This window comes from Agrobacterium vacciniicorymbosi, assembly GCF_040427045.1.
Taxonomy (GTDB): Bacteria; Pseudomonadota; Alphaproteobacteria; order Rhizobiales; family Rhizobiaceae; genus Agrobacterium.
Genome location: NZ_JBETMF010000001.1, coordinates 52,644 through 167,986, shown reverse-complemented (window position 1 = coordinate 167,986; position 115,343 = coordinate 52,644). Strand labels below are relative to the sequence as shown.

Annotated in this window: 107 protein-coding genes and 4 tRNA genes (2 of these 111 cut by a window edge); 37 read left to right on the top strand and 74 right to left on the bottom strand. The window is 57.2% G+C overall.

The annotated features are described in order from the left end of the window. From lpxA to ABUK73_RS00865, 12 genes are all read right to left on the bottom strand, one after another. Positions 1–786, bottom strand: the 5' portion of a protein-coding gene (gene lpxA, locus ABUK73_RS00925) for an acyl-ACP--UDP-N-acetylglucosamine O-acyltransferase (protein WP_353575655.1). Its footprint begins 27 nt before the window's first position; only the first 786 of its 813 coding nucleotides appear in the window; the start codon lies at positions 784–786; the stop codon falls past the left edge of the window. After that, positions 783–1,250 carry a 3-hydroxyacyl-ACP dehydratase FabZ gene (gene fabZ, locus ABUK73_RS00920; RefSeq protein WP_045230517.1) on the bottom strand — a complete coding sequence of 156 codons (468 nt, stop codon included), beginning with the start codon at positions 1,248–1,250 and terminating at the stop codon, positions 783–785. The genes lpxA and fabZ overlap by 4 nt, the downstream gene beginning before the upstream one ends. Further along, positions 1,243–2,307 carry a UDP-3-O-(3-hydroxymyristoyl)glucosamine N-acyltransferase gene (gene lpxD, locus ABUK73_RS00915; RefSeq protein ID WP_353575988.1) on the bottom strand — a complete coding sequence of 355 codons (1,065 nt, stop codon included), beginning with the start codon at positions 2,305–2,307 and terminating at the stop codon, positions 1,243–1,245. The genes fabZ and lpxD overlap by 8 nt, the downstream gene beginning before the upstream one ends. Before the next feature lie 49 nt (positions 2,308–2,356). Beyond that, positions 2,357–4,687 carry an outer membrane protein assembly factor BamA gene (gene bamA, locus ABUK73_RS00910; RefSeq protein ID WP_454892302.1) on the bottom strand — a complete coding sequence of 777 codons (2,331 nt, stop codon included), beginning with the start codon at positions 4,685–4,687 and terminating at the stop codon, positions 2,357–2,359. A gap of 200 nt (positions 4,688–4,887) precedes the next feature. Continuing rightward, on the bottom strand, positions 4,888–6,021 hold the full coding sequence (gene rseP, locus ABUK73_RS00900) for an RIP metalloprotease RseP (RefSeq protein WP_353575654.1): 1,134 nt from the start codon (positions 6,019–6,021) through the stop codon (positions 4,888–4,890). A gap of 42 nt (positions 6,022–6,063) precedes the next feature. After that, on the bottom strand, positions 6,064–6,897 hold the full coding sequence (locus ABUK73_RS00895; protein ID WP_353575653.1) for a phosphatidate cytidylyltransferase: 834 nt from the start codon (positions 6,895–6,897) through the stop codon (positions 6,064–6,066). Then, positions 6,897–7,640 carry an isoprenyl transferase gene (locus ABUK73_RS00890; RefSeq protein WP_113088047.1) on the bottom strand — a complete coding sequence of 248 codons (744 nt, stop codon included), beginning with the start codon at positions 7,638–7,640 and terminating at the stop codon, positions 6,897–6,899. Before ABUK73_RS00890 ends, ABUK73_RS00895 begins: the two co-directional genes overlap by 1 nt. A gap of 62 nt (positions 7,641–7,702) precedes the next feature. Next, positions 7,703–8,260 (bottom strand): ribosome recycling factor, encoded by a 558-nt coding sequence (frr, locus tag ABUK73_RS00885; protein WP_353575652.1) that lies wholly within the window; start codon positions 8,258–8,260, stop codon positions 7,703–7,705. A gap of 66 nt (positions 8,261–8,326) precedes the next feature. Beyond that, entirely contained in the window at positions 8,327–9,049 is a 723-nt protein-coding gene (pyrH, locus tag ABUK73_RS00880) for a UMP kinase (protein WP_113088341.1), read from the bottom strand. 303 nt (positions 9,050–9,352) lie between these two features. After that, positions 9,353–10,279: a translation elongation factor Ts gene (tsf, locus tag ABUK73_RS00875; RefSeq protein WP_113088046.1), complete on the bottom strand. Its 927-nt coding sequence runs from the start codon at positions 10,277–10,279 to the stop codon at positions 9,353–9,355. Between the two features lie 250 nt (positions 10,280–10,529). Beyond that, on the bottom strand, positions 10,530–11,297 hold the full coding sequence (rpsB, locus tag ABUK73_RS00870; RefSeq protein WP_113088045.1) for a 30S ribosomal protein S2: 768 nt from the start codon (positions 11,295–11,297) through the stop codon (positions 10,530–10,532). A gap of 195 nt (positions 11,298–11,492) precedes the next feature. Continuing rightward, positions 11,493–12,335: a cell envelope integrity EipB family protein gene (locus tag ABUK73_RS00865; protein WP_353575651.1), complete on the bottom strand. Its 843-nt coding sequence runs from the start codon at positions 12,333–12,335 to the stop codon at positions 11,493–11,495. Between the two features lie 115 nt (positions 12,336–12,450). Between ABUK73_RS00865 and ABUK73_RS00860 the strand changes: the two genes are divergently transcribed. The 4 genes from ABUK73_RS00860 to ABUK73_RS00845 are packed head-to-tail and all read left to right on the top strand — an operon-like array spanning position 12,451 to position 15,297. Next, positions 12,451–12,921, top strand: a complete 471-nt coding sequence (locus ABUK73_RS00860; RefSeq protein ID WP_353575650.1) for a RidA family protein — start codon at positions 12,451–12,453, stop codon at positions 12,919–12,921. Continuing rightward, complete coding sequence (locus ABUK73_RS00855) at positions 12,918–13,658, top strand: glycerophosphodiester phosphodiesterase family protein (RefSeq protein WP_353575649.1); 741 nt, start codon at positions 12,918–12,920, stop codon at positions 13,656–13,658. The genes ABUK73_RS00860 and ABUK73_RS00855 overlap by 4 nt, the downstream gene beginning before the upstream one ends. Further along, complete coding sequence (locus ABUK73_RS00850; RefSeq protein WP_353575648.1) at positions 13,655–14,845, top strand: GNAT family N-acetyltransferase; 1,191 nt, start codon at positions 13,655–13,657, stop codon at positions 14,843–14,845. Before ABUK73_RS00855 ends, ABUK73_RS00850 begins: the two co-directional genes overlap by 4 nt. A gap of 26 nt (positions 14,846–14,871) precedes the next feature. Then, a complete protein-coding gene (locus ABUK73_RS00845) occupies positions 14,872–15,297 on the top strand; it encodes an HIT family protein (RefSeq protein WP_353575647.1) in 426 nt (141 codons plus the stop codon). A gap of 46 nt (positions 15,298–15,343) precedes the next feature. Here the strand turns inward: ABUK73_RS00845 and ABUK73_RS00840 are convergent, their stop codons facing one another. The 7 genes from ABUK73_RS00840 to cckA form a co-directional block, all read right to left on the bottom strand. Continuing rightward, on the bottom strand, positions 15,344–16,282 hold the full coding sequence (locus tag ABUK73_RS00840) for a phosphatase PAP2 family protein (protein WP_353575646.1): 939 nt from the start codon (positions 16,280–16,282) through the stop codon (positions 15,344–15,346). Positions 16,283–16,347: 65 nt separating this feature from the next. Then, a complete protein-coding gene (locus ABUK73_RS00835; protein WP_353575645.1) occupies positions 16,348–16,695 on the bottom strand; it encodes an AzlD domain-containing protein in 348 nt (115 codons plus the stop codon). Beyond that, positions 16,692–17,447 carry an AzlC family ABC transporter permease gene (locus ABUK73_RS00830; protein ID WP_353575644.1) on the bottom strand — a complete coding sequence of 252 codons (756 nt, stop codon included), beginning with the start codon at positions 17,445–17,447 and terminating at the stop codon, positions 16,692–16,694. The genes ABUK73_RS00835 and ABUK73_RS00830 overlap by 4 nt, the downstream gene beginning before the upstream one ends. 71 nt (positions 17,448–17,518) lie before the next feature. Then, a complete protein-coding gene (gene clpA, locus ABUK73_RS00825; protein WP_353575643.1) occupies positions 17,519–20,017 on the bottom strand; it encodes an ATP-dependent Clp protease ATP-binding subunit ClpA in 2,499 nt (832 codons plus the stop codon). A 10-nt stretch (positions 20,018–20,027) separates the two neighbouring features. Then, positions 20,028–20,381: an ATP-dependent Clp protease adapter ClpS gene (gene clpS / locus ABUK73_RS00820; RefSeq protein WP_113088038.1), complete on the bottom strand. Its 354-nt coding sequence runs from the start codon at positions 20,379–20,381 to the stop codon at positions 20,028–20,030. 186 nt (positions 20,382–20,567) lie between these two features. Next, complete coding sequence (locus tag ABUK73_RS00815; RefSeq protein ID WP_353575642.1) at positions 20,568–21,332, bottom strand: helix-turn-helix transcriptional regulator; 765 nt, start codon at positions 21,330–21,332, stop codon at positions 20,568–20,570. A 47-nt stretch (positions 21,333–21,379) separates the two neighbouring features. Next, positions 21,380–23,974, bottom strand: coding sequence for a cell cycle histidine kinase CckA (gene cckA, locus ABUK73_RS00810; RefSeq protein WP_353575641.1), 2,595 nt, complete (start codon positions 23,972–23,974; stop codon positions 21,380–21,382). A 357-nt stretch (positions 23,975–24,331) separates the two neighbouring features. Between cckA and ABUK73_RS00805 the strand changes: the two genes are divergently transcribed. The 3 genes from ABUK73_RS00805 (at position 24,332) to ABUK73_RS00795 (ending at position 27,968) form a co-directional block, all read left to right on the top strand. Continuing rightward, entirely contained in the window at positions 24,332–25,570 is a 1,239-nt protein-coding gene (locus ABUK73_RS00805) for a flagellar biosynthetic protein FliO (protein ID WP_353575640.1), read from the top strand. Between the two features lie 248 nt (positions 25,571–25,818). Continuing rightward, positions 25,819–26,754: a DMT family transporter gene (locus ABUK73_RS00800; protein WP_353575639.1), complete on the top strand. Its 936-nt coding sequence runs from the start codon at positions 25,819–25,821 to the stop codon at positions 26,752–26,754. A gap of 86 nt (positions 26,755–26,840) precedes the next feature. Beyond that, entirely contained in the window at positions 26,841–27,968 is a 1,128-nt protein-coding gene (locus tag ABUK73_RS00795) for an S-(hydroxymethyl)glutathione dehydrogenase/class III alcohol dehydrogenase (RefSeq protein ID WP_353575638.1), read from the top strand. A 464-nt stretch (positions 27,969–28,432) separates the two neighbouring features. Here the strand turns inward: ABUK73_RS00795 and ABUK73_RS00790 are convergent, their stop codons facing one another. From ABUK73_RS00790 to ABUK73_RS00775, 4 genes are all read right to left on the bottom strand, one after another. Continuing rightward, a complete protein-coding gene (locus ABUK73_RS00790) occupies positions 28,433–29,206 on the bottom strand; it encodes an amino acid ABC transporter ATP-binding protein (protein WP_113088302.1) in 774 nt (257 codons plus the stop codon). An 11-nt stretch (positions 29,207–29,217) separates the two neighbouring features. Continuing rightward, the gene (locus ABUK73_RS00785) at positions 29,218–30,375 is read right to left on the bottom strand and encodes an amino acid ABC transporter permease (protein WP_454892301.1); all 1,158 of its coding nucleotides are present in this window, start codon (positions 30,373–30,375) and stop codon (positions 29,218–29,220) included. A 1-nt stretch (position 30,376) separates the two neighbouring features. Continuing rightward, on the bottom strand, positions 30,377–31,570 hold the full coding sequence (locus ABUK73_RS00780; RefSeq protein WP_353575637.1) for an amino acid ABC transporter permease: 1,194 nt from the start codon (positions 31,568–31,570) through the stop codon (positions 30,377–30,379). 159 nt (positions 31,571–31,729) lie between these two features. Further along, a complete protein-coding gene (locus ABUK73_RS00775; RefSeq protein ID WP_353575636.1) occupies positions 31,730–32,752 on the bottom strand; it encodes an amino acid ABC transporter substrate-binding protein in 1,023 nt (340 codons plus the stop codon). A 440-nt stretch (positions 32,753–33,192) separates the two neighbouring features. Here ABUK73_RS00775 and ABUK73_RS00770 point away from each other — a divergent pair, with 440 nt between their 5' ends. After that, complete coding sequence (locus ABUK73_RS00770; RefSeq protein WP_353575635.1) at positions 33,193–34,380, top strand: cystathionine beta-lyase; 1,188 nt, start codon at positions 33,193–33,195, stop codon at positions 34,378–34,380. Between the two features lie 97 nt (positions 34,381–34,477). On the opposite strand, the gene ABUK73_RS00765 is transcribed toward ABUK73_RS00770, so the two are convergent. Further along, positions 34,478–35,647: an FAD-dependent monooxygenase gene (locus ABUK73_RS00765; RefSeq protein ID WP_353575634.1), complete on the bottom strand. Its 1,170-nt coding sequence runs from the start codon at positions 35,645–35,647 to the stop codon at positions 34,478–34,480. Between the two features lie 25 nt (positions 35,648–35,672). After that, on the bottom strand, positions 35,673–35,918 hold the full coding sequence (locus ABUK73_RS00760) for a zinc-finger domain-containing protein (RefSeq protein ID WP_353575633.1): 246 nt from the start codon (positions 35,916–35,918) through the stop codon (positions 35,673–35,675). Positions 35,919–36,071: 153 nt separating this feature from the next. On the opposite strand from ABUK73_RS00760, the gene ABUK73_RS00755 reads away from it, so the two are divergent. From ABUK73_RS00755 to ABUK73_RS00735, 5 genes are all read left to right on the top strand, one after another. Then, positions 36,072–36,854 (top strand): alpha/beta fold hydrolase, encoded by a 783-nt coding sequence (locus ABUK73_RS00755; RefSeq protein ID WP_353575632.1) that lies wholly within the window; start codon positions 36,072–36,074, stop codon positions 36,852–36,854. Between the two features lie 132 nt (positions 36,855–36,986). Further along, the gene (gene cysE, locus ABUK73_RS00750) at positions 36,987–37,811 is read left to right on the top strand and encodes a serine O-acetyltransferase (protein ID WP_113088308.1); all 825 of its coding nucleotides are present in this window, start codon (positions 36,987–36,989) and stop codon (positions 37,809–37,811) included. Between the two features lie 118 nt (positions 37,812–37,929). Next, on the top strand, positions 37,930–38,133 hold the full coding sequence (locus tag ABUK73_RS00745; RefSeq protein ID WP_062589522.1) for a DUF3126 family protein: 204 nt from the start codon (positions 37,930–37,932) through the stop codon (positions 38,131–38,133). 162 nt (positions 38,134–38,295) lie between these two features. After that, positions 38,296–39,042: an NUDIX hydrolase gene (locus ABUK73_RS00740; protein ID WP_353575631.1), complete on the top strand. Its 747-nt coding sequence runs from the start codon at positions 38,296–38,298 to the stop codon at positions 39,040–39,042. A 297-nt stretch (positions 39,043–39,339) separates the two neighbouring features. Then, positions 39,340–39,414, top strand: a tRNA-Glu gene (locus ABUK73_RS00735). Between the two features lie 90 nt (positions 39,415–39,504). Here ABUK73_RS00735 and recJ read toward each other — a convergent pair. Continuing rightward, positions 39,505–41,307, bottom strand: a complete 1,803-nt coding sequence (gene recJ / locus ABUK73_RS00730; RefSeq protein WP_353575985.1) for a single-stranded-DNA-specific exonuclease RecJ — start codon at positions 41,305–41,307, stop codon at positions 39,505–39,507. A 94-nt stretch (positions 41,308–41,401) separates the two neighbouring features. Next, positions 41,402–41,602, bottom strand: coding sequence for a hypothetical protein (locus ABUK73_RS00725; protein ID WP_353575630.1), 201 nt, complete (start codon positions 41,600–41,602; stop codon positions 41,402–41,404). 712 nt (positions 41,603–42,314) lie between these two features. Here ABUK73_RS00725 and ABUK73_RS00720 point away from each other — a divergent pair. Then, positions 42,315–42,707, top strand: a complete 393-nt coding sequence (locus ABUK73_RS00720) for an endonuclease domain-containing protein (protein ID WP_353575629.1) — start codon at positions 42,315–42,317, stop codon at positions 42,705–42,707. Positions 42,708–42,786: 79 nt separating this feature from the next. Here ABUK73_RS00720 and gatA read toward each other — a convergent pair whose 3' ends face one another. Then, entirely contained in the window at positions 42,787–44,268 is a 1,482-nt protein-coding gene (gene gatA, locus ABUK73_RS00715) for an Asp-tRNA(Asn)/Glu-tRNA(Gln) amidotransferase subunit GatA (RefSeq protein ID WP_353575628.1), read from the bottom strand. A gap of 61 nt (positions 44,269–44,329) precedes the next feature. Further along, positions 44,330–44,617, bottom strand: coding sequence for an Asp-tRNA(Asn)/Glu-tRNA(Gln) amidotransferase subunit GatC (gene gatC / locus ABUK73_RS00710; protein ID WP_353575627.1), 288 nt, complete (start codon positions 44,615–44,617; stop codon positions 44,330–44,332). Between the two features lie 261 nt (positions 44,618–44,878). Between gatC and ABUK73_RS00705 the strand changes: the two genes are divergently transcribed. Next, complete coding sequence (locus ABUK73_RS00705; protein WP_113088316.1) at positions 44,879–45,736, top strand: M48 family metallopeptidase; 858 nt, start codon at positions 44,879–44,881, stop codon at positions 45,734–45,736. A gap of 56 nt (positions 45,737–45,792) precedes the next feature. Here ABUK73_RS00705 and ABUK73_RS00700 read toward each other — a convergent pair whose 3' ends face one another. After that, positions 45,793–46,497, bottom strand: coding sequence for a metal-dependent hydrolase (locus ABUK73_RS00700; protein WP_353575626.1), 705 nt, complete (start codon positions 46,495–46,497; stop codon positions 45,793–45,795). An 83-nt stretch (positions 46,498–46,580) separates the two neighbouring features. Here ABUK73_RS00700 and ABUK73_RS00695 point away from each other — a divergent pair, with 83 nt between their 5' ends. Both ABUK73_RS00695 and ruvX read left to right on the top strand, forming a co-directional pair. Further along, positions 46,581–46,883: an alkylphosphonate utilization protein gene (locus ABUK73_RS00695; protein WP_353575625.1), complete on the top strand. Its 303-nt coding sequence runs from the start codon at positions 46,581–46,583 to the stop codon at positions 46,881–46,883. Between the two features lie 9 nt (positions 46,884–46,892). After that, positions 46,893–47,384 (top strand): Holliday junction resolvase RuvX, encoded by a 492-nt coding sequence (gene ruvX / locus ABUK73_RS00690; RefSeq protein ID WP_353575624.1) that lies wholly within the window; start codon positions 46,893–46,895, stop codon positions 47,382–47,384. Here ruvX and ABUK73_RS00685 read toward each other — a convergent pair. The 7 genes from ABUK73_RS00685 to ABUK73_RS00655 all read right to left on the bottom strand — a co-directional run bounded on the left by ABUK73_RS00685 (position 47,324) and on the right by ABUK73_RS00655 (position 51,581). Continuing rightward, positions 47,324–47,653 (bottom strand): DUF6105 family protein, encoded by a 330-nt coding sequence (locus ABUK73_RS00685; protein WP_353575623.1) that lies wholly within the window; start codon positions 47,651–47,653, stop codon positions 47,324–47,326. The genes ruvX and ABUK73_RS00685 overlap by 61 nt on opposite strands. Beyond that, a complete protein-coding gene (locus ABUK73_RS00680) occupies positions 47,650–47,811 on the bottom strand; it encodes a hypothetical protein (protein WP_353576010.1) in 162 nt (53 codons plus the stop codon). Before ABUK73_RS00680 ends, ABUK73_RS00685 begins: the two co-directional genes overlap by 4 nt. Positions 47,812–48,016: 205 nt before the next feature. Beyond that, positions 48,017–48,670 (bottom strand): TetR/AcrR family transcriptional regulator, encoded by a 654-nt coding sequence (locus ABUK73_RS00675; protein WP_113088320.1) that lies wholly within the window; start codon positions 48,668–48,670, stop codon positions 48,017–48,019. A 185-nt stretch (positions 48,671–48,855) separates the two neighbouring features. Then, complete coding sequence (locus tag ABUK73_RS00670) at positions 48,856–49,272, bottom strand: hypothetical protein (RefSeq protein WP_353575622.1); 417 nt, start codon at positions 49,270–49,272, stop codon at positions 48,856–48,858. Positions 49,273–49,381: 109 nt separating this feature from the next. Beyond that, complete coding sequence (locus ABUK73_RS00665; protein WP_353575621.1) at positions 49,382–49,576, bottom strand: type II toxin-antitoxin system HicA family toxin; 195 nt, start codon at positions 49,574–49,576, stop codon at positions 49,382–49,384. Positions 49,577–49,581: 5 nt separating this feature from the next. After that, positions 49,582–49,824 carry a DUF1902 domain-containing protein gene (locus tag ABUK73_RS00660; protein WP_353575620.1) on the bottom strand — a complete coding sequence of 81 codons (243 nt, stop codon included), beginning with the start codon at positions 49,822–49,824 and terminating at the stop codon, positions 49,582–49,584. Between the two features lie 104 nt (positions 49,825–49,928). Next, on the bottom strand, positions 49,929–51,581 hold the full coding sequence (locus tag ABUK73_RS00655; RefSeq protein ID WP_353575619.1) for an acyl-CoA dehydrogenase family protein: 1,653 nt from the start codon (positions 51,579–51,581) through the stop codon (positions 49,929–49,931). 154 nt (positions 51,582–51,735) lie between these two features. Here ABUK73_RS00655 and ABUK73_RS00650 point away from each other — a divergent pair, with 154 nt between their 5' ends. From ABUK73_RS00650 to dprA, 4 genes are read left to right on the top strand one after another with little or no spacing between them, the layout of a single operon-like run. Then, a complete protein-coding gene (locus tag ABUK73_RS00650) occupies positions 51,736–52,677 on the top strand; it encodes an aspartate carbamoyltransferase catalytic subunit (RefSeq protein WP_353575618.1) in 942 nt (313 codons plus the stop codon). After that, positions 52,674–53,960: a dihydroorotase gene (locus ABUK73_RS00645; protein ID WP_353575617.1), complete on the top strand. Its 1,287-nt coding sequence runs from the start codon at positions 52,674–52,676 to the stop codon at positions 53,958–53,960. Before ABUK73_RS00650 ends, ABUK73_RS00645 begins: the two co-directional genes overlap by 4 nt. Before the next feature lie 32 nt (positions 53,961–53,992). Then, positions 53,993–54,610 (top strand): glycerol-3-phosphate 1-O-acyltransferase PlsY, encoded by a 618-nt coding sequence (plsY, locus tag ABUK73_RS00640; protein ID WP_353575616.1) that lies wholly within the window; start codon positions 53,993–53,995, stop codon positions 54,608–54,610. Between the two features lie 32 nt (positions 54,611–54,642). After that, positions 54,643–55,785: a DNA-processing protein DprA gene (gene dprA, locus ABUK73_RS00635; protein ID WP_353575615.1), complete on the top strand. Its 1,143-nt coding sequence runs from the start codon at positions 54,643–54,645 to the stop codon at positions 55,783–55,785. On the opposite strand, the gene ABUK73_RS00630 is transcribed toward dprA, so the two are convergent. After that, the gene (locus tag ABUK73_RS00630) at positions 55,738–55,995 is read right to left on the bottom strand and encodes a hypothetical protein (RefSeq protein WP_454892316.1); all 258 of its coding nucleotides are present in this window, start codon (positions 55,993–55,995) and stop codon (positions 55,738–55,740) included. The genes dprA and ABUK73_RS00630 overlap by 48 nt on opposite strands. A gap of 235 nt (positions 55,996–56,230) precedes the next feature. Here ABUK73_RS00630 and topA point away from each other — a divergent pair, with 235 nt between their 5' ends. From topA to rpmG, 6 genes are all read left to right on the top strand, one after another. Beyond that, a complete protein-coding gene (topA, locus tag ABUK73_RS00625; protein ID WP_353575614.1) occupies positions 56,231–58,948 on the top strand; it encodes a type I DNA topoisomerase in 2,718 nt (905 codons plus the stop codon). After that, entirely contained in the window at positions 58,945–61,296 is a 2,352-nt protein-coding gene (gene rnr / locus ABUK73_RS00620; RefSeq protein WP_353575613.1) for a ribonuclease R, read from the top strand. Before topA ends, rnr begins: the two co-directional genes overlap by 4 nt. 20 nt (positions 61,297–61,316) lie before the next feature. Beyond that, positions 61,317–61,757, top strand: a complete 441-nt coding sequence (locus ABUK73_RS00615; RefSeq protein WP_353575612.1) for a DUF983 domain-containing protein — start codon at positions 61,317–61,319, stop codon at positions 61,755–61,757. Positions 61,758–61,808: 51 nt separating this feature from the next. Then, positions 61,809–62,444 (top strand): NUDIX hydrolase, encoded by a 636-nt coding sequence (locus ABUK73_RS00610; protein ID WP_353575984.1) that lies wholly within the window; start codon positions 61,809–61,811, stop codon positions 62,442–62,444. 8 nt (positions 62,445–62,452) lie between these two features. Further along, positions 62,453–63,625 carry an MFS transporter gene (locus ABUK73_RS00605; protein ID WP_353575611.1) on the top strand — a complete coding sequence of 391 codons (1,173 nt, stop codon included), beginning with the start codon at positions 62,453–62,455 and terminating at the stop codon, positions 63,623–63,625. A gap of 90 nt (positions 63,626–63,715) precedes the next feature. After that, entirely contained in the window at positions 63,716–63,883 is a 168-nt protein-coding gene (gene rpmG / locus ABUK73_RS00600; RefSeq protein ID WP_003496403.1) for a 50S ribosomal protein L33, read from the top strand. A 442-nt stretch (positions 63,884–64,325) separates the two neighbouring features. Here the strand turns inward: rpmG and ABUK73_RS00595 are convergent, their stop codons facing one another. The 3 genes from ABUK73_RS00595 to ABUK73_RS00585 form a co-directional block, all read right to left on the bottom strand. Continuing rightward, entirely contained in the window at positions 64,326–64,592 is a 267-nt protein-coding gene (locus tag ABUK73_RS00595) for a hypothetical protein (protein ID WP_353575610.1), read from the bottom strand. A 79-nt stretch (positions 64,593–64,671) separates the two neighbouring features. Next, entirely contained in the window at positions 64,672–66,039 is a 1,368-nt protein-coding gene (locus ABUK73_RS00590) for a PleD family two-component system response regulator (RefSeq protein WP_353575609.1), read from the bottom strand. A gap of 15 nt (positions 66,040–66,054) precedes the next feature. Beyond that, complete coding sequence (locus ABUK73_RS00585; RefSeq protein ID WP_034854043.1) at positions 66,055–66,426, bottom strand: response regulator; 372 nt, start codon at positions 66,424–66,426, stop codon at positions 66,055–66,057. Positions 66,427–66,555: 129 nt separating this feature from the next. Between ABUK73_RS00585 and ABUK73_RS00580 the strand changes: the two genes are divergently transcribed. Further along, positions 66,556–66,864: a DUF3572 domain-containing protein gene (locus ABUK73_RS00580; RefSeq protein WP_113088334.1), complete on the top strand. Its 309-nt coding sequence runs from the start codon at positions 66,556–66,558 to the stop codon at positions 66,862–66,864. A gap of 20 nt (positions 66,865–66,884) precedes the next feature. On the opposite strand, the gene ABUK73_RS00575 is transcribed toward ABUK73_RS00580, so the two are convergent. Continuing rightward, positions 66,885–67,253, bottom strand: a complete 369-nt coding sequence (locus tag ABUK73_RS00575; RefSeq protein WP_353575608.1) for a hypothetical protein — start codon at positions 67,251–67,253, stop codon at positions 66,885–66,887. Between ABUK73_RS00575 and ABUK73_RS00570 the strand changes: the two genes are divergently transcribed. The 3 genes from ABUK73_RS00570 to ABUK73_RS00560 all read left to right on the top strand — a co-directional run bounded on the left by ABUK73_RS00570 (position 67,252) and on the right by ABUK73_RS00560 (position 70,315). Further along, the gene (locus ABUK73_RS00570) at positions 67,252–68,538 is read left to right on the top strand and encodes a DNA polymerase IV (RefSeq protein ID WP_353575607.1); all 1,287 of its coding nucleotides are present in this window, start codon (positions 67,252–67,254) and stop codon (positions 68,536–68,538) included. The genes ABUK73_RS00575 and ABUK73_RS00570 overlap by 2 nt on opposite strands. 149 nt (positions 68,539–68,687) lie before the next feature. Then, entirely contained in the window at positions 68,688–69,926 is a 1,239-nt protein-coding gene (locus ABUK73_RS00565) for a L,D-transpeptidase family protein (RefSeq protein WP_353575606.1), read from the top strand. Between the two features lie 98 nt (positions 69,927–70,024). Beyond that, a complete protein-coding gene (locus ABUK73_RS00560) occupies positions 70,025–70,315 on the top strand; it encodes a hypothetical protein (RefSeq protein WP_353575605.1) in 291 nt (96 codons plus the stop codon). Between the two features lie 39 nt (positions 70,316–70,354). On the opposite strand, the gene dnaE is transcribed toward ABUK73_RS00560, so the two are convergent. Further along, complete coding sequence (dnaE, locus tag ABUK73_RS00555; protein ID WP_353575604.1) at positions 70,355–73,849, bottom strand: DNA polymerase III subunit alpha; 3,495 nt, start codon at positions 73,847–73,849, stop codon at positions 70,355–70,357. 866 nt (positions 73,850–74,715) lie between these two features. Here dnaE and ABUK73_RS00550 point away from each other — a divergent pair. Then, the gene (locus ABUK73_RS00550; RefSeq protein WP_353575603.1) at positions 74,716–75,279 is read left to right on the top strand and encodes a class I SAM-dependent methyltransferase; all 564 of its coding nucleotides are present in this window, start codon (positions 74,716–74,718) and stop codon (positions 75,277–75,279) included. A gap of 123 nt (positions 75,280–75,402) precedes the next feature. Here ABUK73_RS00550 and ABUK73_RS00545 read toward each other — a convergent pair whose 3' ends face one another. From ABUK73_RS00545 to ABUK73_RS00425, 25 genes are all read right to left on the bottom strand, one after another. Further along, positions 75,403–76,086 carry an ABC transporter ATP-binding protein gene (locus ABUK73_RS00545; RefSeq protein ID WP_353575602.1) on the bottom strand — a complete coding sequence of 228 codons (684 nt, stop codon included), beginning with the start codon at positions 76,084–76,086 and terminating at the stop codon, positions 75,403–75,405. Between the two features lie 15 nt (positions 76,087–76,101). Then, a complete protein-coding gene (locus ABUK73_RS00540; protein WP_113089446.1) occupies positions 76,102–77,409 on the bottom strand; it encodes a lipoprotein-releasing ABC transporter permease subunit in 1,308 nt (435 codons plus the stop codon). A 20-nt stretch (positions 77,410–77,429) separates the two neighbouring features. After that, positions 77,430–78,752 carry a proline--tRNA ligase gene (proS, locus tag ABUK73_RS00535; RefSeq protein WP_353575601.1) on the bottom strand — a complete coding sequence of 441 codons (1,323 nt, stop codon included), beginning with the start codon at positions 78,750–78,752 and terminating at the stop codon, positions 77,430–77,432. Between the two features lie 661 nt (positions 78,753–79,413). Then, positions 79,414–79,683 (bottom strand): DUF1467 family protein, encoded by a 270-nt coding sequence (locus tag ABUK73_RS00530; protein WP_113089448.1) that lies wholly within the window; start codon positions 79,681–79,683, stop codon positions 79,414–79,416. Positions 79,684–79,782: 99 nt separating this feature from the next. After that, a complete protein-coding gene (mce, locus tag ABUK73_RS00525) occupies positions 79,783–80,187 on the bottom strand; it encodes a methylmalonyl-CoA epimerase (RefSeq protein WP_353575600.1) in 405 nt (134 codons plus the stop codon). Between the two features lie 30 nt (positions 80,188–80,217). Continuing rightward, complete coding sequence (locus ABUK73_RS00520; RefSeq protein WP_353575599.1) at positions 80,218–81,885, bottom strand: ribonuclease J; 1,668 nt, start codon at positions 81,883–81,885, stop codon at positions 80,218–80,220. Positions 81,886–82,074: 189 nt separating this feature from the next. Then, complete coding sequence (locus tag ABUK73_RS00515; protein ID WP_353575598.1) at positions 82,075–82,815, bottom strand: biotin--[acetyl-CoA-carboxylase] ligase; 741 nt, start codon at positions 82,813–82,815, stop codon at positions 82,075–82,077. Between the two features lie 26 nt (positions 82,816–82,841). Next, on the bottom strand, positions 82,842–84,284 hold the full coding sequence (gene nuoN / locus ABUK73_RS00510) for an NADH-quinone oxidoreductase subunit NuoN (RefSeq protein ID WP_353575597.1): 1,443 nt from the start codon (positions 84,282–84,284) through the stop codon (positions 82,842–82,844). 18 nt (positions 84,285–84,302) lie between these two features. Further along, positions 84,303–85,814 carry an NADH-quinone oxidoreductase subunit M gene (locus tag ABUK73_RS00505; RefSeq protein WP_353575596.1) on the bottom strand — a complete coding sequence of 504 codons (1,512 nt, stop codon included), beginning with the start codon at positions 85,812–85,814 and terminating at the stop codon, positions 84,303–84,305. Continuing rightward, positions 85,814–87,811: an NADH-quinone oxidoreductase subunit L gene (gene nuoL, locus ABUK73_RS00500; RefSeq protein ID WP_353575595.1), complete on the bottom strand. Its 1,998-nt coding sequence runs from the start codon at positions 87,809–87,811 to the stop codon at positions 85,814–85,816. Before nuoL ends, ABUK73_RS00505 begins: the two co-directional genes overlap by 1 nt. Before the next feature lie 7 nt (positions 87,812–87,818). After that, on the bottom strand, positions 87,819–88,127 hold the full coding sequence (gene nuoK, locus ABUK73_RS00495; protein ID WP_042619655.1) for an NADH-quinone oxidoreductase subunit NuoK: 309 nt from the start codon (positions 88,125–88,127) through the stop codon (positions 87,819–87,821). Between the two features lie 27 nt (positions 88,128–88,154). Beyond that, positions 88,155–88,769, bottom strand: a complete 615-nt coding sequence (locus ABUK73_RS00490) for an NADH-quinone oxidoreductase subunit J (RefSeq protein ID WP_353575594.1) — start codon at positions 88,767–88,769, stop codon at positions 88,155–88,157. 135 nt (positions 88,770–88,904) lie between these two features. Further along, positions 88,905–89,396: an NADH-quinone oxidoreductase subunit NuoI gene (nuoI, locus tag ABUK73_RS00485; RefSeq protein WP_003512679.1), complete on the bottom strand. Its 492-nt coding sequence runs from the start codon at positions 89,394–89,396 to the stop codon at positions 88,905–88,907. Positions 89,397–89,434: 38 nt separating this feature from the next. Next, positions 89,435–90,478 carry an NADH-quinone oxidoreductase subunit NuoH gene (nuoH, locus tag ABUK73_RS00480; RefSeq protein ID WP_113089456.1) on the bottom strand — a complete coding sequence of 348 codons (1,044 nt, stop codon included), beginning with the start codon at positions 90,476–90,478 and terminating at the stop codon, positions 89,435–89,437. 12 nt (positions 90,479–90,490) lie between these two features. Continuing rightward, complete coding sequence (nuoG, locus tag ABUK73_RS00475; protein WP_353575593.1) at positions 90,491–92,572, bottom strand: NADH-quinone oxidoreductase subunit NuoG; 2,082 nt, start codon at positions 92,570–92,572, stop codon at positions 90,491–90,493. Positions 92,573–92,744: 172 nt separating this feature from the next. Continuing rightward, positions 92,745–94,049, bottom strand: a complete 1,305-nt coding sequence (gene nuoF, locus ABUK73_RS00470; protein ID WP_353575592.1) for an NADH-quinone oxidoreductase subunit NuoF — start codon at positions 94,047–94,049, stop codon at positions 92,745–92,747. Positions 94,050–94,060: 11 nt separating this feature from the next. After that, entirely contained in the window at positions 94,061–95,185 is a 1,125-nt protein-coding gene (locus tag ABUK73_RS00465; RefSeq protein ID WP_353575591.1) for an NADH-quinone oxidoreductase subunit E, read from the bottom strand. 16 nt (positions 95,186–95,201) lie between these two features. Beyond that, positions 95,202–95,456 (bottom strand): hypothetical protein, encoded by a 255-nt coding sequence (locus tag ABUK73_RS00460; RefSeq protein WP_113089460.1) that lies wholly within the window; start codon positions 95,454–95,456, stop codon positions 95,202–95,204. Further along, on the bottom strand, positions 95,456–96,646 hold the full coding sequence (locus tag ABUK73_RS00455; protein ID WP_113089461.1) for an NADH-quinone oxidoreductase subunit D: 1,191 nt from the start codon (positions 96,644–96,646) through the stop codon (positions 95,456–95,458). The genes ABUK73_RS00460 and ABUK73_RS00455 overlap by 1 nt, the downstream gene beginning before the upstream one ends. Then, positions 96,646–97,077 carry a GFA family protein gene (locus ABUK73_RS00450; RefSeq protein ID WP_113089462.1) on the bottom strand — a complete coding sequence of 144 codons (432 nt, stop codon included), beginning with the start codon at positions 97,075–97,077 and terminating at the stop codon, positions 96,646–96,648. Before ABUK73_RS00450 ends, ABUK73_RS00455 begins: the two co-directional genes overlap by 1 nt. After that, on the bottom strand, positions 97,074–97,676 hold the full coding sequence (locus ABUK73_RS00445; protein WP_353575590.1) for an NADH-quinone oxidoreductase subunit C: 603 nt from the start codon (positions 97,674–97,676) through the stop codon (positions 97,074–97,076). The genes ABUK73_RS00450 and ABUK73_RS00445 overlap by 4 nt, the downstream gene beginning before the upstream one ends. Positions 97,677–97,693: 17 nt before the next feature. Then, positions 97,694–98,278, bottom strand: a complete 585-nt coding sequence (locus tag ABUK73_RS00440; RefSeq protein ID WP_062451383.1) for a NuoB/complex I 20 kDa subunit family protein — start codon at positions 98,276–98,278, stop codon at positions 97,694–97,696. Further along, on the bottom strand, positions 98,269–98,634 hold the full coding sequence (locus tag ABUK73_RS00435) for an NADH-quinone oxidoreductase subunit A (RefSeq protein WP_042619792.1): 366 nt from the start codon (positions 98,632–98,634) through the stop codon (positions 98,269–98,271). Before ABUK73_RS00435 ends, ABUK73_RS00440 begins: the two co-directional genes overlap by 10 nt. A 523-nt stretch (positions 98,635–99,157) precedes the next feature. Continuing rightward, a tRNA-Asp gene (locus ABUK73_RS00430) sits at positions 99,158–99,234 on the bottom strand. A 45-nt stretch (positions 99,235–99,279) separates the two neighbouring features. Then, a tRNA-Asp gene (locus ABUK73_RS00425) sits at positions 99,280–99,356 on the bottom strand. Between the two features lie 638 nt (positions 99,357–99,994). Here ABUK73_RS00425 and ABUK73_RS00420 point away from each other — a divergent pair. Next, positions 99,995–100,070: transfer RNA gene (locus ABUK73_RS00420), tRNA-Val, on the top strand. A 587-nt stretch (positions 100,071–100,657) separates the two neighbouring features. On the opposite strand, the gene ABUK73_RS00415 is transcribed toward ABUK73_RS00420, so the two are convergent. Then, on the bottom strand, positions 100,658–101,458 hold the full coding sequence (locus ABUK73_RS00415) for an NAD-dependent epimerase/dehydratase family protein (protein WP_353575589.1): 801 nt from the start codon (positions 101,456–101,458) through the stop codon (positions 100,658–100,660). A 292-nt stretch (positions 101,459–101,750) separates the two neighbouring features. Here ABUK73_RS00415 and kdgD point away from each other — a divergent pair, with 292 nt between their 5' ends. Together kdgD and ABUK73_RS00405 are read left to right on the top strand one after the other, a co-directional pair. Beyond that, positions 101,751–102,656, top strand: coding sequence for a 5-dehydro-4-deoxyglucarate dehydratase (gene kdgD, locus ABUK73_RS00410; RefSeq protein ID WP_353575983.1), 906 nt, complete (start codon positions 101,751–101,753; stop codon positions 102,654–102,656). Next, complete coding sequence (locus tag ABUK73_RS00405; RefSeq protein ID WP_353575588.1) at positions 102,653–103,789, top strand: mandelate racemase/muconate lactonizing enzyme family protein; 1,137 nt, start codon at positions 102,653–102,655, stop codon at positions 103,787–103,789. Before kdgD ends, ABUK73_RS00405 begins: the two co-directional genes overlap by 4 nt. A gap of 194 nt (positions 103,790–103,983) precedes the next feature. Here the strand turns inward: ABUK73_RS00405 and ABUK73_RS00400 are convergent, their stop codons facing one another. The 5 genes from ABUK73_RS00400 to clpP form a co-directional block, all read right to left on the bottom strand. Then, positions 103,984–106,182: an esterase-like activity of phytase family protein gene (locus tag ABUK73_RS00400; RefSeq protein WP_353575587.1), complete on the bottom strand. Its 2,199-nt coding sequence runs from the start codon at positions 106,180–106,182 to the stop codon at positions 103,984–103,986. Positions 106,183–106,408: 226 nt separating this feature from the next. Then, the gene (gene hupB / locus ABUK73_RS00395) at positions 106,409–106,702 is read right to left on the bottom strand and encodes a DNA-binding protein HupB (protein ID WP_454892315.1); all 294 of its coding nucleotides are present in this window, start codon (positions 106,700–106,702) and stop codon (positions 106,409–106,411) included. 183 nt (positions 106,703–106,885) lie between these two features. Further along, entirely contained in the window at positions 106,886–109,303 is a 2,418-nt protein-coding gene (lon, locus tag ABUK73_RS00390; protein ID WP_113089470.1) for an endopeptidase La, read from the bottom strand. A 415-nt stretch (positions 109,304–109,718) separates the two neighbouring features. Then, positions 109,719–110,996, bottom strand: coding sequence for an ATP-dependent Clp protease ATP-binding subunit ClpX (gene clpX / locus ABUK73_RS00385; protein ID WP_045230713.1), 1,278 nt, complete (start codon positions 110,994–110,996; stop codon positions 109,719–109,721). A 360-nt stretch (positions 110,997–111,356) separates the two neighbouring features. Continuing rightward, positions 111,357–111,989, bottom strand: a complete 633-nt coding sequence (gene clpP, locus ABUK73_RS00380) for an ATP-dependent Clp endopeptidase proteolytic subunit ClpP (protein ID WP_113089472.1) — start codon at positions 111,987–111,989, stop codon at positions 111,357–111,359. Between the two features lie 562 nt (positions 111,990–112,551). Between clpP and ABUK73_RS00375 the strand changes: the two genes are divergently transcribed. Both ABUK73_RS00375 and ggt read left to right on the top strand, forming a co-directional pair. After that, a complete protein-coding gene (locus ABUK73_RS00375) occupies positions 112,552–113,694 on the top strand; it encodes a GGDEF domain-containing protein (protein ID WP_353575586.1) in 1,143 nt (380 codons plus the stop codon). A gap of 66 nt (positions 113,695–113,760) precedes the next feature. Next, positions 113,761–115,343, top strand: partial view of a gamma-glutamyltransferase gene (ggt, locus tag ABUK73_RS00370; protein WP_353575585.1) — the 5' portion only. It continues 175 nt past the right edge of the window; 1,583 of the gene's 1,758 nt are visible here — the first part of the coding sequence; the start codon lies at positions 113,761–113,763; its stop codon lies off the right edge, out of view.

Genomic DNA, 115,343 nt, shown 5'->3' with positions numbered 1-115,343 from the left:
CGCCCGGTCATTTGCCGCTGCAATGAAATCGATGATCTCCAGCGCCTGCGGGCAATCCTGAAACTCTTCGCGAATGGCGGCAGCATTTGCGCGCACGCTGCCTTCGCTTTCGAAAATCTGCTTGTAAGCGCGGCGAACCTTGTGGATTTCCGCACGCTCGATGCCAGCACGCGTCATGCCGACAATGTTGAGCCCGCTCAAAAGACCGGGATTGCCGTTCAGCATGCCATAAGGAATGACATCATAGCTGACGGCAGACAGACCGCCGATAAATGCCTGACGGCCAACGCGGGTGAACTGGTGCACGGCAGAACCGCCCCCCAGAATGGCCCGGTCCTCAATGGTCACATGGCCAGCCAGCATGACATTGTTGGACAGGATGATGTTGTTGCCCAGACGGCAATCATGCGCCACATGCGCGTAAGCCAGGAACAGATTGTTGTTGCCGACGATGGTGGTGCCGCCGTGTTCGACGGTGCCGGTGTTCATCGTCACACCTTCACGGATGGTGCAATTTTCACCGATGACCAAGGTCGTATCGACGGCGCTGTGATGCGCGCTCTGCGAATCGCCACCAATGACGGCGGAAGGCCAGATTGTCGTGCCCTTGCCAACGGTCGTGCAGCCCAGCACAACGACGTGGCTGATCAGCTCAACATTATCATGCAGTGTGACCTTCGGCCCGACATGGCAGAACGGACCGACCACGACGTTTTCACCAATGACAGCACCGTCTTCGATGAAAGACATCGGATGAATTTTGGCCGAAGCCGCAATCTTACTCATTGCTGATCCTCGGGGATCATCATCGCCCCAATATCAGCCTCAGCCACCAGAACGCCATCCACCTTCGCATCACAGTGGAATTTCCAGACATTGCCGCGCTGGCGCTGCTTGACGACGTAGATTTCAAGACGGTCACCCGGCACGACGGGCTTGCGGAACCGCGCATTGTCGATAGTCATGAAATAAACGAGATGGCCGCCGTCACCCTGTTTGCGCGCACAGATAGCGCCCGCCGTCTGTGCCATGGCCTCCACGATGAGAACGCCCGGCATGATGGGGCGATCCGGAAAGTGACCAGTGAAATGCGGCTCGTTGACCGTGACGTTCTTGATACCGGTTGCGGAATTATCGGCATCAATGTCGATGATCTTGTCGATCAGCAAAAATGGATAACGATGCGGCAGCAGCTTCATCACTTCAAGGATGTCGGCCGCGCCAAGCGTCGTCTTTGTCTCTTCAGACATTCTTCTCTCCTGTCTTCTTGTCTCGCTCCTCGGCGCGCGCCAGCAGTTCCGCCATGTCGCGCAGGAAATGTTTCAATGGGCGTGCAGGCACGCCACCATATTTCGCACCTGCCGGCACATCCGCGACAACGCCACTCATCGCCGCAATCTGCGCGCCATCACCAATGGTGATGTGCCCGTTGATGCCGCTTGCGCCGCCAATCATCACACCATCACCAATGCGCGTGCTGCCAGCGATCCCCACCTTGCTAACGATGCCGCAATGGCGACCGATGCGCACGTTGTGGCCGATCTGAACCTGATTGTCGATTTTCGTGCCTTCGCCGATGACAGTGTCATCCATGGTTCCACGGTCAACTGTGGTGTTGGCACCAATCTCGACATTATCCTGAATGATGACACGCCCGATCTGCACGATCTTGATCATGCCGCGCGGTCCCGGCGCATAACCAAAACCATCCTGTCCGATGCGAGCACCGTTGTGGATAATGACGCCATTGCCCAGCAACGCCGAAAGAATGCTCGCTCCACCCGCAATCGTGCAATCGCGCCCAATCTGAACATCCGCGCCGATGATCGCGCCCGGCCCGATTCGGGTACCGGTACCGATATGGACATTGGCCCCGATGACGGCCAAAGGTTCGACCACGACGCCAGCTTCAAGCTTGGCCGATGGATCGATATGCGCTGCAGGAGAAATCCCCTCTGCTTGATCCAGTATCGCAGAAGGCCGCATGGCCGATGCGTGCAGCAAGGCTCCGGCCTGCGCAAAAACGGTATGCGGATTTTTGGCGATCAATGCCGGAATATGCGCTGGCACGAGCTTCCGCAGAGCCTCGTCGCAGATCACCGCTGCGCCTTCGCAGGTCAGCAACTCGTCGCGATTCTTGCGGGAAAGAATGTAGCAAAGCTGATCGTGCTTTGCGCGGTAAACAGGCGCGATAGACCGCACGATGCGATCTCCAGCAGCCTCATCAGACAGTTCCGCCCCAAGACGGTCTGCGATGTCTTTCAATCGCATGCCTTCGTGGGGCGGAAAAAAGGCGTTGTACTCCATCAAACGGATACTCCAGAACGTTCAAACTCGCAGTTCTGGACTGCCGATATCAGAAAGTGTTGGACATGCCAAACCGGAAATTCTGCACTTCGTCGTAGTCTTCCTTCATGAACGGCACTGCGTAGTCTACGCGCAGAGGACCGAACGGCGAAGCCCACATCAGGCCGATACCGGCAGACGCACGGATCGAGCTGTCATCCTGCACAACGTCAGTACCCGAGACCTTGACCTTGTTGCCGTAAAGCGTGCCCGCGTCCACGAAGCCAGCGATGCGGAGACCGAAGTCCTCAGGAACGCCGGGCATAGGTGCAGTGACTTCAGCAGAGGCCGCAAAGTAAGTCGTGCCACCAATTGCGTCGTCACCAATGCGTGGGCCGATACCATCATTTTCGAAGCCACGGATTACGCGACCACCGATCTTGAACTGGTCGAACACGAGCAGGTTGTCACCTGTTGGCGCTACATAACCGGCCTGACCGGTAATCGAGCCGATGATGTCGTATTCGTCAGACAGCGTGTGGTAATAACGAGCCTTGGCGTAAATCTTGTAGTATTCGGAGTCGCCACCAAGACCAGCAAATTCGTTGGTCAACGCACCCTGCCAGCCTTCGCGTGGCATGTTGCGGTCATCAAGGCTGTTATAGGCGAGCGTGTTCGAGATGATCGACTGCGTCCAATCTCCACCAGCAATCAAATCACGATAAGGAGACGCCAAGTTAGCTGGATTGGTCCAATCGCCCTTACCGTCATAGTTGATCTGCTTGTACGTGTACTTGAACGTTGTCGCGAGATTTTCCGTGATCGGCGCAGTCACGCGGAGCGCGAAGCCCTGCTCGTCGTAATCATAGTAATCTTCGCTCGAGCTCTGGCTCTTGAACAGGTCGAAGCCAGCTGCAAGGCGGTAGCCGAGGAAGTAAGGCTCCGTGAAGGACAGGTTGTAGCTACGCGCATCATCCTGACCGGCACCAGCAGCAATACGGATGTACTGGCCGCGACCGAGGAAGTTCTTTTCTTCGATAGAGGCTTCAAGAAGCGCACCGTCGTTCTGCGAGTAACCAGCACCGATACCGAACGAACCGGTTGCCTGATCTTCAACATCAACCACGATCACGACGCGGTCCGGGGCGCTGCCCTGCGACGTGCCGATATTGACCTTGGAGAAGTAGCCCAGAGCCTCAAGACGACGCTTTGCAGCGGTGATGATCGTCTGGTTGAAGGCGTCGCCTTCGCTGATGTCGAACTCACGACGAATGACATAGTCACGCGTGCGGGTGTTGCCGCGGATTTCGATACGCTCGACGTAAGCGCGCTCACCCTGATCAACGATGTAGGTCACACCGATGGTGTTGCCGTTCATGTCGCGGTCGCCACGGGGCGTCACGCGGGCAAAAGGATAACCTTCGGCAGAAACGCGCTTGGAAATGGCTTCCATGCTCTGCTGAACTTCCTTGGCGCTATAGTTCGAGCCTGGACGTGTGTCCACCAGACCCTGCAACTCGGAACCGTCGACGCCAGGAACAGTCGACTCGACGGCGACGTTACCGAATGCGTAACGCTGACCTTCATCGACCGTGATGGTGATGGTGTATTCGTTCGTTGACTCATCGAGAACCGCGTTCGAACCCGTCACGCGGAAGTCGGCATAACCACGGTTGTAGTAGAACTGGCGCAGCGCTTCTTCATCAGCGCGCAGCTTGTCCTCATTGTAGACATCCTTGCGTGTCAGGAACGACAGCATGTTGGATTTCTTGGTGTTGATAACCGCAGCCAGACGACCGTCGCTATAGGCATTGTTGCCGACGAAATCGATGCGGGCGATCTTCGTGCGCTCACCTTCATTGATGACGAAAGCAAGGTTTACGCGGCCCTGACCGACGGAAACGACCTGCGTCGTGACCTGAACGTCGCTGCGACCGATGGCAGCATAGGCTTCCTTGATGCGGGCGATATCGGCTGTGACCAGCGTCTGATCATATGGGCCGAGAGACTGGGTCTGAACGATGCCCTGAAGCTTGTCGTCCTTGATCTTGCGGTTGCCGTTGAACACGACCTGGTTGACGAGGTTGTTTTCACGAACCGTCACGACCAATGTGCTGCCGGAAACGCTCATGCTGACATTGGAAAAGTAGCCTGTCGCATAAAGACGCTTGACCGATTCATCGATGTCGGCGTTGGAAAAGTTCCGGCCTGGAGCAATCGTGATGTTGGAACGCACGGCATCTGCACCAGAGCGCTCAGCGCCCCGAACATCGATCCTGCTGATCACTGCCGCATATGCAACACTAGAAGAAGCAAGCACTCCCAGAGCTGCAACCGAAGAAACACCAGCAGACAGCGCAACCGCCGACACCGCGTTCAAAAATCTTGAACCAGCCTTCATTTTCAATTCTTACCTTTTCCCGTTGTCCCTCAGCGGGCAGAACCCGACTCCGGCCATCTGCGTCGTTTTACCTGCTTTTCCTCTACAAGCAAGCCCGACCGTTAATTTCTGTTTACTTCGCAAGCAACCGTGGCTCAATCGCCACTTTGGCTTCAAAACAAGGTAAACACCCTCTTAAAAAATCAGCTCTAAAGCGCCTTTTAGCCGATCAAGCTGCTGATATCATTCCATGTGGCAAATACCATCAAACTGAAAATCATCGCAAGACCGATACGGAAAGCAACCTCTTGCGCGCCCGAACCCAGTGGCCTGCCCCGCACAGCCTCGATGGCATAAAACACCAGATGCCCGCCATCCAGAATCGGCACAGGCATGAGATTGAGAAGGCCAATCGAAACGGAAAGCAAGGCCGCAAGCTGAATAAGGGCTGCAAAACCGAGCGTTGCCATCTGACCTGATGCCTGCGCGACACGCACGGGACCACCCAACTGATCCGCATTCATGCGACCGGTAACGAGATTGCCGATGTAAGCAAAGGTACCAGTCACGACATGGCCGGTCTCCCGCACGCCTTCCACCAGCGCTTCAGCCGGAGAATACGTAACGTGGCGGAAATTACCGCGGGCCTGATCGGTAACGATGCCGATGATTCCCAGCTCCATCTTGTTGCCGAACTGGTCTGTGGTTTCCGTACGCGTCGGCACCATGGGCAGCGCAAGCTCCTGGCCATTGCGCTCGACGGTCACCGTGATCGGCGTGCCGGGACGCACGGCCACGTAGCGGCGCACATCTTCGAATGTCTTGACGTTCTCGCCATCGATGGCGACCAGACGGTCTCCCGGCAGAACACCGGCGGTCTGTGCAGCACTGCTCTCACGCACTTCTGACACGATGGGGTCGGAGATCATGCGCCCGTAGATCGTGAACAGCGCCGCAAAAATCAGAATGGCCAGCAGGAAGTTGGCGATCGGGCCGGCGGCGACGGTGGCTGCTCTTTTCCACAGCTTTGCGCCTGCAAGCGTCTGCGCCCGCTCCTCCAGCGACAAACCGGCAAGGCCTTCGCTGTCTGGCTTGCTGGACACATCATCGTCACCGAAGAACTTCACATATCCGCCAAGCGGGATGGCCGAAAGCTTCCAGCGGGTGCCGCGTTTATCGGTGAAGCCAATGAGTTCCGGTCCAAAACCGACGGAAAAAGCTGTGGATCGAATACCGCACCAGCGTCCGACGAGGTAATGACCCATCTCATGTACGAAAACGAGGAGGGAAAGAACGAGAACGAACGGCACCATATAACCGGTCAAGAAACCAACCGTTGCCGTTACCATATCCATGTCTTCCCAGCCTTTCGCTTGAGTGCCTGTTCCACGCGCTCGTCAGAACCCCGGCACGATGCCGCCGTCCGACCCTGGCACATCACCGGTTATCGCCGCGTGAACGACAGCAATGAGGAATACGGTAAAGCAGGCAAAAACAAGACCGTCAACCCGGTCCATGAAGCCGCCATGACCGGGAATGAGATTGCTGGAATCTTTTACCTTGAAGCGGCGCTTGATGAAGGATTCGAACAGATCGCCGATCTGGCTGAAAACGGAGAGAACCAGCGCCAGTCCCACAATCACGAAACTGATACGTCCGTGATAGATCGCAGCCACCGCAGCACCCGCAATCACGCCGGAAACCGTGCCGCCAATCGCACCCGACCAAGTCTTGCCCGGAGAGATGGATGGCGCAAGCTTTGGCCCACCGATGGCACGACCGACGAAGTAAGCCAAAATATCCGTGGCCCAGACGATGGCGAAGACGAAAATCATGGCGGCAAAGCCCGTCAGCTCTTCACCTCTGATGGCGGCCAGCGAAATGCCGCTCAAGCCTGCATAGACGATGCCGCCGACCAGCCACCAGTTCTTGCCGCGAAGCACCGGAAACAGAGCCGCCGTCAAAGCAAAGCCAGACAACAGAGGCAGGTCGAGCGAGGATTCGCCGAAAATCGTATTGCCGCTCATCACAGCGACGGCAAACCAGCCCCAGGCATAGCCGGTGGGATTGGCATCGGACAGCTTGGTGATGGTGCTCCACTCGTAATAAATGAGCAGCGCCAGAAGTCCGGCCACGACGCGGAACATCATTCCGCCGTACCATGTGGCGGTCAGAATAACGGCGGCAAGGACGATGGCGGAAATGATCCGAAGCTTCAACTCGCGGTTCATCAGGTGCCCGCCAGAGCGACTTGACCCGACAGGCCACCAAACCTGCGGTCGCGCGTCATGTACTGGTCAATGGCAGAGAAGAACGTCTTGCGGTCGAAATCGGGCCAGTAATCGGGAATGAACAGAAATTCCGAATAGGCCGCCTGCCACAGCAGGAAGTTGGAAAGCCGCTCCTCCCCGCTGGTACGGATGATGAGGTCCGGATCCGGCATTCCGGCCGTGTCCAGCCGTGCGGTAATGGCATCGGGATCTATCTGTGAAGCGTCGATCTTGCCTTCCGCCACATCTCTTGCGAGCGAGGCAGCGGCACGGGCGATTTCATCGCGCGATCCGTAATTGAAGGCGATGACAAGCGTCAGCGCCGTATTGTCACGGGTCATCTGCTCGGCTTCGGTCAGCAAGGCCTTGATGTCCTCGTTCAGGCCTTCACGGTCACCGATCACCTTCACCCGCACATTTTCCTTGTGCAGGTCCGCCAGATCGCGGCGGATGAAGGCCTTGAGAAGCCCGAGCAGATCGCTCACCTCCGCTTCCGGCCTGCGCCAGTTTTCAGAGGAAAACGCAAAAAGCGTGAGGTATTTCAGGCCGCATTCACCGGCGGCACGCACGGTTTCGCGCACGGCTTCAACGCCGCGGCGATGGCCCATGATGCGCGGAAGCCCGCGCTGCTTTGCCCAGCGCCCGTTACCATCCATAATGATGGCAACATGCTCAGGTAGTGAGGAACGTGTAATGTCCGACATCTCGATCCAGTTTAAGCAGCGCGGAATTAAAAAGAGAAAACTTACAGTAGCCTTGCGGCTATTTACACCTGCATGATTTCCTTTTCCTTCTCCGCAAGCAAGCGATCAATATCCGAAATCGTGTCATCCGTCATTCTCTGAACCTTGTCGGACTGTGCACGGCTTTCATCCTGACCGATGTCACCATCCTTTTCGGCTTTTTTCAGACCGTCCATACCGTCACGGCGAACGTGACGAATGGCAACCTTTGCTTTTTCCGAATATTCATGAGCGACCTTGACGAGCGATTTGCGGCGCTCTTCGTTCAGCTCAGGCAGCGGAATGCGCAGGTTCTGACCGTCAACGATCGGGTTGAGGCCGAGGTTGGATTCGCGGATCGCGCGGTCCACAGCACCGACCATTGACTTGTCCCAAATGTTCACACCCAGCATACGTGCTTCTGGCACGGTGATGTTGGCGACCTGCGACAATGGTACGCGCGAGCCATAGGCGTCAACGGTCACCGGGTCGAGAATGTTGGCAGACGCACGGCCTGTGCGCAGCGATGCGATATCGCTTTTGAATGCATTGATCGCGCCATCCATGCGGCGCTTGATATCGTTGAGGTCAATACCACTCATTTTCATACTCCATCAGTTCTGGCCTAACAGGCCTCATTTCACAGCGTGGAATCAACGCCCGGTCAATTATGTGTCGTGCACGATGGTCTTGCGGCCACCGCCCGTTAATATTTGAGCAAAACCACCCTTTTCGTGGATCGAGAAAACGATGATCGGAATGTGGTTTTCACGCGCCAGCGCAACGGCGGCAACGTCCATGACGGCCAGTCCCTTGCCCAGCACTTCCGAATGGGTCAGCTCGTCGAAACGGGTTGCCGTCGGGTCCTTCTTCGGGTCGGCGGAATAGATACCATCCACCTGCGTACCCTTGAAGATCGCCTCTGCGCCCATTTCGGCAGCGCGCAGGGCAGCAGCGGAATCGGTGGTGAAGAAGGGGTTGCCGGTGCCACCAGCGAAGATCACGACGCGGCCCTGCGACAGGTGGTGAACGGCGGCGCGCTGTGAAAAGCTCTCGCAAATCTCGGGCATGGCAATGGCGGACAGAACAACCGTATCGATGCTCAGCTTGCGCAGCGACGTCGCCAGCGCCAGCGCATTGATGACCGTTCCCAGCATGCCCATGTGGTCGCCGGTCACGCGGTCGCCGCCCTTGGAGGCAACAGCCACGCCGCGGAAGATGTTTCCGCCGCCAACGACGACACCCACTTCGACGCCCATGGCTCTCGCCTCGGCAATGTCAGACGCAATACGGTCTGCGACGGCAACGTCGATCCCGAAACCCTGATTGCCCATGAGGGCTTCGCCCGACGCCTTGAGAAGAACACGTTTATAAAGCGGCTTGGAAGACATCATGACTCCTTAAAGCATGTCACGCAAAGTTACGCAGCGCATTTGCAATGACGCCATGCGAAAACTAGAGAAAAACCGCAAGCCCGACGAATCCTGGAGATCGCCGCGCAGTACGGGATATTACCGGAACGCGGATACACGAAGGGCACCGCGTTGTCACGCGATGCCCCGTAGTTTTCCCATATTAGAGCGCCGTGCGTCCTTTTCGGACGCACAAAAGGACGCTCTAACACTCTGAATCTACGCATCGCGCTTTACAAAAATCGATTTCGATTTTTGCGCCGATGCCCCAGGGTGAAGAGATCAGCCCTTGGCGACCGCAGCAACTTCAGCAGCGAAGTCGCTTTCTTCCTTTTCGATGCCTTCGCCGAGCAGCAGGCGAGCCATGCCGACGACTTCGATCTTGGCACCGGCTTCCTTTTCGGCTTCCTTGACAGCGTCGCCAACCGTAATGTCAGGGTTGATGACGAATGCCTGAGAAAGAAGAGCAACTTCTTCGAAGAACTTGCGCATACGACCGTCAACCATCTTTTCGATAATGGCTTCTGGCTTGCCGGATTCGCGAGCCTGTTCGATGAATACGTTACGCTCACGCTCAGCAACAGTGGCGTCAACTTCTTCAGCGCGGATGGCGAGCGGGTTGGTCGCAGCAATGTGCATGGCAACCTGACGGCCGATGGATGTCAGAACAGCCTTGTCGCCTTCGGACTTCAGCGCAACGAGAACGCCAAGCTTGCCGATGCCGTCGCCAGCAGCGTTGTGAACGTAGGTCGCAACAACGCCGTGCTCGACTTCGAGCAGGGCTGCGCGGCGCAGCGTCATGTTTTCGCCGATAGTGCCAATCGCGTCCTTAATGGTGTCGGAAACAGACTTGCCGGTGGCTGGGTAAGTTGCAGCAGCAATAGCGTCAACAGAACCGTCAGTCGTCAGGGCAACCGAAGCTACGCCACGAACGATATCCTGGAAGGCATCATTGCGAGCAACGAAGTCGGTTTCGGAGTTCACTTCAACGACGACAGCCTTGTGACCGGCAGAAGCGATACCAACGAGACCTTCGGCAGCCGTGCGGCCAGACTTCTTGTCAGCTTTGGAGATGCCCTTGGCGCGCAACCAGTCGATTGCAGCTTCCATGTCGCCGGCTGTCTCAGTCAACGCCTTTTTGCAATCCATCATGCCTGCGCCAGACTTCTCGCGCAGTTCCTTTACCATTGCGGCTGTGATTTCGCTCATTGTGTGCCTCTTGTCGGTTCGTCGGTCACGGCGCGATGCGGCCCGACCGAAATCGGATTTTGGGAACGAATGTACCCGGAACTGTGACAGGCTGATGAAACAGCCGCCACGAAGTTTCAAAATCGCGCCCAAGCTCTGCGGGAGTGCGCGATGTAAACAAACAAGGCCGTCGAACTTATGGAGTCCAGAACGGCCTTGTCAGATCCTGATTGAGAAGGCGGCATCATGAATGCCGCCCAAGGGCCAACGATCAGGCGCCAGCCTCGTCTTCCAGAGCAGGCTCGACTGGAGCTTCTTCAGAAGCGCCGATGTCGCGGCCAGATGCGCCCTGCTGACGTGCGATACCGTCGATGGCTGCGCGAGCGATCAGGTCGCAGTAAAGCGAAATGGCGCGCGATGCGTCGTCGTTACCTGGGATCGGGAAATCGATCTGGTCCGGGTCGCAGTTCGAGTCGATGATTGCAACGACCGGAATGCCAAGACGCTTGGCTTCTTCGATCGCAATCTTTTCCTTGTTGGTGTCGATGATGAACATCAGGTCCGGAACGCCGCCCATATCGCGGATACCGCCGAGAGCCTTTTCAAGCTTTTCGCGTTCGCGCTCAAGGTTCAGGCGCTCCTTCTTGGAGTAGCCGGAAGCGTCGGAGTTGAGGATTTCGTCGACCTTGCGCAGGCGCTGGATCGAGTTCGAAATCGTCTTCCAGTTGGTCATCATGCCGCCGAGCCAACGCGAGTTGACGTAGTACTGAGCGGAGCGCTTTGCGCTGTCTGCAATGATTTCAGAAGCCTGACGCTTCGTGCCAACGAACAGAACGCGACCGCCACGGGCAACCGTGTCAGACACGACCTGAAGGGCGCGCGACAGCAAAGGAACTGTCTGTGCCAGGTCGATGATGTGGATGTTGCTGCGGTCGCCGAAGATGTACGGCTTCATCTTTGGGTTCCAGCGGTGTGTCTGGTGACCAAAGTGAACGCCAGCTTCCAGAAGCTGACGCATAGAGAAATCGGGCAATGCCATGCCTAGTTATCCTTTTCCGGTTGAACCCCCGCGAAGCAAACAGCACCGTTTTGAGGCGGTGCCACCGGGCGGAACGATCCGGATTTCTCCCGGAACATCCCAAGCTTCGCGTGTGGAATGGTGTGCCGCATACAGCCAGTTTCAACGAAATGCAAGAAATTATGCGGAAAATTACGAAATCGCGTGACGCGACGTTCAGCGAATCGGCTTGTTTTCACAGCTTTCAGGCTGGAGAATATCGAGTTTGGCGAGCTTGCCCGTCAAAACGAAATCACCATAGTCCATCGTCAGATCGCGCGTGATGCCGTTTTCATAGAGCTTAAACGACATGCGATAGATGGGCAGCGAATCGGTACCGCTCTTGTCGTTGTAATAGGCGATGGTCACCGGCCAGAACGGCGTCTTGGCGAAATCGCCTGCCTTGCCAGCATCTGCATCACCATCCGCTGGCGTCTGCTGCTTGCCGACGAGCGTGGAGGTGATCAGGCTTTCATCACCGTCATCGGAGCCATCGAAGACGCGCGATTCGAAAATCCGCTTGCCGAGCTTGGCATTCTCGATGACCTGAAACATATGCTCGGTCGGAAATTCGCCTGCGGCCAGATCGATCTTGCGCGCATCGGGCTTGGTCAGGTCAATGGTCATGGTGCCATCGGTATCGACGGCAGAGCCGGTCACTTCCTTGTCCAGCTTGTCATCGGTGAAGGACTTGGTCTCGAAGGTGAACTTCTTGGAGCCCGCATCCTCGAATGTCGTCGTCTGCTGGTCCGTCATCCGCACCGTGTCGCCGGTGCTGATCTGGGTCACGAAACGGAAATCCGTCTTGTAGCCTTTGCAGGAGGAGCCGGTAAACTCGTAGACCATTCTGCCGGTCATTCCCTCGATGCCGGAACGGTCGGACGCATCCTTCAATTCCAGATCATAGACGGCGCGGTGGGAGATGAGGTTGGGAACGGTGGCAGGCACAGCGCTTGCAACACCCGGCAGCACGAAAACGACGCCGGAAGCGAAAGCAACAGCAAGGTTCCTGACAAACATTCAATATCTCCTGTTGGACTCACTGCTCATATTGTACAAGCAACCGCCCGGCTTTTGGACATCATGCTCTGTCTGCCGGATTTTTGAAAGATTTACAACAAAAGCGGAGACGAAAATGTCGGATGCCATCGAAGCTCGCCTGAAAGAACTGGGCTACACCCTGCCCGTGGCAGCAGCGCCTGCTGCAAACTACGTCCCATTCACCATCAGCGGCAATCTGCTTTATATTTCAGGTCAATTGCCCATGGAATCCGGCAAGATTGCGGTCACCGGCCATGTTGGCCGCGATGTCGATGTTGCGACCGCCCAGCGCGCCGCCGAACTTTGCGCCGTCAACATTCTCGCACAGGTCAAGGCCGCCCTCAACGGCGATCTCTCGAAAGTCCGCCGCGTGCTGAAGCTGAATGGCTTCGTCGCATCCGTGCCTGAATTCACCGAACAGCATCTGGTCATCAACGGCGCGTCCAACCTCATCGCCAATGTGCTGGGCGATGCCGGCAAGCACGCCCGTGCCGCCGTTGGCATGGCCTCCCTGCCCTTCAAAGCCGCCGTCGAGATCGATGCCATCGTGGAAATCGAACTATGACGCTGAAGCTTTCCTGGCTGACCGCGAACCCCGTTGCCCATCGCGGTTTCCATGACCAGAACAAAGCCGTCTGGGAAAACACCCTGACGGCCTTTTCCCGCGCCATCGATGCGGGTTTTGCCATCGAGTGCGATCTGCAACTTGCCTCAGACAGCGTTCCCGTTATCTTCCACGACCACGAGATGACACGCCTCACCGGCATCAAGGGCGATGTGCGCGAGCGGACATCGGGCGAACTCGGCATGCTCTCGGTCGGCCAGACCAAGGACAAGATTCCGACGCTGAAGCAGCTCTTGAAACTCTGCGCGGGCAAGGTTCCGCTTGTGCTGGAACTCAAGGGCCGCGAAGGTGAAGGTGTCGATGACGGTTTTGCCGAAGCCGTGCTGGAAATGCTGGAAGGTTACGAAGGCGATGTCGCGCTGATGAGCTTCGACCATCACCTTTTGAAGGACCTGAAAGCCGCAGGCTCGCCATGGCCGCTTGGCCTGACGGCGGACGGTGCAAAGCCAGAAGACTTCTTCAAGCATGATGACGCCATGCAGATCGGTCTCGATTTCATCTCCTATGCCTGGGCGCATCTGCCCAACAGCTTTATCGAAGCGCAAAGAAAACTCGGGCTTCCGGTGATTACCTGGACCGTGCGGGATGAAAAAGGTCGCGAGACCACCTATACATATGCTGACCAGATGACGTTCGAAGGTTTCGACCCAAGGGAAAGCGTTACAGCCAGCGCATGAGCGATGAATATTCCATTCGCGTAGCGACGTCCTTCAAGGACATCGATCCGGAAAGCTGGAACAGGCTTTCCGGAACAGCTAAATCTACGCGAACAAACGATTACAACCCGTTCATATCCCATGCCTTTCTGTCATCCATGGAAGAGTCCGGATCGGCCACGGCCAAGACCGGCTGGCGAGGCCACCACCTTCTGCTCGAAAACGGCGAAGGCGACCTGACAGGCGCGATCCCGGCCTATCTGAAGAGCCATAGCCAGGGCGAATATGTCTTCGACCATGGATGGGCGGATGCGCTGGAGCGGGCGGGCGGCAATTATTATCCCAAGCTACAATGTTCCGTGCCCTTCACACCCGCGACCGGGCCACGACTTCTGACCAACGGAATAGATGACGCGGCCTTCCGCCAGGTTCTGGCGTCAGGCCTGCGGCAGGTTACCGAGAAAATCGGTGTATCCTCGACCCATGTTACCTTCGCACCGGATGGTGACATCGAGGCTTTGCTGGGTGAAGGCTTTCTTCCCCGCACCGACCAGCAGTTCCATTTCATCAACAATGGCTACCGCGACCATGCCGATTTTCTCGATGCGCTGTCATCGCGCAAGCGCAAGGGCCTGAAGAAGGAACGCCGCGCGGCACTCGAAAACGGTATCGAAATCGATTGGTTGACAGGTAGCAATCTGACCGAGGACATCTGGGATCAGTTCTTCCGCTTCTACATGGACACCGGCAGCCGCAAATGGGGCCGACCCTATCTTACTCGCCAGTTCTACTCGCTGATCGGCGAGCGGATGGCCGACGACATTCTGCTCGTCATGGCAAAGCGCGAGGGCAGATATATCGCCGGTGCTATCAACTTCATTGGCGGTGACGCGCTGTATGGCCGCCACTGGGGCTGCATCGAAGACCACCCCTTCCTGCATTTCGAAGTCTGCTACCATCAAGCCATCGACTTTGCGCTGGCAAAGGGCCTGCAACGGGTCGAGGCCGGGGCGCAGGGTGAACATAAGCTTGCCCGCGGCTATACGCCCGTCACTACCCATTCAGCCCACTTCATCACGCATCCGGGCCTGCGCCGTGCGATTGCGGACTACCTTCAGCGCGAACGTGACGAGGTGGAGCAGATTGGCGATTATCTCGATGAGCACAGCCCGTTCCGCAAGGGCGAACGCCCGGAAGCAGACGACTGACAAAATTTTAGACGAGGAGACATTTCATGACATCGGCCTATGACACCAACAACATCTTCGCCAAAATCCTACGCGGCGAAATTCCGTCCGTGAAGGTTTATGAAGACGACGACACGCTGGCCTTTATGGATGTCATGCCGCAAGCCCCAGGCCATCTGCTGGTTATTCCCAAGACAGCCTCACGCAATATTCTCGATGCCGATCCCGCCGTTCTCGCCAAAACCATAGCGGTCGTACAAAAACTCGCAGCCGCAGCGAAGGAAGCCTTTGATGCGGACGGTGTCTATATCGCGCAGTTCAATGAACCGGCAGCAGGGCAGACGGTGTTTCACCTGCATTTCCACATCGTTCCACGCAGAGAAGGCGAACCCTTGAAGCCTCACAGCGGTGCTATGGCGGATGGCGACGTGTTGAAGGCGCATGCGGAGAAGATTAAGGCTGCTTTAGCCTAATTTTGCGCAAGGGCTTCGAGCAGACGTTCGGAGCCTTGCTGCTGAATTATCGTGCAGGCGAGGCTTTGATGTCCGCCTCGTCTCTGCCGGACGCGGACAAACGCACCAGCAGTTTTCCGGCCACCAGATAGGCAAGGCCGAACATCACAACGCCACCGAAGACGTCGCTGAGGTGGTGCCCACCGTGAACTAGAATGGCTGGCACCATGGCAATGTTTAAAAGCACTGCGAATGGCAGGATCCATTTGAAGCGCGCCAGAAATACGACCGACATGCACGCCATGACAGTGTGGAACGACGGAAATCCGATCAGGCCAAGCACATTAGCCGGTGAGATATAGGTCGGCCCATCCCGGCCCAGCCGCAGCAGTTCTGCACCATAGTCCGGCGTCACACCTAGAGCGATCTTTGCCAGCAGTTCCGGCGACAGAGTATAGAGCGTCGATGGCCCGAAGGTTGGAAAGACGAACCAAATGGCGATGCAACCCATCACGCCCAAGACGCCGGTCAACAGAAAATGCCACAAGGCATCTGCCTTGCCCGCAAAACCCAGCAGCAGAACGACGAAGACGAGCTGCGGCAGAGAGCTGAAATAGACGAAGAAAAACGTCCTTGCCACCGTTGGCCATTCCGCTGCCAAAGCAACTGCACCGGGCCAGCTATAGCCGAAATGCGCATCGAAATTTACGAGCATGAGATCGACCGGCGCGGTGCGGATCGGCAGCAGCATGTAGTTGAAAATCGATGCCACCAGCGTAAAAATGATGAACAGGCCGGAGGCGATCAACGCAAGAGCAATGCGCTCCTCACCACGAAAGACGCGGTAATATTGACCACCGGCAGTCAATGCCAGAGCTCCGCAGGCAGGCAGCGCATAGCCAAGCCAATCCGTGCTCACACCCTTTATCAGGATGAGCGAAACATCCAGCAGTGCCATCAGCGCAATGACGGAAGCGAAAAAGCGTTCGGCTGGCAATAATCGCATTGGTCTCTCCATTGCGATCTATCATAGAGCCCAAGCCTGAAATTCACGTAAATGCGGTTACTGTTCTACCTTATGTCCAACGCCAGCAGACCGACCGCCAGAAGGATAATCGGCACCACGACGCCGACCAGCACGCGTTGGCGGGCAAGCAGGAACACCGCAAACCCCAGCGCCGCCGCACCAACCCGCAACCACATCGGCGAATGCTCCAGCGTACCCGTTGGGAACACGATCAGCTTTGCGGTCACGGCCATGACGAGAGCTGTTGCCACCGCCCTCACCCAGTTCAGCGTTTCCGAACCTTCTTTCAAGCGGTTGCCGGCGATAACGCCGAGCCAGCGCCAAAGGTCGGTGGCGAGCCACCCGGCGATGGCAATGAAGAGATAGGGTGCCCACCAGGCTTCGCTCATCATGGTTCGCCCTCCTCTGTCACAGGCGCAATTTTGCGGCGGAACCAGAAACGGTCGATGAGGTAGGCCAGCGTCCCGCCGCCGATGCCGGCATAGAGAATATCGAATTCCGGCTCGATGACCGCAAACAGCGGTCCGGCGATGACGCCGATTACGAAGGCCACCTTGACGACCGTATGGCGGGCAGAAGCCCAGATGGACGAGACGAAATACACTGGCGTCAAGAAAAACAGAACGCCCGCCACGACAGGCGGAAATGCCGCAACCACGCCGTAGCAGATGCCGACGATGACGGCATTGATGAGCGTCAGCGTCATGCCAAAGCCCGCAAACCATGCCACCCGCGCCTCACGCGGCACCTTGGTCAGATTTTGCGTGGCAAAGACCCAGGCGGTGATGGCCACGAAATGCGAGAGAAACAGCAAAAGCCATGTCGGCGTTTTCGCTGTGCGCATTTCCGGCACGATGGACGCCACCATGGGCATCATGCGGATGGATGACAGCGTCACGACCAGAAAGCAGGTCGCCAGTCCCGCGCCACTCGTCATCGCGCCAATCAGGATCATCTTCGCTGGTAGCGCCCAGATTGTTAGCGTCATGAACACCGCTTCACCGCGGCTCACACCTGACTCCAGTGCAAAGGCGCTAAACCCAACGAAGGATGTCATGAGAATGAGGGCTGGAAGCGAAAAAATGCCTTTCATGCCTCGGAAAAACCAGAGGGAAAGAGGCTCCGCAACGCTGTCTGAAGGCATGTCTAAATCCGGTATCGATAAAATAAAGTGCCGGGCACAGAGCCCGGCACTTATCACATTATATTATTAACTTACTTCTTTTTTGGCACCTTAGGCACAGTGTTGGTCTTGCGACGTGGCTTGGCGTCTTCTTCCGCCTTGTCCGTCTCCGCCACCACCACCTCGGCCTCTTCAGCCTTGGCGGACTTTGCCTTACCCTTGGTCTTGCCGGGCGACTTCGCCGCCTTCAACTCAGCCTCGGGCTTTGGCTTTACCGGAGCCGTTTCCGGCAGCACGTCCAGCTTGAGGCTTTCCGTGCCGTCTTCCTTCTTGTCGATGCTGACGCTGACGACGCCACCCTTCTTGAGCTTTCCGAAGAGAATCTCGTTGGCGAGCGGCTTCTTGATGTGTTCCTGAATGACGCGACCCAGCGGACGTGCACCCATTTTCTCATCATAGCCCTTCTCGGACAGCCATGCGATGGCATCCTCATGCAGGTCGAAGGTGACATTGCGTTCGGAAAGCTGGGTTTCCAGCTGCATGACGAACTTCTGAACCACCTTGTGGATAACCGCAGTCGGCAGTGGCGAGAACGGAATGATCGCATCCAGACGGTTACGGAATTCGGGTGTGAACAGACGGGTCAGCGCCTCTTCATCCTCACCGCTGCGCTTGGAAGAGCCGAAGCCAATGGCAGACTTCGCCATTTCCGATGCGCCCGCATTGGTCGTCATGATCAAGATGACGTTGCGGAAGTCGATCTTCTTGCCGTTATGGTCGGTCAGCGAGCCATGGTCCATGACCTGCAACAGAATGTTATAGATGTCCGGATGCGCCTTCTCGATTTCGTCCAGCAACACCACGCAATGCGGATGCTGATCGACGCCATCGGTCAGAAGACCGCCCTGATCGAAGCCGACATAGCCGGGAGGTGCGCCTAAGAGACGCGATACGGTGTGGCGCTCCATATATTCCGACATGTCGAAACGCAGCATTTCCACGCCGAGCGAGGCAGCAAGCTGCTTGGCGACTTCGGTCTTGCCCACACCCGTCGGGCCGGAGAAGACGTAGGAGCCAATCGGCTTGTTGGGCTCACGCAGACCTGCACGGGCAAGCTTGATGGCGGTGGACAGCGCTTCGATAGCAATATCCTGACCGTAAACGACCGAGCGCAGTTCCTTCTCCAGATTGGCGAGAACCATCTCGTCATCCTTGGAAACGGTCTTGGCTGGAATACGCGCCATCGTCGCAATCGTAACCTCGATCTCCTTTTCGGTGATCAGCTTGCGACGCTTGGAAGCAGGCAACAACATCTGGGCTGCACCGGTTTCATCGATCACGTCGATGGCCTTGTCCGGCAGCTTGCGGTCGGAGATATAACGGGCCGAAAGCTCAACCGCCGCCTTGATCGCCTCGTTGGAGTAACGCAGATGGTGGTAGTTTTCGTAATAGGGCTTCAGGCCCTTCATGATCTCGATTGCGTCTTCAATAGAAGGCTCGTTGACGTCGATCTTCTGGAAGCGACGCACCAGTGCCCGGTCCTTTTCGAAGAACTGGCGGTATTCCTTATAGGTGGTCGAACCGATGCAACGGATTGCGCCGGAAGACAGGGCGGGCTTCAACAGGTTCGATGCATCCATGGCACCGCCTGATGTCGCACCGGCGCCGATGACCGTGTGGATCTCATCGATGAACAGTACGGCGCCCGGAAACTCTTCCAGTTCCTTGACGACCTGCTTCAGACGTTCTTCGAAGTCACCGCGATAACGCGTACCAGCGAGCAGCGTACCCATGTCCAGCGAGAAGATCGTATCGTTCTTCAGCGCCTCCGGCACCTTGCCTTCAACGATGCGCTTGGCCAGACCTTCAGCAATCGCCGTTTTACCTACGCCTGGATCACCGACATAGAGCGGGTTGTTCTTGGAACGACGGCATAGAACCTGAATGGTGCGGTTGACCTCGGCGTGACGACCGATCAGCGGATCGATCTTGCCACCCTTGGCCTTGTCGTTGAGGTTGACGCAATAAGCCTTCAGAGCCTCCTGCTGCTTCTTCGGCGCAGAACTGTCATCCTCGGAACCATTGCGGGCTGGCTTGGCCTCGTTCTCGCTTTCCTCGGCACCACGCGGCGTGCGGGTTTGGGAGGAACCCGGACGCTTGCCGATGCCGTGCGAGATGTAATTGACCGCGTCGTAGCGGGTCATCTCCTGCTCCTGCAGGAAATAGGCAGCATGGCTTTCGCGCTCGGCAAAGATAGCCACGAGCACGTTTGCACCCGTTACCTCTTCACGACCGGAAGACTGGACATGAATAACCGCCCTCTGGATGACACGCTGGAAGCCGGAGGTGGGTTTGGAATCTTCGTCGTAACCCGTCACCAAGTTGGAAAGTTCATTGTCGACATAATCGACAACGGTTTTACGAAGCGCATCGAGATCCACGTTGCAGGCGCCCATCACGGCGGCCGCATCGGCGTCCTCTATCAGCGCCAGCAACAGATGCTCGAGCGTCGCATATTCATGATGACGCTCATTTGCAAAGGTCAGTGCCTGATGCAGCGCCTTCTCTAGACTTGGGGAAAAAGTTGGCACGTTGCGATCCTCATTTCTTTTCCATGACGCACTGAAGCGGATGCTGGTGCTGTCGGGCGAAATCCATGACCTGACTTACTTTTGTCTCTGCGACCTCATATGTAAATACCCCGCATTCGCCGACCCCATGCTGGTGAACATGCAGCATGATACGGGTCGCCCCTTCCCTGTCCTTCTGGAAAAAACGCTCCAGAATATGAATGACGAATTCCATGGGAGTATAGTCGTCGTTCAATAAAAGAACACGGTAGAGATTGGGCTTTTTTGTCTTCGGTTTGGTGCGGGTAATAACAGACGTTCCGCGGTTCGCACCGCCATCTTCCCCTTCACTGTCGCCCTGCATGTAGATCGACTTAGCGATCATCTTTTGTCATTCTCCAGATCAAACTCGCACCGGCTTTTGGGGTTACGAGCCAGAATTTCGCTTACCTATATTTAGGTCGTCCAATGGTGATTTTAAGCCCCCCGCGCTGCACTGCAATCACTAATCCGTTCACAGACGAGGAAAGTGTGAACAGAAGCGGGAAGCGATAGCCTGCACAAACCCTTCTCATCGCGACAGGCCTCGCCGCAGCGTCACCGCAACCGCATGTTCAAAGGTCGCAACCTCCATCTTGCGGCAAATCGATTCCATCAGATAGCTCATCGTAATGCTGGAAAGAGCCACTTTCGCGGAGATCGCCTCGAAACTTTCCCCATCTGCGGCCAGAAAAAGAATTTCCTTTTCAAGGCCAGAAAGCGGCTGCCGCTTTTCCGTTCTTGCACGCCCGATCATTGTCAGGCGTATATGCATGTGGAACATCAGCATGCTTAAGCGCTCGACCTCATCCTCTTCGAGATGCGGTCGGTCTCCCGCAAAGCCGATCAGCCGCGGCAGCGATGAAACGCCGAGCGCCGGAAAGGTGATCGCCATGATAACACCGGCGGCACGATAGAAGGCTGCGGTCTGCGGCTCGATCTCACCTCTGGCTTCCACCTCGGCCAAATCCCAGGGCATTGGGCCCAAAGTACCGGGCAGATGCGTGGAAAGCCGGGCAACGAATTCTGCCATGCGCTCATCGATCTTGTAGAAAAGATCGGCTGGAAGATTGGATGGAAAAAGAAAGGAAATCGGCTCTTCTTCATCCAGACGTGCGGTCTCGAAGACGCAGTAATAACGAAAACCAAACATCTGCTGAACTTCGGTCAGCAACAGCGCGACATCGTCCATCGTGTCGGCTTTCTGCATTCTGATGAGAAGGTTCTGGTTGATGTCATACCTCTGCATCAAAAACCGGCCATCCAGTTGGGTGGGATGGCCGAAGGGGGCGGTCAACTCAGTTCGGCACCCCAGTGAAAGCCTGGAGCGCCGGACCTTTCATGTCAATTTTCGCCATCCAGCATTTCGCGCACGGCCACGGCCAGTTGCTTCAGCGAGAACGGCTTTGGCAGGAAGCCGAATTTGGCATCAGCCGGAAGGTTCTTGGCAAAGGCGTCTTCGGCATAACCGGACACGAAGATGAACTTCATGTCTGGAAAGGTTTTACGAAGCTCTCGCAGCAGCGAAGGTCCATCCATTTCCGGCATGACGACGTCGGAAACGACGATATCGACCTTGCCTTCCAGCTCTTCCAGCACTTCCAGCGCTTCCGTACCGGAGCCCGCCTCGTGCACCGTGTAGCCGCGCGTTTCCAGCATGCGCTTGCCGCCACGGCGCACGGCCTCTTCGTCTTCGACCAGAAGAACGACGGCGGACTTTCCGGTCAGGTCAACAGGCTCTTCCTTGGCAGCTTCTTTCACCGCTGCGGCATCTGCTGCGGCCTGAGTCGCTTCATTCTCGAGCTGTTGAGCCACCTCGATGATGTGGCGCGGCAGGAAGATGCGGAAAGCCGTACCCTTGCCCACTTCGGAATCGGGATAGATGTAGCCGCCGGACTGTTTGACGATGCCATAGACCATCGACAGGCCAAGGCCCGTGCCCTTGCCCACTTCCTTGGTGGTGAAGAAGGGCTCGAAAATCTTGTCCATAATCTCGGGCGGAATACCAGTTCCGGTATCCGCAACTTCGATCATGACCAAATCTTCCGCCGGAAGATCGGAGCGCCCGAGAGAAACGACCTCGCTTGCATCCATGTTGCGGGTGATGATCTTGATCTTGCCGCCCTGCGGCATGGCATCGCGCGCATTGACGCACAGGTTGATCAACACCTGTTCAAACTGCGAAAGGTCAGTTTTGACGGGCCACAGATCGCGCCCGTAATCCACTTCCAGCTTGACGTTGGTGCCGGAAATCAGCCTGTCGACCAGCATGCGCAGATCGCCGATCACATCCGTCAGGTTCAGTACCGCCGGACGCATGGTCTGCTTGCGCGAGAAGGCCAACAGCTGGCGCACCAGAACGGCGGCGCGGTTGGCATTGCGCTTGATTTCCATCAGATCCGCAAAGCTGGCATCGGCAGGCCGCGCCTGTAGCAGCAAATGGTCGGAGGACAGCAGAATGGCCGTCAGCACATTGTTGAAGTCATGCGCTATGCCGCCCGCAAGCGTACCGACCGCATTCATCTTCTGCGTCTGCGCCATCTGTGTTTCCAGCGCCTTCTGCTCGGTCACCTCGATGGCATAGACGATGGCCACCTCTTCCGGTGCCTCGTCATCCTGATCGATCACAGCATGGACATAGAAACGGAAATGCCGCGTCTCGTCGGTCGGATGGCGCGAGTCGAAGGGTGCGATGTCACCCTGACGATCCTTGGCGGCGTCGATGGCCTGCAAAAGCTTCGGCTTGTCATTATCGAGCAGCACAGCGTCGAGAACGACGCCACTGTCAATATCGTCACGCCCGACGACACCGGAGAACAGCTTGAGGAAGGGCGCGTTTGTCCGCAAAATCCGCCCGTCGCCATCCAGAGAGGCAATTGCCATCGGCGTGTTGTTGAAAAAGCGCGTAAAGCGCATGGCCGATGCGGATTCGGCATTTTCCTTGCCCTTGGAGCGCATCAGCACAATCGTACGGCTCTCGCCCGGGGCACCATCACGCGTGGCCGTAACCTGATGCACGAGGCGTGCAGGCATGCTCTGCCCGTTCACGCGGCGCATGTCGAGATCGAGCATTTCCGTGCGGTTGGTGCCAGCATGCGGCTGCACGGATTCGATCAGCGCCATGCCCTCGCCCGCAACGATGTCGGATACCGTCAGCGAACCGGGAGAGAACTGCGCCAGATCGATACCCAGCCATTGCGACAGTGTGGCATTGAGATAAACGATCTCGCCCCGCTTACCGGCAGAGAAGAAACCGGCTGGAGCGTGGTCGAGATAATCGATGGCGTTTTGCAATTCGCGGAAAAACCGCTCCTGATCCTCACGCTCGGTGGTGATATCGGCAATCTGGAAGACATGCAGATCGTTGCTGTTCGGGTCTTTCAGCAGCCGCGCCTTCAGGCGGTACCAATGCGGGCCGGACTGCGAGGTGTTTTCGCTCAACGGCTTCAGCAGGCGGAATTCTTCATAACCATCATTGCCATCGCGCAGGCCGTTGATCAGCCGGTAGAGTGCCTCCGTCGATTCCCGGTCGCGCGACAGCAGCGTCTCGAGGCTCTGGATATCCGTCGCCTTCTTGGCGCCGGTCATCTGACAATAGGTCGCGTTGGCGTAGACCAGACGGCCTTTTGGGTCGGTGATCAGCGTGCCATCCGGGTTGGAGGACAGGAAACGGCGGGCCATGCCATCGGATTGCGATTGCGGCATGACTTCGATGAATCCGATGGCGGACGACACCAGAAAGAAAATGCCGAGCATCGCCAGTACGCCGAGAATGCCGAGGACGACCTCGTTCTCCAGCGAATTCTTGAAATAAACGAAACCAACGGCAGCAGCGACCAGTACGAGCGCCAGCAGCAGGATGCGCAACAGCGTGCCGGAACGGGCGCGCCTATCCACCAAGGGGAAGTCATTGTCGCTGGCTTGGCTCACCTTGGTCATTGAGGCTCTAACCCTTGCAGTTTTGGCGATCCTTCATCATTCCAAGACAAATGCTTCGAACGGAATCGCTTTTATCTATCCCTTGTAGCAATTTGCAGAAATATCAAAAAGCTCCGGCACACCATAAACCTTTGCCAATACACAGCGAATGCGTCGCAATTGGTACGATATCGCCAACTGCGTGGCACCTTTGCCACGTCGAAATGTGGCGGAAGGTGGAACGGTGTAGCAATTTCGTGGTTAAGCACGGATAAAAACTTGTGCTTGGCGCAAAAAAATCGTCTTTTCGCTTCAAACTGCTTGAAAAATTCAAACGCGGCAATCATTTGCCCGATAAAAGACTGAAGGGTTGGCTCGATGATGGATGAGTTTATCGGCACTTACGGCAACAATCTGATTGTTGCTGTCGTAGGGGTCGGCGTTGCACTTCTCGCCTTAGCAATCATCTTATGGATCATCCGCAGACGCGGTGGCTCCTCACCCTTCATTCGTGGCGGCAAAAACCGCCAACCACGCCTGCAAGTGCTGGATGCCACCGCCGTAGACGCCCGCCGCAGGCTGGTTCTCGTGCGCCGCGACAATGTTGAGCATCTGGTCATGATCGGCGGCCCGACGGATATCGTCATCGAAAGCGGGATCGGTGCCATTCCAATCCTCAGAGACGTGCGCGATCCGCAAGATGAGATGCTGACATCGGAAAAAGCCATTGCGCCCAACCGTCAAAGAAGCCTGCCGCCTGTGAGAGAAGAAGAGCTCCGTTCGGCTCCCCCAATCGCCGCCGCAGCCGCTGCACCCCAGCCGGAAGCAAAAGCCGCACCCACGCCTTCGGCCGTTGCCGCAGCACGCCCCGCTCCGGCGCCTGCCCCAAGGCCGGTCGCTCCTACGCCAACACCGGCAGCAACGGTTACCGCTACGCCACCAGCAGCCCCTGCGCCTCGCCCCGTTGCGCCACCAGTGCAGTCAGCACCGGACGTTGCCCCGGTTCCAAAGGCCGTCGCCAGAGAGCCGATCGTTCCTCCCGTCGCAGCAGCGGTTGTCCCGGCAGTCACGGTCGCATCCTTGCAGGCCGATCTTGCAGCTAGACCAGCAGCACCCGCTCCAGCTGCTACCCCAGTCGCTACACAGCCGATACCGGCACCCACGCAGGTCGTCTCTGCCCAGCCCATCCAGCCGCCGCCTGCGGCGCTGACACCCGAAGTGGCACCGGAGCCAATCGCCTTGCGGGAAGCATTCATCGACCAAAACAGCGCTGTCGATTTTCTCGATGCCGCCCGCGAACGCGTCCTGCCGACCTTCCGCAACGAAACACCCATTAGCGTCACCGCCAATGTCGCCAAGCCCGAACCTCTTGCGCCCAACGCGGATGGCACGGTTTTCGGAGATCAGCTGACCAGTGATTTCGAAAGCTTTCTTCAGGCCGAAATCGAAAAGAACAACGCCAGCGGCGCACCGGATGTGAGCCTCGACCCCAGAGCGCAACCGCAGGAAACCGCAGAGCCCGTTGCCACAGCCGTCTCCAGCGACCCTGATGACCGCGACGTGCAGAAGGAAATGGCGCGTATTTTCGGTGAAATGGCGGTTACGCGCGACAGATAGTATCTACGATCTAAAACATCCCCTCGACGTTAACCTCGGCATAATGCCGAGAATCCAAACATCTCTACTGAACGCGCGGCGTCGCAGATGCGCGGCCCAAACCAGAGCACGACAACCTTCACTTCCAAATGCACGTCCCAACAGTGTTAAGTCACCTCTTGCTCCACCTCCCACACCCACCTCCCGCCAGTTGCCATCACCCCGCGACTCTGATCAATCTCGCTCAGGGAACAAATGGTGATCGCACGATGTCTTCATTCACGAGCGCAAGCGCATTCAAGGGCATGCTGATCATGGCGGGTTGCATGATCGTTTTGCCGGTCATGGATGCAATTGCCAAATATATGGCTGTGTCTGAAGGCATGTCGCCTGCGCAGGTGACGTTTTATCGGTTCTTTTTCCAGCTCGTCTGCACCCTGCCCTTGCTGATGGTCATGTCGCCGCGTGCGCTGCTGTCGGCCAAGCGGCCCTGGCTCAATCTGCTGCGCGGCGTTTTGCATGCCGCCGCCAGCCTCGCCTTTTTCGCGGCGGTCAAATACATGCCGCTGGCGGATGTGTTCGCGATCTACTTCGTAGAGCCATTTTTGCTGACGATGATGTCGGCGCTGTTTTTAGGCGAGAAGGTCGGCTGGATGCGGTGGAGCGCGATTGCGGTGGGCTTCGTTGGCGCGATGATTGTCATTCAGCCGAGCTTCGAGGTCTTCGGCTGGACCTCGCTTCTGCCGGTCGCCTGCGCGTTTCTCTTCACGCTCTACCTCTTCCTCAACCGGGCGATGGGCGATGCGGACAGTCCGCTTGTAATGCAGACCATGGCGGGCATCGCCGGTACCGTCTTCATGGGCGCGGCGCTGATGATCGGCCATGGGCTGGGTGACGTGAATTTTGAAATGTCGCTGCCCGGCTGGGGCCATGGGCTGGTGCTGCTGGTGCTGCTTGGCTCCATATCCGGCTACATGCACCTTCTCGTGGTCAAGGCCTTCCGCCTTGCGCCGGTGTCGCTTCTGGCGCCCTTCCAGTATTTCGAAATCATCTCGGCGACCGTTCTCGGCTACGTGCTGTTTTCCGATTTCCCAACGGTATCGAAATGGCTGGGCATTGTCATCATCGTCGCATCCGGCCTGTTCATCATCTGGCGAGAGCGTCGGGCTGCCAACACGACGATTGCCGAAGTCGCAGAAGTTTGACGAATATAGGCGCGCGCCCTTGTTCCAGAAGCTGAGGTCGGGCAAAAGTCATCTCGACTTATACGCATATAATCATGGAGACGAATATGGACGTTCGCGCCGCAGTCGCTGTTCAGGCAGGCAAGCCGCTGGAAATCATGACGGTTCAGTTGGAAGGGCCTCGCGCTGGCGAAGTGCTGATCGAGGTCAAGGCAACCGGCCTTTGCCATACGGACGACTTCACGCTGTCTGGTGCAGATCCGGAAGGCCTGTTCCCCGCCATTCTCGGCCATGAAGGCGCTGGCATCGTGGTCGATGTCGGCCCGGGCGTCACCTCCGTCAAGAAGGGCGATCACGTTATTCCGCTCTATACGCCGGAATGCCGCGAATGCCCCTCCTGCCTGTCGCGCAAGACCAATCTGTGCACCGCCATCCGCTCCACTCAGGGCCAGGGCGTGATGCCAGATGGCACCAGCCGCTTTTCCATCGGCAAGGATAAAATCCACCATTACATGGGCTGCTCGACCTTTGCGAATTACACGGTTCTGCCGGAAATCGCCGTTGCCAAAATCAACCCGGACGCGCCTTTCGACAAGGTCTGCTACATTGGCTGCGGTGTGACGACTGGCATCGGTGCAGTCATCAACACCGCCAAGGTGGAAATGGGCTCCACGGCCATCGTCTTTGGTCTGGGCGGCATTGGTCTCAACGTCATTCAGGGCCTGAAGATCGCTGGCGCCGACATGATTATTGGTGTCGATCTCAACAACGACAAGAAGGCCTGGGGCGAACGCTTCGGCATGACCCACTTCGTCAACCCGAAGGATGCGGGCGACGATATCGTGCCTTACCTCGTCAATCTGACGAAGCGTGGCGCAGACCAGATCGGCGGCGCGGATTATACGTTTGATTGCACCGGCAATACGAAAGTCATGCGTCAGGCGCTGGAATCTTCCCATCGCGGCTGGGGCAAGTCGGTCGTCATCGGCGTGGCCGGTGCCGGTCAGGAAATCTCTACCCGCCCGTTCCAGCTGGTCACAGGCCGCACATGGATGGGCACCGCCTTTGGCGGCGCGCGCGGCCGTACCGACGTTCCGAAAATCGTGGACTGGTACATGGACGGCAAGATCCAGATCGATCCGATGATCACCCACACCATGCCGCTTGAAGACATCAACAAGGGCTTCGAGATGATGCATTCCGGCGAAAGCATCCGCGGCGTCGTGGTTTACTGATAACTTTTTAAAACAAGCCCTTCGGCCAGCAGGCTGGAGGGCTCAAGCATTCGGCCTGACTTTTCCGACGCCTCCTCCTGCGAGGCGTACGACGCGACCTTTCGCAGGTTGCTTTTCTGACCGGCTTGCAAAAAAACGGAGAGTCAATTCGAGGCAAATGGCCTCGACCCTCCCTTTCTCCCTAAGCACCCTTCAGACGGTCTGCTCCAAGCGCGGAAACCTCAGTCCGTTCTCAGGATAATCATGTGCGCGCAGATTACCGCGACGGTCCGGCCCTCAAAGCAAACACCTCAAACGCAAAATCCCCGGGGCAAGCCCGAGGATTTCTTTTTGAAGATAATGTCTTTGGTCCCGGCAGCGAGCTCATTCCGTTTCTCGCAAATCCCGAGAAATGCAGGCTTGCAAGATGGCGGCTAATGAAGAGCCGCACTCCCGTCACGAGCCGTAGCGCTTCCCAAATCCAATCAATGCAGTATCTGGCTCAGGAACAGCTTGGTGCGCTCGTGCTGCGGGTTGTCGAAGAATTCGGCCGGCGAATTCTGTTCGACGATCTGGCCCTGGTCCATGAAGATCACGCGATTGGCGACCTGGCGTGCGAAGCCCATTTCGTGGGTGACGCAGATCATTGTCATGCCGTCTTCGGCAAGGCCCACCATCGTGTCGAGAACTTCCTTGACCATTTCAGGGTCGAGCGCCGATGTCGGCTCGTCGAACAGCATGATCTTCGGCTTCATGCACAACGAGCGGGCAATCGCCACGCGCTGCTGCTGACCACCGGAGAGCTGGCCCGGATATTTGTTGGCCTGCTCAGGGATCTTGACGCGCTTCAGATAGTGCATCGCAATCTCTTCGGCTTCTTTCTTGGGTGTCTTGCGAACCCAGATCGGTGCCAGCGTGCAGTTTTCCAGAATGGTCAGATGCGGGAAGAGGTTGAAGTGCTGGAACACCATGCCGACTTCGCGGCGCACTTCATCGATCTTCTTCAGGTCGTTGGTCAGTTCGATGCCGTCAACCTGAATGCTGCCCGACTGGTGCTCTTCCAGACGGTTGATGCAACGGATCATGGTGGACTTGCCCGATCCCGAAGGACCGGCCACGACGATGCGCTCGCCCTTCATGACCTTGAGGTTGATGTCACGCAGCACGTGGAAGTCGCCGTACCACTTGTTCATGCCGGTGATTTCGATTGCGACGTCGGTCGCAGACACGTCCAGCTTTTTGACTTGGGTTTCTGCCATGATTTTTCCCCTTATTTTTTATGTCCGGTGTCGAGGTGCCGTTCCATGAACAGCGAGTAGCGCGACATGCCGAAGCAGAAGATCCAGAATATGAAACCGGCGAAGATGTAACCGGTCATAGGTGTGACAGGCGTCGCCCAGTTGGCATCCGACTGGTTGAGATTGACGATGCCGAGGAGATCGAACATGCCAATGATATAAACCAGCGAGGTATCCTTGAACAGACCGATGAAGGTGTTCACGATGCCGGGAATGACGAGCTTGAGCGCCTGCGGCAGAATGATCAGACGTGTCTTCTGCCAGTAGTTGAGGCCCAGCGAATCCGCGCCCTCATATTGCCCCTTCGGAATGGCCTGCAAACCACCGCGAATGACTTCCGCCATATAGGCCGAGGCAAAGAGAGCCACGCCGACAAGTGCGCGCAGGAACTTGTCGAAGGTCCAGCCATCGGGCAGGAACAGCGGCAACATGATGCTGGCGAAGAAGAGGATGGTGATCAGCGGAATACCTCTGATGACCTCGATGAAGGTTGTGCATAGCAGTTTGATGACGGGCATGTTCGAGCGACGGCCCAGCGCCAGCAGAATGCCGAACGGCAAGGAGACGGTGATGCCGCAAAACGACAGGATCAGCGTCACCATCAATCCGCCCCACAGCGGTGTTTCGACATGCGAAAGACCGAAATGACCGCCGACCAGCAGGAAGAAGGCCACCACAGGCAGGATGATGAACACCAGAAGCGCGTTCAGGCCCTTGAACGGTGCCTTCGGAATCAGCATCGGGATCAGAAGCGCGATAAAGGCTGCCAGAACGAGAAGCGGACGCCAGTATTCAGACGATGGATAGCGGCCGAACATGAACTGCGCGAACTTCGCATTGACGAAGGCCCAGCATGCGCCGGACTGTCCGTCCGGCAACGCACCACCCTGTGCCACGGTCAGGCAGGCCGTGCGGTCAGTACCTGTCCATGTCGCATGGATGAACAGCCACTGCACCAGCGGCGGGATGATGTAGACCAGAAGCGCGATGGCCAGCACCGTGAAGACGATATCTTTCGGCGTGGCGAACAGCTTGGTTCTCAGCCAGTGGGTGATGCCCACCTGGCTGGAAGGAGCAGGCTCCGGCTGAACCATATTGGCGCGAACATAGGAGATTTGATTGGTTGTCATATTATCTCTCCACCAGCGCCATTTTCGCGTTGAACCAGTTCATGATCAGCGCGGTCGTGAGCGACAAGGACAGGTAGACCACAAGCCAGATGGCCACGACCTCGACGGCCTGCCCTGTCTGGTTGAGGATGGTGCCGCCAACCGCCACAAGGTCCGAGAAGCCGACGGCGACCGCCAGCGAGGAGTTCTTGGTGAGGTTGAGATACTGGCTCGTCAGCGGTGGGATGATGATGCGCATGGCCTGCGGCACGACGATCAAACGCGTGATGTTGTTGCCACGCATACCGAGCGCGCTTGCAGCTTCCGTCTGGCCCTTTGCAACGGCCTTGATACCGCCGCGAACGATTTCGGCGATGAAGGACGCGGTGTAGAAGGACAGCGACAGATAGAGCGACAGGAATTCAGGCGCGATGACCGATCCGCCGCTGAGGTTGAAGCGACCGGCGACCGGATAATCGAAGGTCAGCGGTGCGCCGAGCGCCAGAAACGTCAAGAGCGGCAGACCGATGATGATGGCAGTGCCGACAATGCCCGTGCGGAACGGTTGACCCGTTCTCATCTGGCGGGCCTTGGCCCAGCGGTAAACGAAATAGGTAATGACGATGCCGACGAGGAAAGCCACTGGAATGAGCCACGCACCCTCGCCCCAGACCTGCTTCGGATAGAAGAAGCCACGGTTGTTGAGCACGGTGCCGAGAGGCAGCTGAAGGGAATCACGCGCCTGCGGCAGAATGGTGATGACACCCTTGTACCAGAAGAAAATGACCAGCAGCGGCGGGATGTTACGGAAGATTTCGACATAGGCCTGAGCCAGCTTGGAAACCAGCCAGTTGTTGGACAGCCGTGCAATACCGACGATGAAGCCGATGATGGACGCTGTGATGATGCCGAGAAACGCCACCTGAAGCGTGTTCAGAATACCGACGACCAGTGCCCGACCGAAGGTGCTGTCATTGCTGTAGGCAATCAGCGACTGGCCGATGTCGAAGCCTGCTCTGCCATTGAGAAAACCGAAGCCGGAAGAGATATTGGCGCGCTGGAGATTGTGAATGGTGTTGGATGCGATCATCCAGACAAACAGCACCAAAAGGATGACTGTGACGACCTGATAAAAAATGGACCGCGCTTGCGGGTCGTAAATAATGGATGTCGCGCTTTTTGAGCTGGACTCCGAGTGGAGCGCTTTGCCTGCCATCGGCACCTTTCCCTCTGTGTGCTCTTTGCGAGCTTCTTTTAACTTATTGCATCGGCATCATCCGGCCCGAGCTTGGTTTTTATAAGCTTCGGGCAGAATGCTAGTCGGGAGGCAGAGCATTCGCCCCGCCTCCCGCATAGAGATGCCGTTTATCGGCTATTAGCGGATTGGCGGAGCGTACTGAAGACCACCCTTGGTCCACAATGCGTTCTGGCCACGCTCGATCTTCAGCGGCGAACCGGTGCCGACGTTGCGATCGAAGACTTCGCCGTAGTTACCGACCTGCTTGATGATGTTGTATGCCCATTCGTTGGTCAGGCCGAGATCGGTACCGATCTTGGTGCCTTCTTCGGTGCCGAGCAGACGCTTCAGGTCAGGGTTGTTTGCGTTCTTCTGCTCATCCACGTTCTTGGATGTGACGCCGAGTTCTTCAGCGTTAACCATGGCGTAGTGAACCCAGCTTACAACGTCGAACCACTGATCGTCGCCCTGGCGAACGGCTGGTCCAAGCGGCTCCTTGGAGATGACTTCAGGCAGAACGACGTTTTCGTCCGGTGTCTTCATCTTCAGACGGATGGCATAGAGGCCGGACTGGTCGGTGGTGTAAACGTCGCAACGGCCGCTATCGTAAGCAGAAGTCGCGTCGGATTCCTTTTCGAACACAACCGGGTTGTACTGAAGATTGTTGGTCTTGAAGTAGTCGGCGAGGTTGAGTTCGGTGGTCGTGCCCTGCTGAACGCAGACGGCAGCGCCGGAAAGCTCAAGCGCAGACTTCACGTTCAGAGCCTTCTTCACGATGAAGCCCTGGCCGTCATAGTAGTTGACGGTGCGGAAGTTGAAGCCCAGCGACGTGTCGCGGCTGATGGTCCATGTGGTGTTACGCGTCAGAACGTCGATTTCACCGGACTGAAGCGCAGGGAAACGGTCCTTGGATGTGAGGGGTACGAACTTTGCCTTGGCTGGGTCGCCGAAGACAGCAGAAGCGATACCGCGGCAATAATCAACGTCGATACCCGACCATTCGCCCTTGTCGTCAGGGTTCGAGAAGCCCGGAATACCGGAGCTCACGCCGCAAGTGACGAAACCCTTTGCTTTAACGTCTGCAAGCGTGGCGGCAGATGCAGCCGATGCAGCTCCGAAAATTGCTGCGCCAATGGCGGCTGTCAGAAGTGCCTTTTTCATTTTTCCCAACCTTTGTTTCTTATTCGTAATCAGAAGATGCCGCATATCCTGTCGCATACGCCTGGCTCCCCGCTTCACCTCCCGGTGTGCGCGGCTATCACAATCGCAATTGCCGTCACGGTCAAGTCTCGCCCTCAAGAATTGTGTCCAAAAAACGGAATTTTTAAAAAGTCGTCCCTTTTATGGGCAATTGTCTAATAATTACGCTAAAAAAGGCTAAATTCTACTCAGGCTGTCAGGCAGGTAGACTGAAATTGCGCGTATGAGTAACCCATCCGGGTGCTGTAGCACGTCACGGCTTGCGATTTAGCCGGTGCGGTGCGACAGCATGAATAAACCAGACGCGATTCACCGCAAAGAACGGCGGAGATAACGAAGTCTTGACCGCAGCGGACTTTAGACACCATCCTCCGGGCATCGATCAGTGAGAGATTTTCAGCATGAAACATAAAGACGGGATTTTTGAAGCCGCCGGCACCAACACGCGGTTGACCCATCTCGGAAACCACCCTGCGGCCAATCATGGCTTCGTCAATCCGCCGATCCTGCGTGGCTCCACCGTTCTGTTTCCCAATGCCCAGACGCTGGTTTCGGAAGACCAGAAATACACTTACGGCACCCACGGCACGCCAACGACGGATGCGCTGTGCGAGATGGTCAACAGCCTTGAAGGGTCGTTCGGCACCATACTCCTGCCATCGGGCCTCGCTGCCGTCACCGTGCCGTTTCTGGCCTATCTCTCCGCTGGCGACCACGCGCTGATCGTCGATTCGGTCTATTTCCCCACCCGCCGCTTCTGCAACACCATGCTCAAGCAGTTCGGGGTTGAGGTAGAATATTACGATCCGGCCATTGGCGAGGGCATCGAAGCGATGATCCGCCCGAATACGCGCCTGCTGCATCTGGAAGCACCCGGCTCCAACACCATGGAAATGCAGGATGTGGGCCTCATGTCCTCCATCGCCCACCGGCACGACATCGTGGTGACCATGGACAATACATGGGCCACGCCGCTTTATTTCAAGCCTCTGGACCACGGCGTCGATGTCTCCATCCACGCCGCCACCAAATATCCGGCCGGGCATTCGGACGTGCTGATGGGCTTCGTTTCCAGCAATGAAACGCATTGGAAGAAGCTGCACGACGCCAACCGCGACCTCGGTCTCTGCGTCACATCCGACGATGCCTATCAGGTGTTGCGTGGCATGCGCAGCATGGGCGTGCGTCTGGAGCATCATCGCAAAAGCGCGCTGGAAATCGCGCAGTGGCTGGAAGGCCGGGATGATGTTTTGCAGGTGCTGCACCCTGCCCTGCCCAGCTTCCCGAGCCACGATCTCTGGAAGCGCAATTTCAAGGGCTCGAGCGGGGTTTTCTCCTTCGTGCTGAAGGCGCAGGAAGGACGCTTCAAGGAGCACTCGCACGCCTTCCTGGATGCGCTCTCGATCTTCGGTCTCGGCTTTTCCTGGGGCGGCTACGAATCGCTCGCCGTTCCCGTATCGCTGCGCGACCGCACCGTGGCCAAAGGCCCGACGGAAGGCCCGGTCATCCGCCTGCAAATCGGCCTTGAGGATATTGAAGACATCAAGCGCGATCTCGAAGCGGGCTTCGCAGCTGCGGCTGCCGTCTAAGCCGGCAACTCACCCATACCGACGTCACCCTCGGGCTTGTCCCGAGGGTCTGCTACGCAGCAACTTTGAAGACGCAGGTGGCTTCTACAAGAGCCCCCTAAAGCCCCTCTGCCCGATACCCATATAGCCAGTCGAAATCCGCCAGAAACGCTTCCGGCGGCCTCATGGAAAGCACCAGATCGCGACCCAGCCGCAGCGGGCCGCTAGCGTGATAGGCAAACTTGTTGAGCGCGGCGCGTTTGCGGGCCTTTTCGATGCGCGGAATGCGATGTGCCTCGAAGGCAGATAACGCATCGCCCACCGCCTGCCCCCGCTGAACAAAGGCCGCAAGCTCGAAGGCGTCTTCGATAGCCATGGCAGCGCCCTGGGCGGCAAAGGGCATCATCGCATGCGCGGCATCACCAATCAGCACCGTATCGCGGCCATTGTGCCAGCTGCCTTCACCGGCCTGAAATAGCGGCCAGAAGGTCGGCTTGTTAACGTGTTGCAGCACCTGCTCAAAGGCCGGGTTCCAGCGGCGGAACTGCTCCACCAGCAACGCATGCTGCTTGCCCTGCGCCTCCGCCTTCCAGGTGTCGCCGGGATTGGTGCCAGCAGCAATCGCGACGATGTTGAATCCACCCGTCTCTGCCAGCGGATAAGCAACCAGATGCGCCGATGGCCCCAGAAAAGCAGTCACACAGCGTCGCTTTAGAAACTCGGGAACGTCATCCGGAGCGATTGTAAAGCGCCAGGCGATATTGCCGGAAAAACGTGCGGTCGGGCTTCCCGGCACGGCATAGCGCGCGCTGGACCACACGCCGTCAGCCCCGACAATCAGGTCGTAATCCTGAAAGGTGATGCCTGCGAGAATGGACTTGCTGACCGCTTCCAGCCGTTTGCCCAGATGCAGGTGGCAGAGCGGATTACGCTTGACGGCGGCAAGCAGCGCCTGTTGCAAGGTTGCACGATGCAGCACGCCATAGGGGGCGCCCCAGCGCTTTCGCGCGACATCCCGCATGGGCAGCGAGACCAGTCGCTTGAGCGAAAGGCCGGAGGCAAGGTCCACCGTTTCCGGCTCCAGCCATTGCGCTTCGATCTGCGGCAGCACATCGAGCGCGGCCAGAATGCGGGCCGCATTGGGCGAAATTTGAAGGCCTGCCCCAACCTCATCCAGCTGTTCGGCCTGCTCCAGAATATCGCAGCGCACGCCAAATCTGGCAAAAGAAAGAGCAGCGGTGAGACCGGCAACGCCGGCACCGATGATCGCAACGGATTTTACGGGCATGGAAAGCCCCAGTCAGAAGAAGAGGTTAGGCTGCCTTCACATGGAAGACGCAGCCGGGCGGGTTGGTCTGTGTGGCCTTCAGCGACGGATTGTAGCGGTACAACGTCGAGCAGTAGGAACAGACCTTTTCATTATCGTCACCCATATCGATGAAGATATGCGGATGGTCATAGGGAACGGATGCGCCAGTGCACATGAATTCCTTGACGCCGATTTCGATTGCGCTGTGTCCGCCATCGTTCTGGAAGTGGGGAATGGTATGACCGGCCATGTTCGTCTCCAAATGCAACATCGTGATTGAGCGCAACGCTCAGCTTTTGCGGATATGTAGCGTCAAATGCTTTTCACCTCCACAGAAAACATCGCAGAATATGTTCAACCGTGCGATTTCCTGACATATGGTGCGGCAAAAAGGATGTCTTTGATGAATCTCAATGTGCCCCAATTTTCTCACTTCACCCGTGATGGTCTGCAACTGGCCTATTTCGATGAGGGCGACCCGTCCGGTGCACCGGTTCTGCTGATTCACGGCTTTGCCTCCAGTGCTGCGGTCAACTGGGTGCATCCCGGCTGGGTCAAGACGCTGGGCGATGCGGGCTATCGGGTCATTGCCATCGACAATCGCGGCCACGGCGCCAGCGACAAGCCGCATGATGCGGATGCCTATTACCCCGCCGTCATGGCAGACGATGCCGTCGGCCTGCTCAACCATCTCGGCATTTCGGAGGCCCATGTCATGGGTTACTCCATGGGCGCGCGCGTATCCGCCTTCGTGGCCATGGCCCACCCGGAGCGGGTTCGTTCGCTAGTATTCGGCGGCCTTGGCATCGGCATGGTGGATGGCGTGGGCGATTGGGACCCGATTGCGGATGCCCTTCGCGCACCCTCGCTCGATGTCGTCACCCATGAGCGTGGCCGCATGTTCCGCGCCTTTGCCGATCAGACCAAGAGCGACCGCATCGCCCTTGCCGCCTGTATCGAAACCTCCCGCGTGCTGGTGACCCGAGAGGAAGCGGCAAAAATCGATATGCCGACGCTGATCGCCGTGGGTACCAAGGACGATATCGCCGGTTCCGGCCAGGAGCTCGCCGACCTCATGCCGCATGCGAAAGCCATCGACATTCCGGGCCGCGACCACATGCTGGCCGTCGGAGACCGGGTCTTCAAGGCGGCGGTTCTGGAATTTTACCGGGAATTCGACGCTTAAGAAGAATCATTTTCCAAAAAGCTTTCAGAAAAACTGATGCTTTCGCGTCTTTAACCGCGTTGGTAAATCACCATTTCTAGGTGACGCTTTTTTCTGTATAAAAGAACGGCACCAATTCAAGGGAGACCATTCATGGTCGCACGCACTGAGGCACGCCATCAGGATCAGCTTTCCGTTGTTGATCCAATTTGGGGAAGTCTGCTGAATGAGGCGCGCGCGGCGGCATCGCAAGATCCGCTGCTGTCTGCCTTTTTCTATTCCACGATTTTGAACCATCATTCGCTGGAACAATGCGTCATCTACCGTATCTGTGAACTTCTGGACCACCCGGACATGCAGGCCGTGCTGCTGCGCCAGACCTTCGAGGAGATGCTCGACGACTGGCCGGAATGGGGCTCAATTCTGCGCGTCGATATTCAGGCCGTCTACGACCGTGACCCTGCCTGCACCCGCTTTATGGAACCGGTTCTATATTTCAAGGGTTTCCATGCCATCCAGACCCACCGTCTCGCCCATTGGCTACTGAACAATGGCCGACGCGATTTTGCACTCTACCTGCAAAGCCGCGCATCAAGCGTTTTCCAGACGGATATCAATCCGGCAGCACGTCTCGGTAAAGGCCTGTTCCTTGATCACGCCACCGGCCTCGTCGTCGGTGAAACCGCCGTTATCGGCGATAATGTCTCCATTCTGCATGGCGTGACCCTTGGTGGTACCGGCAAGGAAGGCGCGGATCGTCATCCGAAAATTCGCAGCGGCGTGCTGATTGGCGCTGGCGCGAAAATCCTTGGCAACATCGAGATCGGCAGCTGCTCGCGCATCGCCGCAGGCTCCGTCGTGCTGAAGCCTGTTCCGCCCAACGCCACCGTGGCCGGTGTGCCGGCCCGCGTCGTTGGAGATGGCGGATGCAACGAGCCTTCGCGCATCATGGACCAGATCATCGGTGCCGACATCTGACGTTTGTCCATTCATCGACGTCCGTGTGTTTCACGCGGACGTTTTTACGGCTCCACTTTACTTTCGCCTTTAAGCCATGCCAAAAGCGGCGAAACGTGAACCGCACAGGAGAACAGTGGTGAAAGCCGAAGAAATCAAAAAGCTCGACGCCTATTTCAAGCGCACCTTCAGCGACAAGATGGTCGTAAAGGCCCGCCCGCGCAAAGACGATTCGGCAGAAGTCTACATCGGCGAAGAATTTCTCGGCGTCGTTTACCTCGATGACGAAGACGGCGACCGCTCCTACAATTTCTCCATGGCAATCCTGGACGTCGACCTCTGATCACCACCCGGTGACAGCATCAATTTCAAACCGCCCGCGACGAAAGTCTGCGGGCGGTTTTGTTTTATGGGGTTAGTGCGAGACCCGCGACCTCCAGAGTTGTACGCTCAAAATTTTCACGTATGTTCCCGGGAATACTCAACGTCATTCACGGATATTATTTTGAGCGCAGTACATTTTCATTTCATCGAAACCGAGCCGTCCATCACCACAAACGCACAGCCTCTTAGCCTGCCTGCTGAGGAACGCAGCCGCATCGACAACCATTGGCAAAAGGTCAACGCAGATGGCCGGTTCTTCAACGGAAAAGCTCTTGCGGCCACCCAGCTTAAGCTGGATGACGCCCCGGCCATTCAGATCAGCACCAGCGATTATGCGCACTATCTCTATTCCAACGCCTACCCCACGGCGACGCCTTGCCGTATCGTCTATTGCGGCGCGGCTATCGTGACCTCTGACGATCACCTTGTGCTGGGTGAAATGGCGTCCTCCACTTCCTCGCCCGGTCGCATACAGTTCGTTGCCGGAAATGTGGAGATCGCCGAGGACGGCACGATCAACAGCCGGGACTGCTGCGAACGTGAGGTGACTGAAGAAGTCGGCGCGCAGTTTCTGCATAATGCGACAGAGTTCAAACCGCTCTGCATTAAGACGGGCGGAAATGGCGACCATGTCGGCATATTCTACCGCCTGCGCCTGAACATGACGGCACAACAGGCCAAATCTGCCTTCGCAGATCATCTTGCGGCACTGGCAGCAAGAAACGAGAAACCGGAATTGCCACATATCCATCTGCTGCCTTTGACGCCGGATGCGGTGGAGGCCTTTTGCGCAACCCACGCCACCCAGATGGTCGATTACCTTACACCCCTGCTGACCGAGCATTTGCCGCAAATTCGCTCTTTGTGAGCCTTCTAAAACAGCCGATTCTTTTCGGGAAAACGCTGCGGAACAAATTCTTGCCTGCTCCGTTTATTTCTCGTCCCCCGATGAAGCGTGGGATTTACGACCAACGGGACGCCCCCTGATCCCGTCCTAAATCCCACGCTTCCCCCTTTCCCAAAATTTGACGCGACGAATTGAACGAAGCTTTTCCACAGCGGCACCGTGACCTCTTCAGAAAAAATGTCATCGAAATGCAAAAAAGTGGAAATAGGCGCTTGCGGAGAATCCAGTGCCTGACTATAAGGGCGCCACACAGCGTACGCGCCCTTCGTCTATCGGTTAGGACGTCAGATTTTCATTCTGAAAAGAGGGGTTCGACTCCCCTAGGGCGTACCACTCTCCTCATTATATCAGCGTGATACAGGCGTTTGTTAAACCAACGCTCAAGCGTGGCTGTGCATATTTCGCAAATATCCGACTAAGCTTTTACGGCGCGACGGCTGCGTCGAGTACGCGAAGCTGTACCCGTCTCTGACCCTGCCATTGCTCTGCACCCAGCGTGCCTGCAACGTGGATTTGACGCCCGCGGGCGTTCATCAGCATCTGGCCGAGCGGCGCATCGGCGGCGCGGAAAGCGATGCCATCCAGCCTTGAGCCATCCAGTGCTTCCAGCGTGATCTTCACATGCGAGGTGCCGACGACGCGGACATCGCGCAGGCGATGCGCGGGCACCGCGAAGATGGGTTGCGAATGGCCCGAGCCATACGGCCCCGCTTGCTCCATCTGCTCCACCAGTGCCAGCGTGGCGCCGGATGCGCCGATGGCACCATCTATCTTTAGCACGCTGTTTTCCACCAGCTGCGAAACCGTCTTCTGCGCCGCTTCTTCAAAGAAGGTGCGCAGGCGTCCGAGATTGCCGCGCTCCACCGTCAGACCAGCGGCCATGGCGTGGCCGCCGCCCTTGACCAGCAGACCGGCTTCCACGGCATTGCGCACCATGCGGCCCATATCGAAACCGTTGATGGAGCGTCCGGAGCCTGTTCCCTTGCCCTGCGAGTCAAAGGCGATGGCAAAGGCGGGGCGGCGGAAACGGTCTTTTAGACGGGAGGCCAGAAGCCCGACGATGCCCGGGTGCCAGTTTTCGCGCGCCGTTACGATCACGCCCGCGCCGGAGCCATCTCCATATTCGAACAGCGCCTCGGCTTCCGCTTCTGCCAGCATGGCAGCTTCCATGGCTTGGCGTTCACGGTTCAGCTCATCCAGCTTTTCGGCAATGACCTCGGCCTGCGCCTCATCATCCAGCGTCAGTAGGCGGCTGCCGAGTGCGGCGTCACCGATGCGTCCGCCGGCATTGATGCGAGGTCCGACCAGAAAGCCGAAGTGATAGGGCGTTACCGGCCCGCCGAGCCCGGCTTTTTTGAACAAGGCTGCAAGGCCCGCATTCTTCATGTGGCGAGCGGCGATCAGTCCCTTCACCACATAGGCGCGGTTCAGACCCTTCAGCGGCACCACATCGCACACCGTCGCCAGCGCCACGATGTCGAGATAGGACAAGAGGTCCAGCGTATAGGCACGGCTATCGCGCTGGTCCTTCAGCACGCGCAGCGTGGCGACCAGCACGAGAAACACGACGCCAGCGGCGCAGAGATGCCCCTGCCCCGACAGATCGTCCTCCCGGTTCGGATTGACCAGCGCCACCGCTGGCGGCAACTCGGTACCGACCTGGTGGTGGTCGATGACGACGACATCGGTTCCGGCATCCCGCGCGGCGGCGAGAGACTCATGGCTGGTGGAGCCGCAATCGACAGTAATGATGAGCGTCGCGCCATTGGCGGCAAGCTGCTGCATGGCGGCGGGGTTTGGGCCGTATCCTTCGAAAATACGATCAGGAATGTAGATTTGCGGCTCCAGCCCAAAATGGTGCAGGAAGCGATACATCAGCGCCGAAGACGACGCGCCATCGACATCGTAGTCGCCGAAAATCGCGACCTTCTCACTGCGCTTGATAGCAACGGCAATGCGCTCGGCTGCCGTTTCACAATCGGTCAGGGTCAGCGGGTCGGGCATGAGCGAGCGGATGGTGGGGTCGAGAAAGGCGGGAGCATCATCGACGCCGACACCCCGGCCTGCCAGCACGCGGGCGACCAGTTCGGGAATGCCGTGAACCTGCGACATGGCCAGAGCGCGGTTCTGCCCGGCCTGATCCAGCCGCGACATCCACTTCTGCTCCGTTGCCGACCGATCCACACCGAGAAAAGCTCTCGGCACGGTATCGACCGCTTCAATCATCGCCATATGTCAGCTAATCCATTCAGCCCGTTGTTTGATTATGGGCTAAAGGCGGAAGCTGGCTTTTTCAAGTGCTAATCTGCGCTGGCCCGGCTTACCACAGCGGCACGAAGATGAAGGCGGCAAAGCCACAGACCACGGCGGCGATGAGACACAGCGCCCGCCAGTCCCGTTCCTGGCCCTCGATTTCGAACTCAAGACTGCGTAGATTGTCGTTTGCGCCAATCCGGCGCGGTTTTCTGCTGGCATCGGGACGAGAAAAATGATCGTCCTTGAACAGTATCGTCGCTTTCACGGCCGCGCCTCCCATCGCTTGGTGAACATGCATCAGAGTAACATTACAGCCGGTATTTTTGCAAAGTTTTCGATGTCAAAAATCCCGACAAAACCGTGAATACGGCTTCGCGTTCACGCGGCGCCGACGCGCCCGTGTCTTGCCTCATCAAACCCGGAGAGCGCACGCAGATGCGGACATGTCTCTGGTATGGTGTCGTCTCTGGCTTCGCATCTGCGTGGCCTCTGGTCATTCCAATTTCGAGTGTCCTCCACCGGCAGGCAGGCGTACCCGCCGGTGAAGATTGGGACTCGACCAGGCCGTCATTGGTCCCGGCTTCGCCCTATCGTCATTAAGCCTTCGTGCCCTTGTTCCGAACCCTGAATGGTTTCGGCGCTTGGGCCTTCGGGCCGCATCTGGCGGGCACGGTTGATTTCGGCCGAAAACCAAACCTTGCCCGCACCTCTTTCTGCTGATGTCTCGCGATACACCCGCAGACAGAGGTGGGGGAATTGTAAGTTGGCTTTTGGGTGTGTGGACGAAAAAATTTTGGAATTTTGCTGGATTTTTTATGTGGTTGATTTTATTTATTTTTATTGAAAACGGTTGGCTGCGGATTACCTCTCCCCTTGTGGGAGAGGAAGAAAAATCATGATCTTAGCGCAAGCTAAGTCATAGATTTTTCAGGTGAGGGGTTGCATCTTGCGCCGAGATCAACTTGGGGCATAGCGCAATGGTGCATCATCATCAGCCACCACCGGTCAATCGCATCCGCGCACGGACGATGCGAAAAAACGCAACACTTGCGGAAAACATGTTGTGGCAAGCCCTACGCGATGGGAAGCTGGAAGGCTTCAAATTTCGACGTCAGGTCCCCCTGCACAACGTCATCGTTGACTTCGTGTGTTTCGAAAACAAGCTTATTATTGAAGTGGATGGCTCGCAGCACGCCGAAAGTAAAGCAGACGAAAAACGTGACGCATTTTTGCGGGAAAATGGCTTTCGGATTTTGCGGTTCTGGAATGACGAAATCGAGCGAAATCTCGATTTCGTATGTCTCTCCATTTTGACCCAATTGAAACGTGGAGAAGTCGCAGACCCCTCACCTGAAAAATCTATGACTTAGCTTGCGCTAAGATCATGATTTTTCTTCCTCTCCCACAGGGGGAGAGGTAACACGCCGCACCGTCTCAGCTGGTGAAATCTTACCACCACTTGGCAGGCGTAAACTTACCTGCCGCCTGTTCAATCGCATAGGCCGTCTTGAACAGCGTCTCTTCCTCGAACGGCTTGCCAATGAGCTGGAGGCCGAGCGGCAGGCCCTTGCCATCCAGACCGGCGGGGACCGACATGGCGGGAAGACCGGCCATGTTGACGGTGATGGTGAAGACGTCCTGAAGGTACATTTTCACCGGATCCGCAGCCAATTCCTTGTCGCCGATTTCGAAGGCGGACGATGGCGTGATCGGAGCGAGAACCGCATCGACGCCTTCGTGGAAGACGGTTTCGAAATCGCGCTTGATCAGCGTGCGGACCTTCTGGGCCTTCAGATAATAGGCATCGTAATAACCGGCAGACAGCACGTAAGTGCCGACCATGATGCGGCGCTTGACTTCCGAGCCGAAACCGGCAGCGCGGCTCTTCTCGTACATGTCGGCAATGTCCTTGCCATCGACGCGCAGGCCGTAGCGAACGCCGTCGTAACGGGCTAGGTTGGACGACGCCTCAGCAGGTGCGACGATGTAATAGGCTGGCAGTGCGTATTTGGTGTGCGGCAGCGAGATATCGACCACTTCGGCACCGGCGTCTTTCAGCCATGCCACGCCCTGTGCCCAGAGCTTTTCGATTTCTTCCGGCATGCCTTCGACGCGGTATTCCTTGGGAATGCCAATGCGCAGGCCCTTCAGCGACTGGCCAATGGCCTTCTCATAATCCGGCACCGGCAGATCGACGGAGGTCGTGTCCTTGGCATCGACGCTGGCCATGGATTTCAAAAGGATAGCAGCATCGCGCACGTCGCGGGCAATTGGGCCAGCCTGATCCAGCGAGGATGCGTAAGCCACGATACCCCAGCGAGACACGCGGCCGTAGGTTGGCTTTATGCCGACCGTGCCGGTGAAGGCTGCGGGCTGGCGAATGGAGCCCCCCGTATCGGTGGCCGTTGCGCCGGCGCACAGATGCGCGGCAACAGCAGCAGCCGAACCACCCGAAGAGCCGCCGGGCACGAGATTCTTGTCCGAACCATTCGCACGCCAAGGGTTGATGGCCGGGCCGTAATAGGAGCTTTCATTGGACGAGCCCATGGCGAACTCATCCATGTTGAGCTTGCCGAGCATGACGGCCCCGGCGTCCCACAGGTTCTGCGTCACGGTGGATTCGTATTTCGGCTTGAAGCCATCCAGAACGTGGCTGCAGGCCTGCGTGTGAATATCGCGAACGGCGAATAGGTCCTTGACGCCGAGCGGAATGCCTTCCAGCGCACCGGCATTGCCAGCGGCCAGCTTCTCATCGGAAGCCTTGGCCATCTCGCGCGCCTTTTCAGGCGTGACCGTGACATAGGTGTTCAGCGCTTCATTGGCGGCATCGACTGCGGACAGATAGGCTTCCGTCAGTTCTACGGCGGTGAAGTCCTTGGCCTTCAGCTTATCGCGCGCTTCGGCAATGGTCAGGCTGGTAAGATCGGTCATATCGGCAACGGCTTTCGAAATTTTTTAAATCGGACGGGCAGGAATAAACCGTGGGCAGGGTTTACTCGACCACCTTCGGGACGAGGAAGAAATTGCGGTCTGTATTGGGCGCATTGGCGACGATGTCGTCCGCCTTGTTGCCATCACTCACCACGTCGGCGCGCTTCTTCATCGCAACCGGGGTGACCGATGTCATGGGCTCGACGCCATCGACATTCACTTCCGAAAGCTGCTCCACGAAACCGAGAATGCCATTCAACTGGCCAAGCATGATGTTGGCCTCTTCTTCGTCAACGGCAATACGGGCAAGGCGCGCAACGCGCTTCACGGTGGCGAGATCAACGGACATGGTTCTACTCCGGACAAGAATTTTCCTACCCGCTATAATGACCGCGCCCGCAGTTCGCAACCATCATCGCCGCCAGAAACAGTGGTGAAAATAATATTCGCCTTATGCGGGAACATTTTTTCCATACGCGAGTTTTCGCGCCGGGGAATTCCTTCCCTTTATTATAAGCAAACTCATTGCAGCAGGAAGCGGGGTTGGGGCCTGTTCATTTTTCAAGCGCCACAGCGTTTCTCGATCATGCTGTTTTAACGGGGGTTAAACATGAATTTCGACATGTCAAAAGTGCGTCACCCGAAAGAGAAGGCGTATGGATTTCTCACCTTGCTCATCGGCACACTGGTGTGGATGAGTGTTGCCGCAGCCATCCTATACATTGCTACAACGGACAGCATCGCAATCCTTTTTGCCGTGCTATTTTATATTCTCATCATCTGGTTCTTTTCATACGTCGCACGCGCCTTGGTGCGCGCTTACATGATCGGTCACTATGTTCTGGTCAGCGAGGTACAGTTTCCTCATCTTCACAAGATGGTGGCTGACGGCGCACAGAAATTGGGCCTAAAAGAAGTGCCGCAGGCCTTTGTCTATAATTCCAGCGGCGTAATGAATGCCATGGCGCTGACGCTGGTCGGGCGCTCACGCTACATCTGGCTAACATCGGCCCTGATCGATTCCGACGACGAAGAGCAGGTGAGATTCGTGATCGGTCACGAGCTGGGCCACCATGTTGCGGGCCATCTGGACGAGCCATGGAGCTTCCTGCGTTTGCCCGGCCTGATCATTCCGTTTCTGGGACAGGCATATTCCCGCGCCCGGGAACTGACCTGCGACCGCGTCGGGCTTGTCGTTTCCGGTGACATGAAGGCATCGCGCACAGCACTTCAGATGCTGGCCTGCGGCAGCGCCAAGCTGAACGCCCAGATGAACCCGAATGCGTTTGAAGAGCAGGACAAGATGGTGCCGTCCATTGCCGGTTTCTTCCTGACGATCTTCTCGCTATACCCACGCCACACGCGCCGGGTGGCGGCACTGAGTGAGTGGAGAAATGCGCTGAGCGGCATTTCGTCTGCGCCATCCCGCCCCGTGCAGACCGGACGGGTTGAACCGCAGATCGCTTGAGGCATGTAGAAACAGAAAAGCCCGATATGCGATCTGCATATCGGGCTTTTGCTTTTTTAGAACTCCAGCGTGTGTCCGACGCTTGGCGTATCCACGCGGCTTTCCGAGCCTTCCATGCCGGTGACGAACTTTTCCGGGGTCTGGTCGATGATCGGGAACGTGCCATAGTGGCAGGGCACGACGTTGCGGAACTTGAAGAAACGCTGGCAGGCGAGAGCTGCGACCGCGCCGCCCATGGTGAAGCGGTCACCAGTGGGAACGAGGCCGATGTCTGGCTCGTGCAGCTCATTGATGAGCGCCATGTCAGAGAAGATATCCGTATCGCCCATGTGATAGACCGTCGGGCCGTCTTCGAAATGCAGCATCAGGCCGTTGGCATTGCCGAGTGCGTGGCTGACGCCGTCTTCGGTAACCTGCGCGGAGGAATGCAGCGCGTTGGTGAAGGTGGCGGAAAAGCCATCGAAGCCAACCGTGCCGCCGGTGTTCCCCATCTCAAGCTTAGCGACGCCCTTGGAGCCCAGCCATGCGGCGAGATCGGCATTGGCAAGCACGGTCGCGCCGGTGTCCTTGGCCAACTGGATGGTATCGCCCACATGGTCACCGTGGCCGTGGGTCAGCAAAATATGGGTGATGCCGCTGGCGACGTCCTTGGCATTCTGGTCGGCGAAGCTTGAGTTTCCGGTGAAAAACGGATCGATGAGGATTTTTGCCTTACCGGTTTCGAGGCGGAATGCGGAATGGCCGAGCCAGGTGAGTTTCATGGAAGTTCTCCTTTGTATTACCGATATATTATGACATAGGACGGGCCATACAACCGCCCTCGATTTAATTTGGAATTGCGAACATGGCCGCTGATGATGACGAATATGTGTATGACGAAGCGACCGGTGAATGGCGCCCTGCCTCAGAGGTAGCGGCACAGGCGGCAAAGGCCAACGAGGTTCGCGATGCCAGCGGTACGCTTCTGGTCGATGGTGATTCCGTGACCTTGATCAAGGATTTGAAGGTAAAGGGTGCGGGAACAACTTTGAAGCAGGGCACCGTGATAAAGTCCATTCGCCTGACGGACAATCCAGAAGAAATCGATTGCCGCCACGATGCCATCAAGGGTCTCGTGCTGCGCACCGAATTCGTACGCAAACGCTGAGAAGAGCCGATGGCGACGCTGACGATAGAGGAACTGGTGGATTTTCTGCAGCCGGGACAGGCCATTGCCGGGCTGGACCTGGGCACCAAGACCATCGGTCTTGCCATGTCCGATCTTTCGCGGCGTTTCGCCACCCCTCGCCCGGTCATCAAGCGCGTTAAATTCACGCCGGATGCACAGACGCTCCTGGACTTCGCTCAGAAGGAAAAGGTCGCAGCCTTCATTATCGGCCTGCCGGTCAATATGGATGGGTCATCCGGACCGCGGGTGCAGGCCACGCGGGCATTCGTGCGCGCCATGAGCGAAAAGACCGACCTGCCCTTTATTTATTGGGATGAACGTCTTTCAACGGTCGCGGCAGAACGGGCACTACTGGAGATGGATGTTTCCCGCGCCAAGCGCGCCGAACGGATCGATTCGGCTGCTGCCAGCTTCATTCTTCAGGGTGCGCTGGACAGGCTGTCCGGTCTTGGCAAAACGGCTGGCTCTTTCGAGGGCTGACGCCCGCGCCACCATGCGGCAATGACCTTACGCTTGCGAAACCCGATGATCGCGAAAACGACGATGCTATCTACCGCGATGGCGCGCATGACCAATGGTGGGATTGTTTCCGGCGGAATGCCCAGCACGTTGCCGTAAATTTGGAAGACGAGATCATGCGCCTGCCGGGTGAGCATGAAAATGCCGAAGCTCATGTCGTAATAGGACAGGCTGTACCAGCTGCCCAGCAGCGCAATCGGCCCGGCCCAGAGAATGAGAAACCACTTCATGCCATCTGCCCCCGCGCAAAGACGGTATCAGGAATTGCGGCAAGCACGCCCCAGCGCAGACACGCCATAAGGCACAGGTTCATCGTCGGAACATCGATGTCCAACGGCAGCATGGCGAAGAACGTCATCATGACGATCAAGGATATCCAGCGGGTCACGGCGGTTCCTTTGCATACGCCCACAGGCGCATGGTTAATAATTCCTTAATACAATGATCCCACCAATTCTTATGGGCAAATAAAAGTTGGTGACATGGTTAACAAATGTGGGATGGCTGTGGATAAGGTCATTGCAGTCAACGCAATAACGCAGGCTGGAGCCATAGGCTCCGCCTAGAACAAGAAAATTCTAATATTTATTTCATCAGCCGTAAACGCCGCGCACGATCCGCTTCACGGCGGTGCCGATCTTGTCCCAATCCCTGGCACTTTTCAGCCCGACACCGGCGAATTGCCCACTCGTGGCAGCGGAGATGACGAGATGCTGGATGGCCGCGAAAATCACCGCGTTGACGGCAGCGGTATCGATGCCCTTCGGCGCTTCGAGCGAGCCGCGCATACGCTCCAGCCACTTGGCCAGTGCCTTGGCGCGGGCATCAGCCAGCTGCTTGACCTGCGGCGTGTTTTCCGAAACTTCCCAGGCCACGATTTTGCATACGAGCGGATCGCTGCGCAGCGCTTCGATGTAATAAAGCGCCAGCTTTTCCATGAGATCACCATAGGTCAGCAAAAACATGCCGCCCGTGTCTTCGGGAATACGATCCTTGACCCACGAGCCCAGGTCTTCACCAATGGCCGAAACCAGACCTTCCAGCCCGCCGAAATAACGATAGATCAGCTGCTTGTCACACCCTGCACGACGTGCGACAGCATTGATGCCAAAACCCTGAAACCCCTCCTCCGCCAGCAAACCCTTGGCCGCCGCAAAAATCGCCTTCTCCGTCGCAGCGCGATCCTTGATGCGCTTTTCCGGTACGGCAGGTGTTATCAGGGCAGCAGTGCCATCGATGGCCAGCATGATCGCGCGATTCTCCGTGTGGTGACGTGATCAACGGAGTTAGCAAAGGGTTAATTTGTCGGCAATGCGGGGGATGGCTGGGAGCTGAAGGTAGTTGTGGATGAAGCGGGGAAGGCTTTCAAAACTCATATGACCCCATTATGACTTTCAACTCTTGAGAGAATGAAAGACAAAATACATGTCTCTTATACACAATGAGCAAACCAAACTTCTGGCGAATTCTCTTGATCGAGCGTCCACCGCTTGCGTGGTTGCTGGCCTGATTGCTCCCGCTGCTTAAGTATCGCCAACCACATGCCGGGCTCACCCGGACTATCCATCAGCACCACTATTGGAACAGTGATTTGGCTTTCCGCAGCAGTTGTATAAAATTTGTTGGCAAGACGCACCCTTGGAGGGTTGAGATCATGACTGGAATGGAACTCTTCTTCTATGTCGCCTTGCCGGTGAGTATCGTTACCGCTGGCTGGGTTGCCGTCCGCCTGAATGAACGCAATGCTAAAAAGACGCGGCTGCATCCGGGTGAGTAACTTTGCGCTGAGTATAAGTCTTATCGGCGTTTCCTGAACTGCCGATAAAGCTCTCAAATTGTCATCCGCCACGTCAGCAAACCGACCTGCTCCAGATCGCTGAGATCAAACGCAACAGCCTATCGAAAGACTTGGCGCTTGGTTGCTTCGATGTGCTGACGCTGCTCAAATAATCGCGTGATCAAAAAGCCTTCGGAAGACCAGCCTGTTTCAGCGTCTCATTTGCGGTGTGGCGAGACTTGGTGCCGTGGTCGATTGTGAAGTGCCTGTTGGTCAGTGGGCTGAACCATATTTCGTGATCGCCTTTGCCTCCTCTTACGAAATAACATCCCGCTTCAGTCAGAAGCAGTTTCAGTTCGCGCAGAAAACCGGCCATGGCGGTTAAAAAGCCGGGTTAGGAATTTTTGCGAGATGTTCAGCCATGAAATGAATGGGTATCTCCGGCAAATCTGAATCGACGCCGTTGAGTTCAATCAGATCAGAAATGGCTGCCAGGACCTTCTTTTCCAGAAGCTCTACGGTTTCCGCTTCCACAGCAAGGCCATCTATATCGTGACTTGAGGCTACCCAGACGGCTGCTTCTTCATCCCACAAGGCACGCACGATAATAGAAACGGTCTTCATGCGAGATCACTCCCCGAATTGCCCAGAACTTTCCTCACTATCTAAGAGAAAGTCTTTCGAATTCCTATGGTGTTGCCATCAAAAATAGAAAGATGCCGTCTACCTCACGCCGCAGGCGGATACAGCAGATCGATAATATAGGTTGGGTCGAACCGGCTATCCAGCATACCGTAAGTATGGCGCCAGCCGCCGGCCAGGCGGGTTTCCAGAAACGCGTCGGCGATGCGGCCGGCGCCGATGCGGCAGAGTTCGGCGGCGGCGGCGGCAAGGGCGAATTGTTCGACCAGCAGGCGGGCCGCACCTTCGTCACGTTCGCAGAGTGCAATGGCTGCGCGCAGGACTTCGGTGGTTTTCTTGCCGGATGGGCCGAGGTCGCGTTCGAGCGTTTCGAAGACGAGGTCGAACAAATCCTTGCCGCGCTGGAGAACGCGCAGCACATCGAGCGCCATGACGTTGCCGGAACCCTCCCAGATGGCGTTCACAGGGGCTTCGCGATAATGGCGGGCGATAGGGCGGTCTTCGACGTAGCCGCTGCCGCCGAGGCTTTCCATGGCTTCATAGATCAAGGCTGGCGCAATCTTGCAGCACCAGTATTTGACGATGGGCGTCATGACGCGGGCGTAAGCCGCTTCTGCCGGATTGTTGCGGGCGCTATCGAAGGCCGCAGCAAGGCGGAAGGAGAGAGCGGTTGCTGCCGCGACATCCAGTGCCATATCGGCCAGAACGCGCGTCATCACCGGCTGTGTAACCAGCGGTTTGCCGAAGACGTTGCGGCCCCGGGCGAAATGCACCGCTTCCGCCAGCGAGGCGCGCATCATGCCGGAAGAGGCCAGCGCGCAGTCCAGCCGCGTCAATGTCACCATGTCGAGAATTGTGCGGATGCCGCCACCGGGATCGCCGAGCAGATAGCCGAAGGCATCCGTGAATTCGACTTCGGCAGAAGCGTTGGAGCGGTTGCCGAGCTTATCCTTCAGACGCTGGAAATGCAGGCCGTTAGCGGATCCATCTTCCAGAAAACGCGGCACCAGGAAGCAGCCCATGCCATCGCCCATCTGGGCCAGCATGACAAAGCCATCGCTCATGGGTGCGGACAGGAACCATTTGTGGCCGGACAGACGATAGATGCCCTCGCCCACCCGCTCGGCAGTCGTACGGTTGGCGCGAACATCGGTGCCGCCCTGCTTTTCCGTCATGCCCATGCCGATGGTGACGGCGGTCTTCTGCATGGCGGGCTTTTGAGAGGAATCATATTTGCGCGACAGGATTTTCGGCGCCCATTCCTGCTGCACGCGCGGCGATGTCATCATGGCCGCAACGGAGGCGTGCGTCATGGTCAGCGGGCAAAGGTGCCCTGCCTCCAGCTGCGATGTCAGATAGAACTTTGTCGCGCGGGCCTTATGTTCGTTGCCGCGCGTTTCCGGCGTATTTTCCCAGGCGCTGCTGTGCAGGCCGGATGCCATGGAACGCCGCATCAGGGCGTGCCATGCCGGGTGAAACTCCACCTGATCCAGTCGCTCGCCGCGTGGGCCATGGGTGTGCAGTTTGGGCGTGCTGACATTGGCCATGCGCGCAAGTTCCTGCGCTTCCGCCGATGTCACATAGCGGCCAATCTGGTCGAATTCATCACGCAGCGGGCGCGAAAGACTGGAGGTCAAATCCACGATCAACGGGTCTGAGCGATAGGCATTGATGCCGGACCAGAGGTTAGGCTGGTTCAATTCGGCAAGCTGTTCTTCGGTCCGGTTCATATTCGTCATCGCGTGGCTATATCGGGATTCGCATTTTATTGCATGTATTAGGTCTGGCACGGCTTATCGCATGCTTGCCGACAAAGCCACCTGTCTTTATAGACCCGGTGACTAAAGCCAGAGCCTTGCCACACGCTCTATTGCGACCCGGAGGACATTTTCCATGGTCTATTATCCCCACCGCCACCTGCTTGGCATCAAGGGGCTTTCCCATCAGGATATCACCACTCTTCTCGACAAGGCCGACGAGGCGGTGAAAATCAGCCGTCAGCGGGAAAAGAAGACATCCACCCTGCGCGGGCTCACCCAGATCAACCTGTTCTTCGAAGCCTCCACCCGCACGCAATCGTCCTTCGAACTTGCCGGGAAGCGGCTGGGCGCTGATGTGATGAACATGTCGGTGGGCAATTCATCCGTCAAAAAGGGTGAAACGCTGATCGATACGGCCATGACGCTGAACGCCATGCGCCCTGATGTGCTGGTGGTGCGCCATTCTTCAGCGGGCGCCGCTGCACTTCTGGCGCAGAAGGTGGCCTGCTCCGTGGTCAATGCGGGAGATGGCCAGCATGAACATCCGACACAGGCGCTGCTGGATGCACTGACGATCCGCCGCGCCAAGGGCACGCTGTCTGGCATGACGGTGGCGATTTGCGGTGACGTGCTGCATTCGCGCGTGGCGCGCTCCAACATCATTCTGTTGAACCAGATGGGTGCGCGCGTTCGCGTCGTCGCCCCACCGACGCTTCTGCCATCGGGCATCGCAGATATGAGCGTGGAAGTGTTCCACGACATGAAGGAAGGCTTGAAAGGTGCAGACGTCGTCATGATGCTGCGCTTGCAGCGCGAGCGCATGTCCGGTTCCTTCGTGCCTTCGGTGCGCGAATATTTCCATTATTACGGGCTGGATGCCGAAAAGCTGAAGGCTGCCAAGGAGGATGCACTCGTGATGCACCCCGGCCCCATGAACCGCGGCGTCGAAATCTCATCCGAAGTGGCCGATGGTCCGCAGAGCGTCATCGAAAGCCAGGTGGAAATGGGGGTCGCCGTACGCATGGCCGTGATGGAAACGCTGCTTCTTTCGCAAAATCAGGGAGAGCGCGTATGAGCACCGTTCTCAAAAATGTTCGCATCATCGACCCATCCCGCAATCTGGATGAGCTCGGAACGATCATCATTGGTGCCGACGGCACGATCCTCGCCGCTGGCAAGGATGCGCAGAACCAGGGCGCGCCTGAAGGCGCGACGGTGCGCGATGCCAAGGGGCTGATTGCAACACCTGGTCTAGTGGACGCCCGCGTTTTCGTGGGCGAACCGGGTGCGGAACACCGCGAAACTATCGAATCCGCTTCGCGTGCTGCGGCAGCGGGTGGCGTGACCAGCATGATCGTGATGCCGGATACCGACCCCGTCATCGATGACATCGCGCTAGTGGAATTCGTGAAGAAGACCGCGCGCGACAAGGCGCTGGTCAACATCTACCCGGCAGCGGCCCTGACCAAGGGGCTGCGCGGCGAAGAAATGACCGAATTCGGCATGCTGAAGGAAGCGGGTGCCGTTGCCTTTACCAATGGCCGCAAAGCGCTGTCGGATACGCTGGTGCTGCGACGTGCCATGACCTATGCGCGTGAACTGGACGCGGTGATTTCGCTTGAGACCCGTGACCAATATATCGGCCATGGCGACATGAATGAGGGTCTGTTTGCGAGCTGGCTCGGTCTATCGGGCATTCCGAAAGAAGCGGAGATCATTCCGCTGGAACGAGATCTCCGCATCGCGGCGCTGACCCGTGCCAGCTACCATGCCGCCAAGATTTCCGTGCGCGAATCTGCCGAAGCGATAAAGCTGGCGAAGAGCCGTGGCGTGAAAGCCACCTGCGGCATTTCCATCAACCACCTGACGCTGAATGAAAACGACATCGGCGAATACCGCACCTTCTTCAAGCTCTCCCCACCGCTGCGTTCGGAAGACGACCGCATGTCCATGGTGGATGCGTTGAAGGACGGCACCATCGACATCATCGTTTCATCGCACGATCCGCAGGATGTGGACACCAAGCGCCTGCCGTTTTCGGATGCTGCCAGCGGTGCCGTCGGGCTCGAAACCATGCTTGCGGCGGCGTTGCGCCTCTACCATAGCGACCAGGTGCCGTTGATGCGCTTGATCGACGCGCTCTCCACCCGCCCGGCGCAAATCTTCGGGCTGGATGCGGGAACGCTGAAACCGGGGGCGAAGGCCGACATCACGCTGATCGACCTCGATGAGCCATGGCTGGTGTCGGAGAAAAATCTGGTTTCGAGGTCCAAGAACACGCCATTCGAAGACGCCCGCTTTACCGGCCGCGCCGTTGCGACTTATGTTGCGGGGAAGCTGGTGCATTCCGTACAATAAGAATGACACGATAGGACCGAGGGGACCTTGCAATGACCACATTGACTGACTGGCAGACAGCGCCTGCGCTTCTCGCTCTTGCTGCCCTCATCGGCTACCTGCTTGGGTCCATTCCCTTCGGGTTGATCCTGACGCGGGCGGCGGGGCTGGGGGATGTTCGCAGTATCGGGTCGGGCAATATCGGTGCGACCAATGTTTTGCGCACCGGCAACAAGAAGCTGGCGGCGGCGACTTTGTTGCTGGATGCCTTGAAGGGCACGGCGGCGGTTTTGGTAGCCAATGCCTTATGGGGTTATGAGGCTTCGCTGGTTGCGGGGTTCTTTGCGTTTCTGGGCCACCTGTTTCCGGTGTGGCTGGGCTTTAAGGGCGGCAAGGGCGTTGCGGTTTATATCGGCGTGTTGCTGGGCATTGCGCCCATCATGATGCTGGCTTTTGCCTTGATCTGGCTCGCCACGGCTTTCCTGACGAAATATTCCTCTTTGTCCGCCTTGGTTGCAATGCTTGTCATTCCGGTTGCATTGTGGCTATTAGGTCCGCACAAGACAGCGCTTGTCATGACGCTGCTGAGTGTCATTTCCTGGTACATGCACCGGGAAAACATCAAGCGTCTGCTGGCGGGGACAGAAAGCAAGATCGGTAAAAAGGGCTGAGGCCAAGTGTCTCGCCCTGACGGGGGCGAGACATGCCGCATGATGGCGAAACAAAACGCGGTATTGCGCTGACCGAACGGCAACGCGTGGCATGGCTGCGGCTGATCCGCAGCGACAATATCGGCCCTGTCACCTTCCGCGAACTTATCAATCATTTCGGCAGTGCCGAAAAGGCGCTGGACGCCCTGCCCGACCTTTCGCGCCGGGGTGGAGCCGCCCGCAGCCCACGCATTGCCAGTGTTGCCGAAGCGGAACGGGAAATCGATGCCGCTGAGAAATTCGGCGCACGTTTCGTCGGCATCGGCGAGCCGGATTATCCGCCGGCGCTGCGGGAGATAGACGGCGCACCACCTATTATTTCCATGAAGGGTTCAGGCCGGACCGCGATCCGGCCTTCCATCGGTATCGTCGGTTCACGCAATGCCTCCATCAATGGCGCGAAATTTGCGGCCATGCTGGCGCGGCAATGTGGTCAGGCGGGCTATACCATCGCGTCAGGTCTTGCCCGGGGCATAGATGCCGCTGCGCATCACGCCAGCCTTACCACTGGCACGGTTGCCATGCTGGCGGGCGGGCTGGACAAGCCTTACCCGCCTGAAAATCTACGGCTGCTGGATGAGATATACGGCAATGGCGGTACCAGCATCAGTGAAATGCCTTTTGGCTGGGAGCCACGCGCGCGGGACTTTCCACGCCGTAACCGGCTGATTGCGGGTGTCTCCCTTGGCGTTCTGATCGTGGAGGCGGCGGATCGATCAGGCTCGCTGATTACGGCAAGACTTGCGGGCGAGTTCGGGCGTCTGGTGTTTGCAGTCCCCGGCTCACCGCTCGATGCCCGCTGCCATGGCACGAATAGGCTGATCAAGGACGGAGCGATGTTGGTGACGGAGGTCGCTGACATTCTGGATGCGCTGCGGCCTTTGATGGAGCCGACCTTGCCTATTCAGCACATTGCCAAGGAAAGTACCGAGGATATGGAAATATCACCGCCCGGTGACGATGACCGCAGCATCGTGGCCTCCGCGCTCGGGCCATCGCCGGTGGAGACCGATGACATTATCCGCCACACCGGGCTGCCAGCATCGACCGTTTATCTGGTGCTGCTGGAACTGGACATTGCGGGGCGTCTAAATCGGCATTCCGCGGGGCGGGTTTCGCTCATTATGGCCGACTGAAAGGTTGCGCCGGCCGGATTGAATATCTCCGGCCTCAATATAAGCCATTTCTATGAGGTAACATAGCATGTCGGCGCCCTCGCGTTCTGCAACGATGCGCAGTTCGGCGAGGATTTGCCTGATATAGGCGAGATTTTCCGACGTCTGTTGATCCCTGCTCTGGCTGCTGTTTTGTGCACTCACGACGATAGTCACCCCGGTTGAACTCATGGAAAGCGACGTTCGGACAAGAGCATCGCTTAAGTTGAGCAACCATAACTTGTTTATCTTTAATTGCAAATGAGAATTCAATCTACAATAGGTTGCATCTTGTTGTAATGGCAGAAAAACGCCCCTTGCCTCTTGACCCAAACGCATTACCTGTCCATGTCGAAATAAAGGTCGCTCTGTTGCACGTTGAAAAACGGCAAGGCATGTTAACGGGCAAGTTCCGAAAGAAGAAAATATGAAAGTTGTCGTCGTAGAATCCCCCGGGAAAATCAAGAGCATCAATAAGTACCTCGGTTCCGACTACAAGGTTCTCGCCTCCTTCGGTCACGTCCGTGATCTGCCGGCCAAGGATGGCTCAGTATTGCCAGACCAGGACTTCGAGATGAGTTGGGAGGTCGATACCGCCTCGCAGAAGCGGATGAAGGACATCGCCGATGCGGTGAAATCCTCCGACGGCCTGATCCTCGCAACCGACCCCGACCGCGAGGGAGAAGCAATTTCCTGGCACGTCCTGGACGTGTTGAGGAAAAAGCGCGTGCTGGGCGACAAGCCGGTAGAACGCGTCGTCTTCAATGCCATTACCAAGAAGGCCGTTCTCGACGCCATTGCCAACCCACGCGACATCAACATTCCGCTGGTGGACGCCTATCTCGCCCGCCGCGCGCTGGACTATCTCGTCGGCTTCAATCTTTCGCCGGTTCTGTGGCGCAAGCTGCCCGGTGCGCGTTCGGCTGGCCGTGTGCAGTCGGTGGCGCTGCGTCTGGTCTGCGACCGCGAGTCGGAAATCGAGCGTTTCGTTTCGGAAGAATACTGGAACATCTCCGCGCTTTTGAAGACGCCGCGTGGCGATGACTTCGAAGCCAAGCTGGTGATGGCCGATGGCAAGCGCCTGCAGGGCAAATCCATCAAGACCGGAGACGATGCCACCCGTCTGAAAGGACTGCTGGAAGGCGCGACCTATGTGGTCGATACGGTTGAGGCAAAGCCCGTCAAACGCAATCCCGGTCCTCCCTTCACCACCTCCACACTGCAACAGGCGGCGTCGTCTCGTTTGGGCTTCGGCGCATCACGCACCATGCAGGTTGCACAAAAGCTTTATGAAGGTGTCGATATTGGCGGCGAGACTGCCGGTCTGATCACTTATATGCGTACCGATGGTGTGCAGATTGCACCGGAAGCCATCGATGCGGCCCGCCGCGCGATTGGTGAGCAGTTTGGCGAACGTTACGTGCCGGAAAAGGCGCGCTTCTATTCGACCAAGGCGAAGAACGCACAGGAAGCGCACGAAGCGATCCGCCCGACCGATTTCAGCCGCACACCGGACAAGATGAAGGGCTTCCTGGATACTGACCAGTTGCGTCTTTACGAACTGATCTGGAAGCGCGGCATTGCCAGCCAGATGGCGTCCGCGGAAATCGAGCGCACCACCGTTGAAATTCTGGCCGATAACAAGGGCGAAAAGGCAGGCCTGCGCGCCGTTGGTTCCGTCATTCGTTTCGATGGCTTCATTGCCGCCTATACAGACCAGAAGGAAGAGGGCGAGCAGAGCGATGACGGTGATGAAGATGGCCGTCTGCCTCTGATCAATGCCCGCGAGAACGTCGCCAAGCAGAAGATCAATGCCAGCCAGCACTTCACCGAGCCGCCACCACGCTACTCGGAAGCATCGCTTATCAAGAAGATGGAAGAACTCGGCATCGGTCGCCCCTCTACCTATGCGGCGACGCTGAAGACGCTGAGCGACCGTGAATATATCATTGTCGATAAGCGCAAGCTCATTCCGCATTCGCGCGGACGCTTGGTGACGGCGTTCCTCGAGAGCTTCTTCACCAAATACGTGGAATACGACTTCACCGCCGATCTGGAAGAAAAGCTCGACCGGATTTCGGCAGGCGAACTGGACTGGAAGCAAGTTCTTCGCGATTTCTGGAAGGACTTCTTCGCCCAGATCGAAGACACCAAGGAACTGCGCGTTACCAACGTGCTGGATGCGCTGAACGAGGTTCTGGCACCGCTGGTATTCCCGAAGCGTGAAGACGGCTCCGATCCGCGCATCTGCCAGGTGTGCGGTACGGGCAATCTTTCGCTCAAGCTCGGCAAATACGGCGCTTTCGTCGGCTGCTCGAACTACCCGGAATGCAATTTCACACGCCAGTTGAACTCGGATGGTGCGGAGGCGGATGCCGCCGCCGTCAACGAGCCGAAGGCTCTGGGTGCAGACCCGCACACCGGCGAGGAACTGACGCTGCGCTCTGGTCGTTTCGGACCTTACATTCAGCGTGGCGATGGCAAGGAAGCCAAGCGGTCTTCGCTGCCCAAGGGCTGGAAGCCTGAGGATATCGACCACGAAAAGGCGCTGGCGCTGATCAATCTGCCACGCGATATCGGCAAGCATCCCGAATCGGGCAAGATGATTTCGGCGGGGCTTGGTCGCTATGGGCCGTTCCTGCTGCATGATGGTGGTTATGCCAATCTGGAAAGCATCGAGGACGTGTTCTCAATCGGCCTCAACCGCGCTGTGACTGTGATTGCCGAAAAGAAGGCATCGCCGGGTCGTGGCCGCTCTTCCACACCTGCCGCTCTAAAAGAACTGGGCGACCATCCCGATGGCGGCGCGATTACCGTTCGGGACGGCAAGTATGGACCTTACGTCAACTGGGGCAAGGTCAACGCGACCATTCCCAAGGCGCAGGCGCCTGACACGGTGACGCTGGATGAGGCGCTGGTGCTGATTGCCGAGCGCATTGCCAAGACCGGCACCGGTAGCAACGGCAAGCCCGTGAAGGCTAAAAAGGCCGCCGCGCCGAAGAAGGCCAGCAAGGCTGCCAGCGCCGATGGCGAGACCAAGGCGAAAGCCAAGCCCAAGGCGGCGACGAAACCAAAAGCGGCTGCAAAGCCCAAAACAGCGGCCAAGGCAAAAGCCGCTCCTAAAGCAAAGAAGGCAGAATCTTGAGCAAAGCACCGCGCAAAACATCCGGTTCGGCGGGCGATGGCTTCGGCCGCACCGGTCGCGGGAAAAAAGTTCTCGAATCTGCTGGTATCATCCACGGCGAAGTTCCGCCGCGCGATGTGCTGCTGAAGTTCATTGCCGAGCATCCCGATCAGGCCTCCAAACGCGAAATCGCCAAGGCCTTCGGGCTGAAGGGTGAAACACGCATCGTGCTGAAGGCTCTTTTGAAGGAGCTTGAAACCGATGGCATGGTACACAAGAGCCGCAAGTCGCTGATGCGTCCGGGCGGTCTTCCGCCTGTCACGGTTCTCGACATCACGACGCGCGACAAGGATGGCGGCCTGATCGGTCGTCCCGCCGAATGGCCGGAAGAGAACGGGGCGGCGCCTGCCGTCATCATCCGCCAGTCCTCCGCCGACCGCCAAAAGGGCAAGGCCCCGGTGGGCGGCATTGGCGACCGGGTTCTGGCCAAGATTTTCCCCTCCAAGGACGTCGGCGGCCCGGCCTACACGGCACGCATCATCAAGCTGATCGACAGACGTCAGGGCGGATCGCTGGGTGTCTTCAAGGAAACGCCGGGTGGCGGCGGTCGCCTGATGCCGATCGAGCGTCGTGGCGATGAAATGGTCATCGATCCCGATGGCGTGGGCGATGCCAAGGACGGCGATCTGGTGGAGGTGGAAACCTCGCGCAACAGCGGTCGTTACGGCCTGCCACGCGCCAAGGTTCTGTCGGTCGTCGGTTCCGTGGCGTCCGAAAAGGCGATCTCGATGATCGCCATTCACGCCCACGGCATTCCGCATATTTTCCCATCCGACGTTCTGGCCGCCGCTGACGCTGCCAAAACAGCGACGATGGCGCATCGTGAAGACTGGCGCAAACTGCCGCTCATCACCATCGACCCGGCTGATGCCAAGGACCATGACGACGCGGTTTACGCCGAGCTGGACCCCTCGCCCGACAACCCGGATGGCGTGATCGTGACCGTCGCGATTGCCGATGTGTCCTATTACATCCGTTCCGGCTCGCCGCTGGACCGCGAAGCGCTGAAGCGCGGCAACTCGGTCTATTTCCCCGACCGCGTCGTGCCGATGCTGCCGGAGCGTATCTCCAACGATCTCTGCTCGCTGAAGGAAGGCGTGGACCGCCCTGCCCTTGCCGTGCGGATGGTGTTTTCCAAGGAAGGCCGCAAGGCCAGCCACACCTTCCATCGCATCATGATGAAGAGCGCGGCCAAGCTCTCCTACCAGCAGGCGCAGGCTGCCATCGACGGCAACCCGGATGACAAGACCGGCCCGATGCTGGAGCCCATCCTGCGTCCCCTTTGGCATGCCTATGAGGTGATGAAGATCGGTCGCGACCGTCGCCAGCCGCTTGAGCTGGACATGCCGGAACGCAAGATCGTTCTGAAACCCGATGGCACGGTTGACCGTGTGCATGTTCCTGACCGTCTCGACGCGCATAAGCTGATCGAAGAGATGATGATTCAGGCGAACGTCTGCGCCGCCGAGACGCTGGAGCAGAAGAAACAGCGTCTGGTCTACCGCGTCCATGATGCACCAACGATTGCCAAGCAGGAAGTGCTGCGCGAGTTCCTCAACACCATTGGCTATTCGCTGGTCAAGGGTGGACAGGTTCGTGCCAATTCCTTTAACGGCATTCTGGCGCGTGCGCTGGACACGCCGCATCAGATTATCGTCAACGAAATGGTGCTGCGCTCACAGAGCCAGGCGATCTACAGCCCGGACAATATCGGCCATTTCGGCCTGAACCTGATGAAATATGCGCATTTCACCTCGCCGATCCGTCGTTATGCTGACCTTATCGTGCATCGTGCATTGGTGGGCTCGCTGGGTCTTGGTGAAGGTGGCATCACTCCGCAGGAAGAAGCGACGCTGGCCGATGTGGCTGCCGAAATCTCGACCTTCGAGCGACGCGCGATGGCGGCAGAGCGTGATACGGTGAACCGGCTGATTGCGCATCATCTTTCGCAGCGTGTGGGCGAGGAATTCGAAGGCCGGGTTGGCGGTGTCACCAAGGCGGGACTATTTGTCGCGCTGCCGCAGTTTGGCGCTGACGGGTTCGTTCCTATATCTACGCTGGGTACGGACTACTACATCTATGACGAGGCGCATCAGGCTCTGACGGGTGAAAAGACCGGACTTGGCTATCAGCTGGGCGATGCTGTTCAGGTTCGTCTGGCTGAGGCCGTGCCGCTTGCCGGTGCTTTGCGGTTCGAGGTGTTGAACGAGGGCAAGAAAATGCCGACGGCGACACGCTCCTTCCACAAGACCACGCGGCGCACGAGCGGCCCGACACCCGGCACGAGACCGCCCCGCAGACGCAGATAACAAGTCCAGAGGACACGCGCATGACGACGACCGAGACGCAGACAGTGCAGTATGGTGGCAAACCGGAAGACCGTCCGCTTGGTCGCTCGATCATGCGTGGCATGCTGAGCCGCTGCCCGGCCTGTGGCAACGGCCATCTGTTTCGCGCATGGCTGAAGCCGGTCGATAAATGCGCGTCCTGTGGCGAAGACATGCACCACCAGCGATCGGACGACCTGCCGCCCTATATCTCGATCATGATCCTCGGCCACGTTGCCGTTGGCGGCTTCATGATGACCGATACGGTGTTTCTGGTTCCCATGTGGGTTCACTTCGCCATCTGGGTGCCGATCACCATTCTCGTGGCGCTTCTGACGATCCAGCCGATCAAGGGCGGGGTTATCGGTCTGCAATGGGCTTTGAAGATGCATGGTTTCAGCCATGAGCCCGAGAAAGAACAGATTGACGGCTCGTCTCACTGACATGGTGTAGCGCCTGTGCGTACCGAACCATCCCTTGAGCCATCACCCTATATTCGTCCGAAAGATGCGGCCTCCATTCTGCTGCTCGACAGATCGACGGACAGGACACGCGTGCTGGTCGGAAAGCGTAGCAGTGCGCATGTCTTCATGCCCGATGTTTTCGTATTTCCCGGCGGGCGGCGCGATGCCCGCGACCACGCCCTGCCCTATAGCGGTGATTTGCATCCTGCCGTCACAGACAAGCTCATCAATGCCGCTTCCCGGCCATTGACCGCCTCCGGTGCGCGGGCACTGGCGCTGGCGGCCATACGCGAGTTGCATGAGGAAACGGGCCTGCGCTTTGGCGGTGATGCGAGCGAGTGTCATGCACCAGATCTTTCACATCTACGTTTCGTCGCCCGCGCCATTACGCCGCCTGGCAAAGTGCGGCGCTACGATACACGGTTCTTCTGCTGTTTTACCGATGAAGCAGGCATACATCCTAATGCTTTCAGCGATTCGGAAGAGCTGCTGAGCCTTCAATGGCTTGACATTGAGGACAATTCCAGTCTGAACATGGCACCCATTACACGTTTGGTTCTCGAAGATGTCACAAAGTTCATGATAGGTGATCCTTCACTGCAATTCGAAAGCCCGGTGCGACAATATTTCGAGCGTCGCGGCAAATTCATTCGTGGCTTTCTATAAAGGTCTTCATGTCCCATCCGACTTGCGACGCCGACGACATTCACTGGCCCTCGCTCATCGCCGCCATCTCTGCAATCAGCGCCGTTGGCATTGCCATCGGTCTTGGTCTGCCGCTGCTCAGCATCATTCTTGAAAAGCGCGGCATCTCCTCGAGCATGATCGGCCTCAACACGGCCATGGCTGGCGTGGCCGCCATGATGGCAGCACCTGTGACGAGCCGGTTGGCGCACGAGTTCGGCGTGGCGCGCACCATGATGACGGCGGTGGTCGTCTCCGCCATCAGCGCGCTCGGCTTTTATTTTGCCGATGCCTTCTGGATGTGGTTTCCGCTGCGAATCGTCTTCCATGGTGCCACCACCATGCTGTTCATCCTCTCGGAATTCTGGATCAATGCCGCAGCGCCACCCAAACGGCGCGGCATGGTGCTGGGCATGTATGCAACAGGCATGGCCGTTGGCTTCGCAGGCGGGCCGCTTCTGTTTTCCGCCATCGGCAGCGAGGGAATCACTCCGTTTCTCGTGGGCTCGGCCATCATCCTGCTGGCAGCGATTCCCATCTTTCTGGCCCGCAACGAAAGCCCGGATCTGGACGAAAAGCCCGCGCATCATTTCGTGCGCTATATCTGGCTGGTGCCAATGGCGTCTGCGGCTGCCTTCGTCTACGGCTCCGTACAGGCTGGCGGTCTGTCGCTGTTTCCCGTCTATGCGACTCGCGAAGGCTTTAGCGAATCGCAGGCTGCCCTGCTGCTGACGGTGATGGCCATCGGCAATATGGCGTTTCAGATCCCGATTGGCATGCTTTCCGACCGCATCAAGGACCGTCGCATTCTTCTGGGTCTTATGGCGCTGACGGGCGTCATAGGCACGCTGGCACTGCCTTTGCTGGTGGATAACTGGGTTTTGCTGTCATCGCTGCTGCTGCTATGGGGCGGCTGCGTTTCTGGCATGTATACTGTGGGCCTGACGCATCTCGGCTCGCGCCTGACCGGCTCTGACCTCGTGGCCGCAAATGCCGCCTTTATCTTCTGCTACGCCATCGGCACCATTGCCGGGCCGCAGACGGTGGGCATCTCCATGGATGTGCTGGGAACCGATGGCTTTGCCTGGGCTTTGGCGATGTTTTTCGCGCTTTACGTGGTTCTTTCCATTGCCCGTTCGGTTTTCGGATCAAATCGGACTTGACTTTTCGGGCGCGATCCGTAGTTTCGCGCCAGATTTAGCCGGGGTCGAACAGGTCCGCGGCTTCACCTATTTGTTAAAGGCAGGACGACCATGGCGAAAGCTACAACAATCAAGATCAAGCTGCTGTCGACGGCCGACACCGGTACTTTCTACGTCACCACCAAGAACAGCCGTACCTTCACGGACAAGATGACGAAGACCAAGTACGATCCAGTCGTACGCAAGCACGTTGAATTCAAGGAAACGAAGATCAAGTAATTTCCTTTGCAGACTATGCACAAAAAACGCGCCCCTTGAGGCGCGTTTTTTGTTGGGCGCTTTTCTGACTGGAAGACAACGCGCACCGAGATGCGCAAGCGGATGCGCCGAACGGGCTACTGCTGAGACAGAAATGTGCAGGAGAAGGAAAGTGGGTCGACCGGGACAGCAATGACAGCACGAGGAACCGTTCAATAGCGTCGCCGGTCGACCAGCCCCAAGACCCAGGAGATGCGGCGGACCTGAGCACCATGGGGGATTTGAATATCTTTGCTTCCCTGTAAGGAAAGCGTCCGGTCAAAGAACCCACGTTCTTCTACTTCCATACAGCCGCGAAATGCGCTGTTAGTGCAGAAGTTATCTTATGTAAGAAAGTGTCGCGTAAGATTTGGGGAAAATCAACAAATTATTAAACGAATCGTCGCGAGATCAGCCGATATGGTTAAATATCCCGCGATGATACAGCCATACAGCTAATACAGCGCAAATTAATACATAATAACTCCCCGCAATTTTGCAGGGTAAATTTCACCTCTCTAAAATAATATTTTAGAATAGACTTCAGCGCCTGCTCCGCCTGCCAGAATTTGCGTAGAACAAACATGCGGCCGGTATCCGGCAAAGTGATTTTCAACTGAAAAATCCAAGAAGTTTTTGCATTGCAAAACGCCACGGCAGGCCGCGCATCTTTCGATGTGACGACAATCAAGCCCACATCACAAATGCGACAGGTCTATACTGTTGTTGTGGATAACAATCAGAGGGCCGAAATATCAGCCCTGAAAATCTCATGCCGCCGAAGCGACAACGCGGTTGCGCCCGGCATTCTTCGCCTCGTAAAGCGCACGGTCAGCCTGGCGCATCAATTGCTCCGGCGTCTCGATCGAAGTCGAATTCGTGGCGATGCCGAGCGATGCCGTAATGTGCAATTCGCGGCCAGAACGCAGAACGAATGGTCTGCCTTCGATGATGGAGCGCAGGCGCTCCGCAACCGAGGCCGCCATTTCAACAGGCGTATCCGGCATGACGACGACGAACTCTTCGCCGCCATAACGGCAGGCAAGGTCCGCACCGCGCACAGTGGAGCGCACACGGCTTGCGAATTCACGCAGAACCTCATCGCCCGCATCATGGCCATAGGTGTCGTTAACATGCTTGAACCGGTCGATATCCGTCATGCAGACGGACAGAGGACGTCCGCGTGTGGCAGCACGGTTAAACAGAATCTTGAGGTGATTATCGAGGTAGCGGCGGTTGTTGAGACCCGTCAGATCGTCAATAACGGCCAATTCCATCGTCTGGTGCAGGTTTTCGCGCAGGCGATTGTTGAAGCGCTTGCGCTTGATCTGCGTCAGCGTACGGGCCACCAGCTCATTGGGATCGATGGGGCGCACGATGTAGTCATTGACGCCAAGCTCCAGCGCCCGCACGATCATCGTCTCGTCACCCTGCTCGGTAATCAGCAGCAGCGGCAGGAAACGTGTGCGTTCCAGCGAGCGCAGCTGCGAACACAGGCGCAGCGGATCGAAATCATCGAAATTGGAGTTGATGATGACCATTTCATAGTCATTCTCAGCCGCTTCAAAGAGCGCATTTCCCGGCTCTGCCAGCGCGAAGACTTCCGCCACCGGCTTCAACGCCTTTATGATGCGCTCCTGAGAACTGCCGCGGCCATCGACCAGCAGGACGCGACCGGGCTGCTCGATATGCGCGCCTTCGAGAATGGGATCCCCGACGCCGATGGTCTGAGCGGTCTCGGCACGCATGCGCAACTCGTCGCTCATGGTTTTCAGGCGCACGAGGCTTTTGACGCGGGAGATAAGCTGTAGATCATTGACGGGCTTGGTCAGGAAGTCGTCGGCACCGGCTTTGAGGCCGCGCACGCGGTCTGCCGGCTGATCGAGCGCGGTGACCATGACGACGGGAATATGGGCTGTTTTTGGATTGGCCTTCAGTCGTTCGCAGACTTCGAAGCCGTCCATATCGGGCATCATGATGTCGAGAAGGATGATGTCGACCTGCTCGGTGTTGCAGATATCCAGCGCTCTCGCACCGTTCTCCGCGCAGAGAACATCGAAATATTCCGCCGACAGCCGAGCTTCGAGCAGCTTCACATTTGTCGGAATGTCATCGACGACCAGAATTCTCGCAGTCATTCGCCCAACCCTGTCTCACGCATCGCCAAGATAAGTTTTGATCGTCTCGATGAACTTTGGCACAGAAATCGGCTTGGAGACATAGGCTTCGCATCCGCCCTGACGAATACGCTCCTCGTCACCCTTCATGGCAAAAGCCGTAACCGCGATGACGGGTATAACATGAAGCTCGTCGTCTTCCTTCAGCCATTTCGTGACTTCCAGTCCGGAAACCTCCGGCAGCTGGATATCCATCAAAATCAGATCGGGGCGATGCTTGCGGGCAAGTTCGAGTGCTTCCATGCCATTGCGGGTCTGGATGGTGGTATAGCCAGACGCCTCTATCAGATCACGAAAGAGCTTCATGTTCAGCTCGTTGTCTTCAACTATCATGACCTGTTTAGGCATGGAACCAGTCCTTGTTTCGCTTTGAAACCACTTCATAGACATATAGGGTGTCAAAGAACCGATTCCATTATCCCCCAGGGCGGTACGCTAGTGGGATTTGGTTGAGAAATAGGTAACTTCAGTAAACAAATGCTGCGCGACACAAAAAACGACAGGACTGTTCGCAAAGACGGCCATGAAACGGCCATCGCCATACTTGGCTGGCTGGCCAGTGAGCCCGATATGCTTGCCCGTTTTCTCGCGCTCACCGGCGTGCAGCCGAACATGTTGCGCCAGGCCGTCAACGACCCCGGCTTCCTCGCTGGCCTGATCGACTTCATCATGAGCCACGAACCCGACCTGATGGCCTTCTGCGCAGCAACCGGAACCAAGCCTGAAGACGTTGAAGCAGCGTGGCACCAGTTCTCCGGCCCAGGGCTGAGTTCTGGCGAATATTGAGCGCTCAGTTACGCCGGGAGCTACGTTTCAGATGGCACCTTTTTCTGCGTTAGGCGTCCATTTGGCTGCGGCTCGATATAAGTGGCATTCTGCCAGAACGTTTCGTCAAGCTCTGAGATATCATCGTAATTTATCTCGTCATCAGACAGCGCTGCGAGCTGTTTAAGACTCAGTTCTTTTTCGTACGTCTTCGTCACATCGCACCGTCTCTCTATCAGTACAGGGTAAGAGAACGCGATTGAAAGTCGCGGCTTTGTTCCTTTCGCCGAGAGGGCCAAACGCTGCCGATCCTGTACTCTGCTATATCTGACTTCCAATAGAATGCCCCCTTGAGCCGTGAAAAGCAAAGGATTATGGTGCCGGACGTTCTCTTTTTGTTTCTGAGCCATGGCCGCTGCACTCTCGACCTATGATCCCGGTTTCTGCCGTGACTGTCTGGCTGGCCAGCCGGAGGGCATCCGGCGTTGTCGCAAGTGTGGCAGCCCTCGCCTCGTCTTTCATTCCGAGCTTTACGATCTGCCGATTGCCCATATCGATTGCGATGCCTTTTACGCGTCAGTCGAGAAGCGCGACAATCCCGAGCTTGCCGACAAGCCGCTGATTATCGGCGGCGGCAAGCGTGGGGTGGTTTCGACGGCATGCTACATTGCGCGCATCCACGGCGTGCGCTCGGCCATGCCGATGTTCAAGGCGCTGGAGGCGTGCCCGCAGGCGGTTGTGGTGAAACCGAACATGGAGAAATACGTCAAGGTCGGGCGGGAAATCCGTGCCATGATGCAGGATTTGACGCCGCTGGTGCAGCCGATTTCCATTGATGAGGCGTTTCTCGATCTTTCCGGCACCGAGCGGCTGCACCACGATCCGCCTGCGCGCGTGCTTGCGGAATTCGCGCGCCGGGTGGAGAAGGAAATCGGTATTACCGTTTCCGTCGGGCTGTCTTATTGCAAGTTTCTGGCAAAGGTGGCGTCCGACCTGCAAAAGCCGCGTGGCTTTTCGGTGATCGGCGAAAAGGAGGCGATGTCCTTCCTGGCAGCCCGGCCCGTTACGACTATCTGGGGTGTCGGCAAGGCCTTTGCCGCCACGCTGGAGGCGGATGGCATCCGCATGATCTCACAGTTGCAGGAGATGGATGAGAGCGACCTGATGCGCCGTTATGGCTCCATGGGCCAGCGGCTGTTCCGGCTGTCGCGCGGCATAGACGACCGCGACGTTCACACCAACGATCCGGCCAAAAGCGTTTCTTCCGAAACGACATTCTTCAACGATATTTCACGCCACGAGGATCTGGTGCCGATCCTGCGCTCGCTCTCCGAAAAGGTGGCATGGCGGCTAAAAAAGAACGAGGTGGCCGGGCATACCGTCGTTTTGAAGATGAAGACGGCGGATTTCAAATCCCGCACCCGCAACAAACGTTTGGAAGACCCGACGCAGCTTGCCGACAGGATATTCCGCACGGGTATTTCGCTGCTGGAAAAAGAGACCGACGGCACGAAGTTCCGGCTGATCGGCATCGGAGTTTCCGACCTGTGTCACCCAACCCTTGCCGACCCGCCCGACCTTGTGGACAAAGGTGCAGGGCGTCGTGCGGCGGCGGAGGCTGCCATGGACAAGCTGCGCGACAAATTCGGCAAGGGAGCCGTCGAGACCGGCTACACATTCGGTGCGAAAAAGTAACCGGTTACACACAGTCGTGCTGATATTTAAAAGTTTCCTTAAATCCCACGCGCTACTCTGACCTGTGAAAAAGCCACCCTGGTTTTTAGGTGGCCCTTAGCTCCTGTGCCTTGCGTATGAAGGCACGTTTTGTATTGCGTTGGAGTGACATGATGTTGCGTGCATTTGTGGGAGCCTGTCTCCTTTCGACTTCCGTTCTGGTGCAGACGGCCTTTGCCGGGGATGCGCGAAGCCTGCAGGTAGTCGTTTCCAAGAGCGAGCAGATGCTGTCGCTCTATGAGGACGGCGAAGTGATTGCGACGTCGAAAGTCTCCACCGGCAAGGCGGGGCATGACACGCCGAGCGGCATCTTCTCCATCATCGACAAGCGCAAATACCACGAGTCCAATATCTATTCGGCAGCGCCCATGCCCTTCATGCAGCGGCTGACATGGTCCGGTATTGCGCTGCATGAGGGCCGCGTGCCGAACTACCCGGCCTCGCATGGCTGCATTCGCCTGCCTGCCAAATTCGCCAAGTCGCTCTACGGCACGACGGCGCGTGGCGTGCATGTCATCATTTCCGATGCGGATGTCGCGCTGCGCCACATCGACCACCCTGCCCTTTTGCAGCCCAAGGACACGGCGGATGACGGGTTGATGCTATCTGATGTTGAGCTACGTCCGGCAAGCTTCGACGCGTCGCTGAAGCTGGTGGAAGTCGCGGTCAACCAGACAACGAGTTCCGTGAAGCCAAAGGCGTCGGCAGAAACCAACCGTTCGCCGCTTCGCATTCTGATTACCCGTCGCGGCGACCGTGAGAAGATCATGGATGTGCAGCGACTGTTGACCAGCATCGGCTTCGATGCAGGCGTGGCCGATGGTTTCATGGGGCAGATGACCGAGACCGCCATCAATGGCTTCAAGCGCTGGAAGAATATGAAGACCACCGGCCCGCTGCTGAGCGATGATTTCGTGGATGCGCTTTACGCTTCCGCTGGTGCAGAAGCCGCGCCGAACGGCCAGCTCATGGTACGGCGGGATTTCAAGCCCCTGCTTGAAGCGCCTATCCACATAAAAGACCCGCATGTGGCGCTCGGCACCCATTTCTTCGAGGTCATCGATATGGACCGCGACAAGGGCAAGGCGGAATGGAACGGCCTGACGCTGGAGAACCATCTGCCAGCAGTCGCGAGAAAACGCCTCGGCATCGACGTGGCGGATGCGCCGGGCGGTTCTAACCAGCTGAGTGCGGTGCTGGATCGCCTGGAGATACCGGATGTGATCCGTGACAAGCTGGAGGCAGAGCTTGCCGTCGGCAGTTCCATCACCGTTGCCGATCTCAGCCACGGGCTGGAAACCGGACAGGGCACGGACTTCATTACCGTGACGCGCGACCGCCCAATGTAACGGAGTGCCTCTGCCGCAGGATGTGCACGTCTTGCGGGAACGGAAGCCGGACCAACGGCGTTCACATAGCTCACCATTACAGCGTGGAGAGCCAGCAAATGAACATCAAATATGTAGCAGCCGCCATTCTTGGTCTGGCCTGCGTCTCGGCAGCGGAATCACCTAAAAATTACAGCGTTTATGCCGGGCCGGACGTGACAAGCGATCCCATCATTCTCGACGTCTATGACCGGGCGCTGTCAAACTGCTCGGCTGAAGCCAGCTCGCCACCACGCGGCACCGCCTACACGACATCCTATTACTACAATGCGGCGCTGCGGGCGTGCCTGTCTCGCCACGGCTTTATCGACAAGGGTGCTTTTGCTTTTCCGACCAACAGCTTGTTCTGAAGTCGGTTTAAGTTTCCGCAACAAGAAGTTGTTTTTAAATCAGATCAGTTCGACATCGATGACACCAGAGGCGGAGCGGAATGCTGCGCCTATTTCCGGTGAGATGCGGTATCTGCCCGGCAATTCCACCTCAATTTCGCGCTGACCGTCATCCTTGATCAACACGAAATAGACCGCGCCATCGCCCTTGTTGAGGTGGTGCGCCAGCGCCTTCATCGGGCCGGAATCGCGCAGATAAACGCGCAGCGCCTTCTGCATCTGGACGGATTTTTCCTCCAGTGATTGGGCGGTCTGAATGCGCAGGCCAATTCCTTCTGGCCGTTCTTCCGCCTGGACAGTAATCACAAGCGACTTACCGACCTCTAGCAAATCGCGGTATTGGCCAAGCCCTTCCGAAAACAACACGGCCTCATACTGGCCCGAGGCGTCCGAGAAGGTGACGATGCCCATCTTGTTGCCGGTGCGGGTCTTGCGTTCCTGCTTGCCGGTGACTGTGCCGGCCAGACGGCCAGCGGTGGCGCCCTGTTTCACCGAAGCCGTGAAGTCGGCAATATTCTGCACGCGCAGCTTATCGAGAATGGCGCGGTAGGTATCGAGCGGATGGGCGGTGAGGTAGAAGCCCAGCACCTGATATTCCCGTAGCAGCTTTTCCGAGGCAAGCCATGGCTGATAGGCGGGCAGCACCAGCTTTTCCGGGCCGCTTGCACTGCCGGAGCCGAACATATCATGCTGGCCGCTGACCCGGCGGCTCTGGGCAATCTGCGCGTAACCGATGATGCGGTCCAGCCCGCCGATGAGTTCGGCGCGGTCCTTGCCGAAGCAATCGAAAGCGCCCGCATTGATGAGACTTTCCAGCACGCGGCGGTTGACCTGTTTGGGGTCGATCCGCAGGCAGAAATCTTCAAGGCTGGTGAATGGCTTTTCGCCGCGCACTTCAACGATGTGATCGACCGCGCCCTCGCCCACGCCTTTTAGCGCCGCCAGCGAATAATAGATGCGGTTTTCACCCGGCTCGAAACGGCGGTGGGATGTCTGCACCGATGGCGCGACGATCTCAATGCCCATGCGGCCTGCGTCCTGACGGAAGTCATTGACCTTTTCCGTGTTGGCCATATCCAGCGTCATGGAACCCGCGAGGAATTCCACCGGGAAATGCGCCTTCATATAGGCCGTCTGGTAGGAGACGATGGCGTAAGCGGCAGCGTGGGATTTGTTGAAGCCGTAATTGGCGAACTTGGCCAAAAGGTCGAAGATGGTATCGGACTGCGCCTTGGAAACGTTGTTGCGGATCGCGCCTTCTACGAAACGCTCACGCTGCTGGTCCATTTCCTCCTTGATCTTCTTACCCATGGCGCGGCGCAGAAGATCGGCTTCACCCAGCGAATAGCCGGACAGGACCTGAGCGATCTGCATCACCTGCTCCTGATAAACGATAACGCCCTGCGTTTCCTTCAGCAGATGATCGATGGTCGGGTGGATCGACTCGATCTCTTCCTCACCATGTTTACGGGCATTATAGACCGGGATGTTTTCCATCGGGCCCGGACGATAGAGCGCCACCAGCGCAATGATATCTTCGATACAGTCCGGGCGCATGCCGATCAGCGCCTTGCGCATGCCCGCACTTTCCACCTGGAACACACCGATGGTTTCGCCGCGCGACAGCATTTCATAGGTCTTCTGGTCATCCAACGGGATAGCCGCCAGATCGACGGAAATGCCGCGCTTGGCAACGAAGTCCACTGCCACTTTCAGAACCGTCAGCGTTTTCAGACCCAGAAAGTCGAATTTGACGAGACCGGCGCTTTCCACCCATTTCATGTTGAACTGCGTGACTGGCATGTCCGAGCGCGGATCGCGATACATCGGCACGAGCTTTGACAGCGGACGGTCGCCGATAACGATACCAGCGGCATGGGTGGAGGCGTGGCGATACAGGCCTTCGATCTTCTGGGCGATATCCAGAAGACGGGCGACGACGGGTTCCTTGTCGGCCTCTTCCTGAAAACGTGGCTCTTCCTCGATGGCCTTGGAGAGCGGCGTGGGATTAGCCGGATTGTTGGGCACCAACTTGCAGATGCGGTCCACCTGACCATAAGGCATTTCCAGCACGCGACCGACATCGCGCAAGGCCGCGCGCGCCTGTAAAGAACCGAAGGTTATGATCTGCGCCACCTGCTCGCGGCCATATTTGCGCTGCACGTAGCGAATGACCTCTTCGCGGCGGTCCTGACAGAAGTCGATATCGAAGTCGGGCATCGATACGCGTTCCGGATTGAGGAAGCGTTCGAACAGCAACGAGAAGCGCAGCGGATCGACATCGGTGATGGTGAGCGCGTAAGCAACCAGCGAGCCCGCACCCGAACCACGGCCCGGGCCGACGGGGATATCCTGCTGTTTGGCCCATTTGATGAAGTCGGCAACGATGAGGAAGTAGCCGGGGAATTTCATGCGTTCGATGACGCCGAGTTCGAAATCCAGCCGGTCGCGATATTCCTGCTCGGTATAACCCGGCGCCATACCGAGCGAGGCCAGACGCTGGTCGAGCCCTTCAACGGCCTGACGACGAAGCTCGAGCGACTCGGCGCGTTCCGCCTCTTCCGGGTCATCGCTGGCACCGGTGAAACGCGGCAGGATCGGCCCGCGTTTTTTGAGAACATAAGAGCAGCGCTGCGCGATCTCGATTGTGTTTTCCAAAGACTCGGGAATGTCGGCAAAAAGCGCCATCATCTCGCTGCGGCTTTTCAGATAATGGTCCGGCGTGAGGCGGAATCTGCTGTCATCGGAGACGATGGCATTGTGGGCCACGGCCATCAAGGCATCGTGCGCATCGTAATCCGCACGCGACGGGAAGAACGCCTCATTGGTGGCGACGAGCGGAATGTCATGCTCATAGGCCAGAGAAATCACGCGGCGCTCATGGGCGCGGTCGAAATTGCCCTGACGCTGCAATTCCATATAGAGACGGTCGCCGAAGAGCTCCTTCAGCACCAGCAAGCGCTTCGTCGCTAGATTGGTATGGCCATCTCGCAGCGCCATATCGATGGGTCCGCCCGACGCACCGGTGAGAACGATCAGACCGCTATTGTCACCCTCCTCCAGCCAGGACTTGGTAATGCTGACCGCATGGCCCGTACCTTCGCCATCCAGATAGGCGCGGCTGATCAGATCGACCAGTCGTTCATAGCCTTTCGCATCCGCAGCCAGGACAACGACGGACGGCAGCTTGGCTAGGTTGTTGTTGCCGCGTTTGTCATCGGTTGCGTCCTGCAAATCGAGCGAGATCTGGCAGCCAATGATGGGCTGCAAGCCCTCGTCTCGCGCCTTTTCGGAGAACTCCAGCGCGACGAACAGATTGTTGGTATCGGTAATGGCGATGGCGGGCTGACCGTCGCTGACGGCCTTGGCCATGATTTTCTTCAAGGGCAACGCGCCCTCGAGAAGGGAGTAGGCAGAGTGCACCCGAAGGTGAACGAAGCCGGGTGTTTTCAGCTCATGTGCGGCCTTGTCACCGCTCACCAAAATCTCACCCATTTTACTTTATCCCGCCATTCTGATTCAGCGGGATTTTCGGATTTCCTGAAGGCAAAGTCCACTGCCTAAGGTTAAGTTTATACGTCATTTCCGGTTGAAACGACGTCAACACATCACATGGAAGTGAGGATCACCGAGAAGCTGGCAACAAAGACGGCGATGGAAGCGAAGGCGGCAATGTCACGGATGATGTCGGTCATTTGTCTCTCCATACTCTTTATGTTCTAGCTTTGTTCTTATTTGGTTCCATTGTCAACTGCTTATTTGTCACCCTTGTCTTGTCAACGCACGCCGAGTCGTGCGGGTTCCCGCGTTCGATTCGCGGCAAGTGCTTGACTCGAAAAGGCAAACCGGGGGCGGTGGCGTTATGAGATGGCCACAAAAAATCGGCACGTTGTCAGCGGGTTTGAAGCTGAGCTTAGAATTGTGCAGACTCGCATCATCGTTGATAATGCCAGTCCCAGTAGATTAGTATCTGCGTTTTATTTTGAATATATGCGGAAACACTTATAACGCTTAACAAAAATACGTCTCAACCAATAGACACATGCTTCGCGCAAGTTAAACTGGCAATAACACAACCATGTCTTCTGTGAATCCTAATTTAAGGTTCAGGTTGAACGTCACAATTAAAGCGTTCCAGAAGACGACGGGGCAGAGCGGCTTAATATAAGCTGCTCACATCACTACACTGGCTTAGAGTTTTCAAAATGAGCGAAACAGCGACAAGCAACGACGAAATTCTTCAAAAGATTTTATCTGTATCCAACTTTGCGATGTCATCCCCACCAACCGGTTCCTTCAACCTGAACTTCATTTCCAGGTTGACTGCGGGTGTGACATCCAGTCAGTATATGCATACCAAGATGTTAGCCGCAGAACATCTCAACACGACGGAAGACCTGATCGACTACGCCTGCCGAGCGGCAAAGGTCGAAGGTCTGGTTCTCGAATTCGGCGTTTTCTCGGGTCGGTCCATCAACCGCATCGCACAGAACATCAGCACACCGGTTCACGGCTTTGACAGCTTCGAAGGCCTACCGGAAGCTTGGCGTCCGGGCTTCGATAAGGGTGCTTTCGCACGCGAAGGCCTGCCGCAGGTTCTGCCAAATGTCGAACTCGTCATCGGCTGGTTCGACCGCACGCTGCCCGCCTTCCTTGACTCGCATCAGGGCCCAGCCTCGCTGATCCATGTCGATTGCGATCTCTACTCCTCGACACAGACCGTATTCACGCAGTTGCGTGACCGTATCGTGCCGGGCACGATCATTCTGTTCGATGAGTATTTCAACTATCCTGGCTGGGAACTGCATGAGTACAAGGCTTTCCAGGAATTTGTTGAAACGGCTGGCGTTCAGTACGACTACATTGGTTTGAACGTCAACAATCAGCAGGTCGCAGTGCGTGTAAACGCGATCCGCCCACGATAAGCGTCTGAACGAAGATGCGCCGGAGCGCGGGGCTCTGGCGCATCTTCACCATCCGTATTCAAAGAAAAAGCACGGCGTGATAGCCGTGCTTTTTTTATTTGAACCGGAGAAGTCGGGCGCCGATCAGAACTCGACGATCTTGCCTTCGCTGAGCGTGACGCGGCGGTCCATGCGGCCGGCGAGTTCGTGGTTGTGGGTGGCGATGAGTGCTGCGAGACCGGACTGGCGGACCAGGGCTTCGAGAGCACCGAACACATAGGATGCGGTTTCCGGATCAAGGTTGCCGGTTGGCTCGTCGGCCAGCAGCAGAAGCGGCGCGTTGGCAACGGCACGGGCGATGGCTACGCGCTGCTGTTCACCACCGGAAAGTTCCGACGGGCGGTGGTCTGCCCGGTGGCCGATGCGCATATAGTCCAGCAGCGCCTTGGCGCGTTCACTGGCTTCCGCATGCTTCAGCCCGGAAATCAGCTGCGGCATCATGATGTTTTCGAGCGCGGTGAATTCCGGCAGCAAGTGATGGAACTGGTAGACGAAACCGATGTCGCTGCGGCGGATCAGGGTGCGCTCTTCATCCGAGAGATCGCCACAGGATCTGCCATTGACCACGACTTCGCCCGCATCGGGATGTTCCAGCAAACCGGCCAGATGTAGCAGCGTGGATTTGCCAGTGCCTGAGGGTGCCACGAGCGCGACGATCTCGCCGCTTCTGAGCTGAAGGTCGGCATTCTTCAAGATGGATAGGCTGGTTTCGCCCTGCCCGTAGGTCCGTTCCACGCCGGAAAGCTGCAACGCTATTTTCTGTGCCATGGTGTGAAGCAGTCCTTATTCGTAACGCAGGGCTTGGACTGGATCGAGCTTTGATGCCCGCCATGCCGGAAAGATCGTTGCCAGAAAAGACAAGGTCAGCGCCATGATGACGACCGTCATGGTTTCGCTCAGCTGCATTTCTGCCGGAAGCTGGCTGAGGAAATAAAGCTGCGGATCGAAAAGGACGGTGCCTGAAATCCACGAGAAGAACTGACGGATCGATTCCACGTTGAGACAGACGATGACGCCGAGCCCGACGCCCGCGAAAGTGCCGACGATGCCGATGGCGGCGCCCGTCATGAAGAAGATGCGCATGATGGAGCCCGAGCTTGCGCCCATGGTGCGCAGAATGGCGATATCGCTGCCCTTGTCCTTCACCAGCATGATGAGGCCGGAGATGATGTTGAGCGCCGCCACCAGCACGATCAGCGTCAGAATCATGAACATGACGTTGCGCTCCACCTGAAGGGCGGAGAAGAAGGTCTGGTTTCGTTGTCGCCAGTCGGTGATATAGATCTGCCGCCCGGCTGCCGTCTCCACCAGCGGTCTGATGCCATCGACATTGTCAGGATGTGTGACGAAGAGCTCTATGGACTGAACGATGCCTTCATTGTTAAAATACAACTGCGCTTCGGACAGCGGCATATAGATCATCGAGGCATCATATTCCGACATGCCGATCTCGAAAACGCCCGAGATCGTGTAGGATTTCACGCGCGGATTGACGCCCATCGGCGTTACGTCACCTTCCGGTGATATCAGCGTAATCTGATCGCCCGCCGTCACGCCTAGCTGGGACGCAAGACGCGAGCCGACGAGAACGCCCTGCCCAGACATATAGCCGACGAGATCGCCGACCTTGATGTTGCCGGAGACTTCCTTGATCTTTTCAATATCTTCGGTGCGAACGCCGCGCACAAGTGCGCCACTGCCTGCACCGCCACGACCCGACGCCAGCGTCTGACCTTCGACCAGCGGCAAAGCCATGGTGACACCGGGAACGGCGGCGAATTTCTTGGCCAGATCGTCATAGTCCTTCAACGGCGAGTCGATAGGCTGGACGATCATATGGCCGTTAATGCCGAGAATGCGGGAAATCAGCTCCGTGCGGAAACCGTTCATGACCGCCATGACGATGATCAGCGTCGCAACGCCGAGCATGATGCCAACGAAGGAGAACCCTGCGATGACGGAAATGAACGCTTCCTTGCGGCGCGAACGCAGGTAGCGCCAGGCCACCATGCGCTCGAAGGCCGAAAATGGCCGGGCGGCTCCACCCTTTACGGAAGAGCCTGCACCGTTATCAGCCTCGGCTTTTGCCATGTCTTCTCCTTATCGGCTTCTCAGCCAAGCACCCTGTTCATTGCCGCTTCGACGGTCACGGTCTCGCGTGCGCCGGTCTTGCGATCCTTGACTTCCACTTCGCCAGCCGCAATGCCGCGCGGACCAACGATGACCTGCACCGGCACGCCGATGAGATCGGCCGTCGCAAACTTCTGGCCAGCACGGTCGTCCGTATCGTCGTACAGAACATCCTTGCCGGCGTTGGTCAGCGAGTAATACAGCTTTTCACAAGCCGCATCACAGGCAGCGTCACCTGCCTTCATGTTGATGATGACGACATCGAATGGAGCAACCGATTCTGGCCAGATGATTCCGTTCTCGTCATGCGATGCTTCAATGATGGCGGGAACAAGGCGGGTCGGGCCAATGCCATAGGAACCCATGTGGACAAGGTGTTCCTTGCCATCAGGGCCCTGAACTTTCGCGCCCATCGGCTCGGAATATTTCGTGCCGAAATAGAAGATGTGACCGACTTCGATGCCGCGTGCAGACAAACGCTCACCTTCAGGGATCGCATTGAAAGCGGCTTCATCGTGCATTTCAGACGTGGCGGCGTAATCCGTCGTCCACTCGTTGAAAATGCCCTGCAGACCATCGACGTCATCGAAGTTGGTATCGTCGGAGGGAATGCCGCGATCTAGGAAGCTCTTGTGGCAGAACACTTCCGATTCACCCGTGTCAGCCAGAATGATGAATTCATGGCTGTGGTTGCCGCCAATCGGGCCTGTATCGGCGCGCATGGGGATGGCACGCAGCCCAAGGCGCGAGAAGGTGCGCAGGTAGGCAGTGAACATCTTGTTATAAGAATGGATCGCGTCTTCCTTGGTCAGGTCGAAGGAATAGGCATCCTTCATCAGAAATTCACGCGAGCGCATGGTGCCGAAACGCGGGCGAACCTCGTCACGGAACTTGAGCTGAATGTGGTAGAGGTTCAGCGGCAGGGTCTTGTAGGATTTCACATAGGACCGGAAGATGTCCGTGATCATCTCTTCATTCGTCGGACCATAGAGCATCTGGCGATCCTGACGATCCTTGATGCGCAGCATTTCCTTGCCGTAATCATCGTAACGACCGCTTTCCTGCCAAAGCTCGGCCGTCTGAAGCGTCGGCATCAACAGCTCGATGGCGCCGGAGCGATCCTGCTCTTCACGGATGATCTTGTTAACCTTGTCCATGACCCGCTTGCCCAGCGGCAGCCAGGAGTAAATGCCTTGGCTTTGCTGACGAACCATGCCCGCACGCAGCATAAGGCGGTGCGAGACGATTTCCGCTTCCTTGGGATTTTCCTTGAGGATTGGCAAAAAGTAACGGCTAAGACGCATGGGTGTTTCCATTTTGTGACGACGCCTCGCCTACGCGCGGGAATCGCCGGAATAACGGGATATTTGCGCCGTACATAGCGGTTTCCTTATCAGAAGGAAACCCGCAGCACTGCGCGTGTGGGCGCTTCTGCAGCGCAGGCGCAATATGATTCCAAACCGAACATTCAAGAGGGCTGAAAAGCCCCTGTTTGCAGCGCCAAAAGCCCGCTCGATTTACTTTCATGGCGCTTTTGCGACAATTTTATGAGACAGCTTTCGCCGCTGAACGGTTACAGGAGGAATAATTTTGCCCGGATGGTGCGACATATCGCATCAAGAGGAATTTTTTGCCGACTGTAACAAAAATGCAAAAAATCTAATGACAAGTTTTCATCTTTGGGCTAGTTTCAGCTTACAAAAGAGGCAGGAAGTTTAAATTCTTGCCGATTTCGCGGTCAGTCTTGGGAGGATGAGATCTTAGGCGCGTTCATTCGCAGCCCCGGCAACGGTTACAGATCACGCGAAACTAAAAAACAAGGCTGAAACGCCTTGTTTTTTTTTGCTTTTTTGAAACACGCTCAAAAACACCAAAATAAATTAAGGCGAATTTGCGTTTGTCAAGACGCCGCGTCTCTGTTGGTTGGGGGTATGGCGGCTATACATGACAGCTTGATGACAGAAATCAGTCATAAACCGGGATAATGCGCGGCAGGTCGTCCAGGCTGAAGCCGAAATACCATGTGCTTGCGTACCACACGCCGCAGATTGCGACAGAAACGAGGGTCGTCACCAGAACGATCTGTCCGCCCCGGAAGCGCGTCGGCGCGCTCGCCACAGTTCCCAGCGCAACATCCCCGTCTTCAGACTGCGTACGCAGGCCAATCGGCAGGATGATGAACAGAACCGTCCACCAGACGATGAAAAACACGGCGAATGTCGAAAGCCACTGCATGTCATAAACCTCCCGTTCTTTCTGCGATCAATCCAGTGCTTTCCACGGGATCGAAGGCAAATTATCGCAAAAGCACCCGCCTCTAAAGGCAGCCGGAACTCAAATCTGCTCCAGCTCGATCAAAGTCCCGAAGAAATCCTTCGGGTGGAGAAAAAGTACCGGTTTGCCATGCGCGCCGGTCTTCGGTTCGCCATCACCCAGTACTCGCGCACCTTCTGCCTTGAGACGATCCCTGGCCGCGAGAATATCGGCAACTTCGTAGCAGATGTGGTGCATGCCGCCGGAAGGGTTCTTTTCCAAAAAGGCCGCGATGGGAGAGCTCTCGCCCAGCGGCTCCAGCAGTTCCACCTTGCTGTTGGGCAGTTCCACGAAAACGACGGTCACGCCGTGTTCGGGCAGAGCCTGCTGCTGGGAGACGGCGGCACCCAGCGTATCGCGGTAAGTGGCGACTGCCGCGGCCAAATCCGGCACGGCAATCGCGATATGGTTGATACGACCCAGCATGTTTCCTCCCGAAACGGCTGATAAGACGGATTACACCTTCGTCACGAACACAGTGACGATGGGCTTCTTGCCCCAGACCTGATTGGCCGTGGCGCGCACGGCACGGCGCACCGATTCCCGCACAACATTCAAATCCTTGCGGCGCGCGCGCGGAATGCTTTCGACCGCACCCAGCACGGCGTCATAAAGCGTATCTTCCATGGCCTCGCCTTCATCATCGAATTCCGGCAGGCCGAAAGGAACGACATCGGGGTCGCCCACGAAATCGAAGCGGCTGTCCAGCACGACATTGATTGAGACGTGGCCAGCAAAGGAGAGCTTGCGGCGGTCACCGATGCCCATTTCCTCGAAGTCACCGACCAGACGGCCATCTTTGAAGACGCGGCCATGCGGCGCGTCATCGATGACTTCCGCCGGACCGGGAGCCAAGCGCAGGATATTGCCGTTTCGGACCTTCGGAACCTGCGAAATGCCGGCCTGTTCGGCCAGTTCCTTCTGGGCCACCAGATGCGCGGCTTCGCCGTGCACGGGCACCAGAATCTGCGGCTTCACCCACTCATACATCTGCAAGAGTTCGTTGCGGCGCGGGTGACCGGACACGTGAACCAGTGCTTCATTATCGGTGATGATGTGGACACCCTGCTCGATCAGGCCGTTCTTGATGTCGAGAATGGATTTTTCGTTGCCGGGAATGGCACGCGACGAGAAGACGACCGTATCTCCAGATGCGAGCGCCACATTGCGCATTTCATCACGCGAGAGCTTTGCAAGTGCGGCGCGGGACTCCCCCTGCGAACCGGTCAGGATGACCACCACCTTGTTGCGCGGGATATAACCGAATTCGTCTTCGGCCAGAAATGGCTTGATGCCTTCCATGATACCGAGATCATGCGAGACATTGACGACGCGCTTGAGCGAGGAGCCGAGCAGCAGAACTTCACGGCCCGCACGATCCGCAGCCTGCGCGATGGAGCGAATGCGCCCGACATTGGACGAGAAAGTCGTGATCGCCACGCGTCCCTCGGCATTTTCGATAATCTGGCGCAGACCTTCCGACACCTGCTCTTCGGATGGAGAAACACCATCGCGCAGCGCATTGGTACTGTCGCACATCATGGCAAGCACGCCTTCTTCGCCGATGGCACGGAAGCGGGCTTCGTCAGTCAAGGGTCCGAGCGATGGCGCATGATCGATCTTCCAGTCGCCGGTGTGGACGACATTGCCGAGCGGCGTCCGGATGACCAGCGACATGGGTTCGGGAATGGAGTGGTTGACGCCAATCGCCTCGATTTCGAACGGGCCGACATTGATGCGGTCACCGGCCTTGAAGGGCGTGATCGGAATTTCGGCGCGCGTGCCTTCGTAGTTACGCTTGGCTTCGAGCATGCCAGCAGTAAAACCGGACGCGTAAACCGGAACATTAAGCCCAGGCCAGAGATCGTTCAGCGCACCGTAATGGTCTTCATGCGCGTGGGTGATGATGATAGCCTTGAGATTGTTGCGCTGCTCCTCGATGAAGCGGATGTCCGGCAGCACCAGATCCACGCCAGGCAGGTCCAGACCGGCAAAGGTCACGCCGCAATCGACCATGATCCATTGGCGTTTGGCAGCAGATCCATAGCCATAAAGCGCCAGATTCATGCCGATTTCGCCGACGCCACCGAGCGGCAAGAATACGAGTTCGTCTTTTGTTGTCATTCTTTTTCTGTCCAATCATGCTTGCCACCGCGACGTTTAAAACGCGCGGTGACAGCGAATGGCATCGGTTTTCATCATACGCCGACCGCAGCCGATGCGAGGCTGCCGGGACGTCCTGCATTTACCGAGCAGCAGGAATGCTCCAGATCCAAACATCGAACGTCGGCGCAATGTCACGCACCGTGCGGTTCAACCAAAAAACACGTCACCAGCCGCGATGGAGCGCACTGGCCCCTCGTCTTCTTCCAGCAGCAGGAAACCCTTATCATCAATTCCGGCAAAACGCCCGCGGATCGACCGATCCGGAAGATTGACCGTAATCGGCTCGCCAATGCCACAGGCAGCCGCGCGCCACATGCGCATGACCTCGGCCACGCCCTTCCCGCGATTCCACAGGCTTAGAACATGTGCAACTTCACCAAACATATGGGCGAAAAGCTCGTCTGGCCCGCAGGCCGCGCCATGTTCGCCAAGCCGCGTGACGGGATAGGCAGGGTTGTCAGGCATATGGGCAAGATTGATGCCGATGCCGATGACGAGTGCCGTGCGCCCGTCCGCCAATGTCTCGGCTTCCATCAAGATGCCGCAGGTCTTCTTGCGCCCGATGAGAATGTCGTTCGGCCATTTGATCTCAAGCGGCGCGCCACCGGGGGGCAACACGGCAGCAATGGCACGATAGACCGCCAGCGCGAAGGCGAGAGGCAGGGAGCCGATATGCTCAATGGACGCGGGATCAATGAGAAGAAGGGAGGCGTAGAGATTGCCGGGTTCGGATACCCAGGGCCTGCCGCGACGGCCACGACCGCCGGTCTGGCGGGTGGCGGTCACCCAGAGATTGCCGCCATCGCCTGCCCTTGCACGGGCAAAACATTCCACATTGGTCGATGTCGTCTCGGCCAAAGCTTCGTGCCGGAAGTCATCGACTGACATCCGGCCCGTTTTCAAACGCGTCTCACTCAAAAGAAGGTCTTTGCTGCGACGTCAACCGCATTGCCGAGAACACCGCCGAAGAGGATGAAGGCAAGAACGAAGAGGCCAGACAGCGCGTAAACGATGCGCAGTTCGCCCGAGGCCTTTTCGAAGCTGCCCTTGGCATCATCGAACCACATGACCTTGACGATGCGCAGGTAGTAGAAAGCACCAACGACGGACGCAATCACACCGATAACTGCCAGCGGATAAAGCTTGGCTTCGATGGCTGCGAGGAAGACATAGTACTTTCCGAAGAAGCCTGCGAGCGGCGGAATGCCTGCGAGCGAGAACATCAGGATCGTCAAAACAAGCGCCATGAAGGGATTGCTGGAGGCAAGACCGGCCAGATCATCCACGCTTTCGACATTACCGACTTCCTTGCGACGCATGGCCAGAATGCAGGCGAAGGTGCCGAGCGTCATACCCATGTAAACGGCCATGTAGAGCAGCACGCCGGAAACACCAGCCTGCGTGCCAGCAGCCAGACCCACCAGCGCATAACCCATGTGACCGATGGAGGAATAGGCCATCAGACGCTTGATGTTGCGCTGGCCGATGGCCGCGAAGGCACCGAGCAGCATGGAGGCAATGGAGATGAAGACAACGATCTGCTGCCAATCGGCAAAGACTGGCTGGAATGCATCGATGACGATACGAACGAAAATCGCCATGGCGCCGATTTTCGGTGCAGCGGCCAGGAATGCCGTGACCGTGGTCGGCGCGCCCTCATAAACATCCGGCGTCCACATGTGGAACGGAACGGCGGAAATCTTGAATGCCAGGCCAGCCAGCACGAAGACCAGACCGAAGACGAGGCCGAGCGAGCGTGTCTCTGACGAGAGCACGGCGGCGATTTCATTAAAGCCGGTGTTGCCGGTGAAGCCATAGACCAGCGACATGCCGTAAAGCAGCATGCCCGAGGACAGCGCGCCGAGAACGAAGTATTTCAGACCGGCTTCCGTGGAACGCAGGCTCTCACGGTTGATGGCGCAGATGACGTAGAGCGCCAGCGACTGAAGCTCGAGCGCCATGTAAAGCGAGATCAGGTTGTTGGCCGAGATCATCAGGAGAATGCCGAGCGTGGCGAGAACCAGCAGCACGGGATATTCGAAACGACCAATGGGCTCGACGCGGCTATGGCCAATCGACAGGATCATGGCGACGATGGAGCCGATCAGCGCCAGCACCTTCATGAAGTTGCCGAAGGCATCGGCGACGTAAACGCCGCCAAAGGCCTCGCCCGTTGCAGGCGCGAAGATGATCCACAGACCGACGACGACCAGAAGAGCCATGGCAAGACCCATGACCGTGTTGGTCGACTTGTCCCCGGAGAAGACCCCAATCATGAGCAGCGCCAGAGCGCCGACCGCAAGGATCAGCTCGGGCGTCGCGATGCGCAGACTGGCAAAAAGAATTTCAGCGGTCATGTCCTACGGGTCCTGTCGTCAGTTCAGAGAAAGCGCAACATTCTGCGCTGCCTGCAATGCGGCCGTATAATTATTGATCAAAAGGTCCACCGATGCTGCCGTAGCATCGAAAACCGGTGCCGGATAGACGCCGAAGAAAATCGTCAGCGCCACCAGCGGATAGAGAATGACCTTTTCGCGCGTCGAAAGGTCGAGCATCGCCTTCAAGCTTTCCTTTTCCAGCGCACCGAAAATGACGCGGCGATAGAGCCACAGGGCATAGGAGGCAGAAAGAATGACGCCCGTTGCCGCAAACAGTGCAACCCAGGTGTTGGCACGGAACACGCCGATGATCGTCAGGAATTCACCAACGAAGCCGGATGTCCCGGGCAGACCGACATTGGCCATGGTGAAGACCATGAAGGCGACGGCATATTTCGGCATATTGTTGACGAGACCGCCGTAAGCGGAAATCTCGCGGGTATGCAGACGGTCATACACGACGCCGACGCAAAGGAAGAGCGCGCCAGAGACGATGCCGTGCGACAGCATCTGGAAGATCGCGCCCTGCACGCCCTGAACATTGGCGGCGAAGATACCCATGGTCACGTAACCCATGTGGGCAACCGACGAATAGGCGATCAGCTTCTTGATGTCGTCCTGCATCATGGCGACCAGTGAGGTGTAGATGATGGCGATGACGGACAGCGTGAAGACGAAGGGCGCAAAATGCTCCGAGGCAAGCGGGAACATTGAGAGCGAAAAGCGGATGAAACCGTAACCGCCGAGCTTCAGCATCACGCCAGCCAGAATGACCGACCCTGCAGTCGGCGCCTGAACGTGCGCATCTGGAAGCCAGGTGTGAACGGGCCACATTGGCATCTTCACTGCAAAAGCGGCAAAGCAGGCAAGCCAAAGCCATGTCTGCATGCCAGCTGGGAAGCCGTGCTTCAGAAGCTCGGTCATATCAGTCGTACCAGCCTGCCAGTACATCGCCATGATGGCGAGCATGGTCAGAACCGAACCCAGCAACGTGTAGAGGAAGAACTTGTAGGAGGCGTAAACGCGATCCTTGCCGCCCCACACGCCGATGATGATGAACATCGGGATCAGCGTTGCTTCGAAGAAGACATAGAAGAGGACCGTATCCAGCGCGACGAACACGCCGACCATGACGACTTCCAGCAGCAGGAAGGCGATCATATATTCCTTGATGCGCTTCTCGATGGAATTCCAGCTTGCGAGAACGCAAAACGGCATCAGGAACGTCGTCAGGATGACGAACAGCATGGAGATGCCGTCGACGCCGAGGTGATAGGCAGCGATGTTACCGAACCAGGCGTGCTTTTCCACCATCTGGAAGCCCGGGTTCGAATTGTCGAAACCGATCCAGATGAAGAGAGACAGCACGAAGGTAAAGACCGTCGTCAGCAGCGATACGTTGAGAACGTTGCGACGTCCAAACGGACCGTTCGCATTGGTCAAAAGCAGGAGCACCACGCCGACGAGCGGCAGGAAGGTGACCGTTGAAAGAATAGGCCAATCGGTCATCAAAGCGCACTCCCGAGCATCATCCAGGTGACAAGCCCGGCAATACCGATCAGCATCGCAAAGGCATAATGATAGAGGTAACCGGATTGCAGACGAACGACGCGGTTGGTCACATCAGCCACGCGCGCGGCAATACCGTTGGGTCCGTAATGGTCGATGACGGCCACATCGCCCTTTTTCCACAGGAAGCGGCCAAGCGCCTTTGCGGAACGAACGAAGAGGAAGTCGTAGAGTTCGTCGAAATACCACTTGTTGAGCAGGAACTGGTAGAGGCCACGATGGGTCTCGGCCAGACGCTTCGGCGTCTCAGGCGACTTGATGTAGAAGTACCATGCGGTGACGAAACCAAGTGCCATGGCGACGAACGGGCTCCACTTGACCCACAATGGAACGTGGTGGAACTCTTCGAGGATTTCGTTGGACGGCAGCATGAACAGCGCGCCCTTCCAGAATTCCGCATATTCCTCACCGAAGAAATGACCTTCGAACATGACACCGGCGAGCACTGCACCGATGGTCAGCACGAAAAGCGGGATCAGCATGACCATTGGCGATTCATGGACGTGATGCATCACATCTGCGGACGCGCGTGGCTTGCCGAAGAAGGTCAGGAACGCCAGACGCCAGGAATAGAAGCTGGTGAAGAGCGCGGCGACGACCAGAAGCACGAAAGCGAAACCGGCGACCGCATTGTGCGAGGCATAGGCCGATTCGATGATCACGTCCTTGGAGAAGAAGCCCGCAAAGCCGATCATCGTGCCGGGAATACCAACGCCTGTCAGCGCCAGCGTACCGACCGTCATCGTCCAGAAGGTGATGGGGATGTGCTTGCGCAGACCGCCCATGTGACGCATGTCCTGCTCGCCATCCACGGCGTGAATGACCGAACCGGCGCAAAGGAACAGCAGCGCCTTGAAGAAGGCGTGCGTGAAGAGGTGGAATACGGCTGCACCATAAGCACCAGCACCGAGCGCCACGAACATGTAGCCGAGCTGCGAGCAGGTCGAATAGGCGATGACGCGCTTGATATCGTTCTGAACGAGACCGACTGTGGCAGCGAAGAAAGCCGTGATTGCGCCAATCAGCATGACGAATGTCAGGGCATCCTGCGACAGTTCGAAAATCGGCGACATGCGCGCAACGAGGAAGACGCCAGCCGTGACCATGGTTGCGGCGTGAATGAGCGCCGACACAGGTGTTGGGCCTTCCATCGCGTCTGGCAGCCATGTGTGCAGCAGGAACTGCGCCGACTTACCCATGGAGCCCATGAACAGCAGCAGGCAAACGCCCGTGATCGCATGGGCCTTGTCCAGCTGCATGCCAAACAGGTTGATGACGACATCCGTCGAGGCTGCGCCGTCGGCAGGCAGATAGGTGCCGGCGGCTGCGAAGATCGTTTCGAAACTGACCGAGCCGAACAGCACGAACAGACCGGAAATGCCGAGGATGAAGCCGAAGTCACCGACGCGGTTGACGATGAAGGCCTTCATGGCGGCAGCAGAAGCGGACGGCTTCTTGTACCAGAAACCGATCAGAAGATAGGACGCCAGACCAACACCTTCCCAGCCGAAGAACATCTGCAACAGGTTGTCGGATGTGACCAGCATGAGCATGGCGAATGTGAAGAGCGACAGGTAGGCAAAGAAGCGCGGACGATGCGGATCGTGGTGCATGTAACCGATGGAATACAGGTGCACGAGACAGGACACCGTGTTGACCACGACGAACATGACGGCCGTCAGCGTATCGATACGGAAGGCCCATTCAACATCGATGCCGCCGGACTGGATCCAGCGCAGCACGGTCACCTTGATGACCTCGCCTGCTTCATGGGTGAGCAGCGCAACATCGATGAACACGATCCAGGACAGGATCGCGACGACGATCATCAGGCCGGTTGTGACATATTCCGAGGCCTTGGCACCGATGGAGCGACCGAAAAGGCCAGCGATCAGGAAGCCGATCAGCGGAAGAAAGACGATAGCTTTGTAGATCATAGCCTTATCAGCCCTTCATCATATTGACGTCTTCCACGGCAATCGATCCGCGGTTGCGATAGAAGACTACGAGTATTGCAAGACCGATGGCCGCTTCCGCAGCAGCGACGGTCAAAATGAACAAAGCGAAGACCTGGCCGACGATATCGTTGAGGAACGACGAGAACGCCACCATGTTGAGGTTGACCGCAAGCAGGATGAGTTCGATCGACATGAGGATGACGATGACGTTCTTACGGTTGAGAAAGATACCGAAGATGCCGATCGTGAAGAGGACCGCGCTGACCGTGAGGTAATGGGAAAGACCGATTTCCATATTCTATGTTCCTTGGATCCGTTCGCCTCAGATGCCCTGACCCGGCTTGACCTTGACCGTCGTGACGGCGGTCTTCGGATCACGGGCAACCTGCGTAGCAATGTCCTGACGCTTGATATCGGTGCGGTGGCGCAGCGTCAGAACGATGGCGCCGATCATGGCCACCAGTAGCACGAGACCGGCCAGCTGGAAGAAGTAGACGTAGTTCGTGTAGAGAACGTCACCGAGTGCTGCCGTATTGGCGCGCTCCAGCGGGTTCGGAATCGGCATGGTGGTCGATTTGGCCGCCTGCGGGTTAAGCACGCTGCCACCCACGACGATGATGAGTTCTGCCGCCAGAATGATGCCGATCAGCGCGCCGATGGGCGCATATTGCAGCACGCCGGAGCGCAGCTCGGCAAAGTCCACATCCAGCATCATGACGACGAAGAGGAACAGCACCGCCACAGCGCCGACATAAACGACCAGCAAGATCATGGCGAGGAATTCAGCGCCCGTCAGCAGGAAGAGAGCGGCTGCGTTGAAAAAGGTCAAAATGAGGAAGAGAACCGAATGAACCGGGTTCTTCGAAGCAATGACCATGAACGCAGACGCCACGGCGACGAAAGCGAAGATGTAAAAGAATACAGCGTGCAGACCCATGTTGGTGCCTTTTTGTCCTCACCGGACAAACGCGACCCTGAAGCCGCATGCCCGTTTCGTTCCCGCCAGCGATAACCGACGGGCATTGACTGTTTTACCCTCTCCGAAGCAGCGCTCCGAAGACACAATGCTGCCTTAACGGTAAGGCGCATCCAGAGCAAGGTTGCGAGCGATTTCACGTTCCCAACGGTCGCCATTATCGAGAAGCCGTTGCTTGTCGAAATACAGCTCCTCGCGGGTTTCCGTCGCGAATTCGAAGTTCGGACCCTCTACGATGGCATCGACCGGGCATGCTTCCTGGCAGAAGCCGCAATAAATGCACTTTACCATGTCGATATCGTAACGAACCGTGCGGCGCGTGCCATCGTTGCGGCGCGGGCCAGCTTCGATGGTAATTGCCTGGGCAGGACAGATCGCTTCGCACAGCTTGCAGGCGATGCAGCGCTCTTCCCCGTTGGGATAACGGCGCAGAGCGTGTTCGCCACGGAAGCGCGGGCTGACCGGTCCCTTTTCGAAAGGATAGTTCACTGTCGCCTTCTGTTTGAAGAAGTGACGCATCGTCAGGAAAATAGCGCCAACGAATTCCTTGAGGAACAGTGAATTGACGGCTTGGGAAAGACTGGCCATCTCAACCTCCAAATCTGCAAGCGAGGACTGCGGACATCTTATGCCCCCGCCGTCAGCTTGAGTACGAATGCAACAATCACGACCATGGCGAGCGACAGCGGGAGGAAGACCTTCCAGCCAAGGCGCATCAACTGGTCATAGCGGTAACGCGGGACGAATGCCTTCACCAGACCGAACATGAAGAACACCATGCCACCCTTGAGGATGAACCAGATGATACCCGGCACCCAGTTGAGGAACCAGACATCCACGATGGGAAGCCAGCCGCCCAGGAACAGGATGGTCGTCAGGCAGCACATCAGAACGATGGCAGCATATTCGCCCAGCATGAACATCATGTACGGGGTGGAGCCATACTCCACCATGTGACCGGCCACAAGTTCCGATTCCGCTTCTGGCAGATCGAACGGTGGACGGTTGGTTTCCGCCAGCGCCGAAATGAAGAAGATGATGAACATCGGGAAGAGCGGCAACCAGTGCCAATCCAGGAACGATGCTGGCAGACCAAGCGACGTGCCGATGCCCGAATGCTGCGCATTGACGATATCCGTCAGGTTCAGCGAACCGACGCAGAGCAGAACGGTGACGATGACGAGGCCGATGGAGACTTCGTAGGACACCATTTGCGCGGCAGAACGAAGCGCGCCGAGGAATGGATACTTCGAGTTCGAAGCCCAGCCACCCATGATGATGCCATAGACTTCCAGCGACGAGATCGCGAAGATGTAGAGAATGCCGACATTGATGTTGGCGACAACCCAGCCCTGATTGAACGGGATCACGGCATAGGTCGCAAGTGCCAGCGTCACGGCAACCAGCGGAGCCAGCAGGAACACAGCCTTGTTTGCACCGGATGGAATGACCGGCTCTTTCAGAATGAACTTCAAAAGGTCAGCGAAAGACTGGAACAGACCGAAGGGACCAACGACGTTGGGGCCACGGCGTAGCTGAACAGCCGCCCAGATCTTACGGTCTGCGAGCAGAAGGAAGGCGATCGACACCAGCAACAAAACGAGAAGAAGCAGAGACTGGCCGACAATAATCAACGCTGGCCAGACATAGCTCCAGAAAAACGATTCCATAGTCCCCTACCCTTACTCTGCCGCAGCCTTGAAATTGTTGCGGGCCAATGCGGAACATTCAGCCATCACGGCGGACGCTCTCGCAATCGGGTTCGTCAAATAAAAGTCCTTAACCGGCGAGGCAAAGCCTGCCTTGTTCAGGCTGCCAGCCTTTGTGGCCAGCGTTTCAATCGCTGCTGCGTCGGCGACGGCAATCTCGTCAGCATCGGCAAAATGCGGATGCGCGATGTAAAGCTGGGCGCGCAGTGCAGACAGCGAGTCGAATGGCAGCTTGTGGCCGAGAACATCCGACAGTGCACGCAGGATTGCCCAGTCTTCACGGGCTTCGCCCGGTGCGAAACCAGCGCGGTTACCCATCTGGACGCGACCTTCGGTGTTGACCCAGATACCGGACTTTTCGGTATAGGCTGCACCCGGCAGGATGACGTCGGCATTCATTGCGCCGTTGTCACCATGCGAGCCGATGTAAACCGTGAGCTTCGCGCTCTTTGCAGACAGATCGATTTCGTCAGCGCCGAGCAAGAAAAGAACCTCGGACGAAGCCGCGATAGAAGCAGCATTGGCCAACTTGTCTGCCGGAACGAAGCCGATATCCAGACCGCCGACGCGGGCAGCAGCTGTGTGCAGAACGGAGAAACCGTTCCATTCGCCAGACACTGCGCCGACAGAAACGGCAAGCTTTGCAGCCGCAGACAGAACGGCAGCACCATCTTCTCGCGACAGCGCGCCCTGCCCGACGATAATCATCGGGTTCTTGGCAGCCTCCAGCTTTTCGATGAAGCTGTGCGAACCGGATGCCAGATCGGACAGCGTATCCGTGCCAGAGCCGAGATATTCGTATTCGTAACGCAGCTCGCCCGCTTCACCGATAACAGCGACCGGGAAGCCTCCACGACGCCAGCGCTTGCGAATACGTGCGTTGAGCACGGACGCTTCGTAGCGTGGGTTGGAGCCGATGATCAGCAGCGCGTCAGCATGTTCGATGCCTTCGATGGTGGCGTTGAACAGGTAGCTGGCGCGACCGAGCGATGGGTCAAGCGCTGTGCCATCCTGACGGCAATCGACATTGGTCGAACCCAGCGACGCCAGCAGCGACTTCAATGCAAACATTTCTTCGACGGAAGCGAGATCGCCAGCGATAGCGCCTATCTTCTCACCCGATGTCGATGCGACGCCAGCCTTGATGGCGGCAAAAGCTTCGCCCCAAGTCGCGGGCTGCAAGCGGCCGTCCTTGCGGACGTAAGGCTTATCGAGACGCTGGGTCTTTAGACCATCCCAGATGAAGCGGCTCTTGTCGGAAATCCACTCTTCGTTGATGGCTTCGTTGACACGCGGCATGACGCGCATAACTTCGCGACCACGGGTATCGACGCGGATGGCAGAACCGAGCGCATCCATCACGTCGATGGTTTCGGTCTTGCCGAGTTCCCAAGGACGGGCGGTAAACGCAAATGGCTTGGATGTGAGCGCGCCGACCGGGCAGAGGTCAACGACGTTGCCCTGTAGCTCCGATGTCATTGCCTGCTCGAGATAGGTCGTGATTTCGGCATCTTCGCCCCGACCGATGAGGCCGAGTTCAGAAATGCCAGCCACCTCAGTGGTGAAGCGGACGCAACGCGTGCAGTGAATGCAGCGGTTCATGACCGTCTTGACGAGCGGTCCGATATATTTGTCTTCCACGGCGCGCTTGTTTTCAGCGTAACGCGAACCGGCGATACCGAAGGCCATGGCCTGGTCCTGAAGGTCGCATTCGCCACCCTGGTCGCAGATGGGACAATCGAGCGGGTGGTTGATGAGCAGGAATTCCATCACGCCTTCGCGGGCCTTCTTGACCATCGGCGTGTTGGTGAAAACTTCCGGCAATTCGCCGTTCGGGCCGCCGCGAATATCGCGCACACCCATGGCGCAGGATGCAGCAGGCTTGGGCGGTCCGCCCTTCACCTCGATGAGACACATGCGGCAGTTACCCGCGACCGACAAACGCTCGTGAAAACAAAAGCGCGGAACTTCGGCACCAGCCTCCTCGCACGCCTGCAACAGCGTGAAATGATCTGGAACTTCGATCTCTTTACCGTCAACCTTGAGCTTTGTCATGGTCCTGCTACGTCCTGTTGCCTGTCCGTCGCGCATATCAATGCGATCAAGGACAAATCCTGATGGCATCCGGCTTAGACTCAAAAAGTGCCAAATGCTTTAACGATGTAAGGGACCGGTACACCCGATCCCCGCCCCTCGCAACACCCTTGAGGTGTTACTTTGGCCGGTGTTACTCGGCAGCCTCAAGCACAGCGCCGTCATCCATGGCCCTGTAGGTATATTGATCGATCCGCTTTTCGATTTCCGGGCGGAAATTGCGGATCAACGCCTGAACCGGCCATGCAGCCGCATCACCCAGCGCACAGATGGTGTGGCCTTCGATCTGCTTCGTCACTTCGAACAGCATATCGATTTCACGCTTCTGCGCATTGCCCTTCACCATGCGTTCCAGCACGCGCCACATCCAGCCCGTGCCTTCACGGCAAGGCGTGCACTGGCCGCAGCTTTCATGCTTGAAGAAGGCCGCGATACGGGCAATGGCCTTGATGACGTCGGTGGACTTGTCCATGACAATCATGCCGCCGGTGCCGAAGGACGACTTCACTTCGCGCATGCCGTCGAAGTCCATGATGGCGTCCTTCATGTCCTCACCGCGAACGATGGGGCAGGATGCGCCGCCTGGGATAACGCCGAGCAGATTGTCCCAGCCGCCACGAATGCCACCACAGTGACGCTCGATCAGTTCCTTGAAGGACAGACCCAGCGCATCTTCGAAGGTGCACGGACGTTCGACATGGCCCGAAACCATGAACAGCTTGGTGCCGACATTGTTCGGACGACCGATGGAGGAGAACCACGATGCACCGCGACGCAGAATGGTCGGGGCAACGGCGATGGATTCGACGTTGTTGACCGTGGTCGGGCAACCGTAAAGACCCATATTGGCCGGGAACGGAGGCTTGAGGCGCGGCTGGCCCTTCTTGCCTTCGAGGCTTTCGAGAAGCGCCGTTTCCTCACCGCAGATATAGGCACCCGCGCCGTGATGAACGTAGATATCGAAATCCCAGCCGTTCTTGTTGTTGATGCCCAACAGACCGGCGTCATAGCATTCGTCGATTGCAGCCTGCAGCGCTTCGCGTTCACGCATATATTCGCCGCGAACATAAATGTAGGCCGTGTGCGCGCCCATGGCGAAACCGGCGATGACGCAGCCTTCGATCAGCGTATGCGGATCGTGGCGCAGGATTTCGCGGTCCTTACAGGTGCCGGGTTCGGATTCGTCGGCATTGACGACGAGGTAATGTGGACGACCGTCGCTTTCCTTCGGCATGAAGGACCACTTAAGGCCCGTCGGGAAGCCAGCGCCGCCACGACCACGAAGGCCGGACGCCTTCATCTCATTGATGATCCAGTCCCGGCCTTTTTCGATGATCTGCTTTGTGCCATCCCAATGACCGCGTGCAAGCACACCCTTAAGCGAGGTGTCCTTGAGGCCATAGAGATTGGTAAAGATACGATCCTGATCTTTTAACATGATTCAACCTCTTACCGCGGCTTCTTGCCGAAGACCTTGATATATTCGGCTTCGCCACCCTTGGCGAGCGCCTCGGCCTGACGGACCCAATCATCGCGATCGATACGGCCCTTGAAATTCAGATAACCATCGACCCATTCACGCTCTTCTGCGGACCAGCCGGCGACCTGCATATAGGTGAAGATGCCGAGCTCGTTCAGCGTCGCCTCGATCTTCGGACCAACGCCGGAAATCAGCTTCAGGTCATCGGCCTTTTCAGGCCGGTCGACCTTGGCGGGACGGTTCTTGTCCTCTAGCGAAGGCTTGGCCGACGTCTTGACCTCGCCAGAGCCTTCCGCAGCAGCAGCCTTGGCGTTGCCTTCGGATGCCTTCGGATCGGTCACCGGTGTCTTCAGCTTAGCATCCGACTCTGCTGCCGTTGTCTTCGGCTTTGCAGCCTCGGATGGCGCAGGTGCGGGTGCTGCCGCAGGAGCCGCCGTTGCAGGCGTTTCCGCTGGCTTGTCGAGATTGGAGCGATCTGGCTTCGTCTCTTCGGTCAGCGTCGTGAGGGGACCGATCGGTGCCGACAAATGACGGTCGATCTGCGGGCCTGGCTTGACGGTGTCGCCCTTGCCTGCCTCGAACGTATCGATGATTTCTTCCAAACGCTCCGGCGTCAGGTCCTCATAGGCATCCTTGAAGATGATGACCATCGGCGCGTTGACGCAGGCGCCCTGACATTCGACCTCTTCCCAGGAAAGCGTGCCGCTTTCATTGGGGGTCAGCGGATCGTGGTGGATCTTGTGACGGCAGACATCCATCAGCGCTTCGGAACCGCGCAGCATGCAGGGTGTGGTGCCACAAACCTGAATATGCGCCCTGGTGCCAACCGGCTTCAGCTGGAACTGCGTATAGAAGGTCGCCACTTCGAGCACGCGGATATAGGCCATATCCAGCATGTCGGCGATCTTCTCGATACAGGCGCGGGTTACCCAGCCGTCCTGCTCCTGCGCACGCATCAACAGCGGAATGACCGCAGATTGCTGGCGTCCTTCAGGATATTTCTGGATCGTTTTTTCCGCCCAAGCGATGTTATCCGCGTTGAACGCGAAACCCGTGGGCTGGAACTGATCTTCAGCTAGTCGACGAACGGACATACTTCCTCACGCCCCATCAGTTTAACGACTCGCACCGCGATTTCGTCACCGTGACGAATTCGCAGGCATAGGCCGTTTTGTCTTTTTGCATGAACACAATGAATTTTCCGCCATTGGGAAGCGAGGATTTGATCTCGTATCCTTGTGACAGAAGCTGCTTGACAGTTGATGAACCGCCGCTTGCCTGCGAAGAGACACCCTCTTGCGCCGTTTGGGCGAAGAGCGGTGCAGTCGCGGCAAGAAAAGCCGAAGTGGCCAGCGGCAAACGCATCAGCGGTCGACCTCCCCGAACACGATATCGAGAGAGCCAAGAACAGCCGTTACGTCGGCAAGCTGGTGGCCCTTGCAGAGAAAGTCCATCGCAGCCAGATGCGCAAAGCCCGGAGCGCGGATCTTGCAGCGGTAAGGTTTGTTGGAACCATCCGCGACAACATAGACGCCGAACTCGCCCTTCGGCGCTTCGACCGCTGCGTATACTTCGCCAGCCGGGACGTGATAACCTTCGGTGTAAAGCTTGAAATGGTGAATCAACGCTTCCATCGAGCGCTTCATCTCGCCACGCTTCGGCGGAACGACCTTGCCATCCAACGACGACACAGCGCCGATGCGATGCTTGCCGGACAGAAGCTCCACGCACTGCTTCATGATCTTCACCGACTCGCGCATTTCCTGCATGCGGATCAGGTAACGGTCATAGCAGTCACCGTTCTTGCCGACGGGAATGTCGAATTCGAGATCGGAATAGCATTCGTAAGGCTGCGCACGGCGCAAGTCCCAGGCAGCGCCCGAGCCACGAACCATGACGCCGGTAAAGCCCCAGGCAAAGGCATCTTCCAGCGACACGACGCCGATGTCGACGTTACGCTGCTTGTAAATGCGGTTGTGGGTCAAAAGACCTTCGATATTGTCGAGAACGGTGATGAACGGATCGCACCACTTGCCGATATCTTCAACAAGCTCCGGCGGCAGATCCTGATGCACGCCGCCTGGACGGAAGTAAGCCGAGTGCATGCGCGCGCCACAGGCACGCTCATAAAACACCATCAGCTTTTCGCGCTCTTCAAAGCCCCAGACCGGCGGCGTCATGGCACCGACGTCCATGGCCTGCGTCGTGACGTTCATGATATGCGACAGGATACGACCGATTTCCGAATAAAGAACGCGGATCAACTGACCGCGCATCGGAATTTCCAGACCCAGCAGCTTTTCCACGGCCAGCGCGAAAGCATGCTCCTGGTTCATCGGCGCGACATAGTCGAGACGGTCGAAATAAGGAACGGCCTGCAAATAGGTCTTCGTTTCGATCAGCTTTTCCGTACCGCGATGCAGCAGGCCGATATGCGGATCGACGCGCTCAACGATTTCACCGTCGAGTTCGAGAACGAGACGCAACACGCCGTGCGCGGAAGGGTGTTCCGGGCCGAAGTTGATCGTAAAATTGCGAACGTTATGTTCAGTCATCAGTGTTGCTCCGCCGACGTAATCATGGCGATGAATTCGGGGCCGGTCATGGTGTTCGTGGCCTCGGCGAACGAATAGTTTGTCGGCTTTTCGTCTATGAAGATTTGCGATGCGAAACGGAAGCTGGACGGGTCAGCGAAGGACTGCACGGAAACGGCATGATGCGCGCCGTCTTTCGACCGCCACATGATGGTACTGCCACAGGCCGTGCAGAAGCAACGCTCACCCCATTCAGAAGACGAATAAACGCCCAGATGCGCGTCATCCTCTACCGAAACGCTTTCGCATTCTACGGCAAGAAACACGCCGCCAGACCAGCGACGGCACATGGAGCAATGGCAAACGCCGACTTCACGGGCACCGAACTTCGCTTCGAAGCGAACGGCACCGCAAAGACATTGTCCCTGCTCTGTGGCGGCAGCTTCGCTCATTGCTTGGCCTTTTCATCACCCGGAAGAACGTAATCCGTTCCTTCCCAAGGGGAAAGAAAGTCGAAGTTACGGAATTCCTGCTTCAGCTCGACCGGCTCATAGAGAACGCGCTTCAGCACGTCATCGTAACGCACTTCCACAAAGCCCGTGACCGGGAAATCCTTGCGCAGCGGATGACCTTCAAAACCGTAATCGGTCAGAATGCGGCGCAGGTCTGAGTGGCCTTCGAAGGGAATGCCGTACATGTCCCAAGCTTCGCGCTCGAACCATTCGGCACCGTAGAAAACAGGGGTCGCCGAAGGCACGGCCTCGTCTTCAGCCACCTGAAGCTTGAGTCGGACGCGCAGGTTCTGGCGCGGCGACAGCAGGTGATAGACGACATCGAAACGCTTTTCGCGGCTCGGCCAATCCACACCGCAGATATCGATGATGTTGACGAAACCGCACTGCACGTCGTCACGCAGGAATGTCAGCAGCGCGATAACGTTTTCCGGCGTCGTGTTCAGCGTCAATTCGCCAAAGGCAATGACCGCAGATTCCAGCAGGGAACCGCGCACTTCCTGCACATAGGCCGAGAGATCGTTGAGAGCTTCGCTCATGTATAAGTCCTCTGCCCTTAACGCTCGATCGTACCGGTACGCCGGATTTTCTTCTGCAGCAGAAGCACGCCGTAAAGCAGCGCTTCTGCCGTGGGGGGACAGCCCGGCACGTAGATATCGACAGGAACCACACGGTCGCAACCACGCACGACAGCGTAGGAATAATGGTAATAACCGCCGCCATTGGCACAGGAGCCCATGGAGATGACGTAACGCGGCTCAGGCATCTGGTCATAGACCTTGCGAAGCGCAGGCGCCATCTTGTTGGTCAGCGTACCGGCAACAATCATAACGTCCGACTGGCGCGGTGAAGCGCGCGGAGCAACACCGAAGCGCTCCATGTCGTAACGGGGACCGGAAGCCTGCATCAGGCCTTCAACGGCGCAGCAGGCCAGACCGAACTGCATCCACATCAGCGAACCGGTGCGCGCCCAGGTAATCAGCTCGTCCGTAGACGTAACCAGAAAACCCTTATCTGCAAGCTCGTCGTTGATTTCGGTGAAATAGCCGTCATCGCTGCCGACAGGCTTGCCCGTCGAAGGATCGATGATGCCCTTGGGCTTTGGCGCGACAAGCGTCGTGTCGTTCTGAACTACGCCCATTCCAGTGCCCCCTTCTTCCATTCATATATAAAGCCGATGGTGAGAACGCCGAGGAATACCATCATGGACCAGAAACCGAACCAGCCGATCTCACCGAAGGACACCGCCCACGGGAAAAGGAAGGCGACTTCAAGGTCGAAGATGATGAAAAGAATCGACACCAGATAAAAGCGAATATCGAACTTCATGCGCGCGTCGTCGAACGCATTGAAACCGCACTCAAAGGCAGACAGCTTTTCCGGGTCGGGGTTCTTGTAGGCAACGGCGAAAGGCGCAATCAACAGCGCCAAACCGATGACAAGCGCGATACCAATGAAGATTGCGATCGGAATGTAGGAACTGAGGAGTTCAGTCATTGTCTCTTCCTTGCCCGACCGAGCGTCGAGCATACCCCATTGGACACGAGAATCCGCTGGGCCGAAATTATGTTGCAACGCCGCAGTGGTTATCGCAGCGAAGCCCTCTCTGCAAGAGTTTAAGTGCCATTTCAAGTCAATCGTGACTTCAGAGAACCATTATAACGCGAAATCCCCTCGCCTACAGCCATTCAAGATATCACTAAGCACTTCAAAACTATGGACAATCGAGCGCGTCATAGCGTCGCAGGAATGAGACATAATTTTGAGCAAAAAGTGACAGCAATTCTGCTCTGAAAAGCGTCATAAACATGAGATTTCGAGGCAAGAAATCAGCCGAACTGAAACGATACCGAAGCAGTAGGCAGGAGAGCCAAAACACGTCACTTTTTCGCTATGGCACGCATCGGAACAGGCTGCGAAAACGTGGGGAAGATATGGGAAATAAAAATGCGTGTGACGCCTTGCGTCGTCAACGCTTGGTCAAAGGAAGGACATTTTACATCTTGAAGGAAGAAGAAAATGGCGCGAGTGACGGGGCTCGAACCCGCGACCTCCGGCGTGACAGGCCGGCACTCTAACCAACTGAGCTACACCCGCGCATTTTATCGGACTGTTGGAAGTCCGTAGATCTCGAGGAAGGAATGGCGCGAGTGACGGGGCTCGAACCCGCGACCTCCGGCGTGACAGGCCGGCACTCTAACCAACTGAGCTACACCCGCACATTCCCTAAAGACTGGCCGAAACCGGTCTTACGAACTCGCCTCGGCTGTTCGTTGAGCGGCTAACTAAGGCGTTCGTGTTGGGGTGTCAAGCAGGTTTCACGACAAAAGAATAAGCTTGAGCATTTTGATTTGACAAACAGGTGAAGAGCCCCGGTTTTCCGGCACTTTTTCCATTTCAGTTTTTTACACCCAATCCCGCGCACTTATCCACAGGTGGCAAAGACGAGGCGCAACCCGCGAATCTTTCACGCCATTCCGACAAGAATGCTGATGGATTCGCTGAGAAATTTCCTCGGGCGTGTCTCGCGACACATTGAATATAGAGACTGCGCTTTGACATGCAGAACACAATACGCAAATCAGCGCCTACCCCTCATGCAGGCTTCACCAGCTAGCCCCTCCTCACGTCATCCCGATGCCCCGCTGTGGAAAACTATTATCCCAACGATCCGGCTCAACCCATGAAAACGCCAGCTTTCCGGGCTTTCCGTCCACTAAACGCCCCTCCCCGCCAAACCGCCGCTGTCATAAAAATCGAAAAAAACAAAAAAACTTCACAAAAGCTCTTGCGGTTTTTTTCCGATCCGAATAGATCACGGCCACCGACGCGGCGGACATGATCCGCAAGACGCGAAGGGCGATTAGCTCAGTTGGTAGAGCGCCTCGTTTACACCGAGGATGTCGGGAGTTCGAGTCTCTCATCGCCCACCATTTCATCCCCTTGATTTTATTCACATTTCTGCTAAGTTACAAAAAGCTGTGGTCGTTGTCGCAAGTGGTTATTTATAACTACGAGACGTCAAGTCATCCGTTATGAAGATTCTGGCCCACAAGCGAGAATACTCATACGACGGGTATCAACGCCGAAGGACAAATGTTCCGCGGTGGGCTTCGCCAGGAAGCCAATCGACATTTGACTGGGCGTATCTTGAGCATTCGCGTCAAGCGCATCATGCTGCTAAAAACTTGAGCCACCGTGTTAACGACTTGAAAACCATGGCGCCGTAAAGTCGATGACGTTCGTTTCGGGACAGTCGATTCCGTGCGGCATGGCGCCTTACGCTACGTGAGATTCAGCATTTCTCAATAAATTATCCCTCATAATTGTTAGTGTCGGCTTCATGATGAAGTCGCGTTTTGATGGGATGAACCATGTTTGCGAACTCAATCGTCACGCTGGCGCTGATTGCGCTGCCAATCTACTTTTTCTTCCGCTGGGTACAATACGACTCGGAGAGACAGGACAAGTAGTCAATCGCAAGCCCGTCCCTCTCCCCTCGCAGCCTTACAAACCGTGGTCAGCCATCTGCCGGATGGCCGAATGTGGTGAATGCACCACCCTGGTAAATATGGGCTGGGTCCTTCGGATCCTCTTTTCCGGCTTGAGCAAGGACCTCGGCGCGCCATTTCGCCGAGCTATCTTGCGGCTTCCAGCCAAGGAAAGCCGCATGGCTGTTATCCCACCAGCTTTCCTGATTATTGGACGCGCCGTAGACCACGGCGTTGCCAAGACGCGGCGCTTCGAAACTGCGCGCGCAGAGCGAAACGAAGTCCGCAGCGCTGAGCCACGTCGCCAGCATGCGCGTCGTCTGTGGCTTTGCCGTCAGTGAACCGATCCGCACCGACAGGGTCTCCTGCCCGAACTTGTCGAAATAGAAGCTGGCCATATTTTCCCCGAAGCATTTCGAAACGCCATAAAGGGAATCAGGGCGCACAGCCGAGTTGCCATCGAGCTTCTCGTCGCGGCGGTGGTAACCGATCGTATGATTGGAACTGGCGAAGACGATTCGTGGCTGGCCGTTGTGGCGCGCGGCTTCGTAGAGATTATAGACGCCTTCGATATTGCCCTTGAGAATAAGCTCGAACGGCCGCTCCACCGAGATGCCGCCGAGATGGATGATGCCATCCACGCCCGCCACAGCAGTATCGACCTCTGAGCGGTTGGAGAGATCGCATTTCACGAAGGTTTCGTGCGCCGCGAGATCGGTGACCTCGACCATATCGGATAGCACCACCTTTTCAGCAATGTCTTTCAACAGGGGACGGATGGCTTTGCCTACACCACCGGCAGCACCGGTTAACAACAACGTCTTCAGCATGTTTCCTCCATATTTCCATCTGCACACCGCAAACCGGCTTGGCTTGTGGTCATACATAAAATCTCTTGTTATCTTATCTCTACGCTAGGCTTGCACGGGTTATCAAGAGGCAAGCTTGCAGGGAAATGATTGCGTTCAGCGCCAAACGCCCCGACACTGCAGCGTACTCACCCTCAGCCATTCAACAATGATTCCACAGCAATTTCTCCAACTTGTATTATAAGTTCTTGACGAAGATAATATCTCGAATATTATCCGCCTCAACCAACAATTGGAGACACGAATAATGGCTATGGACCCGCAGGAACTTAAAGTCGCGCTTGGCGCTGGACTTCTCTCTTTCCCCGTCACACCTTTTTCCAAGGACGGCGAATTCAACGAGAAGCCTTATCTCGACCACGTCAGCTGGCTGTCCGGTTTCGATGCGACCGTTCTTTTTGCGGCTGGCGGCACCGGTGAATTCTTCTCGCTTGCCCCGGAAGAAGTCGGCACCGTCGTCAAGGCAGCCAAGTCCGCTGCCGGTTCTGTTCCCATCGTTTCGGGCTGCGGTTATGGCACCAAGATCGCCATTCAGATTGCCCAAAGCGCTGAAAAGGCTGGTGCAGACGGCATTCTGCTGCTGCCGCATTACCTGATGGATGCCTCGCAGGCAGGCCTTTACGCCCATATCAAGCAGGTTTGCGATTCAGTTTCCATCGGCGTGATGGTCTATAATCGCGACAATTCCATTCTGACGGCTGAAACGCTGCAAAAGCTGTGCGATGCCTGCCCCAATCTGGTTGGCTTCAAGGATGGTTCCGGCGATATCGGTCTTGTGCGCAAGATCACCGCGACAATCGGCGAGCGCCTGACCTATCTCGGCGGCATGCCGACGGCTGAGCTTTTTGCAGATGCCTATCTCGGCGCTGGTGTGACCACCTATTCGTCCGCCGTGTTCAACTTCGTGCCTGCGCTTGCCCAGGAATTCTACAAGGCACTGCGCGCGGGCGACCGGGCAACGACCGACCGTATTCTCATCGACTTCTTCTATCCGTTCATGGATATTCGTAACCGTCAGAAGGGCTACGCCGTTTCCGCCATCAAGGCTGGCGTGCGTCTGATGGGGTTCGATGCCGGTCCGGTGCGCGCACCGCTGACGGATTTGACTGAGGAGGAAGTCGGCATGCTCGAAAAGCTGGTTGGACCTTACAAGCCATGAAAATAGAAGCGGTTCGCACTCATCTGCTCGATTACAAGCTGGGACACGCCTTTGAAAGCGCGTCCATGCGCTTCGACCGGCGCATCCATTGCCTTGTCGAGATCATATGCGATGATGGCACCGTGGGCTGGGGCGAATGCCTCGGCCCGGCAAAGCCCAATGCAGCCGTGGTGGCCGCGTACACCCCGCACCTGATTGGCAAAGACCCGCTCGACATCGAGATCATCTGGCATCAGCTCTACAATCTGCTGCGGGATCAAGGCCAGCGCGGCCTGACGGTGACGGCGCTGAGCGGTATCGATATCGCGCTTTGGGATATCAAGGGCAAACGCTTCGGCACCTCCGTCTCGCGCCTGCTCGGCGGTCGTTTCCGCGAAAGCGTCAAGGCCTATGCCACCGGCTCCTTCCGCAAGGATGGCGTCGATGCGGTCTCTGATGTGGCGGCGGAAGTTGCCAGTTACGCAAGCCAAGGCTTCCACGCGGTCAAGATCAAGATCGGCTTCGATGTGGCGGAAGACATTGCCGTCATCCGTGCCGCGCGCGAAGCCGTGGGGCCCGATGTCCGCATCATGATCGACGCCAACCATGGTTACGATGCGTTGGAAGCCATCGAAGTCGGCAAGGCGCTGGCGCCTCTTGGCATCGATTGGTTTGAAGAGCCAGTTGTGCCGGAACAGCTGGATGCCTATCAGGCCGTGCGCGCCGGTCAGCCCATTCCCGTTGCGGGTGGCGAAACCTGGCATGGCCGTTACGGGATGCGCGCGCCACTGGAAAGCCGTGCCGTGGATATTCTCCAGCCGGATCTTGCCGGTAGCGGCGGCTTTTCGGAAACCAAACGCATCGTCGATATGGCAACACTCTACGGCGTGCGCGTCGTTCCGCATGTGTGGGGAACGGGTGTGGCCATTGCCGCGGCCCTGCAATTCATGGCCTACCTGCCGCCAGACCCTGCCCGCCGCAACCCGCGCCCACCGATTCTCGAATTCGACCGCACGGAGAACCCCTATCGACAGGCGGTTCTCACCAGCCCGCTGGATCACGTCAATGGCGTGGTGCAGATACCGGATGGCCCGGGACTTGGGATTGAGATCAATCGGGATGCGCTGGAGCAATATGCTTTGAAGGACGCGTGATCTTTGGGTGAAAGGATCACGACGGAAAAAGCCGGGTGTCAGGGATGACACCCGGCTTTTTGTTCTTGCTCCGTCACCCCGCATTTAATGCGGGGTCTAGCCTGAACCGCGTCTGCGGTGCGAAGACTCTTCCGCCGCGCAGACGCGCGGCAGCTGGATGCCGGGTCAAGCCCGGCATGACGGAAGTTGGGAACTCAGTTCGTGCCCTTCAGATCAACCGGGAAGAACAGTGTCTCGCCCGAGGAGTCATCCACGCCGTCATTGTCCGTTACCGCGAAGGCCTTGCCGGACTTGTCGAAAGTGAAGCCTTCCAGCTTGTCGACGACATAGCCATTCGTCTGGGCCTTGAGGTCTGGCAGGAAGTCGTGGACTTCTGTCTTCTTGACGAGCGGCAGTTCGCCGCCGATCTTGCCGGGCTTCAGGTCGGAAATGGCGACGCTGTAGAGCTTCTTGATCTTCGCCTTGTCGCCGATCTGGTTATCGCGCTCGACGATGTAGACATTGTCGCCATGGGCGGTGATTTCGGAAAGACCGACCCAGCCGTCATCTGCCTTATCCAGCGGATAATGCACAGCACCCCACTCCTTGGACTTCAGGTTGTAAGAGACGAGCTTTACCTTGCCCTTTTCAGCCTTGCCCCATTCGCGCTGAACAGCCATCCACAGCGTGGCGTCATCGCCCTTGCCGATCATGGTTACGCCTTCGAAGCCGAAGCGGGTTTCGCCTTCCAACAGTTCTTTTGGAAGTGCGATCTCGGCCTTGATTTCGCCCTTTGCATTGACGTTGTAAAGCGCGTGCGGAACGAGCTTTTCGCTGTTGCCTTCGGATGCGACCCAGAAGCCGCCCTTACCGTCCAGCGTGATGCCTTCCATATCCAGCTTCTGCGCTGCCAGACCATCACGCTTTACGCGCAGAACGCTGGTGATGACGGCAGGCTTCTTGTTGGCGTCGATGGTGTAGATCGATGGCTGATTGCCGTAGACGGAGTCGGAGATCGCATAAAGAATGCCGTCCTTTTCCGCGTCAGCTGTCAGACCGGACAGAGCGCCCCAGCCGATCGGTGCGCCATCGACCGTGGCGGAGGTAAGCTGCGGATAGGCGGCCTGCCCTTCCGAGCGCTCATAGATCATGACATGCGAGCGGGCTGCACCATCTTCAACCAGATCGGCTTCGTTGGCGGTGACCAGCAGGTTGCGCGATGGAATGGCGACTGCACCTTCAGGCGAAATCCCCGATGGGAGGATTTGCGTCAGCTGCGGCTCTGCGCCCGTGTCCTTGTAGACGCCAACGACAGATGCGCGTTCGGCCAGAACGAAGAAATACTTGTCGTTGCCGAATGTTGCCGCTTCCAGACCTTCAGGCTCGATGCCCTTGGCCTTGGAGCGCTTTTCAGGATAGTGGCCGATGGCCGCAACGGCATGTTCGAAGGAAGAGCCAGCTTCGTAAAGCAGCTTGCCGGTCTTGTCGAAAATGGTGAAGCCGCGCGAACCGCCCTGCCAGTCGCCCTCATTGGCGATGACGATACGGTCATTGTCCAGCCACTTCACGGCATCCGGCTCGCGCTTGCGGGCGTCCTGGCTGTCGGTGAATTTCAACTGGCCATCGGTCTTGGTGTCGATACCCTTCAGGTCAACAGTGCCTGCGGAAAAGTGGCTTGTGACCTTGCCGCTTTTGCCATCAACGATGACGATATGGTTGTTTTCCTGAAGCGTCAGGGCAATCTCGCCATTGGCATTGATGGAAACGAATTCCGGCTCTGGATCTTCCGGCGAAATCTCGGCAAGACCGGTGACATCGATCTTCTTCAGCGTCGAGCAATCCGGTGCGCCATTCTTGAGACCGATGGTGACGAGGAAGCCGGCAGGCATCTGCGGCAGCGCGCCGTCATTGACCTTTTCATCACGCTCGTTTTCGATGGCGATGGCCACGAAGCTCTTGTCCGGGGAAACCGCAACGGAGTCCGGCTGGCCGCCGAGGTCACAGCTGGCTTCGATCTTGCGGGTGGCGATATCGACCGTCACCAGCTTGCCAGCTGGCTTGACGTAGCTTTCGGACGTGTTGACGCCAGCCAGAACCTTGGTACCGGACACGGCAACCGATGTCGGCTCGCCATCCATCATCAGAGCGCCAAGCGCCTTTGGTGCCTTGGCATCCTTGATGTCGACAAAGCCGATGCCGCCCAGCGGGCTGTCGGAATAGATCAGCGTATTGCCGTCTTCACTAGCCGTGACGATTTCCGCCGACGTGATCGTCTTCTCTTCCTTGTCGGAAGGAAGGTTCAGAGCGACAGGAAACGACGAGATGCGGTTGAAAACCTGCTCGGCGGCGACTGGAAATGCGGCAGAAGCAAAAAGCGCCGCGGTCAGCGCAGCACTCGAAAAACGAAATGTCATGATGTCCCCTTCAGTGCACTGGAAAAATGCATGACTGGGCTTTTGCGACATGGACGTGACAGGGAAATGACAATGAGAAGGTGCTGATAAACAAAAAGCCCGGCTCAAGGCCGGGCTCTCTGCATTTCGATGGCGTCATTTCGCAAAACTGCGCAAAGAGCCAAAATCATTCCTCGTATATCTGAGCACTGTTCGCACGCCGCGGGCGCAAACAGCTCAGGAAAACTTAGGAGTTAACAGCGTCCTTCAGGCCCTTGCCTGCGGAGAACTTTGGAACGTTGCGAGCCGGAATATCGACTTCTGCACCCGTGGATGGGTTACGGCCCTTGGAGGCTTCACGACGGCTTACGGTGAAGCTGCCGAAGCCTGCGAGACGGATGTCGCCACCGGCCTTCAATTCGCTCTGGACGGTTTCGAATACTGCGTCGACGGCAGAAGCGGCATCAGCCTTGGTGAGACCAGCCTTTTCGGCAACTGCAGAAACGAGCTCGTTCTTGTTCATGTTTCCACCCCTTTCAATGGTATGAAACGACTCAAATTGGATCGGCGCAGAATACTTATCTATTCGCGCACCGCCACCCAAAAGCGCTGGAATGGCCTGAAAAACAAGGGGTCTCGCGTTCTTTTCACAAAAAAGGCTGGCATTTCTGCCAGCCTTTCAACGATTTTGTGCTAATTTAGCACCAACACCGACGGTCGCTTATCAATGTGCGATTGTCTGGCTACCGTCATCCACACCTTCAACAGTTGCAATGACCGGCGTCTCGATGCTGCCATCCCACTCGATGGGCTCGGGCATACGCACAAGCGCGTGCTGCAGAACCTCACCCATGCGGGCAACCGGGATGATTTCCATCTCGTTTTTGACGTTGTCAGGAATATCCGCCAAGTCCTTGGCGTTTTCTTCCGGGATCAGCACCTTCTTGATACCGCCGCGAAGAGCAGCGAGCAGCTTTTCCTTCAGGCCGCCAATTGGCAGGACGCGACCGCGAAGCGTGATTTCGCCCGTCATCGCGACGTTCTTGTCCACGGCAATACCTGTCATAATCGAAACGATTGCCGTTGCCATGGCCACACCGGCGGATGGACCATCTTTCGGTGTCGCACCTTCCGGCACGTGAACGTGAATGTCCGACTTGTCGAAGCGCGGTGGCTCGATGCCGAAGTCCACGGCGCGCGAGCGGACATAGGATGCCGCTGCCGAAATGGATTCCTTCATCACTTCCTTCAGGTTACCGGTCACGGTCATACGACCCTTACCCGGCATCATGACGCCTTCGATGGTCAGAAGCTCGCCGCCCACTTCGGTCCAAGCAAGACCTGTAACGACGCCGACCTGATCTTCACGCTCGGCTTCGCCATGGCGATACCGTGGAACGCCGAGATAGTCCTCGATGTTGGCAGCCGTAACGGCAACCGACGTGGACTTGCCCTTGATGATCTCGGTCACGGCCTTACGTGCGAGCTTCATCAATTCACGCTCGAAGTTACGAACGCCGGCTTCACGCGTGTACTGCTGGCTGATGGCCATCAGGGCGTCGTCGCTGACGGAGAATTCCTCCGGACGCAGCGCATGTTCCTTGATCGCCTTGGGCAGCAGGTGACGCTTGGCGATTTCGCGCTTTTCGTCTTCCGTGTAACCAGCAATGCGGATGACTTCCATGCGGTCCATCAACGGGCCTGGAATATTCAGCGTATTGGCTGTGGTGACGAACATCACGTCCGACAGGTCATATTCCACTTCGAGATAGTGGTCCATGAATGTGGAGTTCTGTTCCGGATCCAGCACCTCCAGCAAAGCGGACGATGGATCGCCACGGAAGTCCTGCCCCATCTTGTCGATTTCATCGAGCAGGAAGAGCGGATTGGCCTTCTTTGCCTTCTTCATCGACTGGACGATCTTGCCAGGCATGGAGCCGATATAGGTACGGCGGTGACCACGGATTTCCGCTTCGTCACGAACGCCACCCAGCGCCATGCGCACATATTCACGGCCAGTTGCCTTGGCGATGGACTTCGCAAGCGACGTCTTACCAACGCCTGGAGGACCAACGAGGCACAGGATCGGGCCACGGATCTTCGTCGCACGGGCCTGTACGGCCAGATACTCGACGATGCGTTCCTTGACCTTGTCGAGACCGAAGTGATCCTGTTCGAGAACGGTTTCTGCAGCGTTCAGGTCCGTCTTGATCTTGGACTTCTTGCCCCAAGGCAGACCGATCAGCCAATCCAGATAATTGCGCACGACGGTTGCTTCCGCAGACATCGGGCTCATCTGGCGCAGCTTCTTCATTTCGGCTTCCGCCTTTTCGCGGGCCTCCTTGGAGAGCTTGGTCTTGGCAACGCGTTCTTCCAGCTCTGCCATCTCGTCACGGCCATCCTCGCCGTCACCGAGTTCCTTCTGGATCGCCTTCATCTGCTCGTTCAGGTAATATTCGCGCTGGGTCTTCTCCATCTGGCGCTTGACGCGCGAGCGGATACGCTTTTCGACCTGAAGAACGGAAATCTCGCCTTCCATGAAGCCGAGCGCCTTTTCAAGACGCTGCTTCACGCTCACCGTTTCCAGCATTTCCTGCTTTTCGGTGATCTTGATGGACAGGTGCGAGGCAACCGTATCTGCGAGTTTGGAATAGTCGTCGATCTGACCGGCGGCACCAACCACCTCAGGCGAAATCTTCTTGTTGAGCTTCACATAGCTTTCGAACTCGGACACGACAGAGCGCGACAGAGCTTCGATCTCGACCGGGTCTTCTTCCGGCTCAGCCAGAAGAACGGCGGTGGCTTCATAGAAGTCTTCACGACCGGTGTACTCTTCGATCTTGGCGCGGCCCTTGCCTTCCACCAGAACCTTCACAGTGCCATCGGGCAGCTTCAGCAGCTGCAGGACATTGGCAACCGTGCCGACGCGGTGAATGGCCGACGTGTCCGGGTCATCATCGCTGGCGTTGATCTGGGTCACAAGCATGATCTGCTTGTCGGAGCCCATGACCTCTTCCAGTGCACGAATGGATTTTTCCCGGCCGACGAACAGCGGAACGATCATATGCGGGAAAACGACAATGTCGCGCAGAGGGAGTACGGGATATGTACCGCCAGATGCAGCAGACGTAATGTTCGTCATATCATTTCCTTTCAATGGTCCCCTTGGGAGGGACGCCTGCCGGACTTTCTTTGGGAGTTTCCGGCATATTCTTTGTCGTGACTGAAAGTGGAGTTCGTCACCGTCATTTTCAAGTCACAAGAGCAGATACCCTTCCGCTTGGGGCAGGATAGATCTCGAATACGCAAAACGTCACAATACGCGTCACACTTTCCGTCATTCGCCCGCCTCGTGGCGAATCGGAAAAACAGCGAACGTTCAAAAAAACGTCATATCGCGCTGCAAATCACTTCTAAAACTTTATCAGGAAAGCGCAATCCGCTCCAAACGCAAAATCGGATCGCACTGCGATAATGCGACCTTTCCCGTGCATAACACGCAAAAAAGGCCCGCCGGAGGCGAGCCTTTCAATCTTCCGTCAACAGCCGTCCAGCACTTAAGCCGAAACGTTGGCTTTCTCTTCCTGACGATCCGCGTAGATGTAAAGCGGACGGGCAGCCCCGCTGACGACTTCGTCAGAGATGACAACCTCGCGAACGCCTTCCAGCGTCGGCAGTTCGAACATGGTGTCGAGCAGGATTTTTTCCATGATCGAACGCAGACCACGCGCACCGGTCTTACGGGTGATTGCCTTGCGGGCAATTTCGCGCAGAGCATCGCCCTGGAATGTCAGTTCGACGTCTTCCATCTCGAACAGGCGCTGATACTGCTTGATCAGAGCGTTCTTCGGCTCCGACAGAATCTGGATCAGCGCATCTTCATCAAGGTCTTCGAGCGTTGCCAGAACTGGCAGACGACCGATGAATTCAGGGATGAGACCGAACTTGACCAGATCTTCCGGCTCCAGTTCGCGCAGCACTTCGCCAACACGACGATCGTCTTCCGCCTTTACCGTTGCGCCAAAACCAATGGAGGTCTTTTCGCCACGGGCAGAGATGATCTTGTCGAGGCCTGCAAAGGCACCGCCGCAGATGAACAGGATGTTGGTCGTATCCACCTGCAGGAATTCCTGCTGCGGATGCTTGCGGCCACCCTGCGGAGGAACGGATGCGACCGTGCCTTCCATGATCTTCAGAAGCGCCTGCTGAACGCCCTCGCCCGAGACGTCGCGCGTGATGGACGGGTTGTCCGACTTGCGGGAAATCTTGTCCACTTCGTCGATGTAGACGATGCCGCGCTGGGCGCGTTCAACGTTGTAATCGGCAGACTGGAGCAGCTTGAGGATGATGTTTTCAACATCCTCGCCCACGTAACCGGCTTCGGTCAGCGTCGTTGCGTCAGCCATGGTGAAGGGAACGTCGATGATGCGAGCGAGCGTCTGGGCAAGATAGGTCTTGCCGCAACCGGTCGGGCCGACCAGCATGATGTTCGACTTCGCCAGCTCGATGTCGCCGTTCTTGGACGAATTCGCCAGGCGCTTGTAATGGTTGTGAACCGCCACAGACAGGATCTTCTTCGCCTGCTTCTGGCCGATGACATATTCATCGAGAATCTTGATGATGTCCTGCGGGGTGGGAACACCCTCGCGCGACTTCACCATCGAGGTCTTGTTCTCCTCGCGGATGATGTCCATGCACAATTCGACGCATTCATCACAAATGAATACTGTCGGCCCGGCAATGAGTTTCCGGACTTCGTGCTGGCTCTTGCCGCAGAATGAACAATAGAGTGTATTTTTCGAGTCGCCGCCGTTGCTGCCGCTGACTTTGCTCATATCTCTTTCCTTCCAGCACGCCGCTGGTCCGCAAGGCGGATCGCGGTCAACTTACCGTCTGCGGACCGGTCGCTTCCCATAAGCATCCATGTCCGCTTCGTTCCCGGGGTACTAACCGCATCAGATACGAGACCTGACGAGCGGCGGCAACGAATTCCCCTGCAAACTCCGAGGCGGTGAAGCCTCGGCATTTTGTTTCGTGACCAGTCCCAAACCCAAATGAGGCTTTTGTGGGATTGGCTTCAAGCTATGTCATAAAAATTCAACACAGCCTTAATATCTACTATTAGCGCTTTATTTTTCGGTTTAAACCCCGAATTTCACTTCGGGGCTTCAAACACAAGTCAAAATTTCAGCGCCTCAGCTGGCGGATGCGCCTTCGATTTCCTGACGCGAGGTCAGGATTTTGTCGATGACACCCCAGTTCTTAGCCTCATCCGCATCCATGAAATGGTCACGGTCGAGCGTGTTTTCAACTTCTTCGAGCGTGCGGCCCGTGTGCTTCACGTAGACTTCATTAAGGCGACGCTTCATTTTGATAATGTCGCGCGCATGACGCTCGATATCGGAAGCCTGACCCTGGAAACCGCCCGAAGGCTGGTGAACCATGATGCGGGCATTCGGCGTGCAGAAGCGCATGCCCTTTTCACCGGCAGCCAGAAGCAGCGAGCCCATCGAAGCGGCCTGACCGACGCAAAGCGTGGACACAGCAGGACGGATGAACTGCATCGTATCGTAAATTGCCATGCCGGCGGTGACGACACCACCCGGGGAATTGATGTAGAGCGCGATTTCCTTCTTCGGGTTTTCCGACTCCAGGAACAGGAGCTGCGCGCAAACGAGCGACGCCATGTGATCTTCCACCGGACCGGTCAGGAAGATGATCCGCTCTTTGAGAAGACGCGAGTAGATGTCGTAGGACCGTTCGCCGCGGTTGGTCTGCTCTACGACCATCGGCACCAGAGCCATGGCGGTATCAACTGGATTTGTCATGTCCGTCCTTTGTCAACTCTTACCCGGTGAGCATACGCACCCGGAATCAATTCTATTCGTCTACTCTCTACATAGAGTGTGATTGCCCGGTTCTTCAAGACTCAGGTGGCGGATATCCTTAATGACGCACCGGCAAATATTCCCTGCCGCCTTACATCTCCGCGCAAAACGGCACCACCGGCATTTTAACGGCCAATCCCGTCATCAACTGCGAAACCGGATTTTGGTCAACCAAAGGTTAAACATACGGACATAATCCACTCGCAACCTTTCGTAACGGAAAGTAGAAACGACTTCTTAGCTTTTGATCCAGATAGTGCCGTCGAAACGATTTAGCACCACCACGCGTGGCTGAAAGTCTTACCCGGAATTCATTTTTATATGCGGAAAGAGCGTGCACCCCAAGGGTCCACCGCCAAGTCATCCGTGAAACGCCGAGACAGATGGGGTTTGGTCAGTGTTAGACGCCAAAACGGGCATGCTTCTTTGGTCGATGGAGACATTGACTCTATCAGCAGTTCTCGCGGTGCTGTGGTTGCACCATCCTGCAAAAAAGCATCATTTGTGTTTTTCGCTGGGCTTTGGCCTAGTGGGCGTTGGCGCAATTCTGGTCGCACTGCGCGGTCTGATCCCTGATTTCATCTCCATCCAGTTCGGCAACATATCGGCACTGGCGGGTTTCAGCTTCTGGCTGGCAGGGCTTTTGTTGCTGGAAGGCCGCAAGCTCGATGGATGGATTGCCATCCCACCGCTGGTCTGGATCGCCTTCATGTTCGTGCCGCCCGTCCATGACAGCACGAGCGCGCGGATCATCCTCTACCACGTCTGCGCCGGCATAGGTCACCTCATGCTCGCGGGCGTACTGTTGACATCGAAAGAGTTCATTTCGCGAACCAGAAAATTGCTGGCGACGGTCCTCGTCATACAGTCCTTTGCCGGCGCGGTCGCGGCTTCTCTCGTCATTCCCTACAATCTGGCGACCGGCCAGATCATCCCGCTGACGGCACCGATTGCCGTCGTTGGCGCGTTGGGCTTCACGATTGTGATGATGATCAGCGTCAAGATGTTTATGGAAGACGCAGAGCGTCGCTTGCAGCACCTGGCCATGACAGATCACCTGACGGGGACATTGAACCGTCGCGGCTTGCTACAGGCCTTCGGTGCGCTGAAGGCCCGCCTTTCAGGCACATCGCGCCACATCGGCTTCATCCTATTCGACATCGATCATTTCAAGAAGATCAACGATGAATACGGCCATCAGTGCGGTGACGATGTTCTGGTCAAGTTTTGCGCGCATGCCAGCCTGATTGCAGACGGCAGAGGCGTGGTCATCCGCATGGGCGGCGAAGAATTCGGTTGCTTGATAGAAACCGACGATCCATCGAAGGTGACCATTCTGGCCGAAGCGATCCGCATTCACTTCAGCCGTCTGGAAGTTTTTGCCGATACCAGACAGTTTTCGCCGACGGTCAGCGCCGGGGTCTTTTGTCAAAGTGCGGCAGACGCAGACCTCGATACCATGCTGACAATGTCGGATCGCGCGCTCTACGGCGCCAAGAAAGAGGGTCGCAACCGCACCGTCGTGCGGGAAGGCTCCATCAACATCGTCGTTCCCGCCGATGACCGTGACGAAGACCCTTGCGACAACAATGCCGACCGGCAGGTCGCCGCTCTCAACCGCATCGCCCATATCGCCAATCGATAGGCAGCGGCTTGACCTTTATGCGCTTGCGATCCCATCATGGGCCACGCAGGCAATGGAGGTTTCGTCATGCACGTCAGGTTTTTCACCGGCCTTTTGATATCCGCCGCTCTGGTCGCTGGGTCCGCCAAGGCACAGCAGGCATCGGACACGATTGCACCCGAACGGGCAACGGGCACGCAAACCGCAAGCCGCGTGGAAACGAAGAACTTCATGGTCGCAGCCGCCAACCCACTGGCTGCGGAGGCAGGCCGAAAGGTGATTGCCGACGGCGGCAATGCCATCGACGCCATGGTGGCCGTGCAGATGGTTCTGGGCCTCGTGGAGCCGCAAAGCTCCGGCCTCGGCGGCGGCAGTTTCCTTGTTTATTACGACGCCGCGACCAACAAGATGACCACGTTCGACGGACGCGAAACCGCGCCGATGGAAGCGACGCCGAAGCTGTTTCTCGATGACAGTGGCCAGCCACTGAAATTCATGGATGCGGTTATCGGTGGCCGCTCAGTCGGCACCCCGGGCACGGTGCGGCTGCTCTCCGATGTGCACAAGAAATACGGAAAAACAGCTTGGGCCGATTTGCTCAAGCCTGCCGAAACGCTTGCGACAGACGGCTTTCAGGTCTCGCCGCGTCTCGCATCACTAATTGCATCCGAAGGCGAGCGGCTCAAAAAATATGATGGACCGCGCAGCTATTTCTACGATGCGTCAGGCGCACCGCTGAAGGCTGGCACGGTTCTTAAAAATCCGGCCTATGCCCAGACACTCAAAGCCATTGCGACCAAGGGCCCGGATGCGTTCTACAGCGGGCCGATTGCCGAAGCCATCGTCAAGACCGTGCGGGAGGCGACGGGTAATCCGGGTGTTCTCTCGCTGGCCGATCTGGCGAATTACCGCATCAAGGAGCGCGAGCCTGTATGCGCGAACTATCGCGCGCTGGATATTTGCGGCATGGGACCGCCCTCCTCCGGTGCTGTCGCCATCGGCCAGATGCTTGGCATTCTGGAAAACTTCGACATCAAGGCGCTAGGCCCCGACAATGTGGAAAGCTGGCGGCTGATCGGCGATGCACAGCGTCTGGCCTTTGCGGATCGTGAGCGCTATCTCGCCGACCCGGACTTCACCCCGCTGCCCATCAAGGGCCTGTTGGCCAAGACCTATCTCGGCACACGCGCCTCATCACTGGATGGTGACAAGGCCCTGGCTGCGGATGCGGTGAAGGCGGGTGAGCCGGAATGGGATCACGCCCTGCTGTTCGGTCGCGGGCCGACGCTTGAAATGCCATCCACCAGCCATTTCGTGATCGTCGACAGCCAAGGCAATGTTGTTTCCATGACGACGACCATCGAGAGCGGCTTCGGCTCGCGCCTGATGACCAATGGCTTTTTGCTGAACAATGAGCTGACGGATTTTTCCTTTAAGACGCATGACGGAAGCCTGCCGGTGGCCAACCGCGTGGAGCCGGGCAAGCGCCCGCGCTCCTCCATGGCCCCGACAATCGTCATGAAGGACGGCAAGCCGCTACTGGCCATAGGCTCGCCGGGTGGTAGCCAGATCATCGGCTATGTCGCTCAGGCGCTGATTGCCTATATCGACTGGGGCATGCCGGTGGAAAAAATCGTGGCGCAACCGCATCTGATCAACCGCTTCGGCAC

Bases quoted from the DNA above. Each gene is read 5' to 3' on its own strand.
- ABUK73_RS00590 (WP_353575609.1), bottom strand. From the start codon at position 66,039: ATGACTGCGAGAATTCTGGTCGTCGATGACATTCCGACAAATGTGAAG.
- rpsB (WP_113088045.1), bottom strand. From the start codon at position 11,297: ATGGCATTGCCCGATTTCTCTATGCGTCAGCTTCTGGAAGCTGGCGTT.
- ABUK73_RS00850 (WP_353575648.1), top strand. From the start codon at position 13,655: ATGAGCGATGAATATTCCATTCGCGTAGCGACGTCCTTCAAGGACATC.
- ABUK73_RS00795 (WP_353575638.1), top strand. From the start codon at position 26,841: ATGGACGTTCGCGCCGCAGTCGCTGTTCAGGCAGGCAAGCCGCTGGAA.
- ABUK73_RS00575 (WP_353575608.1), bottom strand. From the start codon at position 67,253: ATGGCTCAGAAACAAAAAGAGAACGTCCGGCACCATAATCCTTTGCTT.
- mce (WP_353575600.1), bottom strand. From the start codon at position 80,187: ATGCTGGGTCGTATCAACCATATCGCGATTGCCGTGCCGGATTTGGCC.
- ABUK73_RS00540 (WP_113089446.1), bottom strand. From the start codon at position 77,409: ATGGCAAAAGCCGAGGCTGATAACGGTGCAGGCTCTTCCGTAAAGGGT.
- ABUK73_RS00565 (WP_353575606.1), top strand. From the start codon at position 68,688: ATGATGTTGCGTGCATTTGTGGGAGCCTGTCTCCTTTCGACTTCCGTT.
- recJ (WP_353575985.1), bottom strand. From the start codon at position 41,307: ATGATTGAAGCGGTCGATACCGTGCCGAGAGCTTTTCTCGGTGTGGAT.
- ABUK73_RS00705 (WP_113088316.1), top strand. From the start codon at position 44,879: ATGAATTTCGACATGTCAAAAGTGCGTCACCCGAAAGAGAAGGCGTAT.
- ABUK73_RS00460 (WP_113089460.1), bottom strand. From the start codon at position 95,456: ATGCGTTTGCCGCTGGCCACTTCGGCTTTTCTTGCCGCGACTGCACCG.
- ABUK73_RS00805 (WP_353575640.1), top strand. From the start codon at position 24,332: ATGATGGATGAGTTTATCGGCACTTACGGCAACAATCTGATTGTTGCT.
- kdgD (WP_353575983.1), top strand. From the start codon at position 101,751: ATGGACCCGCAGGAACTTAAAGTCGCGCTTGGCGCTGGACTTCTCTCT.
- ABUK73_RS00855 (WP_353575649.1), top strand. From the start codon at position 12,918: ATGACGCTGAAGCTTTCCTGGCTGACCGCGAACCCCGTTGCCCATCGC.
- ABUK73_RS00830 (WP_353575644.1), bottom strand. From the start codon at position 17,447: ATGCCTTCAGACAGCGTTGCGGAGCCTCTTTCCCTCTGGTTTTTCCGA.
- ABUK73_RS00530 (WP_113089448.1), bottom strand. From the start codon at position 79,683: ATGCAGTGGCTTTCGACATTCGCCGTGTTTTTCATCGTCTGGTGGACG.
- ABUK73_RS00770 (WP_353575635.1), top strand. From the start codon at position 33,193: ATGAAACATAAAGACGGGATTTTTGAAGCCGCCGGCACCAACACGCGG.
- clpX (WP_045230713.1), bottom strand. From the start codon at position 110,996: ATGAGCAAAGTCAGCGGCAGCAACGGCGGCGACTCGAAAAATACACTC.
- ABUK73_RS00615 (WP_353575612.1), top strand. From the start codon at position 61,317: ATGACGACGACCGAGACGCAGACAGTGCAGTATGGTGGCAAACCGGAA.
- ABUK73_RS00695 (WP_353575625.1), top strand. From the start codon at position 46,581: ATGGCCGCTGATGATGACGAATATGTGTATGACGAAGCGACCGGTGAA.
- ABUK73_RS00835 (WP_353575645.1), bottom strand. From the start codon at position 16,695: ATGATGAGCGAAGCCTGGTGGGCACCCTATCTCTTCATTGCCATCGCC.
- ABUK73_RS00720 (WP_353575629.1), top strand. From the start codon at position 42,315: ATGGTGCATCATCATCAGCCACCACCGGTCAATCGCATCCGCGCACGG.
- ABUK73_RS00865 (WP_353575651.1), bottom strand. From the start codon at position 12,335: ATGTTTGTCAGGAACCTTGCTGTTGCTTTCGCTTCCGGCGTCGTTTTC.
- ABUK73_RS00665 (WP_353575621.1), bottom strand. From the start codon at position 49,576: ATGGCCGGTTTTCTGCGCGAACTGAAACTGCTTCTGACTGAAGCGGGA.
- gatA (WP_353575628.1), bottom strand. From the start codon at position 44,268: ATGACCGATCTTACCAGCCTGACCATTGCCGAAGCGCGCGATAAGCTG.
- cysE (WP_113088308.1), top strand. From the start codon at position 36,987: ATGGTCGCACGCACTGAGGCACGCCATCAGGATCAGCTTTCCGTTGTT.
- ABUK73_RS00605 (WP_353575611.1), top strand. From the start codon at position 62,453: ATGTCCCATCCGACTTGCGACGCCGACGACATTCACTGGCCCTCGCTC.
- ABUK73_RS00765 (WP_353575634.1), bottom strand. From the start codon at position 35,647: ATGCCCGTAAAATCCGTTGCGATCATCGGTGCCGGCGTTGCCGGTCTC.
- ABUK73_RS00490 (WP_353575594.1), bottom strand. From the start codon at position 88,769: ATGGGTCTGCACGCTGTATTCTTTTACATCTTCGCTTTCGTCGCCGTG.
- ABUK73_RS00505 (WP_353575596.1), bottom strand. From the start codon at position 85,814: ATGACCGATTGGCCTATTCTTTCAACGGTCACCTTCCTGCCGCTCGTC.
- lon (WP_113089470.1), bottom strand. From the start codon at position 109,303: ATGACGAACATTACGTCTGCTGCATCTGGCGGTACATATCCCGTACTC.
- nuoG (WP_353575593.1), bottom strand. From the start codon at position 92,572: ATGACAAAGCTCAAGGTTGACGGTAAAGAGATCGAAGTTCCAGATCAT.
- ABUK73_RS00800 (WP_353575639.1), top strand. From the start codon at position 25,819: ATGTCTTCATTCACGAGCGCAAGCGCATTCAAGGGCATGCTGATCATG.
- ABUK73_RS00415 (WP_353575589.1), bottom strand. From the start codon at position 101,458: ATGCTGAAGACGTTGTTGTTAACCGGTGCTGCCGGTGGTGTAGGCAAA.
- plsY (WP_353575616.1), top strand. From the start codon at position 53,993: ATGACCACATTGACTGACTGGCAGACAGCGCCTGCGCTTCTCGCTCTT.
- ABUK73_RS00840 (WP_353575646.1), bottom strand. From the start codon at position 16,282: ATGCGATTATTGCCAGCCGAACGCTTTTTCGCTTCCGTCATTGCGCTG.
- clpS (WP_113088038.1), bottom strand. From the start codon at position 20,381: ATGATCGCTAAGTCGATCTACATGCAGGGCGACAGTGAAGGGGAAGAT.
- nuoK (WP_042619655.1), bottom strand. From the start codon at position 88,127: ATGGAAATCGGTCTTTCCCATTACCTCACGGTCAGCGCGGTCCTCTTC.
- nuoF (WP_353575592.1), bottom strand. From the start codon at position 94,049: ATGTTAAAAGATCAGGATCGTATCTTTACCAATCTCTATGGCCTCAAG.
- dprA (WP_353575615.1), top strand. From the start codon at position 54,643: ATGCCGCATGATGGCGAAACAAAACGCGGTATTGCGCTGACCGAACGG.
- proS (WP_353575601.1), bottom strand. From the start codon at position 78,752: ATGCGTCTTAGCCGTTACTTTTTGCCAATCCTCAAGGAAAATCCCAAG.
- nuoH (WP_113089456.1), bottom strand. From the start codon at position 90,478: ATGGAATCGTTTTTCTGGAGCTATGTCTGGCCAGCGTTGATTATTGTC.
- ABUK73_RS00895 (WP_353575653.1), bottom strand. From the start codon at position 6,897: ATGAACCGCGAGTTGAAGCTTCGGATCATTTCCGCCATCGTCCTTGCC.
- tsf (WP_113088046.1), bottom strand. From the start codon at position 10,279: ATGAGCGAAATCACAGCCGCAATGGTAAAGGAACTGCGCGAGAAGTCT.
- ABUK73_RS00580 (WP_113088334.1), top strand. From the start codon at position 66,556: ATGCTGCGCGACACAAAAAACGACAGGACTGTTCGCAAAGACGGCCAT.
- ABUK73_RS00845 (WP_353575647.1), top strand. From the start codon at position 14,872: ATGACATCGGCCTATGACACCAACAACATCTTCGCCAAAATCCTACGC.
- ABUK73_RS00585 (WP_034854043.1), bottom strand. From the start codon at position 66,426: ATGCCTAAACAGGTCATGATAGTTGAAGACAACGAGCTGAACATGAAG.
- ABUK73_RS00655 (WP_353575619.1), bottom strand. From the start codon at position 51,581: ATGACGAATATGAACCGGACCGAAGAACAGCTTGCCGAATTGAACCAG.
- nuoL (WP_353575595.1), bottom strand. From the start codon at position 87,811: ATGATCTACAAAGCTATCGTCTTTCTTCCGCTGATCGGCTTCCTGATC.
- nuoN (WP_353575597.1), bottom strand. From the start codon at position 84,284: ATGACCGCTGAAATTCTTTTTGCCAGTCTGCGCATCGCGACGCCCGAG.
- ABUK73_RS00465 (WP_353575591.1), bottom strand. From the start codon at position 95,185: ATGTCCGTTCGTCGACTAGCTGAAGATCAGTTCCAGCCCACGGGTTTC.
- ABUK73_RS00785 (WP_454892301.1), bottom strand. From the start codon at position 30,375: ATGACAACCAATCAAATCTCCTATGTTCGCGCCAATATGGTTCAGCCG.
- fabZ (WP_045230517.1), bottom strand. From the start codon at position 1,250: ATGTCTGAAGAGACAAAGACGACGCTTGGCGCGGCCGACATCCTTGAA.
- ABUK73_RS00570 (WP_353575607.1), top strand. From the start codon at position 67,252: ATGGCCGCTGCACTCTCGACCTATGATCCCGGTTTCTGCCGTGACTGT.
- ABUK73_RS00520 (WP_353575599.1), bottom strand. From the start codon at position 81,885: ATGACAACAAAAGACGAACTCGTATTCTTGCCGCTCGGTGGCGTCGGC.
- ABUK73_RS00560 (WP_353575605.1), top strand. From the start codon at position 70,025: ATGAACATCAAATATGTAGCAGCCGCCATTCTTGGTCTGGCCTGCGTC.
- clpP (WP_113089472.1), bottom strand. From the start codon at position 111,989: ATGACAAATCCAGTTGATACCGCCATGGCTCTGGTGCCGATGGTCGTA.
- ABUK73_RS00455 (WP_113089461.1), bottom strand. From the start codon at position 96,646: ATGACTGAACATAACGTTCGCAATTTTACGATCAACTTCGGCCCGGAA.
- ABUK73_RS00790 (WP_113088302.1), bottom strand. From the start codon at position 29,206: ATGGCAGAAACCCAAGTCAAAAAGCTGGACGTGTCTGCGACCGACGTC.
- ABUK73_RS00405 (WP_353575588.1), top strand. From the start codon at position 102,653: ATGAAAATAGAAGCGGTTCGCACTCATCTGCTCGATTACAAGCTGGGA.
- dnaE (WP_353575604.1), bottom strand. From the start codon at position 73,849: ATGGGTGAGATTTTGGTGAGCGGTGACAAGGCCGCACATGAGCTGAAA.
- pyrH (WP_113088341.1), bottom strand. From the start codon at position 9,049: ATGTCTTCCAAGCCGCTTTATAAACGTGTTCTTCTCAAGGCGTCGGGC.
- ABUK73_RS00675 (WP_113088320.1), bottom strand. From the start codon at position 48,670: ATGCTGGCCATCGATGGCACTGCTGCCCTGATAACACCTGCCGTACCG.
- ABUK73_RS00515 (WP_353575598.1), bottom strand. From the start codon at position 82,815: ATGTCAGTCGATGACTTCCGGCACGAAGCTTTGGCCGAGACGACATCG.
- ABUK73_RS00450 (WP_113089462.1), bottom strand. From the start codon at position 97,077: ATGAGCGAAGCTGCCGCCACAGAGCAGGGACAATGTCTTTGCGGTGCC.
- ABUK73_RS00890 (WP_113088047.1), bottom strand. From the start codon at position 7,640: ATGTCGGACATTACACGTTCCTCACTACCTGAGCATGTTGCCATCATT.
- ABUK73_RS00550 (WP_353575603.1), top strand. From the start codon at position 74,716: ATGTTAGCCGCAGAACATCTCAACACGACGGAAGACCTGATCGACTAC.
- ABUK73_RS00780 (WP_353575637.1), bottom strand. From the start codon at position 31,570: ATGGCAGGCAAAGCGCTCCACTCGGAGTCCAGCTCAAAAAGCGCGACA.
- ABUK73_RS00630 (WP_454892316.1), bottom strand. From the start codon at position 55,995: ATGAGTTCAACCGGGGTGACTATCGTCGTGAGTGCACAAAACAGCAGC.
- ABUK73_RS00660 (WP_353575620.1), bottom strand. From the start codon at position 49,824: ATGAAGACCGTTTCTATTATCGTGCGTGCCTTGTGGGATGAAGAAGCA.
- bamA (WP_454892302.1), bottom strand. From the start codon at position 4,687: ATGAAGGCTGGTTCAAGATTTTTGAACGCGGTGTCGGCGGTTGCGCTG.
- gatC (WP_353575627.1), bottom strand. From the start codon at position 44,617: ATGTCCGTTGATCTCGCCACCGTGAAGCGCGTTGCGCGCCTTGCCCGT.
- rpmG (WP_003496403.1), top strand. From the start codon at position 63,716: ATGGCGAAAGCTACAACAATCAAGATCAAGCTGCTGTCGACGGCCGAC.
- ABUK73_RS00760 (WP_353575633.1), bottom strand. From the start codon at position 35,918: ATGGCCGGTCATACCATTCCCCACTTCCAGAACGATGGCGGACACAGC.
- ABUK73_RS00650 (WP_353575618.1), top strand. From the start codon at position 51,736: ATGGTCTATTATCCCCACCGCCACCTGCTTGGCATCAAGGGGCTTTCC.
- ABUK73_RS00860 (WP_353575650.1), top strand. From the start codon at position 12,451: ATGTCGGATGCCATCGAAGCTCGCCTGAAAGAACTGGGCTACACCCTG.
- ABUK73_RS00545 (WP_353575602.1), bottom strand. From the start codon at position 76,086: ATGGCACAGAAAATAGCGTTGCAGCTTTCCGGCGTGGAACGGACCTAC.
- ABUK73_RS00445 (WP_353575590.1), bottom strand. From the start codon at position 97,676: ATGAGCGAAGCTCTCAACGATCTCTCGGCCTATGTGCAGGAAGTGCGC.
- rseP (WP_353575654.1), bottom strand. From the start codon at position 6,021: ATGGATATGGTAACGGCAACGGTTGGTTTCTTGACCGGTTATATGGTG.
- ABUK73_RS00435 (WP_042619792.1), bottom strand. From the start codon at position 98,634: ATGACTGAACTCCTCAGTTCCTACATTCCGATCGCAATCTTCATTGGT.
- ABUK73_RS00400 (WP_353575587.1), bottom strand. From the start codon at position 106,182: ATGACATTTCGTTTTTCGAGTGCTGCGCTGACCGCGGCGCTTTTTGCT.
- ABUK73_RS00440 (WP_062451383.1), bottom strand. From the start codon at position 98,278: ATGGGCGTAGTTCAGAACGACACGACGCTTGTCGCGCCAAAGCCCAAG.
- ABUK73_RS00775 (WP_353575636.1), bottom strand. From the start codon at position 32,752: ATGAAAAAGGCACTTCTGACAGCCGCCATTGGCGCAGCAATTTTCGGA.
- topA (WP_353575614.1), top strand. From the start codon at position 56,231: ATGAAAGTTGTCGTCGTAGAATCCCCCGGGAAAATCAAGAGCATCAAT.
- ABUK73_RS00685 (WP_353575623.1), bottom strand. From the start codon at position 47,653: ATGAAGTGGTTTCTCATTCTCTGGGCCGGGCCGATTGCGCTGCTGGGC.
- frr (WP_353575652.1), bottom strand. From the start codon at position 8,260: ATGAGTGGTATTGACCTCAACGATATCAAGCGCCGCATGGATGGCGCG.
- lpxD (WP_353575988.1), bottom strand. From the start codon at position 2,307: ATGGAGTACAACGCCTTTTTTCCGCCCCACGAAGGCATGCGATTGAAA.
- ABUK73_RS00700 (WP_353575626.1), bottom strand. From the start codon at position 46,497: ATGAAACTCACCTGGCTCGGCCATTCCGCATTCCGCCTCGAAACCGGT.
- ABUK73_RS00755 (WP_353575632.1), top strand. From the start codon at position 36,072: ATGAATCTCAATGTGCCCCAATTTTCTCACTTCACCCGTGATGGTCTG.
- cckA (WP_353575641.1), bottom strand. From the start codon at position 23,974: ATGACCAAGGTGAGCCAAGCCAGCGACAATGACTTCCCCTTGGTGGAT.
- ABUK73_RS00645 (WP_353575617.1), top strand. From the start codon at position 52,674: ATGAGCACCGTTCTCAAAAATGTTCGCATCATCGACCCATCCCGCAAT.
- ruvX (WP_353575624.1), top strand. From the start codon at position 46,893: ATGGCGACGCTGACGATAGAGGAACTGGTGGATTTTCTGCAGCCGGGA.
- nuoI (WP_003512679.1), bottom strand. From the start codon at position 89,396: ATGGCCAGTCTTTCCCAAGCCGTCAATTCACTGTTCCTCAAGGAATTC.